Here is a 115343-nt window from a genome sequence, read left to right on the forward strand (position 1 = left end):
AAGCCAAAGAAGCCAAGTTTAAGGTTTGCCCCTATTGTTGCTCGTACTCCTGAAACATCTTTTTTTATAGAAAAAGGATCCTGTATTTCTTCAGAAAATAACACCCCATCAGAAACAATATAAGTTCCTAAAAAATCGGTGTTTGTTTTTCCTGTTATATACCCTAATCCGCCATAAAAATTAATAACTTTTAGTTTTGTAGAAACAATCATTTCAAAAAGCCAAGTGTTGACCCCTGTTTGCAAACGTTGATTATCTCCATCTACAATTTCTGTATTCGTAAAATCATATTCCCCATCTAAATGGGTATAAGCTATCAATCCTGATATGGCAACAGGAAACAACTTGTCTGCTGGCAAAAAAGTGGTAAACTCTTGTTGTAAACCTACACCATACAATTCTATCTCTGCATCTTCAATATCTGTTTTTGGAAAAAACCTGCCTTTAATTTGTGTTCCTTTAAAAGGAGAAAACGAAGCTTGCACAAAAGCTTTTGGTATTAAATTAATATTTGCCGACCCTATACCTGTAGGTAAAGTTAACTCTGTTTCTTGCTCTCCAAAAATAGGATCATCATAAGTGATTATAACATTAATATCGGGATCGTTATGCCCCAAAGCTGTTGCTACTTTTTTGGAAGAACTTCCATCTGAAAAACGCACGTTTTCATAATCAGAAATATGCATTTCAAAAGTTTTATGACTCTCTTTTATAAAAGAGGCTGTTCCTATAATAGATATTTCGAAACCAAAACGTTTTAATGATTTTCCACTATTAAACCAACCATTATTAATCCCATAAGCTAAACCATCACTAGCCGAATCTATATAATTTGATGTAAATGTTTTAGCATCGTTTACACCAGCTGCTAACAAATCATTAATGTTTTCTTGGGCAAAAAGAGTTAATGGCAGAAAAAATAATACTACTGTTTTAAGTGTTTTCATAAGAAGACAATTTTATGTAAAATACATATTTTTTTGCCTAAATAAAAAAACACCTTTACCAAAAAAAGCAAAGGTGTTTTTTTTAGAGTAGTTTATTATTTAAACATCAATATTGGCATAAACAGCATTTTTCTCGATAAACTCTCTACGTGGTGGGACTTCATCACCCATTAACATAGAGAAAATTCTATCTGCTTCGCTACCATTATCAATATTAACTTGACGTAAGGTTCTAAATTCTGGATTCATTGTTGTGTCCCAAAGCTGCTCGGCGTTCATTTCTCCAAGACCTTTATAACGTTGTACACTTACGCTTCCTCCAAATTCTTGAGCAATAGCATCGCGCTCTTTATCACTCCACGCGTAACGTTTCTTTTGTCCTTTTTTAACTAAATATAATGGTGGTGTTGCAATGTAAACATGACCATTTTCTATTAGCTCTCTCATATAACGAAAGAAGAATGTTAAAATAAGGGTTGCAATATGACTACCATCAATATCGGCATCACACATAATGACTATTTTATGGTAACGTAGCTTTGAAAGGTTTAAAGCTTTGCTATCTTCTTCTGTTCCTATGGTAACACCTAAGGCCGTAAAAATGTTTTTGATTTCTTCGTTTTCAAACACCTTATGCGTCATTGCCTTTTCTACGTTAAGAATTTTACCACGTAGTGGAAGAATGGCTTGAAACTTTCTATCACGCCCTTGTTTTGCCGTTCCACCTGCCGAATCACCCTCAACTAGGAATACTTCGCATTGCTCTGGATCTTGCTCGGAGCAGTCACTTAATTTTCCAGGTAAGCCACCAATACTCATCACTGTTTTACGCTGTACCATCTCACGTGCTTTTTGCGCGGCGTGACGGGCTTGCGCTGCAAGAATAACTTTTTGCACAATGGTTTTGGCATCGTCTGGATGTTCCTCTAAATAATCGGTTAGCATTTCTGAAACCGCTTGACTTACAGAAGACGATACTTCGCGGTTACCTAATTTGGTTTTTGTTTGCCCTTCAAATTGAGGCTCTGCTACTTTTACCGAAACAATAGCTGTTAATCCTTCTCGGAAATCATCTCCGGAAATGTCAAATTTCAATTTATCTAACATTCCAGATTCATCGGCATATTTTTTTAAGGTGTGCGTTAATCCACGACGGAAACCTGTTAAATGTGTTCCGCCTTCATGTGTATTAATATTGTTTACGTAAGAGTGTAAATTTTCAGCATAAGATGTATTGTAAACCATGGCTACCTCAACTGGGATATCGTTTTTCTCACCTTCAAACGCAATCACTTTCTGAATTAAAGGTTCACGATTACCATCTAAAAACTGTACAAATTCTGGTAATCCATTTTCAGAATGAAACGTTTCACCTTCAAACTCACCATCATCTGTTTTATGACGCTTATCGGTCAATACAATCGTAATTCCTTTGTTTAAGTAAGCTAGTTCACGCATTCTACTTGCCAAGGTATCGTAACTATACTCTAAGGTTTGTTGAAAAATTTCTGGATCTGGTTTAAACGTAACCACAGTTCCGCGTAAATCGGTATCTCCAACAGCTTTTACAGGATATAATGTTTTCCCGCGTTCATATTCTTGCTCCCAAATTTTACCATCTCTGTAAACGGTTGCTTTTAGGCTTGATGATAAAGCATTTACACAACTTACCCCAACACCGTGCAAACCACCAGAGACTTTATAAGAATCTTTATCGAACTTACCTCCTGCTCCAATTTTGGTCATTACAACCTCTAAAGCAGAGACACCTTCTTTTTTATGAATATCTACTGGAATACCACGACCGTTATCTTCGGTAGTGATGGAATTATCTTCGTTAATGGTAACTTTAATGGTGTCGCAATGTCCAGCTAACGCCTCATCAATCGAGTTATCAACAACTTCATACACCAAGTGATGTAACCCTCTAGTTCCTACATCTCCAATATACATCGACGGACGCATACGCACGTGTTCAATACCTTCTAGGGCCTGAATACTATCGGCGGAATACTGTTTTTTAGCTTCTTCGCTCATATATTTCCTTTTGATTAATTTTTAAATATTATGCCATAAAAAAATGCACCTTTGTGCATTTGATTTAACACTTTCAAATATACGAAATTTTGGCGCTTTTTTAAAGCTTTTAATCGACTTAAACCAATAATTATCAACAATTGTTAATTACTTAAAAGTGTCTTAAATCGAATAAAAACACCCTTAAATTTGATTTTGTCTTATTTTAACATTTCTTACAAGAGCCTAAAAACACAAAATCTCGCAGGAGCGAGATTTTGAATTCGATTTATGTCTTAATTATGGTTGTTAATACGCATCAGTATGCACTTTTGCCACAGCTCTACCCGACGGTTCGTTCATATTTTTAAACGCTTCATCCCATTCCAAGGCAATTTTTGTACTACAAGCTACGCTTGGTTCCTGCGGTACGCTTAAAGCTGCTGTATCGCTTGGAAAATGCTCTGTAAAAATAGTACGATAGTAAAATTCCTCCTTGCTTGTAGGCGTTTGTATAGGAAATTTATACTTAGCATTGGCCAATTGCTCATCGGTTACCGCTTCGTTAACGACTTCTTTTAACGTGTCTATCCAACTATATCCAACACCGTCACTAAACTGCTCTTTTTGTCGCCAAGCTACGCTTTCTGGTAAGTAGTCTTCAAAAGCCTTGCGTATTACCCATTTTTCCATACGCTCTGGAGTAATCATTTTATCTTGAGGATTGATCCGCATAGCGACATCCATAAACTCTTTATCTAGAAATGGTACGCGACCTTCAATACCCCAAGCCGCTAAGCTTTTGTTGGCTCGCAAACAATCGTATTGATGCAACTTACTTAGTTTTCTTACTGTTTCTTCGTGAAATTCTTTAGCATTTGGTGCTTTGTGAAAGTATAAATACCCACCAAACAACTCATCGGCACCTTCACCTGATAACACCATTTTTATGCCCATAGATTTTATAACTCTTGCCATTAAATACATTGGCGTGCTGGCACGAATAGTTGTAATATCGTAAGTTTCTAATTGATAAATAACATCTTTTATAGCATCTAAACCTTCTTGAATAGTAAATTTAATTTCGTGATGCACAGTTCCTATATGGTCGGCTACTTTTTGTGCCGCAGCCAAATCTGGTGACCCTTCCAGTCCTACCGAAAAACTATGTAATTGCGGCCACCAAGCTTGAGTTTTATCATCAGCTTCCACCCGCATTTGTGAATACTTTTTAGCAATGGCAGATGTTACCGAAGAATCCAACCCACCAGATAACAACACCCCGTAAGGCACATCGCTCATTAATTGCCTATGAACAGCATCTTCCAAAGCCTGTTGCAGTTCCACAATACTAGTTTCGTTATCCTTTACAGCGTCATAATCCTGCCAATCCCGTTGATACCATTGTACAAGTTTACCATCTTTACTCGATAAATAATGTCCTGGAGGAAATAATTCAATCTTTGTGCAATAGCCTTCTAAAGCTTTTAATTCGGAAGCAACATAAAAGGTTCCGTTTTCATCCCAACCCATATATAATGGAATAATCCCCATATGGTCGCGGGCTACAAAGTATTCATCGTTATCCACATCGTATACAGCAAAACCAAAAATGCCGTTAAGTTCATCAATAAAGCTTACGCCTTTTTCTTTATAAAGTGCTAAAATAACTTCACAATCACTTTTTGTCTGGAATTTGTATTTGCCTTCAAATTGTGCTCGCAATGCTCTGTGATTATAAATTTCGCCATTGGCAGCCAGAACCAATTTTTTATCCTCTGAAAACAAAGGCTGTTTCCCTGAAGTTGGATCCACAATAGCTAAACGTTCGTGAGCCATAATAGCTTTATCATTATCGAAAACGCCGCTCCAATCTGGGCCACGATGACGTATTTTTTTAGACATCTCAAGTATTTGAGGTCTTAAATCTTCGGTTTTTTGTTTTAAATCGAACGCACATACAATTCCGCACATAATTATTAGTTTTTTATTTTAAATACAAATCAAATATTGAAATAATAATTACAAATAAAAACACTAAAACCAAAAACACTTACATTTAAAAATAAAATATAGTCGTAATAATAAAATATAAAACAAAACAACTCTCATTTTATTAGTTATTTTTACAAAATGAAAGTCAGCCTTTAATAAATGAAACCATTACACCTTATTCTATTTCTTTTCTCTATTAGTTTGCATAGTCAAACGTGGCAAAGCACTTCTATTGCTAATAACGCCAACAACCAGCGGTTTGATGACGTATTTTTCTTAAACGAAACTACAGGCTGGGCTGCAAATGGCTATTACGCTGCAGTATACAAAACCATAGATGGTGGCATTACTTGGACAGAGCAACTCAATGAAAGCGACCTTGGAGGCAGTTACTACTTTAGAAATATTGAATTTTTAAATGATACTATTGGATTTTTAGGCACTCTAAATGGTGAATTCTTCAAAACCACTGATGGTGGGCAGAATTGGACTGAAGTCTCCTTATCGCCAAATCCACAGGCCATTTGTGGCTTGGATACTGTTGGGTCTTCTACAATATATGGGTGCGGCGCCTATTTTACACCTGCTCACATTATTAAGTCAACAGATAGCGGCACGACTTGGAACGTTATGGATATGTCTGCCTACGCCACGGCGCTTGTGGAAGTGCTATTTCACAATGAAATGCTTGGGTATGCTAGTGGCAGAAACAATACTGGCGGTTGTATTTTAAAAACAACCGATGGCGGACAAACCTGGACCGAAATATACAACACCAATATTCCAGGTGAATATGTATGGAAACTTCAAATTTTGGATGATAGCAATATTATTTTTGGGTCGGTTTCTTCTGTAGCTTCTAACCCAGGAAAGCTTGTAAAATCTTTAGACAACGGTAACAATTGGTTGAGTTATGATGCTCCAGAAACCGATGTTCAGGCAGTTGGATTTATTAACGCAAACACTGGATGGATGGGTGGCCATAATACAGGGTTTCATCAAACCAATGATGGCGGAGTTACTTGGAACAACATTAATGTAGGCGGTAACTTAAATCGTATTTTTGTTATTAATGAAAATTTGGCTTATGCCGCTGGAACTACCATTTATAAATTTACAGAAGAAACGCTTAATACAGATAATCACGCTTTCCAAGATTCACAAAAACTAAACATAAAACTTAATAAGAATCCTGTTATATCGCATTTGAACCTTACTATTGAATTTTCTGATGACGACAACGTTTTAATTGAACTATATGATACTAATGGGCAATACATAAAACAGTTAAGTAGAGACACCAATATTTTAGCAGGAACTACAAGAAATTACAAATTTGATGTTCAATCCCTATCATCTGGTATGTATTTTGTGGACATTCACAATAATTTTCAAAGGCAGTCTTTAAAGTTTATTAAGCAATAATACCTTTTAAGGAAAACCTAAAAAACATTAAACGTGAGCATCAAAGCTATTAAATCTTGATTATCTATCAATTTTAACTTCGTTTTATAAACCAATAAACAATATTTTTTTAATTTTCAGCTAAAACTTAAATATGAAATCATCTACCAACATTTTACCATTATTTTTCACCTTATTTTTTTTAACATCGGTTACGCTTACCGCTCAAAACTTTAAAGATTTAGACGTTAGCCCTATGGATGCTGCTGCTTATCCCAGCAGTCACAGAGTTTCAAAAAAACTGGTTAAAGTTATTTATAGCAGACCACAACTTAAAGGTAGAACCGTTGTATCCCTAGCACCTAATAATAAAGTTTGGCGAACTGGTGCTAACGAAGCTACAGAAATCACTTTTTTTAAAGATGTTACATTTGGCACTAAAAAAGTAACCGCAGGAACCTATTCTTTATTCACTATTCCTGGTGAAAAAGAATGGACTGTCATTGTTAATACTGATGTTGATGTTTGGGGTGCTTATAGCTACAACAAAAAGAACGATATTGCTAGAATAACCGTTCCTGTTACCGAAGGCAAAGATTACTTAGAACCTTTTTCCATTGCTTTTGACGACAACGGCACCATGCATTTAGGATGGGGAACACTTAGAATTGCCGTTCCTATTTCGGAATAAGCAAAAAAGACAACTAATAAAAAAAGCCTCTTTTACAGAGGCTTTTTTTATTAAGGTATATTTAAGTATTTATGCGTTTGTAAAGACACTTTCCATTTGGGATGCTTCATGACATAATCTACAATTTGTGGCATCATTTTATCTCGTTTACTCCATTCTGGCTGCAAGTATAAAATACAATCGTTATTAACTTTGGCAGCTTGCTCCTCAGCAAATCTAAAATCATCTTTATTATACACAATCACCTTAAGCTCGTTGGCTTTTGCATAGACTTCATCGGTTGGAAGCTTCATTTTTTTGGGCGACAAGCAAATCCAATCCCAAGTTCCTGTTAACGGATATGCACCTGAGGTTTCAATATGAATTTGTAAGCCTTTTTCTTTAAGCTGATTGGTTAAAGGTGTCATATCCCACATTAGCGGTTCGCCTCCAGTTACCACTATGGTATCACTATATTGACTAGCGTTTTCAACTATTTTTGGTGTTTCCGTCGGCGGGTGAATCTCCGCATTCCAACTTTCTTTAACATCGCACCAATGGCAACCAACATCGCAACCACCAACACGAATAAAATAAGCTGCTGTTCCTTTATGAAACCCTTCACCTTGAATGGTGTAAAACTCTTCCATTAACGGAAGCATTTCACCTTTGTCTACCAATTTCTGTACATCTTCTTTCATTGGCGCAAAGATAATCATTCATTAAGAAGCATTTGCTTAAAGTAACTTAAAATATGACCATCAAGTTGCTTTCTTACTTATAATCCCATTTTATATTGGCATAAATTGTAGTACTTTTACCCAAATTTCTTAAAAGAATGAGCAGACAGGATGAATTTTTCAAGCATATAACCGAGGGCAACTCTTGTAAAGGTGAATATATCACACTGGGCTCAGCCATGTTGGATGGAAAAACCATAAACAAAGCTTTTGTAAATGTACCGCTAAAAACGATGAATCGTCACGGCCTAATTGCTGGAGCCACAGGAACAGGAAAAACCAAAACGCTACAAGTTATAGCTGAAAATTTAAGCGAAAAAGGCGTTCCTGTTTTACTTATGGACATTAAAGGTGATTTAAGTGGTTTGGCACAACCAAGCCCTGGTCACGTAAAAATTGACGAACGCCACGAATTAATCGGAATGCCTTTTGAAGCCAAGGATTTCCCCGTGGAAATTATGACCATCTCTGAACAAAATGGCGTAAGACTTCGTGCTACAATAAGTGAGTTTGGCCCCGTTCTCTTGTCTAGAATTTTAGATGTTACCGAAACCCAAGCAGGAATTATTTCGGTGATTTTTAAATATTGTGACGACAACAAACTCCCTTTATTAGATTTGAAGGATTTTAAAAAAATGCTTCAATATACTACTAACGAAGGTAAAGAAGAGTTTCAAAAAGAATACGGCAGAATTTCAACGGCCTCTACAGGTGCCATTTTGAGAAAAATTATTGAAATCGAGCAACAAGGCGGCGATTTATTTTTTGGCGAAAAATCTTTTGATGTTCAAGATTTATTAAGACTAGATGACAACGGGCGCGCCTTTATAAACATCATTAGGCTTACCGATATTCAAGATAAACCTAAATTATTCTCAACCTTTATGTTGAGCCTTTTAGCGGAAATTTATTCCACATTTCCAGAGCAAGGCGATACTGGAAGACCAGAATTGGTAATGTTTATCGACGAAGCCCACTTAATTTTCAACGAAGCTTCCGATGCTTTACTAGATCAAATAGAAAGTATTGTAAAGTTAATACGTAGTAAAGGTGTTGGCTTGTATTTTGTTACCCAAAATCCTACCGACGTTCCCGAAGAAGTCCTTGGACAATTAGGTTTAAAAGTTCAACACGCTTTACGTGCGTTTACAGCAAAAGACCGAAAAGCCATTAAACTAACGGCACAAAACTATCCAGACACAGATTATTACGATACCGCCGAAGTTTTAACGTCGTTAGGAACAGGCGAAGCACTTATTTCTGCCTTAGATGAAAAAGGCCGTCCTACGCCTTTAGCTGCAACAATGATGCGTGCACCTATGAGCCGAATGGACATTTTAACCGATAAGGAATTAAAAGATTTATTGCGTTCGTCGCGAATGGTCGATAAATACAATGAAACTATTGACCGAGAAAGTGCTTACGAATTACTAAACGAAAAAATTGAAAAAGCCGAAGCCGAAGACGCTAAAAGAAAAGCTCAAGAAGAAAAAGAAAAATTAGAAAAAGCATCGTCTAGAAAATCATCTTCAAGACGAAGCACAAGACAAAACCCTATTGTAAAAGTATTAACCAGCCCAACTGTTATACGCAGTGTTTTGGGAATACTTGGAAAAATGCTAAAATAAAACCCCTAAAATATGATGAAAAAAAATATTATAATTGTTTTTGTAATGGCCATTACAGCATTAAGTTGCCAAAACAAACAAGATCCTTTTTTAATTGAAAAACAACACGTTGGATTGCTTACAGATTCTACCCAAGTTAAAGATTTAAAACTGGTTTTCCCAGAGGATTCTATTGCAAAAAATAGTCCTAAAGATGCTTATTTTAAGGCCGATTATTCTATTTCAATATTCGATAAAAGCAACAATAAGCTTTTAACATTAACCCCAGAAAAAATAGACGACTCAACTGCAACTATAACAACAATAAAAGTTGTGGATTCTAAATTTAAAACAAAAAAAGGGATTACGGTTAATAGTACTTTTGGTGATATTCAAAGTAACTACAACATTTCAAGTATTCAAAACACGCTTAAAAATGTTGTGGTTTTTGTAAACGACATTAATGCCTTCTTTACTATTGATAAGAAAGAATTACCTTCGGAATTACAATTTAACACCTCAACTAAAATTGAAGCTATTCAAATACCAGAAAAAGCTAAAATTAAATATTTCATGTTAGGTTGGTAAACTAGATGAATCCATTTTTTTCAAAAATACTCGTTAATATAGCCCAAAAAAGACTCAAGGCTAAAACACCTTCTACCCCGATATCTAAAAGGCAAATAGCGCCTTTAGTTAAATCACTTCAAGTAGAAATAACGCACGCTATAAAAGAGTTTATTTATATTGTGATTGGTGTGTTTTCGGCAGGGTTTGGGTTAAAAGGATTTTTGCTACCCAACAGGTTTATAGATGGTGGTGCTACAGGTATTTCGCTTTTATTAGAAAATATAACAACCATAGAGTTAAGTTTTTTGCTTATTCTTGTTAACATCCCGTTTTTAATTCTTGGCGCCAAGACTTTTAGTGTAAAATTTGCTTTAAAAAGTATTGCTGCTATTGCATTTTTAGGATTTGTGGTTCATTATATTGATTACCCAACAATTACAAACGACAAGTTATTAATTGCTGTTTTTGGGGGCTTTTTTCTTGGATTAGGCATAGGAATGTCTATGAGAGGTGGTAGTGTTATTGATGGCACTGAAGTGTTAGCCATTTACTTAAGCCGAAAACTATCATTAACCGTTGGCGATGTTTTATTACTTATTAATATTATAATTTTTTCTTTTGGCGCTTATATCCTTTCTATTGAAACAGCCCTTTATGCTATTTTAACCTATATGGCAGCTGCCAAAACGGTAGATTTTGTTGTTGATGGTGTTGAAGAATATGTAGGTGTTACCATAATCTCTAAAGAACACGAAGCTATTCGGGTTATGATTACTGAAAAACTAAGACGTGCTTGTACTATTTATGCTGGAAAAGGTGGTTATGGCGACTCTAAAACCACATATGACAAAGATATTATTTACACTGTTGTTACTCGATTAGAACTAGCTAAACTACACACAGAAATTGATAAAATTGATAGCAAAGCATTTATTATTATGGGACTTGTTAAAGATTTAAAAGGAGGTATGATTAAACGCAAACCCTTAGTGAAAAAATGAAAAAATATATTAAACAAACACAGCCATTTGTGGTTCCTACTACTGACGGTAAAACCATTAAAGAACATTTTGGATTAGCTAGTGATGGTAATCAAGATATAAGCATTGCACACATGATTGCTCCACCAGGCTGGAGCGAACCGTTTCAAACACCAGAGTTTGATGAGTATACGTTTATTATAAAAGGAAAAAAACAATTTAATATTGATGGTGAAATCGTTGTATTAAAAGTAGGAGAATCTATTAAAATCAATCGTGGTACAAGAATACAATACGCGAACCCATTTAACGAATCTTGCGAATATATCTCTATTTGCCAACCTGCTTTCAATATTAAAACAGTAAATAGGGAATAAATATTACATGACTATTTTTCAAAAAACTATAGGCTTAATTATAAACCTAGTTAGCTTTATTTCGCCTAAACTATCTGCTAGAATAGCTATTTTTTTGTTTACAAAACCTTTTAAAGGAAAAATAACTCTTGAACAATCTGACTTTTTAGAGACAGCTTTTAAAGAAGAGTTTACTTATAAAAAGTTTCCTATTATGAGCTATCGCTGGTTAGGAAACAAAGAAACCGTACTTTTAGTTCACGGTTGGGAAAGTAATTCGGCTCGCTGGAAAAACTTAATCCTTGAACTTAAAAAACAAGATTTTAACATCATTGCTCTAGATGCCCCAGCACATGGAAATTCTGGAGGTAATAGGTTTAATGCCCTTTTATACGCCGAGTTTATTAACGTTATTTCGCAACGATTTAAGCCAACTGTCATTATCGGGCATTCGGTAGGTGGTATGGCTTCCATTTTTTCTCAAAGTAAGTACCAAAACACATCGGTTAAAAAAATTATTTTACTAGGAGCGCCTTCTGAATTTAAAAATATTCTGGAACGCTATACCAATATGCTTGGCTATAATCAAAGAACCATTACACAAATTAACACAACCATAATAGAACGATACGGCGCTTCTCCAGAAGACTTTTCAACAGCAAAACAGCTTAAAAATATCACTTCTAAAGGTCTTATTATACACGACAAAGAAGACGATATCATTCCTTATGAAGATGCTATTTTAATAAAAAAACACTTTAAGAGTAGTACACTAATAACAACCAACGGACTTGGACATTCGTTAAGAGATACGAGTATAAATAAGCATATATGCCAGTTTCTAGAAAACTAGTGTTATTTTTGCATCATGGCAGACAATTTAAAACGTATTAATAAATATTTAAGCGAAGCTGGTTTTTGCTCAAGAAGAGAAGCCGATAGGTTAATTGATGTAGGAAGAGTAACCATTAACGGCAAAGTCCCTGAAATGGGCACAAAAATAAATGACGATGATGTAGTTGCTGTTGATGGAAACGTTGTTAAAAACACAAAATCGTCTTTTACTTACTTGGCGTTTAATAAACCTGTAGGTATTGTTTGTACCACCGACACTAGAGTTGAAAAAGATAACATTATAGATTACATTAATTACCATAAACGTATCTTTCCTATTGGAAGATTAGATAAACCTAGCGAGGGTCTTATTTTACTTACTGATGATGGCGATATTGTAAATAAAATATTGCGTGCTAGTAACAACCATGAAAAAGAATATATTGTAACAGTAGACAAGCCTATCTCGCAAACATTTATAGAACGCATGAGTAACGGTGTTCCTATTCTAGATACAGTAACTAAAAAATGTCGTGTTGAAAAATTAGACAGATTTACCTTTAAAATCACTTTAACACAAGGGCTAAACCGTCAAATTAGGCGAATGTGCGAATACTTAAACTACGAGGTACAAACCTTAAAGCGTGTTCGTATTATGAATATAAAACTAGATGTTCCTGTTGGAAAACATAGAGAATTAACAAACCATGAGTTGAAAGAATTAAACAGTCTTTTAAAAGACTCTTCTAAAACCTTTCAACCCAAATCGCGTTCCAGACGTTAAATAAAACGGCTTATTTTTCCATATTACGTTCTCTAGCCAGAAGTGTGTTTTTAAGCAACATAGCTATTGTCATGGGACCAACACCTCCAGGAACTGGTGTAATAAAACTTGCTTTCTTGCTTACATTTTCAAAATCGACATCACCTGTAATTTTGTAACCTTTTGGTAAACTATCGTCGGCTACACGCGTAATTCCTACATCAATAATTACGGCATCGTCTTTTACCATTTCGGCTTTTAAAAATCCTGGCACACCTAAAGCCGTAATAATAATATCGGCTTGCGAAGTTATTTGCGTAATATTTTTAGTATGGCTATGTGTTAACGTAACGGTTGAATTTCCAGGAAACCCTCTTCTTCCCATTAAAATACTCATTGGGCGTCCTACAATATGACTTCTACCTATAACAACGGTATGTTTTCCTTTTGTTTCAACATTGTACCTGTCTAACAATTCCAAAATTCCAAATGGTGTTGCTGGAATAAAGGTGCTCATATCTAAAGCCATTTTCCCAAAATTGGTTGGATGAAATCCATCAACATCTTTATCTGGATTGACAGCTAACAACACTTTTTGTGTGTCGATCTGTTTTGGTAATGGTAATTGCACAATAAAGCCGTCTATTTCTGAACTATTATTTAACTCTTCAATTTTATCTAACAACTCAATTTCACTTGTTGTATTAGACATTTTAACTAAAGTCGATTCAAATCCAACACGCTCACAAGCTTTTACTTTACTTCCTACGTAAGTTAAGCTCGCGCCATCATTACCCACTAAAATGGCTGCTAAATGAGGGACTTTTTCCCCATTTGCTTTCATTTTTTTCACTTCAGCAGCAATCTCATCTTTAATGTCGTTACTGGTTTTTTTTCCGTCTAATAAAATCATCTTGTTGTATATGTTGTGTCGTTATTGTAAATAAAAAAACATGAGATTATCTCATGTTTTTCATAGCTTGCATCATGGCTTTTCCTTTCCCGCCTTGCATCATTTTCATCATCTTACTCATTTGGTCGAATTGCTTTAGTAATTGATTGACTTCTTGTACTGAAGTTCCCGATCCTTTTGCGATTCGTTTTTTGCGGCTAGCATTTAACATCTTAGGCGTTGTACGCTCTTTTGGTGTCATAGAATGAATAATAGCCTCGATATGTTTAAAGGCATCATCATCTATATCGATATCTTTCATCATTTTTCCTGCTCCAGGAATCATCCCCACCAAATCTTTCATGTTACCCATTTTCTTGATTTGCTGGATTTGGTTTAAAAAGTCGTCAAAACCAAACTGGTTTTTAGCGATTTTCTTTTGAAGTTTTCTGGCTTCTTTTTCGTCGTATTGTTCTTGTGCTCTTTCTACTAAAGATACCACATCTCCCATACCAAGAATACGATCGGCCATACGTGCTGGATAGAACACATCTATCGCTTCCATTTTCTCACCTGTACCAATAAACTTAATTGGTTTATCGACTACAGATTTAATAGAAATGGCAGCTCCACCACGTGTATCACCATCTAATTTGGTTAGGATAACACCGTCAAAATTTAAAACATCGTTAAATGCTTTTGCCGTATTTACGGCATCTTGTCCTGTCATAGAATCTACTACAAACAGTGTTTCTTGAGGCTGAATGGCGTTGTGGATATTAGATATTTCGGTCATCATAGCTTCATCTACAGCTAAACGACCTGCGGTATCTATAATCACTACATTATGACCATTTGCTTTTGCATGCGCTATACCCGCTTGTGCAATAGCCACAGGATCTTGGTTACCTTTATCGCTATAAACCTCTACATTAATTTGATCTCCTACTACATGTAACTGATCTATCGCTGCTGGACGATACACATCGCAAGCAACTAATAAAGGCTTTTTTGTTTTTTTTGTTTTTAAATAGTTAGCCAACTTACCAGAAAAGGTTGTTTTACCAGATCCCTGTAAACCAGACATTAAAATTACACTAGGGTTACCCGATAGGTTAATACCTTCGGCATCACCACCCATTAACTGGGTTAATTCGTCTTTTACTATTTTAACCATTAACTGCCCTGGCTGTAACGTTGTAAGTACGTCTTGACCTAAGGCTTTTTCCTTAACGGTATTGGTAAAGTTTTTGGCTATTTTAAAGTTAACATCGGCATCTAAAAGCGCACGACGGACTTCTTTTAAGGTTTCGGCAACATTAACTTCGGTAATACTACCATGACCTTTTAATACGTGTAACGCTTTATCTAACTTTTCACTTAAATTATTAAACATAATCTGTCATCTGTTTTAAAGTTTGCAAATTTAAGGATTTGTCATGTATTTATAAAGCGTAGTGATTAATTATATACATAAAAACTGAGAGAAAACATTTTTAGAATGGTTTTCTCCCAGTTTAATAACCTAAATTTTTCTTTTTCTATGTTTTAATGCTTTACATTTTTTCAAATACTAGCACGAAATCGGTATTGTTTACATCGTTTACAGCATGTAATTCTATTCGTGTACTGTTGACACTAGTAATATACCAATCGTCATCCATTTGCCAGTAAGGGAATTGTCCTAAATAATTAATTACAAACCTTAAATTCCCTTCATTATCTCTAAGTACATCGTAGTCTAACTCTGCTATCCAACTACCATTATCGCCTAACAACGTAGCATTACTTTGAAAATTAAACACAACCCCATCATAATCTTGAGAATTTTCTGCATTTTCCATGGTAGAATATGTTACTTCCCAATTACCATCGTATAACCAATCTTTTATTTGAGTAGTATCGCCATCTTGATTATCGTTTGTACAGGTTTTTCTTAAAATTAAACGTTTTGGTTGCGTAGTCATAAGCGTAACCTCATCTTCTGTGATGGAAAGTACTGAGTAGTATCCGCCTAAACTAGAAATCGTTCCATTGATAGATAAAAATGCTGCTAGCTCTGTACCTCCATTAATAGACTCTGCTTCTATATTGCCATAGTTAATGGTATTAGCACCAACTTCGGCAAGGGCAAAATCGTTTTCAAAGAATGAGAATAAGACGTCATTGTAATCTGATGTTTGATCTACGTTATCAACTTGAAAGCTATATACTTCCCACTGGCATGCGCTTAAAGTGGTTAATAACTCTTCTGCAGTGTAATAATGACATTCCATAACCATGGTATTTGCACTATCAAGAGATTCAAACTCTAACCTACCTTCTTCGCAAGCTACAACTAACCAACTTCCTGTTATAGCCTGTATATTAGGAGCAGCAACATTTGAAAACTCTACTACAACACCTTCTGCTGCTTGATAAGACGACCAGTACATTGTTGTTGTTATACCATTTCCTGTAATAATTGCCTCTGTATTTGATGAGAAATCTATTTCGTAAGCCATTAAATGATCATCGCCATTAAAATTAACTACATTCCAATTGCATCCTTGTAGGTAGGCATCAATATCTGCTTCTGTACAATTTGAACTACAGTCTTCAACTATTAATTCTATTTCAAAAATTTGAAAATTACCATCGTTTGCTTCTATTCTTAAATAAATAGTTTGCGGATTTGACGTGTTGGTATACGCATTTGGGTCTACAATAGCATTAACGTTAGCTTCGGCATTGGTTTGAGAAACATGAAATGAAGCTACAAAATCTACATTACAAACAACATTGCCTAAAATTTGTGTTTCCATTTCAAATGTTGCAAATCCATCATTGTCATAATCACAAGCTGTTATGGTTGTATTTTCAAAACAATTAAATGGTGTTTCTACGGTTTCGCAATCCTGCTCCATAATAACTTCTACGGTTTGATTATCAAACTCCTGTGTAAGGACAAGCTGATTAGATTCACAGTTTTGCACTAACCAATCGCCTCCTAAGTCACCTGAAAAAGCTGTTAAGTTTGAAAGTGTTAAAACAACATTTTCTTCAGTTGTTACTTGCCATTCGCCTCCTATAAATTCGGTGGTGTCTCCATGAGTAATTTGAAGTTCGCCATTGGCATTAAAATGTAAATCGTACTGGATAAAATTATCATCGCCATTAAACGACGTAATAACCCATTGGCATTCTTGTAAATTAACTGCTATATCTTCTGCTTGGCAGTCTACATAATTACAATCTTCTTCGGCACTATTAATAGCATTTTCCAATTCTTGATTGCTTGTTACCTCAACGGTATCACCATTAGCGTATATTAACGACACAGGGAAATTTAAGCTAGCTAATACAGCACCTTCATCTCCATCTAAATTTTCTAAGAATACGTATAACTCAAAATCACTTTGAATTTCTACAGTATCTATAACTTGAAAATCGGTATTATAAATAGAAAACACAATGGGATAAACAAAGTCTACACATTCTATAACGTCGGGCTCGTTAACGCAATTGTTTACAAAAGCATCTAATTCTTCTTCATTTTCCACAACAACTTCGGTATAATCGTTTAACGTAATAGTTATAGGAAATAAAAATTCTAGAATATCCTCATCATCATCAAAAGCGTTAAAAATATCTTCAATAAGCTCTAAATCGTCTATAGTTTCAATTACTATTGTTGTATTATTCGCTGTAACGGTAACAGGCAAATTAACACCTATACAATTAGCGTTATCTAAAATATCATCAAAAGAACCATCAAAAGCTACTGTTGAGCGCATTAAACTTGCTAAAGAAGAATTAGGGGCTACAACTTCCTCTGGTGTTGGATTGTTAACTTCGGTTTCTTCATCTTGACAGGACACAAAAAATAATGTGATAAATGCCAAAATAAACAGGTATTTAAAATTTGGTTTCATAGCTGGTTTATTAATTAAACATTGTTTGTTAATGAAACAGACAAAAGCTAAAATCTCCTACCATGGTAGTCATTTTTTTTTACATTTATACTCCTAAAAAACTAAAATGCCCAAAAATTTAAACGATAATATTTGCAATGAACCCCTGTTTTCTAAACTGTTTAAAACGCATGCCGAAAACCTTCACAACTTCTTGTATTACAAGTTTGGCAGCCATTTAAATCCTCAAGACAAAGTACAAGAGGCATTTATTAAACTGTGGCAAAATTGTGCTAAAGTATCGCCCCAAAAAGCCAAGAGTTTTTTATTTACCGTTGCTAATAATTTAATGCTTAATGAGGCTGCTCATCAAAAAATAGTATGGAAACATCAACAAACAAAACCAAAATCTCACACCAATGAATCTCCTGAATTTTTACTTCAGGAAAAAGAATACTTAAACAAATTAGAAACAGCTATCTCTAAATTAACCGAAGCCCAACGAGTAGCTTTTATGCTTAATAGAATTGATGGAAAAACCTTTAAAGAGATTGCAACTCTTTTAGATATCTCGACAAAAGCTGTTGAAAAGCGTATTTATGGCGCCTTAAAAAAGCTACGTAAAGACATTGATGAGTTATAAATTAAAAAAAACACATTAAGGGTAGGAAAAATTAAACCCGAACTGTTATATAAGTGTTACATAGATTATGGAAAAAGACGATTTATTAAAAAAGTGGCTTAATCATGAGTTAACCCAGGAGGAGGTTCAAGCATTTAAACAGCGTGAGGATTTTACTGAATTAACCCAGTTATCTCATGCTTTACAACATTTTAAAGCTCCTGAACTCCATACTGAAAATGCTCTAGAATCGACATTAAATAACATTAATTCCACCAATCAAAAACGCCAATGGTTTAAACCTTTGTTACGTATTGCAGCTTTATTAGCCATTGGTTTTTGTGTTTATTACTACACCACAATACAAGACACAACAACTAAAACATATATCGCTCAAAAAAATGAAATTAACCTTCCTGATAATTCAGAGGTAACTTTAAACGCCCAATCTACCTTAATCTACAACAAACATTCGTGGAAAAATAATCGTGAGGTCACGCTACAAGGCGAAGCGTTTTTTAAAGTAGCCAAAGGCTCTAAATTCAACGTTATTACAGATTTAGGAACCGTAACAGTTTTAGGCACACAATTTAACGTAAAACAACATGACAACTTTTTTGAAGTCACTTGTTACGAAGGTTTGGTTAGCGTTACATACCAATCTAAAAACACAAAATTACTTCCTGGACATAGATTTTTAATACGTGATGGAAAACAAGTTACTACTGGAAAAGAAACCGTTAAAACACCACAATGGTTAAATAACGAAAGTGCATTTAAGAGTGTTCCATTTAAGTATGTTATTGCAGAATTTGAACGCCAATACCAAGTGACATTTATTACTGATAAGGTAGATACAAAAATGTTATTTACAGGTAGTTTTACACACAACAATTTAGAAGTCGCCATAAAGTCTATAACACTACCTATGCATTTATCTTACAGTAAAACTAAAGATACAATTGTATTAAAACGTGAATAATAGAAAAGCCTTATTTCTTGTTTTAATTTTATGTTTTCTGAATACTTTTGAAATCATTTCACAAACTATTCAGCAAGAACAGCAACCACTTACAACTATTTTAAAACGACTTGAATCGCGTTACAACGTTAGTTTTTCTTATGCCGATAATCATATAAAAAATATTTCAAGTCCATTACCTAACAACACACTTTCTTTAGAGGAAGCCTTAGGTATTTTAGAAAAACACACACTCTTACAGTTTGAAACTTTAAACAATAGATTTGTTGTTATTACAAAACCACAAACAACACCTCCTAAAGTAGAGCAATTAGACGAAGTGTTTATTACAAAGTATTTAACTAAAGGGCTCTCCATTTCTAAACAAGGACATCTTATTATTAAACCTAAAGAGTTTGATCTTCTACCAGGTTTAACCGAACCCGATGTTTTGCAAACCATACAAACACTTCCTAGTATTTTAAGTGTCGATGAAACCGTTTCAAATATTAATGTAAGAGGCGGTACGCACGACCAAAACTTAATACTTTGGGAAGGTATTAAAATGTATCAATCTGGGCACTTTTTTGGTTTAATTTCTGCTTTCAACCCGTATTTAACCGAAAAAATTCAAGTTACAAAAAATGGTAGCAGCGCTAAATATGGCGATGGCGTATCTAGCGTAATCGATATGCAATTAACCGATTCTATTGAACAAAAATCTAGTTATGGTGCTGGTGTAAATTTAATTAGTATTGATGGGTTTGCTAAAACACCTATTTCTAACAATAGTAGCATACAAATAGCTGCAAGACGCTCTTTAACAGATGCTGTAAAAACGCCAACATACAATCAATACACAAAACGCGTATTTCAAGACTCCGACTTATCTAATACAATCTCTAGCGATGAAACGTTTTATTTTTATGATATCTCTGCAAAATATTTACACAATGTCTCGCCAAAAGATAAATTTCAGGTTTATGGTACGCTAAGCAAAAACACTCTTGACTATAAGGAACAAGCTAATATAAACGGAAACACCACGGCTTCTGACAGCTATTTAAAGCAAGTTAACCTTGCTGGTGGATTAAGCTATTCTAGACATTGGAATAATAAGCTAACCACAACAGCCGAAGCCTACATTTCTAATTATAATTTAAACGCCGCTAATGTAGATCTTGTTAATAAGCAGCGTTTAAAACAGGAAAACGAGGTTTTTGAAAACACATTTAAATTACATCTAGATTATAGTGTATCTCCATATTTAAAACTTGAAGGCGGCTATCAATTTTTTGAAGTTGGCATAAGTAATTTTGAAGATGTTAACAACCCGCCTTTTAATAGCTACATTAAAGAAGTTATTCGTACACATTCTGGATATGTTGAAGGACAGTTATCAACTAAAAATCAAAAAACCCTTTTAAAAATTGGTGCTAGAACAAATTATATTTCAAAATTCAAGACACTTTTAGTTGAACCTAGAGTTCGTTTTAATCAAAAATTTTTAAACTTCTTTAAAGTGGAGTTGTTGGGCGAATTAAAAAGCCAGACAACTTCTCAAATTATAGATCTTCAAAAAGACTTTTTAGGCATAGAAAAAAGGCGTTGGGTTTTAGCTAACAACACTACTATTCCTATAATAAAAAGCAAGCAAGCTTCACTTGGGCTTCATTTTAACAAAAACAGATTATTAGTTAGTGCGGAAGGTTTTATTAAACACGTTGATGGTATTACAACCCGAAGTCAAGGGTTTCAAAATCAATACCAATTTACAAATGCTACAGGGCATTACAAAACTTATGGTATTGACTTTTTAATCAATAAGCACTTTAATAATTTGAGTACGTGGCTTAGTTACACTTACAGTAAAAACGATTATGTTTTTAGATCCTTAAATAATAATCATAGTTTCCCTAACAATATAGATATTAGGCATCAGCTTTCATTTGCTGGATCTTATGCTATTAACAGGTTTAAAATAGCCCTTGGTTTAAATTGGCATACTGGAAGACCTTACACAACCCCAAAAGAGTTTAATCAGATTCAAAATACCTCTATCAATTATCAATCGCCCAATAGTCAACATTTAAACGATTATTTACGTACCGACATTTCTACCACTTATACATTTTCAATTTTTAAAAATAAACAAGCTGTCTTAGGCGCGTCTGTTTGGAATGTTTTAAACAGAAAAAACATAATTAACACTTACTACACTTTAGAAGATAGTAATACAGTAAATAAAGTAGAGAATACCTCTTTAGGAATTACACCAAACTTTAGTTTTAGAGTAAATTTATAAGAAACACTAAACCAAAGCTCTAATATTAGCATACGAATTTTCAAGCGCTTTCACACTTTCGTTATTATTAAGCCATTCCACTTTAGTTATACCTTCATTTTCTTGAGGTTGCAGCTTGCCTTGATAAGCGGTTTTCATTTCAAACCAATGCGTTATTTTTATTTTATTCCTACCGTTTCGTCTAAAAATATGGTAGGTAACATCTAATGGTTTTATTATTTCAAGTCCTTCTACACCTGTTTCTTCTTCAACTTCCCTAATCGCAGTTTCTTCAATACTTTCTTTTTTCTCTGCTTTGCCTTTTGGTAAATCCCATTTATCATTTCTATAAATAAAAAGAATCTCGTTTTTTTCGTTAAACGCTTTTCCCCCGCCAGCAGTAACATTAGGAAGTAGCTTTAAGAACTTTTTTAAAAGTTTATCTTCGTTTTTATGAATTAAACGCACTTCCTTTAACGACGTTTTATTTAATTCTTTAATCACTTTATTAATATTAACAGAATTTAAAAGATAATTTTTAAAATCTGTTTCCTTTTCAACTTTTGTCGTTAGTATTATAGGTTTATCACCAACAAAAACTTTATACATCTTATAATCTATTCGCGGATTTCTGTAAATGTAAAAATATAATTTTTAGCCGCACAAAAATTATCACATTGTTAATTATATTAAAAATTCAACATGAAATAATTAATAAAAAAATGTAATTTTGCGACTATGATTTTCAACAAACATACCGCTAGAAAAACTGCAGAAGTTTTATTACAAATTAATGCTATTAAGTTAAATCCAAAAGAGCCTTTTACTTGGGCTTCGGGCTGGAAATCGCCTATTTATTGCGATAATAGAATTGTACTATCCTATCCTACTATAAGAAACTATATTAGAGAAACGATGGCTAAATATATTGAAAAACAATATGGCAAACCCGATGTTATTGCAGGTGTGGCTACAGGTGCCATTGGTATAGGAATGCTTGTTGCCGAGTATTTAAGTGTCCCATTTATATACGTTCGCCCAAAAGCCAAAGAACACGGTAGGCAAAACCAAATTGAAGGGTATGCCGAAAGTGGCCAAAACGTCGTGGTTGTTGAAGACTTAATTAGTACCGGAAAAAGTAGTTTAAATGCTGTAAAAGCTTTAAAAGAAGCTAATTTAAACGTAAAAGGTATGGTGGCTATTTTTTCTTATGGGTTTGATGTTTCTAAAGAAAATTTTGAAAAAGAAAATGTCACCTTACACACCCTTGGAAATTACGACACACTACTAGAACAAGCACTAGACACTAATTATATTTCTCAAAAAGAATTAAAAACGCTTTCCGAATGGAATGCCAATCCTAGTGAATGGAACGCTATTTGATAAATAAACTTTAAAAACACACATGAATTTAGAATCACCAAAAGTTACGGTAAAACAAACTCCTGAAAAAGTTTTCGAATTTTTAAGCAATGTAAAAAACTTTGAAAAACTTATGCCAGAGAACACCAAATTTGAAGTTTTAGATAGCGATTCTTTTCTTTTTGCGCTTAAAGGTATGCCAGAAATAAAGCTTAAGAAAAAAGAAACCGAATCACCTAATAAAATAGTATTGGGTGCTGCTGGAGGAAAAATAGACTTTTCACTTACTGGAGACATTTCTCAAATTAACAACGAAGAAAGCGACGTAAAATTAACCTTTAATGGCGATTTTAACCCTATGATGGCCATGATGATTAAAAGTCCTATTTCTAACTTTATAAAAACATTGGCAGAAAACATTCCTAACGCCATTTAATATTTTAAAACGAGTTGTTTTAAATCAAACGCTTTAATGTCGGTTTCACCCTTTGGTAACACTTGTAATTTACCAGATGTTGAAACCGATTTTATTATACCATAAAACACGGCTCCCTCTTCATTTTTAAATTCAGCCATCACATCCTTTTTAAAAAGCAAACGCTCATAGTCTTGTTTTAAAGCATCTAACTGATTGGCTTCAAGCTTAGAAAAATAAACCTCCAATTGTTTTAAAATTATGTTTAAGAGCTCATCAATAACATAAGTTTTCTTAGTTAAGCTTTTTAAAGACGATGCTTTAGGTAGCTCTTTAAAATTTTCTTGATTCACATTAAGACCAATGCCTATTATCGATGATTTTATATGTTGTCCTTTAAGCCCATTTTCTATTAAAATACCACAAACCTTCTTATCGCATGACAAAATGTCGTTAGGCCACTTTATAGCTAATTCTGGAATACCAACAGATTGCAGTGCCTTTACAACAGCTAAAGAAACCACCATACTTATATAAAAATTATCTCTCACAGGAAGCTCAAGCTGTTTAAACATACTAAACATAAGGTTTTTCCCTGGTTCAGATAACCAAGCACTTCCCATTTGCCCCTTACCTTTTGTTTGATTTTTAACCACAACAACAGTATTATCTTGTAGTTTATATTCTAAGTTCAACTGTCTTAAATACTGGTTAGTCGAATCAATGGCATCAAGTTTGATTATACGCATAATAAATAGTTATCTTCGTACTGTAAAATCTTATGAAATTTTTAAAGTATAAAGAACTAAAAAATAATAACTTTGCACAAACTAAATAAATTTAATGACCAAAAAGGACTCTAACGCAGATCAACTCATAGCTACTATTATAAGTGGAATTGAAGATGTAAAAGGACAAGAAATTACCATTTTAGATTTACGTGATATTGAAAATACGGTTTGCGACTATTTTATTATTTGCGAAGGTACTTCAAATACGCAAGTAAACGCCATAGTAAATTCAATTCAGAAAAAAGTTAGTAAAGAACTAAAAGACAAGCCTTGGCATGTTGAAGGTGTTGATAATGCCGAATGGGTTTTAATGGATTATGTAAACGTTGTGGTTCATGTTTTCCAAAAACACGTTAGAAGTTATTATGATATTGAAAGCCTTTGGGGAGACGCAAAAACAACGGTTATTGAAACAAATTATTAAAAGAATTAATGGCAACAAACAATAAAAAAAATACAAAAAACAAGAAACCTAAATTTAACCCTTATTGGATTTACGGTGGTATTATAGCCATCTTTTTGGGTATGCAACTTTTTAGTGGTGGTGGATTTCAAGATGCAAGTTCCACGACGCCATCGCAATTTATGGAGTTTTTAAAAAATGGCGATGTTGCAAAAGTAGAGATTGTAAACCGTCGAGAAGCGAAAGTTTACTTAACACCACAAGCTCAAGAAAAAGAAGTTCATAAAAACTCCAAACCTTCAACGTTATTAGCCTCATCAAGCCAATCACCTAATTATAAATTTGAATTTGGTGATCTTCAGAATTTTGAAGATGATATGGCCGAAGTTGTTAACAACTACAAACTAGACCCAAAACCTAAAATTGAATATAAAACCGAACAAAACCTTTGGGGTGATTTTATTATCGGATTACTTCCATTTATCATCCTTATTGCTGTTTGGATTTTTATTATGAGACGTATGTCTTCTGGTGGTGCTGGTGGCGCTGGCGGTCAAATTTTCAATATTGGAAAATCTAAAGCCAAACTTTTCGATCAAAACACCGATGTAAAAGTATCTTTTAAAGATGTTGCAGGTTTAGAAGGAGCCAAAGAAGAAGTACAAGAAATTGTCGATTTCTTAAAAAACCCAGAAAAATATACTGCTCTTGGTGGTAAAATTCCAAAAGGCGCCTTATTAGTTGGTGCCCCAGGAACAGGAAAAACCTTATTGGCAAAAGCTGTAGCTGGAGAAGCTAAAGTACCTTTCTTCTCATTATCAGGTTCAGATTTCGTAGAAATGTTTGTTGGTGTTGGTGCATCTCGTGTTCGCGATTTATTTAAACAAGCCAAAGAAAAATCACCATCTATTATTTTTATTGATGAAATTGATGCTATTGGTCGCGCTAGAGGAAAAAGTAATTTTTCTGGCTCTAACGACGAACGTGAAAATACCTTAAACCAGCTTTTAACCGAAATGGATGGTTTTGGCACAAACACAAACGTTATTGTTTTAGCCGCTACAAACCGTGCCGATGTTTTAGATAAAGCCTTAATGCGTGCTGGACGATTTGACAGACAAATTTTTGTTGATTTACCAGACGTTCGTGAACGTAAAGAAATTTTTGAAGTTCATTTAAGACCTTTAAAAAAGGCAAAAGATTTAGACACCGATTTCTTATCAAAACAAACCCCAGGTTTCTCTGGAGCCGATATTGCTAACGTATGTAACGAAGCTGCTTTAATTGCCGCTAGAAATGGTAAAAAGGCAGTCGATAAACAAGACTTCCTTGATGCTGTAGATAGAATTATTGGCGGTTTAGAAAAGAAAAACAAAATTATAACTCCAGCTGAGAAAAAAGCTATCGCTTTTCATGAAGCTGGACACGCTACTGTAAGTTGGATGCTAGAACATGCTGCGCCTTTAGTGAAAGTCACAATTGTCCCTAGAGGACGCTCCTTAGGTGCTGCATGGTATTTACCAGAAGAACGTCTTATTGTAAGACCAGAGCAAATGCTAGACGAAATGTGCGCTGCTTTAGGCGGGCGTGCTGCCGAGAAAGTTATTTTTAATAAAATATCAACGGGTGCTTTAAGTGATTTAGAAAAAGTAACCAAACAAGCTCGAGCCATGGTAACCATATATGGTTTAAGTGATAAGGTAGGAAACTTAACGTATTACGATTCTTCGGGGCAAAACGAATATGGGTTTACAAAACCTTATAGTGAGCAAACTGCCGAATTAATTGATAAAGAAATTTCTGATATTATTGAAGAACAATATCAAAGAGCAATTGATTTACTTTCTAAAAATAAAGATAAGCTTACACAGTTGGCAGAAGTTTTATTGGAAAAAGAGGTGATTTTTAAAGATAATTTAGAGAAAATTTTTGGGAAACGCCCTTTTGAAAATGAAAACGTTAATGAAAACAAAGAAAGTGAAAGTAAGGTTTCTGTGGTTAAAGACACCTCCGAAGAAGAATAATTTCTAGTATTTTTGTTAACTAGTATCAAAAATCTTAAATTGACTTAACAGTTAGTTTAAGATTTTTTATATTTGAAAAACTCCCTTAAGCATTGTATTAATAGCAAAAGATGTAAATGAGCTTATTTAGAAAAATTTTTGGTTCCAAATCTGATAAATCAAAAGAGGAAATAAAATCAGAGGAACGAAGCAAATACATGCCAGAAGTTAAACTACCAATTGATGAAAGGTTTACCATAAACTTTAAAGCAAATGGCGGAAAATTTTTGTATTGCGAGGATTTAAACGAAATTTTTGATAGCTTAAACAATATTATTGTAGAAAATTCTTGGCAAGGTGATAAAGCTCTTATTTTTGATAAAAATCTTAAAGACCGTTTTAAAGATTTCAATTTAAACCAAACAACTTCTTCCCAGGAATCGACTTATTTTTTAACAACCTGCGAAAATTTAATTGCCGATGACGGATCTTTACTTATATCGTCTAATCAAATTGCAGAAAAAAAACTTAGAGAGCTCCCTGACCATTTTGTAGTATTTGCAACTACCAGCCAAATTGTAGGAAGTATTGGCGAAGGACTTAGAGGTATAAAATCTAAAAACAAGAAAAAAATACCAACAAATATTACAACCATAAAAAACTTTAAACCCGAAAAAACAACAGAAGAAAAAGACTTTATGAGTTACGGCAGTAGTTCTAAAAACTTATATTTACTACTGTTAGAAGATCTTTAAAATGAAAGAAGTTCTTGTTAGATCATTATCAGGATTACTTTATATCTCTGTCCTTATTTTATCGTTATTTAACGAACATGCTGTTATTGGTTTGTTTTTTGTGTTTGGCCTTATTGCTTTAGCCGAATTAAAAAAGCTTATTCACTATAAGTCTTTTTTTCCCTACATCATTTTTACTATTTTATATATTGTTTTTGGCTATTGGCAATTTGTAATGAAAAGTGATTATGGCTTAAAAGAAGCCACTCAAATATTTCATGTAACAACCATTTTTGTACTTCTATTTCTGGTTAAAGACCTTTTTACACATAAAAACATTCCACTTTTTATCTCTAAACGCTTTATAATTACAACATTTTATCTTTCTAGTGGCTTTGTTTTTATAATATTGATTGCCCAATATTATGAAGATTACAATCCATTCTTATTATTAGGATCATTTATTTTAATATGGACAAACGATACATTTGCGTATTTAGTAGGTAAGAACTTTGGAAAACAAAAGCTGTTCGAAAAAATATCTCCCAAAAAAACAGTAGAAGGTTTTTTAGGCGGTTTATTTTTTTCTACCATAGCTAGTTATTTTATTGCTACCTTTACCGAAACATTAGGCTTTACTAATTGGTTAGTATTAGCTATAATAATTAGTGTATTTGGCACTTTAGGAGATTTAATAGAATCTAAATTTAAACGCCAAGCTAATGTAAAAGATAGTGGTGTTATCATGCCAGGTCATGGAGGTCTTTTAGATAGATTAGATAGTATTATTTTTGCAGCACCGTTTATATATTTATACTTACAACTATTACATTATGTTTCATAAAGAAGGACATAAAATTATTTTAGGAGCTACTTTTTTTGTTGGGGCTACCTTTTTACTTACCGACTATTTTATTACTATCTCTTGGCTTCGTACGCTATTAATGATAGCCATTTTAGTGTTTTTTATTCTTATTCTTCAATTTTTTAGAAACCCTAAACGCTATACACAAATAAACGAACATCAAGCCGTATCTCCTGTAGATGGTAAAGTTGTTGCCATAGAAGAAGTTTTTGAAAAAGAATACTTTAAAGATAAAAGGATTCAAGTAAGTGTGTTTATGTCGCCTTTAAATGTTCATGTAACGCGCTATCCTATTGGTGGGCAAGTGCTTTATAGTAAATATCATCCTGGTAAATATTTAGTGGCTTGGCATCCTAAATCTAGCGAAGAAAACGAAAGAACAACCGTTGTTGTTAAAAACAAATATTTCGGTGAAGTTTTACATAGGCAAATAGCTGGTGCTTTAGCCAAACGTATTGTTAATTATGCCAAAGCAAACCAAACTGTTATTCAAGGAAGTGATTCTGGATTTATTAAATTTGGATCGAGGGTTGACTTATTATTACCTTTAGATAGCCAAATAAAAGTAGAACTTAACCAAAAAGTTCGTGGGGGTGAAACCATTATTGCAGAAAAGTAAAATGAACTCAGAAGAATTAAATATCGCCTTTAAAGATGCTGTAGAAAGGATTAATAACCATCATGAGCCTTTTCCTGCAGATTTTTTACTTCGCTTATATGCCTATTATAAAAAGGCTACAGATGATTATGGTAGACCTAGCAGTAAAAAACCTATTATAAATGCGTTTAAAACAAACGCTTTATTTCAAGCAAAAAACATCTCTAAAGAAGAAGCAAAAAGAACTTATATAGAATTAGTTGATAATTATTTTCTCTACAGAAAATAAGCTAATTAATCTAGCACCTTATCTAAAGGCTGTCCTGTACTTCCATTAGGGAAGCTTATTCCTAATAAAGCCGATATTGTTGGAGCAATGTCTGGAATGGTTGTTTTATTAAAAGTCTCTCCGCGATTTATACCTTTTCCATAAAATAATAATGGTACATGAGTATCGTAATTAAATCCAGAACCATGCGTAGATCCTGTTCTACTATAGGAAATATGTGCTGGCGCATAAATAACTAAAATATCGCCAGATCGTTTTTGGTTATAACCATTTTGTAATAATGCTTCAATACCACTAGTATAAGATAGCGATGCCATATTTGTTGCGGTGTAAGCTTTATAAACATCTTTATAATTAATAATTTCGTTTACAATAGCGGTTTGCACATGAGCTAAATCTAATCCTAAATCTTTTATTTTTTCTCTATCTAAAAATATTTGATCATTGCTAACATTCTCTACTAAATTAGCATCTCCAAATGTATTCTGTAAAAATGTAGATAAGCGTTGTTTAGCTTCTTTAGTATTTAAGTATCCAGCAGGAATATCATGATCATGTAAATATGCTGGTACTTCTACAGCACCATGATCTGCTGTTAAAAATACGGTGTACTCCCCTTTCCCTACTGCTTTATCTAGTTTATTAAGTAAGCGCTCAATATCTTTATCTAAACGCACATAAGTATCTTGTACCTCTTTAGAACTAACACCAAAATTGTGCCCTACATAATCTGGACTAGAAAAACTTACCGTAAGCACATCTGTTATAGTATCATCACCAAGGTTTTCACCGTCTATTGCAGCAATGGCAAAATCGGCTGTTAAACTGTTACCATAAGCGGTATATTTAATAATGTCATAACCACCATTATCTTTAGATAATGCTTTTAAATCGTAAGGGAATGTAGCTGTTTCTTTTCCTTTAAATCCGCCTTCGTAAGTATTTAAATCGCTAGTACTTTCAACGTAGGTATCAATATCGTAAAATGTATCCCAAACTTTTAAATAAGATGCTGCTTTTCCAGAAGCATTAAAATTGGTCACCCACTTTGGCAACTTGTCCATATAGAACGAACTTGATATCCATTTACCTTCGTCTTTACCTCTAAACCAATATGCCGCATTGGCCGTATGTCCGGCAGGCAAAATTGCCCCTCTATCTTTTATGGCTATACCTATAGTTTTACCTCTTTTTTGTGTAAACATTCTATTTTCGTCGGCAAAGGTTGTGGTTTTTAATCGGTGTGGCGACATTTTACCATCATTAGATGTGGTTCCAACAGGAGTCATTGAATTATCATTTACACAATACACCATTTCTTTAGCATATTTATCATACCAATCGTTTGCTATAATACCATGATTTTTTGGGGTTGTTCCAGTAAATACCGACGCATGTCCTGGTGCTGTTTTTGTAGGAATATAGTTAAAATGATGATTTTTGCAGTTATAGCCATCATTTATTAATCGTTTAAAACCGCCAGTGCCATACTTGCTTTCAAACCTTGTAAGGTAATCGTAACGCATTTGATCAACAACAATACCTACAACCAATTTTGGATTGTTTTGACTATTTTTTTGCTGAGCAGTTATTGGTAAGATAAATAATAAAACAAGAGATAAGCTTACGAGGTTTTTCATGATAGAATATTTAATTTCGAGCATCAAAAGTACATTTTTTTGCACATCTTAATTTAAAATTAAGGTTAAAAAACCTAGAGTTTTTATACTTTAGCATCAACAAAATCCTTTATGACATACCTTCATAACATTGGTGCCTATTTTATTATGGTTAAAGACATGTTTCGCAAGCCCACAAAGTGGTCTGTGATGAAAGGTCTTATCCTTAAAGATATTGACGACTTAATAATTGGATCTTTTGGCATTGTAGCCTTTATTTCGTTTTTTGTTGGTGGTGTTGTTACCATACAAACCGCGCTTAATATTAGCAACCCGCTTATTCCTAAATACTTGGTTGGATTTGCTACACGACAGTCGGTAATTTTAGAATTTGCTCCAACCTTTATTTCTATAATTATGGCTGGTAAAGTAGGATCGTTTATAACATCAAGCATAGGGACCATGCGTGTTACTGAGCAAATTGATGCTCTTGAAGTTATGGGTATAAATGCTATTAATTATTTGGTTTTCCCAAAGTTTGTTGCCTTAATGCTATATCCTTTTGTTATCTCGATTGCCATGTTTTTAGGTATTTTAGGAGGCATGGCTGCTTGTATTTATGGCGGGTTTAGCACTCTAGATGATTATATTACAGGTATTCAATTAGATTTCATGCCATTTCATATTACTTACGCTTTTATAAAAACCATTGTTTTTGCTTTTCTTTTAGCAACAATCCCATCATTTTATGGTTTTTTTATGAAAGGTGGTGCTTTAGAAGTAGGAAAAGCAAGTACAACGGCATTTGTTTGGACTAGTGTAGCCATTATCCTTTTAAATTACATTATTACCCAATTACTTTTAAGCTAATGATAGAAGTTAAAGACTTACATAAATCGTTTGGAAACACCCACATTTTAAAAGGTATTACTACATCTTTTGAAAAAGGAAAAACAAGTTTAGTTATTGGGCAAAGTGGTTCTGGTAAAACCGTTTTTTTAAAGTGCTTATTAGGCCTTTTTGATTATGAAGAAGGCGCCATATCATACGACGGTAAAATTTTTGGTAACCTTAATAGTGATGAAAAACGTAATATTCGATCAAAAATAGGTATGGTATTTCAAGGCAGTGCGTTATTTGATTCTATGACCATTGCCGAAAATGTTATGTTTCCATTACGTATGTTTACTAAACAAAGTAAAAGCGAGATGGAAGACCGTGTTAACTTTGTTTTAAAACGTGTTAACCTAGAAAATGCGCACCATAAAATGCCTAGTGAAGCTTCTGGTGGTATGCAAAAACGCGTTGCTATTGCCCGCGCCATAGTAAATAAACCCAAATACTTGTTTTGCGATGAACCTAACTCTGGTTTAGACCCTAAAACAGCTATTGTTATTGATAATCTTATTCAAGAAATTACAGACGAATACAATATAACAACTGTTATTAACTCTCACGATATGAATTCGGTAATGGAAATTGGCGAGAAAATTGTCTTCCTAAAAAATGGTCATAAAGCATGGGAAGGCAGTAAAGACACGATTTTTAAAACTGATAATGACGCTGTTACTAATTTTGTTTACTCTTCAGAGTTATTTAAGAAAGTTCGTAAAATGTATCTAGAAGAAAATCAATAGAAACCTAAGGCTGAACTGTTACAATTAAACTATCTAAATCAAGCTTATAATTAAGCCAATCTTCTAGCTTCTTACGTTCTTTTTCAATTGTATTATTATTGACATCTTTTTTCCATTTTGCAGTAAATACCGAAATGGTATCAATTTTAGAAAAATCGGACGTAATCACATTCGAAAAAGACAAACGCTCTAAATTCTCATAATTTATTTTAATCTCCTGCCCTATTTTATCCATAGGGATTTGATTTTTCTCAAACTTAGACAATTGCTTAATTCTGTTCTCTAGAATTGTTATTTTCTGATTTTGTGTTAATAATGCAATAGAGTCTCGAGATTTTAATTCTTGCATATACTTAAAACTATCTATGCCATCATTATCATTTTGGTTAATTATTAAAGAGGTGGTATTTAAAACACTGTAATCTTTTAATCTTCCTTCTAAAAGAGCAATGGTTTCTTCAGGAATTTCATCTAAACCAAACGTATTTATTTCTATCACAGGCTCATTGCCATCCATATAATTATAAGTCGCATTCTTTTTTAAGTAGTCGCCATGTGGTAAAGCTGTTACTTCTTTATCTATAAAGGAACTGGCAGCATTATTAAAGTTTGTTTCACGAAGTACATGAATAAAAGTCCAAGTGGCCGGAATCATAACAACAATGGCTAAAGTAGTTGCAATTCTAGCAATACGCTTTCTTTTTTTAGAATTAGCATATTTAAGCATTGGGAACCTTAAAATTTTTAATACTAAAAAAGTTGCCAAGGCAATAAAAATAGTATTTATAGTAAACAAGTATAACGCCCCAAGGAAATATTCAAAATTAGCTTGTGCCAAACCATAACCGGCAGTACACAACGGAGGCATTAAAGCGGTAGCAATAGCTACACCAAAAATCACCGAAGCTATCGTTCCTTTTTTGGTTCTGGCTATAATTAATGCTAAACCACCAAAAAATGCTATTAAAACATCGCGAATATCTGGTCGTGTTCTTCCTAAAAGTTCAGAGTTATCTTCACTTAATGGGAATAAATAAAAGAATAAAAAGGCCGTAATTAAACTTAGCACAATCATGATGGCTAAGTTTATTAAAGATCGTTTTAGAGTATCTATATCGTTTATTGCTATAGACATTCCTACCCCTAAAATTGGTCCCATTAATGGTGAAATTAACATGGCTCCAATAACAACTGCTGTAGAGTTAGCGTTTAATCCTATAGAGGCTACAAAAATAGAGCAAATAAGAATCCATGCTGTTGCGCCTTTAAATGAAATATCATTTTTTATGGCTTCTATGGTGGCGTCCCTATCGGTATCGTCTCTAAAATCTAGTAATTCGTCTAAAAACTTTTTAACGCTTTGCACGAGCCCTTTAGCATCTTTTCTTACAGCTTCTTTAGACTCTTCTACTTTTTGCTCTTTTATTTTTTCGTCTTCGTTGAAGTTGAATTTATTTTCTTCCATAGGCTTTTACCCATATTGCTCTCCAAAAGTATCTTTTACATTTTGAAGAACTTGTTTAATATTTTGCTCCTTTGTTTTAGGAAAGATAAGCAAAACTTCGTCTTTATCAACTATAATATAGTCATTTAGTCCATCAACTACTACAATTTTATCTTTGTTGCTTCTAATCATATTTCCAGAAGCCTCGTTTACCAATGTTTTGGCATTAACCACAGCATTATTATTGGTATCTTTTTCAAGTTTATCGTATAAACTTCCCCAAGTGCCTAAATCGTTCCAATCGAAAGTAGCGGGTAATACAAATACATTTTCAGATTTTTCCATAACCGCATAATCAACCGAAATATTTTCGGCTTTGGCATAATTCTCTAAGATAAAATCGTACTCTTTTTCGGTATTATAATATGCATAACCTTTTTGAAAAAGCTCGAAAAGTTCTGGTTGATTACTTTTAAATGCTGAAACAACACTTTCAACACTCCACATAAAAATACCAGCATTCCATAAAAAGTTGCCTTGCGATATAAAACTTTTTGCTGTTTGATAATCTGGTTTTTCACGAAACTGACTAACAGGTTTTATGCTTTGGGTTGTTTCTTTATCAAACTCTATATAACCATATCCTGTATTCGGAAATGTAGGCTGAATTCCTAAGGTCATTAACGCATCATTTTTTGCACAAAATTCAAAGGATTCTTCTACATTATTTATAAAAGCTTTTTCGTCTTCAATCCAATGGTCACTTGGTGCGACAATCGTTACAGCATTGGGGTTTTCTTTTTGTATTTTTAATGATGCATACAAAATGCAAGGTGCGGTGTTTCGCATGGCTGGTTCCAAAACGACTTGTCGTTGCTTTACTTCTGGCAACTGTTCTAAAACCAAATTATTATACTTTTCATTGGTTAAGATGAAAATATTTTCTTGTGGAATAAGTTGACTTAATCTATGAAATGTTTTCTGAATTAAAGTTTCGCCTGTTCCAAGCATATCATGAAATTGCTTAGGATAATCTTGTGTACTTACTGGCCAAAATCGTGATCCTACTCCACCTGCCATTAATATGGCATAATAATTTTTATTCATCTTAAGAATTTATTAGTTCAACTTCTGCATTGGGGTTAAAAAGATATAATCTTCCTGTTGTAACCTCAACACATTCATAACGCTTTACACGCTTGTTCCCTTTTTTAAAAACGCGACCATTATAAAGTTTAAACGTGCTTCCAAAGGGTATTTCAAAGATATAGGTTTTATCATTAGGCTCGTCAAACTGTTTTAAAGCTAACGAAAGCGTAACATCGGTATCGCTTGACGCTTTGGGATTTTTAAAATGCTTTGCTAGTAATGGTAATAGCTCAGCAGGGAAAATACTTGGATTTAAAAAAGGTAACATTAATTGTTTAAATGTTCTCTTCCATTCAATGCCATGTGGTTTAATAGATTTTCCGTAATTCTTGAAGGCTTCAAAATGGGCAATTTCATGAATTAAGGTTATTAAAAACCGATAAGGATTAAGATTTCCATTTATGGTAATTTGATGCTTCCCATTTGGTAAACGCCTATAATCGCCATGTTTTGTTTTGCGTTCGCCTGTAACTTTTATCGTAAGATGTTCTTCGGTTAAAAGTTGACATACATGGTGAATGGCATTTTCTGGCAAGTGATTTTTTAAGGTATCATCCATAAAAAAATAAAGAGGTTACATACGTTCTGGCACTTGAATACCTAGTAATAAAAAGCCATTTTTAATAACCTGACTTACTGTTTTAGACAATTGTACTCTAAACACTTTTTCGACATCGGAATTGGCTCCTAAAATAGATACATTTTGATAGAATGAATTAAATTCTTTTACCAAATCGTAAACATAATTGGCAATTATGGCTGGACTAAAATTATCGGCGGCCAGTTGAATGGTTTCAGGGAATAACTGAACTTGTTTTAAAAGCTCTTTTTCCTTCTCATGCAACACCATATTTTCTATTGAAGCTGATGTATCAATATCTTCTGCCTTTCTTAAAATGGACTGAATTCTAGCATAGGTATATTGAATAAAAGGCCCCGTATTTCCTTGAAAATCGATAGATTCCTTAGGATCGAATAGAATGCGTTTTTTAGGATCGACTTTTAAAATAAAATATTTTAATGCTCCTAATCCTATGGTATTATAAAGATCTTGCTTTTCGTCGTTGTTATAGCCATCTAATTTACCTAGTTCTTGCGAAATGGTTTCTGCCGTATTGGCCATTTCAACAATTAAATCGTCGGCATCGACAACAGTTCCTTCTCTACTTTTCATTTTCCCCGTAGGTAAATCTACCATACCGTAGCTTAAATGATATAAGTTTTTTGCCCAATCGAAACCTAGTTTTTTCAAGATTAAGAACAATACTTTAAAGTGATAGTCTTGCTCGTTACCAACGGTATAAACCATACCACCAACGTCTGGGTAATCTTTTATACGTTGTATGGCTGTTCCTATATCTTGTGTTATATAAACGGCTGTTCCATCGGCACGAAGTACTAATTTTTCATCGAGACCTTCGTTGGTTAAATCGCACCAAACAGACCCATCGTCTTTTTTATAAAACACACCTGTTTTTAAACCTTGATCTATAAATTCTTTTCCTAAAAGGTAGGTATTGCTCTCATAGTATAAACAATCAAAATCGACACCTAAGTTTTTATAGGTAATATCAAAGCCATCGTAAACCCAACCATTCATTTTTTCCCAAAGTGCTACGGTTTCTTCATCGCCAGCCTCCCATTTTCTAAGCATGTTTTGGGCTTCAATAAAAATTGGAGCTTGTTTTTTGGCATCATCCTCAGAAACACCTTCAGACATTAATTTCGCTATGTCTTTTTTATACTCTTGATCGAATTTCACGTAGTAATTCCCAACTAGTTTATCACCTTTAAGTCCTGTAGATTCTGGTGTTTCACCATTTCCAAAACGTTTCCATGCCAACATACTTTTACAAATATGAATACCACGATCGTTAATAATTTGCGTTTTGTATACTTTTTTTCCTGAAGCTTTTAAAATTTCGGCAACACTATATCCTAAAAGATTGTTTCTTATATGACCTAAATGCAAAGGTTTGTTTGTATTTGGCGAAGAGTATTCTACCATAACAGCCTTGTCACCTTCTTTAGACGTTTCAAATCCGTATTTAGATAGCTCTTTTATTTGGTTGAAAAAATTAATATAAAAGCTATCGTTAATCTCAATATTTAAAAATCCTTTTACAACATTACAGGCTTTTACGTCTTCAACATGCTCAACTAAGTAATCTCCTATAGCTTCACCTATTTGAACAGGGTTTCCTTTAACCACTCGTAACATTGGAAAAACAACCACAGTAATATCTCCAACAAACTCTTTACGAGTTGCTTGAAACTCTACTGAATCTAACTCCTTTTGATAGATTTTTTTAACTGCTTCTTTTACTTGATGAGATAACTCTTGCTGAAGGTTCATAAGAAAACGTACTTTTTTAAGTATGCAAAGATACGTTTTATCACGTTTTTTGGAAACATACAGGAATCTTATTTAAAGTGATAATTTTACCCAAAACCTTTTATCGATAAAATTGGCTCTTTTTCTGTGTTTTTTACCGTTCATCGAATAGCCTTTTTGTCAAAAAAATCAAGATAACCTTTCGTCTAATTTTTTCGCAATAAAACGCAAAAATTAGTTTTTAAGAGGTGATTTTACAATTTTTGTTACTGTAAAAGCTATTAATTATTAAGTCCCTAAAATAGATAATGGACTTTCTAAAACTAACTAACACATTTTACCTAGGTAAATAAAGAATTAATCCGCTTCTCCATCCCTCTACAAGAAGACAGGAATTATGTGCCTTTGGTGTGTAACTATTGTATGAAGAAGCTAATAACCGTATTTGCTTTGTGTTATCTTTTTTTTGGTTATTCTCAAACCCAGAAACAGGATAGTCTTACTGTACAATTAGCTTTTCAAAATCCAGATACCTTAAAAGTTAACACCTCTATCGAACTTATTAAGGTATTATACGAACTAAAAGACTATAATAAAGCTCTAAAATTTATTTCGGAAAGTGAAAAACTGTCTAATAAATTAGGCTACAATCTAGGTGTTGCTAAAATAAATTACTACAAAGCACTTATTTACACCAAAAAGAGAGATTATTTAAATGCTATGGATTATTATAATAAATCTAAAAGCATTTATGTTTCCTTAAAAGACACCTTATGTATTGCGCAAATTAATAATAACATTGGTTTAATAGAAATAGAAAGAGGCCATTACAATAAAGGGTTGCAATACTCCCTTTCTGCTATAAAAGAGTTTGAAAAAAGACATCTTATTAACGATTTACACTTAGCCTACAACAATTTAGCCAAGGCTTATTATAGTGTTAACAACTATGATAAAGCCATTGAGTTTTATTCAAAAGCATTAAACATAGAACAACAAAAAGGACTCTCTGGAGAAATTAATACGCTGTTAAGACTCGCCGAATTATACTCAAAAGAAAGAGAGTATAGAAAATCTATTGAATATTACGAAAAAGGATTAAACTCTAATGCGCTAACCGATTCTCTAAAAGGTGAAATTTACCCTAAACTTGGTGGCGAGTACCTACAGTTTAATGATTATGACAAGTCATCTGAATATTTATTAAAAGGATTAAAACTAAATCGCAACCTTAATAATAAAAATGGCTTATTAATCACCTTAAATAATTTAGGAAAACTAAACCTTAAGCGTAATTATTTACGCTACGCCGAAGGGCAATTAATAGAAGCTAAAGACATTGCTATAACTGTAGATAATAAAGAGGAGCAGCTTAGAAACTTTAAGCTTTTAAAAGCTTTAGATTCTACCAACAAAAATTTTGACAGAGCCTTTGTTTGGCAACGTGAATTCTATCAATTAAAAAATAAACTAAACAAACAAACCCCGACACAACAAGCCATTACACAACAAGAAGACACTGTTGTTTCGGATTTATTTGAAACCGATAACACTACAATAGTTCCAGAAACCACGAGTAGCAATACTTTAGATGCTCATAAAGAAGAAAGCAACCGATTTAAATTAATTCTTTATGCTTTACTAGCCGCATTAGTTATTGTTTCTACCTTTTTAGTGTTAATTTATTTAAAACGTAATAGCCGAATAAAGTATACTAGAGCATTAGAAAACAAAAACAAGAAAATCGAGCTGCAAAATGAAGCTATTCTTGAACAAGCTAATCACCTTGAAGAAATAAATAAAGTAAAAGACAAGCTATTTTCTATTGTATCGCACGATTTAAAAGATTCGTTAACCTCTATTAAAGGCTTTATAGATTTATTAAAAGATGGCTCTGTAACTCATGAAGAATTTCAGTCGTTAATTCCAGAATTAAGCGAAAATGCCAACAATGCCTCCTTGCTTTTATTTAACCTTTTAAATTGGTCTAAATCACAAATGCAAGCGCTTGAACCTAACCCTAGTCTTTTTGATATTCAAGAAGTTTTTGAAGAAAAAGTGCACTTATTAGAACACAAATTAGAAAAGAAAAGCATCCGACTTCAAGATAAAACTTTAAAAGATTTTGTTTACGCCGATAGAAGTATGGTTGAGATTATTATTCAAAACCTCCTTACAAATGCTATAAAATTTAGCAAAGCTGGTGATATTATAACCATTTCTAATCATATTAGCGATGGCAAATCAATTATTAGTATTTCTGATACTGGCGTTGGTATTTCTAAAGAAAATCAAGACAAATTATTTAAAAACACGTCTTTTACAACTATTGGCACTCAAAATGAAAAAGGTACTGGGTTAGGTCTTACTATTTGTAAGGATCTGGTTGAACTTAATCATGGTAAAATATGGGTTGAAAGTGATTTAAATATAGGAAGTACGTTTTATATTGAACTTCCTAAAAGTAAACCCGAAAATGGCAACGGTAATACAGAAAATTTAGCCTCTATGGTTTCTGCCAATTAAGCTTTAGGCAAAAACACTTCTGCCATCATACATCTTGCACTTCCGCCACCACAAGCCTCAATTGTATCTAATGAACTTGAAAGTATCTCGCAGTGGGTTTCTATTTTTGATATTTGCTCTTGATTTAAAACCTGATACGCTGCCTGACTCATCACTAAAAAACGCTTGTTATTTTCGCCTTTTACTTGAAGCATGTTACCTGCAAAACTATTAACCTGATCTTCGGTAATAGCTATAATTTCTTTACCGTCGGATGTTAAATGTTCAATAACATTCTTGCGTTCTTTTTTATCATCTATGCTATCTAAACAAATTACAGCAAAGGTTTCGGCTAAACACATCATAACATTGGTATGGTAAATGGCTTTGCGTTCGCCTTTTACGGTTTGATTAGCATGAAAGACTACTGGTGTAAATTCAAAGTCTTCACAAAACTCAATAAATAAACTTTCATCTGCTCTTGGAGACAATGCACAATACGCTTTTCTGTTTACACGATCTAACAATAAACTCCCAGTACCTTCAAGAAAAACATCTTCTTCTTCCGCACTAGTATAATCAACAATATCTTTTATAATAAAACCTTTATCTTCTAGTTGTATTAAAACATCTTCACGACGCTCTAACCTTCGGTTTTCGGCAAACATAGGATATAAGGCTACAGTTCCGTTTTCATGAAATGAAATCCAATTATTTGGAAAAATAGAATCTGGCGTATCAAATTCTGTCGTGTCATTTACTACTACAACATTCACACCAACGTTTTGTAGTTTTTCAACATAACTATCAAATTCTTGTTGCGCTTTTGCATTAACTGTTTCTGGCAATAACGTATCTAAAACCTTTTGATAATAATTATTAACAGCTGTTTGCTCGTTCATCCTAAAGTTTATAGGACGAATCATTAATATGGTGTTTGTAGTTTGTTGCATGGGTCGTTTATTTTATGCCGCAAAATTATTTATTTTCAGCTTAAGAACAAGCTTATGGTGTAGAATTAGATACTTGAAGCATTTTTCCATTGTAATATGTATTCCCAGTTAAAGAAAAATCGGCAATATAGCTGGCCATTTCTTTAGCTGTTGTTGGGGCTTTATAACCTGGAAAAGCTTCTTCTAGCATTTCGGTTTGCACAGCACCTAACGCTAAAACGTTAAACGATGGGCCTTGTTCTTTATATTCTTCGGCAAGTAATTCGGTTAGCGTTATTACGGCACCTTTACTAGAACTATATGCTGCTAATCCTGGAAATTTCATGCTTCCTTGAACGCCTCCCATAGAGCTAATAGTCACTACGTGGCTTGTTTTAGACATAAAAGGCAATACTGTTCGTATCATTTCTGAAACTCCAAAAACGTTTGTTTTGTAAACTTGCTCGAAATCGGTTATTGTAGTTTCTAAAAATGGTTTATTTAAAATAGCACCTGCATTGTTTATTAAAACATCTACTTGCTTCCAGTTTGTCTCAATAAAGTCAGCAACTTTTTTATAATCATCTTCCTGATTTAAATCGAAAGAAAATGTTGTTACATTATCTAAACTCAAGTTGGTAACAGGCACTTCATTCCTTGAAAGCGCTAATACATTATGACCTTGATTAGCCAATAGTTTTACTAATTCTAAACCAATCCCTCTACTTGTTCCAGTTACAATAATATGTTTCATATTGTGGTTATTCATACATTTTTATTTCTTGTGTTGGTGTGTTGCTCATTGCTTCTATTGTAGGAATTGTAGCATTTACTAAGCCTGCCATAAAAGAGAAGTCTAACAATTCCACCTCATCACCAACTTGATGGTAATGATCAAAATTAGTTAAATCGCAAGATGATAACGTATGACTTGGCACTTTAAAGGCTTTATAAAACGCATAGTTATCCGATCTCATAAACAAGTTATATTTTTTAGATACATCAGATGCTCCAATTAAATCTTTTTTAGCATAACTATTCATCTTTTCTCCCATATTAGATAACTCGTATCCTGTTAAAAAAGCTTGATGCTTTGTATCTATCAAGGGAACACCTATCATTTCAAAATTTACCACAGTATAAATATTAGCATCGCTTTCTTTTAAACGCTCTGCTAAATGCTTAGAGCCTTCTAACCCTAATTCTTCTGCCGAAAATAATGCAAACATAATACTGCGTCTGTTACTTTTTACTTTAGAAAAATACTTTGCCATAGCTATCACAGCACTTGTTCCTGTTGCATTATCGTTTGCGCCATTGGCAATAGAATCGTTTCCTACTTTTTTTCCAAACCCAATATGATCATAATGTGCTCCTAGAATAATAATTTCGTCTTTTAGCTTTTTATCTGTGCCTTCTATAAAGCCTATCACATTAAATGCTTGCTTTCCTTTTACGGTGAACGAGTCGCGATACGTTTTGTAGTAAGGCTTTACATTAAACGCTTTAAACTTATTTTCTATAAACGCTGCAGCTTTGTCTATTCCTTCGGTTCCTGTATTACGCCCTTTAATTTCATCTGATGATAAATAAGATACCATTTTTTTGAGTTCATTACTTGTTACAGAAGGTTTTTCAACTTGACCATTTGTTTTGTTACAACTTAAAAGCGCTAAGGACATTAATACTAAAAATAGATGCTTCATGAGAAATTTTTATGATTTTTTCGAATATAAAAAAATCCTGCATGGATACAGGATTTTTAACAGCTATTTTAAACACGAATATTATCAATTTTTGACAATAATTTTTTCAGAATAGCCATTCCAACTCAGTATATAAATGCCTTCTGAAGTAGATTGAGGAATTCTTATTCTAACAGTATCATTTTGATATCCGTCGTTCATTTTCTCAATATTTATTTGTCTCCCACTTAAATCATAAAGCACATAAGTATCTTTTAGATTAGCATGAGTAATATGTATTACATTTCCAGAAACTACTGGATTAGGATATAAATTTGAATTTAACACATACTCATCAAGACCTAGAGAGCCGTAAAAATAAGGAATGGCAAAATTATAAGCTTCAATACCAATTTCCTCTCCCATAAAACGTCCTGGAATATCATCTGATGGCGGATGAATTCCTCCCCAAATACGCGATAAACTACATTGATCTGACGCATCTCTATAGGTTGCCCATTGTAAAATCACATCAGTAGAAGGACCTTCTTCAAAAACTAAGAATTCATTTTTTCTAGCCACAAACTCTCCCATACCTCCAGGGAAATATTCATCGCCAGTTACTAAAGTCATTACTTCTGCTGCTGCTCTAGAAAAGGTAGAATGCCCAGAAACATATCCCGCAAAAGGAGGCGTTACAAATGAAGGTCTTTGATAAGGCCACCAATTTTCAGCTAAAATCCAATCAACACCAGCTACATCTGTTTCTGTGTCATACACATAATCATGCCCTTTCCATGTATACAATTTAATTTTACCTACATGTTGATTTGTAGCTCCTGCTAAAGGATCGCCTTCCTCTACAACCTCTATGTAATTAGGAATTAAAGGGATACCATCGGCATGATAATTACTTAATGTGTTGTCACTACTTTGCCCTAAATTAGCCATATAACGAATAGCGGAAATAGGTCTTATATAGTCGTACCACCCCTTAACACTCCAAGCAGCAACTGCAGCATCGTGCATTGCCCCTCCTAAAATAAAATAGGTTTTAACATCCCATTCTAAATCGGGTAAAATGTCGCCTTGGCCATTTAGTCTTTTCTCCAAGTCTGGGTGATCTGACACATAATTTAGGAGTGTAAACCAATGCCCTGGAGGTGTTTCAGAATCTGGTCCATCGGCCCAAAACTCAGCAAGAACCCTTGTGTAATCTCCTCTAGGAACTAATTGCTCTTCGTATGAAAGACCTGTACTAGGGTTAACAGCGTGGCCTTCGCCAGGGTCGCCTCCTTCTAATAAATCATAAAAGCTAGGATGTTGTAAATAGGTATTAGGTAAATCCTCTATATTTAATCCCCCAATAGAATTAGGCGATACATCCCAAAGCACTCCATCATTGGGGTCTAAATGAGAACTCCATACTGACACCAAAGAAAATGCCCATTTGTAAGCATTATTTGATACTTCCTCTTCAGTTGCTCCTAAATACGGAGGATCTGATGGATCTTTAAACACAAAATAGGTGTTTCCATCTCTCGTGTAAGTTGTTTTATCTTCTTCTGATAAAGCAAAGGCATAAACATTACCCCATTCTGGGCTTAAAAAAGGTATATTGTCACCTTCTATTAAGTTACCACTTTGATCAATATAGGTTTGTAAGTTTAAAGACTGCCAGCGGTTAGGGTACTGAATTGTACTATTTTGAACCTCTGGTGCCAATGGTGGGTTAATTGATTCATAATACTCATTATCATACCCAGTACTCTCTCTCGCACCATCTATCAATCCATAATTAATGAGCATTTCGGCCACGTAATTCCCTAAAGCTACAGGATCACCCGATTGATAATCAGTTGATGTAATCGTTGCATCATATCCTAACTCTTCCATTAAATAATCAAACAAAGCTTGAGTTTGTTCTTGGTTTGGTGAGTTCTGAAACCTATGCGTTAATAGCCTATACATAGCGTAACTAATAGCTTTTCGCCTGGATTCATTTGTATCTTCTGATGAAGAAAATTCATCTAACGAACTACTAAATCCATGAACTTCATTTCCTATAAAGTAGGGTGTAGCTTCATTATCATATATTGCCCAAATATCATACATAGCCACACTAGAATGAAAGAGGTTTCTAGCATGTACAGTTGGTCTAGCAAAATCTTTTCTAATTGCTCCTAATAAAGCTTCATTCCAAAGTCGTGCTACAGATACGTCTTCAAATGATTCGGAAAGACCTAAGTTTACACTTAATGTTTCTGTTTGTCCTGAACAATTAGCTCCCATTTCAGTAACACTAATTTCTCCTAACGGATTTAAGCCCCATTTAACTAAAATTTGAGAAGTTCCTTGACCTTCTAAAATTTCTCCTCCCTGTACTTCCCAATGAGCAGTTGATTCAGGGTCTATTGTGTATCCATAAATTTCTTCACTTAAAAAATTCACATTTGTTGAACCTGATATTGTTCCTGATGTCAAATAAGTACAACTTCCATCACTTAACGTTGCATTAGGGTTATAATTACACGACATAGGATCTGTACAGCCATAAACCTTAATACTAGGGTCTATATTTAAATTTGTTAAACCTTCACCTTCTACAGCCTTATAAAAACTATCTATTTGAATATTTTGATCATACACTTCTAATAGCCCTGACGGCCATTTTATGGTTATTTCAAGAATATTTTCATCATTATTTAATCCAAAATGTAATGGTTTTATACTTTGACTTAACATGCCTACGCCACTAAAGTATCTTTTAAGTGTTCTAGATTCTGTTGTTAAGGTAACTTCTGTCCCTATAGCACTTCTATTAGAAATAGTCCCTTCTAATGATATTTGAAACCAATTATTACTTGAAGTAATCGAGTTTTCGAAATTAAGTATGGTATTTTCGTAAAAAAACGGATTTATGTCTGCATTGGTTACGAATAGATCTAAATCGCCATCATTATCATAATCAAAATCCACAGGGTTTATTCCTTCAGACAAATCATAAAGTCCTGAGGAGTTAGTAACATTAGGAAACCCGTTATTGTTATTAAACTCATTTCGATAATAAAAATTATATTCGGGTCCTGAATTATAATAACCATTGGTTACAAATAAATCTTCATCGCCATCCAAATCAAAATCTGCAAATGTGGTTCCCCAAGCCCAACCAGAATTGTAAAAATTTTCTAATTGTGCATTGTTTGAGAAAAACCCATTCCCTCCATTTTTAAAAAGCGCCGACTCACCCTTACCAGTAATATAAATATCTAGGGTCTCATCTAAATTATAATCCCCTATGGTTAACCCCATGTCCTCAATAGTACTATTTACTCCATAATCTTGTGCTTGTTCTGAAAATGTACCATCTCCATTATTGATATATAAATAATTTGGTACTCTAAAATCATTAGTAACGTATAAATCCATTAAATTATCATCATTAAAATCATATGGCAACGCTGTAAAACTAAATCTTGAGATAGGCTCAAGCATATTAACCTCTTCAGTAACATTAGTAAAAGTCCCATCTCCATTATTCCTAAACATTTGATTTGAACTACAATTTCCCCATTCACAGATATAAATATCTAAGAGACCATCATTGTTATAATCAAACCAAGTAGCGCCAGTAAACTGGCATGTTGTTGGTAAATTAAAACCTGCTAAATCTGTTACATCCGAAAAAGTACCATTTCCCTCATTATGAAATAATAAGACATTATAAGTATTAGTCATTAACAAATCTGGAAGACCATCATTATCGTAATCTCCCCAAAATGCTCCTATTTTTGGACCATCAAAGACATAAAAAACATCCTCATCAGCATAATCTTCGGTTAGTAAATTATTTAGCCCAGAGAATAATGTTACATCTGTAAAACTACCATTATCATTATTAATATATAGCTTACTATGGGTTTTCTCCACCCCTTCTTGATCTAATGCTTTGGCAACCACAAAAATATCATAAACATGATCGCCATTAAAATCTGCCACTGCTACGCCGTGATTTTGAAGTAAGGATTCGAATCCAGCTATGTCTTCAACTCTTTGAAAAACTTGAGCTTCTAAAACATGGAAAAATGTATTTGTAATAAAAAAGAAAAAGAAAAGTTGGGTTAATCGTCCTTTTTTCATTGTAAAATCGTTAAATACAGTTAGTAAAAGCCAACAAATTAACATTTTTTAAGATAAAAAGAGAAAATAAACCAATAATTAAAGGAGAATTATCATTAACAAAAAAATCCTGCTAAATACAGCAGGATTTTTAATGATTCTATATCATCTATAAAAAACTATACTAACATTGTTACTGGATTTTCAATGTATCCTTTTAAGGTTTGTAAGAATTGTGCTCCTGTAGCGCCATCAACTGTTCTATGATCACATGCTAAACAAAGTTTCATGGTATTCCCTGGCACAACTTGTCCGTTTTTAACTACTGGTTTTTGAACAATAGCGCCAACAGAAAGAATGGCAGAATTTGGTTGATTTATAATAGACGTAAAGCTTTCTATTCCAAACATACCTAAGTTTGACACCGTAAAGGTACTTCCTTCCATTTCTTGTGGCGTTAATTTTTTATTACGTGCTTTTCCAGCAAAGTCCTTAACAGCAGCGCCTATTTGTGGTAAGGTTTGCTCGTTAGCAAACTTAACCACAGGAACTACCAAACCATCTGGCACAGCAACGGCAACACCAATATGCACATGGTTATTCATACGCATTTTATCATCAAACCACTGCGAATTTACTTGCGGATGTTGTTTTAGTGCTAAAGCACAAGCTTTAACAACAATATCGTTAAATGAAATTTTAGTATCTGGTAAGGAGTTAAACTGCTCACGAAATGCAATCGCATTATCCATATCAAACTCCACATTTAAGTAATAATGTGGTGCCGTAAATTTAGATTGTGCTAAACGTTTTGCTATTGTTTTACGCATTTGTGAGTTAGCTACCTCATCAAAATCTTCCTGACCAACAGGCACAAACTTGCTTACAGAAGCTCCAGCTGTAGCCGGTGTAAAGTTTTCTATATCACGTTTTATAATGCGTCCATTCTCTCCAGAACCTTGAACTTTCGATAAATTAATATGACGCTCTTCGGCCATTTTTTTAGCTAATGGCGATACAAATAAACGCTCTCCAGAAGCTGTTGTTGGTGCAGAGTCTACCGTTTTGGTTTCTGCTTTTGGCGCTTCAACCTTTGGTTCTGTTTTGGGTGCAGTTTCTTTTTTAGGTGCATCAGCTTTTGTTTCAGCAGAAGGTGCTTTAAAATTCTTGGCAATGTTAGAAACATCTGTTCCTTCTGGTCCAATAATAGCTAATAATGCATCCACCTTAGCCGATTCGCCTTCTTGCAGCCCTACATGAAGTAAGGTTCCAGATTGGAATGATTCAAACTCCATAGTGGCTTTATCGGTTTCTATTTCTGCTAAGATATCGCCTTCTTCAACGTTATCACCAACTTTCTTTAACCAAGTGGCAACCGTTCCCTCTTCCATAGTATCGCTTAAACGCGGCATAGTAACCACTGTGACGCCTTCTGGAATATCAACAGCTTCAGAAGACTCTTCTGAAGTAGTTTCATCTGTTTTAGGAGTTTCTTCTTTTTCAGAATCTGAACTTGTACTTCCATTAAGTAACTCTGAAATATCTTCGCCTTCGTCTCCAATAATAGCTAAAAGCTCGTCTACTTTGGTTGTTTCGCCTTCTTGCACACCTATGTGAAGTAATGTTCCTTCGTGAAAAGACTCAAACTCCATTGTAGCTTTATCGGTTTCTATTTCGGCCAAAATATCACCTTCTTCAACTTTATCACCAACTTTTTTCAACCAAGTGGCAACCGTTCCTTCTTCCATAGTGTCGCTTAATCGCGGCATGTTAATTACTTCGGCCATAGTTTATAGTTTATGTTGTAAAAATGGATAGTCTTCTTGTTCGTAAACTACATCGTACATCACGTTTTTGTCTGGATATGGTGATTCTTCTGCAAACTTCTCACATTCTTTCACTAAATCTTTAACACGCTTGTCGATAGTTTTAATGTCGTCTTCGGTGGCGTAGTTATTTTCAAGAATAATATCTTTTACTTGTGTAATTGGATCTATTTTCTTGTATTCTTCTACTTCTTCTTTTGTACGGTAATGTTGCGCATCACTCATGGAGTGCCCTCTGTAACGGTACGTTTTTAATTCTAAAAACGTTGGTCCTTCGCCACGTCTTGCACGTTGAATAGCTTCATCAAAAGCTTCTGCTACTTTTATTGGGTTCATACCATCTACTGGGCCACAAGGCATTTCATAGCCTAATCCCAGTTTCCAAACATCGGTATGACTAGCTGTACGTTCTACAGATGTTCCCATAGCGTAACCATTATTTTCACAAACAAATACTACTGGTAACTTCCAAAGCATTGCTAAGTTGAATGATTCGTGTAACGAACCTTGTCTTGCAGCACCATCCCCAAAACAGCAAATAGTTACAGCGTCGTTACCTTTATATTTATCGCCAAATGCAATTCCAGCACCTAAAGGGATTTGGCCTCCTACAATACCATGACCACCATAAAATCCGTGTTCCTTAGAAAAAATGTGCATAGAACCACCAAGACCATGCGATGTTCCTGTAGATTTACCATACAGCTCTGCCATGACTTTTTTAGGATCAACGCCCATACCAATAGGTTGTACGTGATTACGATAAGCGGTTATCATTTTGTCTTTGGTTAAATCCATAGCGTGTAAAGCGCCCGCTAATACTGCTTCTTGACCATTGTATAGGTGAAGAAACCCTCTAACTTTTTGTTGAATATACACTGCGGCTAGTTTGTCTTCAAACTTGCGCCAAAACAACATATCTTCGTACCACTTTAGATATGTTTCTTTAGTTACTTTCTGCATTGATTGTGTTTGTTTAAAAACCGAATAACAAAAATAGCATTTTACTTATTAATGAGAAAACCTGAAACCCTTAAAAATTAACGAAAACGTTATAGAAAAGATTTATCAAAGCCTAAAGGCAATAAGTCTGCAAGCGAATTAGACTTAACTACTTTACCTGTTTCTCCCATAAAGTAAATTTCTATGGGACAATCTTGTTTTACTTCATATTCCGCAATAGCTTGTCTACATGCGCCACAAGGCGGAATAGGTGTTATAGTTGGCTGCATTCTAGAGCCTGCTGTTATAGCCATTTTTAACACTTTAGCATCAGGGAAGTTTGCTCCTGCATAATATATAGCGGTTCGTTCGGCACAAAGTCCAGATGGGTATGAGGCGTTTTCTTGATTATTTCCTAATATAACCTCTCCATTATCGAGCAATAAAGCAGCCCCAACACTAAAATTGGAATATGGTGCATAGGCTTTAGCTCTTGCTTCCATGGCTACTGCCATTAACTTAGTAACATCTTCTGGCAATTCATCTACATTATCAAATACAATTAATGTAGTTTCTATTTTAAGCTCTTTCATAGTATAAAGTTATTAAAAACTATTGGAGACAAAAAAACTATTGCCCTAGCAATAGTTTTTTATTAATCTTTTATTTAAAACGCCCTATTAATATTCTTGGTACGCATTTCTATCGATGTTAAAGGATAGGGTAAAACGCAAAGTGTTTTCTAAAGGGCTTGGCACTTTTGATGCTGAGAATAAATAAGATAAATCTACACCTACAACATTGTATTTAAACCCTGCTCCTAGCGCAAAGAACTTACGCGCTCCTTTGTCATCGGATTCATTGAAATAGCCTGCTCTAAAAGCAAACGAATCTTGGTAACGGTACTCGGCTCCTAAAGCCCAAGTCCATTCTTTCATTTCTTCGCTAAACCCTCCTGGTGCATCACCAAAAGATTGGAACATCCCTTGAAAAAACCCGACGTCGGGATCTTTACCATCCATAATTACAGAAGGCGTTACAACAGCTCCTAATTCATCTGTATCGGTTTCATCTGTACCATTTTCTGGATCGTAAACACCATTGCCATTATTATCTGTATATTCATATTCTGTTCCGTATTTAGGTGGCGTTGGCACTAATAATTTTGTTACTTCAGCAGTTACAGCAACAGTATTGTATTGGTCTAAAATAAAATCGAACCCACCACCTAAACGTAAAGTTGTTGGTTGAAAGTTTTCTTGCCCTTGGGCATCGTATTTAAACTTAGGGCCTATGTTTTGTATAGCAAACCCTAACCGCGTTCGCCCATTAAAATTGGCATAGGCTTCCTCTTCACTTTGGTAGTATCCCGAAACATCTACCCCGAATGTACTCGCTGGTTCTGGATCGCCAGAATAACCCGGTAATTTTAAATCGGAATGTAAAAAACGCATGGCCACTGCCATAGAAAATTGCTCACTTAATTTTAAAGCATATGACACATCTAATGTAAACTCATTAGGTTTTTGAACTAATGCTTCAGAAATTTCGTCTTGTACAAATTCAATTTCTCCCAATGAAAAATACCTAAAACTAGCTCCAAAAGCACTTCGTTCATTTAGACGATTAAAATAGGTAAGTCCACCTAAGAATATATCGTCTACTAATTTACTTAAATACGGTGTATAACTCACCCCAACACCTTGTTTGGTTTCGGAAAAGGCATATTTTGCTGGATTCCATTGTTGGGAAAAGGCATCTACCGAGGTAGCAACTCCCATATCTCCCATAGATGCAGACCTAGCATCTGGCGCAATTAACACAAACGGCATTCCTGTGGTTATAACACGTGAATCTTGTGACTCTGGAATTGTAACTGTTTGTGCTTGTACCTGTATTTGTGCTCCAAAATATAAAGCAGATAGGGCAAGAATGTATTTTTTCATAAATATGATTTATTTAACAAATATAATTTTTTCTTAAAGGATAACAAGTTTCTCTATTTTCTCTACAGTTTTGTTTAATGACGGAGAGTGTACTTTTAATTTATATACATACACGCCTTTTCCTATTTTATCACCAAAATCGTCTCGTCCATCCCAAATAATGTCCCTTGACAAGGACGATGCTCCATTATTACAACAATTAGAGGAATTGGTTTGACTGTTTAAGGTTCTCACTAATTTTCCTGAAACCGTAAATATTTGTACTGAAACGTTTAACGGTGATGAACTATTGTGGTTAAACCAAAATTCGGTGTAATTAACAAAAGGATTTGGATAATTCAATACATTATCGATAACAAGTTGCTGATTTTCGTTCTGTACCACAAATTGGATTTCGGAGGTGGATGAATTGTTATAAACATCCCAAGCTTTTAGCGTTAATGTATGTAAACCTGGCTCTAAATTACGAAAAGGGTAATTTACAATTCCCTTTTGAAAATTGTCTAGCTCTGTTTCGTAGTAATCGTTTAACACAAACGGATTGGTTTCATCGCCATCAATTATAGCTACAATATCATGCCCAATACCACTTGCTGTATTAATACCATTATCATCTTCTAATTTTACCAATAAACTTGGAGACTGATTAGTTATTCCTCCAGAAACAAAACTTTCGTCGTTCATAAACAAGTTTATAATTGGGCCATTATTGTCTTCTGGGGCTTCGTTATTAATACCTCCTATTAAAATGGTATTTACAGCTGCACCAGATTGATCGTTTAATTGCCCGTCTTGTTTGGCATAAAAACTAACTTTACCATAACCTTCGTTTATACCAATATCTCTAGGCATAACAAACTCGAATTCAAACTGACCATTGGTTATGGAAGCTTGCCCTCTAAAAAGGGTTTCACCCAAGGTTTCAAATGGCATAATTATAAGTTGACCGCCAGAACGTATACCGTCATTCCCTAAGGTTTCACGATCAATTTTTTTATCGAAAATAGTTGTAGAAAGCACCCCATTATAATTTGAAAGCACATTACCAGAAATATCGGTTACTTCCCCAGCAATTTTAACTCTATCTAATGCTTTTAACACGTCAACCCCTTGGTTTAAAGGCACATCGTTAACGGCAGTTAATCTTACATTGGGTTTAGGAAATGCTAATTTCATGGCTGGATCGCCTATAAAAAACACTAATCGTCTTTGCCCAATCCCAGAAATACTAGGGTTGTTTTTAGTTAACCTTAAGGCTTCTGCCATTGAAGGAAACTCATGGTCTTGATAATTGTCGTCGTCATTAAATGAAAATAAATACTCTTCTAAAACGTTATTAAATGTGATCCCCACATTTACAAATATTTGGCGCGTTGTTGAAATCAAGCCAATAGCGCCTCCCTCTTTATTCCAATAAGTAAGTTCTCCTGCTGTTGGCCGTAAAGGGTTGTCGAAACGTGTGTATTCACAAGTTACGGTTACAAAACAATTAAGTTTACAAACATTCCTTAATCCTTCAGAATGTTGTTTTTGAAAGATACGTTCGTGTGCCAACCCATCTTCTCCGCCATGCCCAAAATAGTTTACTACTAAAGCACCATTTTCTATGGCGTTTAGCATATCTGTAGTAACACCAGGATAACGATCGCCAGCTGCTGACGATTCTTGTTGATAGGCATCCATGTGGATTTTTATAGGGTTTAAAAACGGATGCTCTTCTGTAATGGTATTTGCAATGCCATCTGTGGTTTCTTGCAATACGCTTTCCCATTCAACATCGATATCATCAGATACGACTACAAAATTATTTCGCCATCTACCATAAGAAGCTTCTTTATAATACGTTTCCACTTTATCTACTAAAACTCTTGCGCGTTGTGGTGTGTCTGCTAAAATTCGTCCAACGGCAATATCCAGTTTATCTGAAGTTAACATGGTTCCTTCATTATCACCCATCATACCATAAAAATCATCAGACACAAAGGAATTGGTTAAGTTAAAACTATTATACGCATGCCAAGAAGGTACGATGTTTGTGTTATTTTCTATTCTATTTTTATAATCAAATGAGGCGTCTCCAAATAAGCATAAGTATTTAATTCTATTTTCTGAAGAGCTTGCGTTATCGTAAATATATTTTACGAGGTTTCTTATGGCTCCAATATCTGGATTACTTGTACTAAACTCTGAATAGATTTGATTTAAAGTAACCACTTTAACATTTAAGTTGTTGTAACTACGGTTAATTTGTGCTAATCGTTCGGCTTGATTAAGCATATTTTGACGAGCTACTATAAGGTAATCAATATCTTCAAATTCGCCTTGTTGGTTTTGAAAAATTGTTCCTTTTAAATTTTGGTTACTTACTCGAGTACGTTCCCCAATAAATGCTTGGTAATAATCGGAAGGCGTGACAAGTGCATAGCTTTTTTCACTCCCTAAATTGGACGTGAAACTTAATGTGTTACTATTATCTGTATTAACAAAATTAGTAACATTATAAATATCTGTAACATCCCAAATTTCTGACACCTGTGATGTATTTGTTACATTGTATTGACCAACACCTATTTCGTTACTAACATCATTATTTTTAAATGTAAGCTGATTTCCAGAAAAGTTAAGGTTTCTTGTAGCTTCTATAGCAATATAATCTAGATAAGCTATAGAACTTGGATTTCCACCATTATTGTAATCTAAGTTAACAGTAATTGTGGATGAATTAACGCTGACATCTTGTGCATAACTAGCAGGAATGGCTAAATTGGAATCGGTAATAGGTGAAAATGTTAATGTAGTAATATCTTGAGAGTTTACAGAAACATCTAAACTTGTAGGAACCTCTGCTGTTGATGCCGTTTGTATATTAAAATATATTGGTTCTGTTTCTACAAGATCGGGAAATTGAAATGTGAATGTTTTATTATTTTCTATATCAAAACGGTCTCCAAACCAACGTCTCCCTACTCTTACTAAATTAAACTCATCACTTTCATGAAATTTATAATCGTGAAATGTATTTATTTCCATATCTACATTTCCTGTAGGTTGTATAAAAGGCTGAATTCGTTTTCCTAAACCAGGGCTAATATTAATATAATAGTACGTTCTATTAGTATAACAATTTATATGCGTCCCTTTTTCAGCATCCCAAGATTTTGGGCCTTGCCCATAAAACAAAATGTAGTCATTATCATTAAAAGAACCATCGCTTTCTCCAACTACTCTAATAGCATTTTCGCGAACATCGTAGGACTGAGGTAAAGCATTGGAGTACGGAATCATATTCCCGCCATTACCATACAGTTTTATGGTTCTTGGGTCGATATCGTTTACATTAACACCTAAATTTGAGAGAAAGCTTTTTGATAATCTAAACACCCCTGTTTTATCGATATAAAACTTAAACCATTGCCCTGTGCTTAAAGCAGAATCATCAATATTCTGGCTATTATTGTTGGCATTTCTATTATAGCTTCCCGTATCATAGTTCACCGTAAAAGAAGTTACTCTTTGAAATGAATTATCATTAATTTTTATAACAGGAGACATCTTAAACTCTACACCAGAAACTCCACGAGCTTCAGTGTTTTTTGCCGAAAATTTTAAACGATTAGGAATAGTACTAACATCGGTATCTTTTAATTGCACTCTCGAAATGGTTTCGTAAATAACATTACCAACCGAAACAGAGGCTTCATCTATAAATCCACCTTGCCATTGGGTAATAAATTGTAAACCATCAATAGCATTGTAATTAAAGTTCTCTTTACTAAAAGAAGGCACTTCTACTTTATAACTACTTGTAAATAGTGTTTTATAACCATCCCATTGAATTTCAAACTGCTTTTGTTGGGCATGGGCATAAATGCCTATTAAAAAAATAACAAGTATTAATTTCTTTTTCATCGATAGCAATAACGTAAATAATATGGCAATATTATTGATTAATAACACGTTTTTTAAAAAACACTTCAAAATTACAATAATAAAATAAAATATTTAGCGTTATACTACGGCAAATAAACATGATTAAACCCAAAAATCATCGTTGTAATGCATAAATTACAGGACGAAATGCATGTTTTTTTATGTATTTTTTTAATTTTCGCTTGTAATCTTGGGTATAATTATTATATTGCGTCACCAAAAATATTTTAAGCTTACTTAAACGTATGGATATGAAAAAAGCAATGGTATGTAAGGTATTGTTAACTACAGTTTTAGCAGTATCTCTTGTTGGTTGTAAAAGATCATCCAGTTCAAACACCTCACGAGGAACTGGTTGGGACATCAACTCTAGAGATGGAGGTTTTCAATACAACACCGATTTTAAAGAACAAGAAACAGCTCCAGGATTAGTATTTGTAGAAGGTGGAACTTTTACCATGGGTAAAGTTGGAGACGATGTTATGCACGATTGGAATAACAGTCCAAATCAGCAACACGTTCAATCCTTTTACATGGATGAAACGGAGGTAACCAATAAAATGTATACAGAATACTTAGATTGGATTAAAAGAACTTACCCACCTACAGAAGAAAATTTTAAAGGCATTTATAATGGTGCTTTGCCAGATACTTTAGTTTGGAGAAACCGCTTAGGTTACAACGAAGTAATGACTGAGAATTACCTTCGTCATCCAGCATATGGCGAATACCCAGTTGTTGGTGTAAGCTGGATTCAAGCTGTAGAATTTGCTAACTGGAGAACAGACCGTGTTAACGAATTATACTTAGAAGAAGAAGGGTATATTGCCAGAGACGCTAAAATAGCTGTTGAAGCTGGTGAAACGTTCAACACAGACACTTATATTAACGCTCCAACACAAACATACGGAGGTAACGATAGTATTATTAGCCCACAAACGACTAGAAGAAGAGTACAAACTACTGCTTCTGGAGATACTATTAATGTATACGCAGGTAGAGAGACTGGTATTATTTCACCAGATTATAGACTACCAACTGAAGCTGAATGGGAATATGCTGCTTTAGGTCTTACAGAGTTAAGAAACTATAACATATATAGAGGTAGAAAAAAATATCCATGGGATGGCCAATACACACGTTCCGGTAAACGTAAAGTAAGAGGCGATCAATTAGCTAACTTTAAGCAAGGAAAAGGTGATTACGGTGGAATTGCAGGATGGTCTGACGATGGTGCAGATATAACCAATGCCGTAAAACAATACGAGCCTAACGACTTTGGTCTTTACGATATGGCTGGTAACGTAGCCGAATGGGTTGCCGATGTTTACAGACCTATTGTAGATGATGAGTTTAACGACTTTAACTACTACCGTGGTAACGTTTACACCAAAAACTCTATTAGTGAAGATGGTACTGTTAAAATTGTAACTGTAGATGAGATTGTTTACGACACACTTCCTAATGGCGATGTTATTGCAAGAGATTTACCAGGTGAAATTGCTCAAGTACCTGTAGATGAAGACGAAACTTACTTAAGACAAAACTTTGATAGAAGTGATAACCGTAACTTTAGAGACGGTGACAAACGCTCTTCTCGTTACTACAGAGACTACGATGAATTTGATGATGGTAGAAAAACAACAGCTTCGCAAACAAGAAAGATGTACAATTCTCCAAAACACAATGTAGAGCATGTAGACTCTACAGGTGAAATGATTAGAGAATACGATAAGTCTAACAAAAGAACATCCCTTATTAACGACGAAGTAAGAGTTTATAAAGGTGGTTCTTGGAAAGACAGAGAATATTGGTTAGACCCAGCTCAAAGACGTTATTTCCCACAAACTATGGCCACAGACTATATTGGGTTTAGATGTGCTATGTCTAGAGTAGGATCAAAATCTAAAGGAAGAAACAAAACAAAGAATTAAGCAATAATTCAACGTTTAAAAAAAGCTAAGCCCTGATTTTTTATCAGGGCTTTTTTCTTACATTTACTTTATGACAATTAATGCTCTTTATAAACTATTTTTAGAATGTAGTGCGGTTTCTACAGACACCAGAAAAATTAACCCAGGTGATTTATTTTTTGCCCTAAAAGGTGACAATTTTAACGGCAATACTTTTGCAAATAAAGCACTAGAATTAGGTGCTAAATACGTTGTAATAGATGAAAAAGAATTTAAAACATCCAACAACCATATTCTTGTAGAAGATTGCTTAAAAGCCTTACAGGATTTAGCAACTCATCATAGAAAAATATTAAAAACACCTATTATAGCTTTAACAGGAAGTAATGGTAAAACCACAACCAAAGAGTTAATTAAGGCTGTATTATCTAAAAAATATCGCGTTAGTGCCACCAAAGGTAATTTAAACAATCATATTGGTGTTCCTTTAACCTTGTTGGATATAAAACCTGATACAGATATTGCTATAGTTGAAATGGGTGCCAATCATCATAAAGAAATTGCCTTTTTATGCGATATAGCGCTACCCGACTTTGGATTAATCACCAATTTTGGTAAAGCTCATTTAGAAGGTTTTGGAAGTTTAGAAGGTGTTGTAAAAGCTAAATCGGAATTATATGACCACTTAAAAAAACATAGCAAAACCATCTTTTTTAATGAAGATGATAAAACACAAGTCAAACAAATTGGCAACTACAATAAAGTTATCGCTTTTGGCGCAAACTCTAAAGACACAAAAATCAGTTTTGTGGCATCAGAGCCTTTTGTTGCGTTAGAATATATGTCTGAACGTATAAATAGTCATTTAATTGGACATTATAATTTTAATAATATTGCTGTCGCAATAGCTATTGGAAAATATTTTGAAGTTCCGCATTTAAACATAAAACAAGCTATAGAAGGTTATGTTTCTTCTAACAATCGTTCGCAAATTATAAAAACAGAATCCAATCAAATTCTACTCGACGCCTATAATGCCAATCCAACAAGCATGATGGCTGCACTTGAAAACTTCACCAATCTTAGCTATAAGAATAAAACACTCATTTTAGGTGATATGTTTGAGCTTGGGGATAACGCTTTAAACGAGCACCAACATATTGTATCTTTTTTAGAAAAACAAAATGATATAACAGCTATAGTTGTAGGTGAACATTTTTCAAAAACTAAAACTTCGTCTGCAAAGATATTGGCACTTAAAACATACGCAGATTTAGCCAATTACTTAGAAAAATCACCTCTAAAAAACAGATTTATTTTAATTAAAGGCTCTAGAGGAATGGCGCTAGAAAGAGCTTTAAATATATTATAAAAAAAGAGCACTCAACATTAAATAACGATAAGCGCTCTATGTATTCCCTTAGATTAATAATAGCATTCCAAATGTCGGAATCATTCTCCTTATACGCAATACTCAATTTGAGTATTTTTATAATAAATTCTGATTAATCTTAAGCATTCCTATTAGCTCTCCTGTAGAGGCTATATTTAGCTTCTTTAAAATATTTCTCCGATGTGTATCTACCGTATTAGAGCTAATATTTAAGCGTCCTGCTATTTCTTTACTAGAGTAGTTTAATACTAGCAACCTTATAATATCGCGCTCCCTATTAGTTATATCGTTTTCCAGTAATTTTTGATTGAAACAATTAAAATACCTTGTTTCATATTCGCCTTTATCATTTAAATATTTTGCTGTAGCCGTAACATCTAATTTTATGTTAGGATCTAAAACAGTATAATGAGCCAACCCTATAATTGGTTTCATAAAAGCATCAAACTCTAAAGGTGTTGTATTTTGTACAATATTAACGTATTTATCATGACCGTTTTTAAACCGGTAATTCCAGGTATAACTCATTTTATAACGTTCCTGCTCATCAATTTCATTTAACGTATAATCCATGAGTGAGTTTAATGCCTTTAACCAATGCTCTACATCGTCTGGATGAATTCTACTCCAAAAATAATGCATGGCATCCTGTTTAAATTTTTCGGGTTCAATAGCCAAACAAGAAAACATATTCTTGCTTATATATTCAAAACCTAATTCTTGTGTGTTTGTAATGCAAAAAAAGGTAGACGTATGAGGTAAAAATGCATCGAGTTCTTTCATTTTTTCAATATGCTTTTTTAAGGCTGGTGTATTGTAAGACATGAAAATGTCTTCGTAAAGATTCTTAATATTTTTTAAAAGCATAATCTACACATTACTATCTGTTAGATAAAAATAGAAGATTTTTTTGATGAAAGAAACTAAAAACCCTAAAGTTTAGCACTTGGATTTCTTTTTGTGGGTCATACTGGATTCGAACCAGTGACTTCTACCCTGTCAAGGTAACACTCTAAACCAACTGAGTTAATGACCCATAAAAAAAGGTCTGTTGCAATAACAGACCTTTTATTTTTGTGGGCGCGAAGGGATTCGAACCCCTGACCCCTTGGGTGTAAACCAAGTGCTCTGAACCAACTGAGCTACGCGCCCTTCCGTAATGGGATTGCAAATATAATGCAGTTTTTAATATTGCAAAACTTTTTTCGAAAAAAAATTAAATTATTTCTGCTACAGTAAACGTGCTTCCTCCTACAAAAATTAAATCGTTCTCTTTCGCTTGCTCTTTTGCGTTTGAAAATGCCTGATTTACACTGCCATATATTTTAGATGTGAAATTAGCTTTATCAAATTCACTTTTTAATTTTTTTTCATCCATACCACGTGGAATATCTGGCTTACATAAATAATAAGTTGCTTGTTTGGGTAAAATGGTAAACAAAGAAGTTAAATCTTTATCGTTTACAACACCAAAAACAATATGCAAGTTATCAAACGGCTCTTTTTTTAATTGATTAACTACTAGTGAAAGCCCTTCAACATTATGAGCTGTATCACAAATAATCTTTGGATTATGTTGTAACACTTGCCAACGACCTTTTAAACCTGTATTTTTTGTAACATGACGTAATCCTAACGTTATGTTCTCTTTTGATATTTTAAAAGAAGATTCCTGATTTAAAACAGCTATTGTTTGTACTGCTGTTTTAATGTTTTTTTGTTGATACTCTCCCAGCAAATCACTTTTATAAGATAACTTTTCTTGAAGTTGATCGGCAAAATAAATAGGTGATTGCTTCTCTGCTGCTATAGTTTTAAAAACAGTTTGCGTCTCTTTTTGTGTTTCACCAATAACAACTGGTGCTTTGCTTTTAATAATTCCAGCTTTTTCCCTAGCTATAGTTGCTAAATCATGACCTAAAAACTGTGTATGATCTAAACCGATATTTGTAATAACAGACACTAAAGGATGTATAATATTTGTAGAATCTAATCGCCCTCCTAAACCAACTTCTATAATAGCAATATCAACATCATTTTTAGCAAAATAGTCAAAAGCCATTAAGGTGGTCATTTCAAAAAAAGACAAGGACTTTTTCTCTAAAAATGCTTTGTTTCGATTAATAAAACCAATTACAAACTGTTTACTTACAGGTACACCGTTAATTCTTATACGTTCGCGATAATCTTTTAAATGAGGCGATGTAAATAAGCCCGTTTTATAGCCCGCTTCTTGACATATAGAAGCCAACATGTTAGCTGTAGACCCTTTACCGTTTGTTCCAGCAACGTGAATGGTTTTTAAGTGTTGTTCAGGGTGATTTAAATGAGCGGCTAAAGTAAGCGTATTACTTAAATCGGCTTTGTATGCAGACTTCCCTTGCCTTTGATACATAGGCAATTTGGAAAACATCCAGTTTATAGTTTCTTGATAAGTCATGGGACGGCTTACTGTCCTAAGTTGAAGTTTACCTTTACAAAACCAATTTGTTTAGCAGGGGCATTCGCATCGGGTCGCCATTTATGTGACAATGCCATTTTCTTGGCGGGTTCTAATAAACAAGGAGCTGTATTGGTAGTTCCTTTAACACCTGGCGTGGCTTGAATTACATTTCCATTGCGGTTTACAATAATCTTAACGATTACCATACCACTTTCATTACAGTCTTGTTTTATTGTATTATAAGTTGCTTTACCACGTCCATTTAAGCCATACCCAACACCGCCATTTCCGCTTCCAGCTTGGCCAAAATAGCTTGGCGCATAGGGATCGCCGTCTAACTGGCCTTTATCTCCTGCTTGATTATCGTTGCCTTCGCTTCCGGTAACCTCATCAGATTTGCTCACACCACCAATAAGTGCATCGAGTTTCTTTTTCTTTTCTTCTTGCTCTCTCTTTTCTTTAGCAATACGTTCGGCTTCTGCCTTGGCTTTGGCTTCGGCTTCGGCTTTAGCCTTAGCTTCAGCTTCTTTTTGTTTTTTTATGGCTATGGATTCTGCGGTTTCTTGAGTCATAACTTCTTCTTTAGCTTCTGAAGAAGTTGATGGAGTAGTTTCTGAAACAGTTTCTTGAGGTGGTTGCTCGACTACTTCGGGTTCAGATTTCACAGGCTTCTTGGGTTGTACTTGTCCAGAGCCAAAATCTGTAGTCCCAAAATTAACAGCTACGCCGTACTCTACTGGCGGATCCATATAAGGCGGACCAACTACAAATAGCAACAGCAGTAAAATTACCGTAATTAATACCGTAATTTTTGCTGAGTTCCTTTCATGTTTGGTCTCAAGATACTTCATATTAATTAGGTTTTACAGCAAGTATAACCTTAAATTTATTTCTGTTTGCTATGTCCATAACCTTAACTACATTATCTACAGGCACCGATTTTTCGGCTCTTAAAACAATGGTAGGTTGCGAATCTCCAGAAAGCGCATTAATAAGTTCGTTTTCAAGAACACTAACGCCTACTCTTCTTTGGTCGATATAATATGTTAAATCTTTCTTGATACTAACAGCTACCGATTTTTTATTTTCGGTTTTTCCACTGGCTTTAGGTAATAAAATGTCTATGGCATTTGTAGTTACCAAAGTAGATGCTAGCATAAAAAAGATAAGTAACAAGAATACAATGTCGGTCATAGACGACATATTAAACTCTGGTGTTACTTTATTTCTTCCTCTTAAATTCATTTAGATAGGCTCGTTTAAGTGATCTAAAAACTCTAGCGAATTAGCTTCCATTTGGTATACCACTTTATCGGTTTTAACCACTAAATGGTTGTAAGCAATGTAACCAACTATACCCACTATTAAACCAGCAACTGTGGTTGTCATGGCGGTATATAAGCCATCTGCTAAAAGTTTTATATCAATTTGACCACCTGAATTTGCAATTTCAAATATGGATAATATCATTCCAATAACTGTACCAAGAAAACCAATCATAGGAGCTGCACCAGAAATAGTAGCTAGAATGCTTACATTCTTTTCTAAATTGTAGACTTCTAATCTACCTGCGTTTTCAATGGCTGTATTAATATCTTCCAAAGGTTTTCCTATACGTGTAATGCCTTTGTTAATTAATCTTGAAACGGGCGAATTTACCTGCGCACACAGCATTTGAGCCGAATCTATTTTACCATTACTTACATGGTCTTTAATCTGATTCATAAAATTGGCATCTATTTTAGAAGCTGCTTTTATGGCAAATAAACGCTCGAAATAAATATAACAAGCGCCTACTAATAAAATAAATAACAACCCTATAATAATTTGGCCTGCCGTTCCGCCACTACCAATCAATTCGATTATGGATAAGGTTTTTTCTACAGGCTCTTCGCCTTCTGTTAAGACTTCTGCTCCTTCTTGAACTTCTTGAATTATTGTATATATCATAAAAAATGAATCTTATAAAGCTATTATAACTGATTTTTTGTTAAAAAATTGTTCTTGTAAACATAAATGCAACTGCCCCTACTAAAAACCCTACTAATGCTAGCCAAGCAATTTTTTTCAGGTACCAGAAAAAATCAATCTTTTCCATACCCATAGCCACAACACCAGCAGCAGAACCAATAATTAACATACTTCCTCCTGTTCCTGCTGAATAGGCTATAAAGTGCCACAATTCGTTATCGGTAGGTACAGAGAACATTCCTAAACTAGCGGCTACCAATGGCACATTATCAATTACAGCCGATCCTACACCTAATAAAAGCACAACTAAATCGGAAACACCTTCATGATGCAATTCGGTTCCTAACATAGGCATATTTTCTTGTAAGGATTCTGCAAAACCAAATAGTATTCCTAAAGATTCTAAAGCTGCAACAGCCATTAAAATTCCTAAGAAGAATAAAATACTTGGCATTTCAATTTTTGATAATGAATGATGCACAGGACTGTGATGCCCTTGGTGATCTGCGTCTCCTGAAGTATCAAAAGACATGGCAAACTTAGTATTACTATAAATTTCGGCAAAAATGGCAACAACACCTAAAGCCAACATCATACCTACATAAGGAGGTAAATGTGTAACGGTTTTAAATACAGGAACCGAAACAATCCCGCCTAATCCTAAATACAACATTGTAGAACTAAACTTGTTTTTAGGTTTATCATTACTGTCGTCTTGACCTTCCAATTCTCCTCTAAATGCTGGTAAAAACGAGGCAATAAATACAGGAACCAACATACATAACAATGATGGAATAAACAGATATACAAATAAATGTCCTGTAGTGACTTTATTACCTATCCACAACATAGTGGTTGTTACATCACCTATTGGAGACCAAGCACCTCCTGCATTTGCAGCGATTACGATTAAACCGGCATACCAAATACGTACTTTTCTGTCGCTTATTAGCTTTTGTAGGATAGAAATTAATACTATAGTTGCTGTTAAATTATCGATAATAGCCGATAGGAAGAAAGCTAGAAAAGCAAAAATCCATAAAATACGTTTTTTGCTTTTTGTTTTTACATAGTTTTTAATTGTTGAGAAACCATCAAAATAATCGATAATTTCAACTATAGTCATAGCACCTAAAAGGAAGACTAAAATTTCGGCTGTTTTTCCTAAATGGTGCAACAGCGTTTCTTCCATGAGATGCATTTTTTCTTCATGATCCAACAAACCAAAGTTATCTAATAAAGCATGTTTTCCAGAATCAAACCACTGTGTAAAGTGATCTAACCCTAATGCTATTAGCGCCCAACAAATGGCCATCATAACCAATGCTGGGATAAGTTTATCGATTTTTAAATTGTGTTCTAGTGTAATGGCTAAATAACCAAGGACGAATACACTAATAATGATTGCTTCCATAATTATGTTTTAAACAAGTTGGCTTAAGGCAATTTCAAAAGCCGTATTACTAATTCCGGTTTTAGATTTATTTTTTTCGTGCACTTTTCTTAGTGCTGTTTCTATGGTTTGCGAGGTATCGTTAAAAATAGCTTCATCTGTCATTTGTACTTTTCGTTCCATAAAGTAAGCAAAAACTCTAGCCATACCACAGTTTGAAATAAAGTCTGGGATTAAACTTACTTTACTATCGGTATGTTCCATGATAGGGCCAAAAAAGATTTCCTTATCGGCAAAAGGCACATTAGCACCACATGAAATCACTTCTAAGCCTGTGCTAATCATTTCATCTATTTGCGCTTTTGTTATTAGCCTTGAAGCTGCACATGGCGCAAATATTTCGGTTTCGAGAGACCAGATTTTCTCTTTCATGTCTTCGAAAGGAATTAAGTTATCTGCTTGTAATTTGTTTCCTTTTTTAGATAAGAATAGTTCTGTTATTTCTTCAAAGGTAAAACCATCTTTATTTATTAAGCCTCCAGAAATATCTATAATTCCTACTATTTTAGCGCCCATTTGACTTAAATAAAACGCTGCTGCAGACCCCACATTTCCAAAGCCTTGCACAATAGCACGTTTTCCTTCTACTGTTCCTCCATAAATGCTGTAATATTGTTTTACGGCTTCGGCTACACCATAACCAGTAATCATATCGGCCACTGTATATTTTCTAGCTACAGAAGGTGAAAAATTAGGGTTTTCTAAAACTTTAATTACGCCTTGTCTTAGCTGGCCAATTCTGTTAATTTTATCGGCATCTGTAGGCTTAAAATGCCCACTAAAAACACCTTCTTGCGGATGCCATACACCACTTTCTTCGGTAATTGGTATCACTTCGTGAATTTCATCAACATTTAAATCGCCCCCAGTACCATAATAGCTTTTTAATAAAGGGGAAACTGCTTTATACCAGCGTTCTAAAACACCTTTTTTTCTAGGATCGTTTGGGTCAAAATTAATTCCTGATTTTGCACCACCAATTGGTGGGCCAGAAACGGTGAATTTTATCTCCATAGTTTTAGCAAGAGATAACACTTCATTCATATCTAGACCTTGTCGCATTCTAGTACCTCCACCAGCAGCACCGCCTCGTAACGAGTTGATAACAGTCCAGCCTTCGGCCTCAGTTTCTGGGTCTTTCCAGTTAAAAATTATTTCGGGTTCTTTCGCTTCGTACTTTTGAAGTAAGTCTTTCATTTAGGTTAGTTATTGTAGTTAACAAATATATAAAACTCTACACCTTAAATATTAAATTTTCAATAAATTTAAGGTTTAAAAATTGTTCCTGAACTATGATTATTTTTTGCGCCTGTTACACTCGATAAGCAATTAATTTCATTACGTAATTTTAAGACACCTAATAAACCAAAAACAATCGCTTCTTTAAAATCTACTATTACATTTTTTGGAATAACGATTTCTTGTGATGTCATCGATTTTAATCGTTCTATTAAGTATGTATTATATGCGCCGCCTCCAGTTATTAAAACCTTTGTTTGTGATTTATCTTTTACTGCCTTCGAAATTTGAATAGCCACATGCTCACATACTGTAGAGAGCACGTCTTTAATTTGCAAATTATAAGATTCTATAATAGGTAAAAAAATCGCTTTAACCCATTCTAACCCTAAGGATTTTGGAGCACTTTTTTTATAAAAATCTAGACCATTAAGATCTTCAAGTAGTTGTTTACTTACCATTCCAGAAGACGCTATTTTTCCTGCATTATCATAAGCAAACCCCAATTGATTAACATAATGATTTAAGACTATATTAACTGGACAAATATCGTAAGCAATTCTCTCATTATTTATTTTGGTTGAAATATTAGCAAAACCTCCTAAGTTTAAACAGAAATCGTAATCTTTAAATAATAATTCATCTCCAATTGGCACCAATGGTGCTCCTTCACCTCCTAAAGACACATCCTGTACTCTAAAGTCACAAACTACCAATTGGTTTAACTTTTCGGCTAATAACTTTCTATTTCCTATTTGATAAGTAAGTCCTTTGTTAGGTTGATGTAAAGCTGTATGACCATGAGAGCATACAGCATCTATATGCTTTAGTTTATACTTATTGATGAACTTACCAATAATTTCAGCTAAGTAAACAGTATAATCACAATCTATTTGTTGTAAGTCTTTTTGGGAGAGTTCCGTTAGGTTTTTAAGCCTTTCCCCCCAACCTGCAGTATAGGAAACAGTCTCTGTATCAAGACAGTTAAAAGACCACACATCATCATTCACCTTAAAATTCACGTAAACTAAATCTACGCCATCTAAAGATGTCCCAGACATAACACCAATTACATTATAATCTTCCTTTAACATATTCGGTAAAAATAGAAATCCTTATTGAAAAAATCACATTAAAAAGCTATCTTTGACAACATTTTTTATCAAATTAATAATTCACTATAAATAGGCTTATGGATTTTAGCTTAACAGAAGAACATATGATGATTCGCGACGCAGCTCGCGATTTTGCAAAAACCGAACTTTTACCAGGCGTTTTAGAACGTGATGAAAAACAAGAATTCCCACAAGAATTAGTAAAAAAAATGGGGGAACTTGGTTTTATGGGAATTATGGTAGACCCTAAATATGGCGGTAGTGGTATGGACGCTACGTCTTACGTTTTAATTATGGAGGAACTCTCTAAAATCGATGCTTCGGCTTCGGTTATTGTTTCTGTAAACAACTCTTTAGTATGCTACGGCCTTGAAGCTTTTGGCACTGAAGAACAAAAACAAAAATACTTAACTAAATTAGCTACTGGTGAGTTTGTAGGAGCATTTTGCCTTAGCGAACCAGAAGCTGGTAGCGACGCCACTTCACAAAGAACAACTGCCGAAGACAAAGGCGACCACTATATTATAAATGGTACAAAAAACTGGATTACCAGCGGTGGACGTGCCGATGTTTATCTAGTCATTGCACAAACAGACAAAGACAAAGGTCACAGAGGCATTAACGCTTTTATTGTTGAAAAAGGCACAGAAGGTTTTGATGTTGGACCAAAAGAAGACAAACTAGGTATTCGTGGAAGCGACACCCATACATTACAATTTAACAATGTAAAAGTACCTAAAGAAAATCGCATTGGCGAAGATGGTTTTGGGTTTAAATTTGCCATGAAAACACTTTCTGGTGGACGTATTGGGATTGCCTCTCAAGCTTTAGGTATTGCTGCTGGCGCGTACGAACTTGCCTTAAAATACTCTAAAGAAAGACAAGCTTTTGGCACCGAAATATGCAACCATCAAGCTATCGCATTTAAATTAGCTGATATGGCTACCGAAATTGAAGCTGCTCGCCATTTAGTTATGAAAGCTGCCTGGGATAAAGACCAAGGAAACAATTACGACCAATCTAGTGCCATGGCAAAACTATATGCTAGTAAAGTTGCTATGGATACAACTGTAGAAGCTGTTCAAATTCACGGCGGTAATGGCTTTGTAAAAGAATACCATGTAGAACGCTTAATGCGTGATGCCAAGATTACTCAAATTTATGAAGGCACGAGTGAAATTCAAAAAATTGTCATTTCAAGAAATGTTTTAAAAGACTAATAAAAACAACGCTTCATTATATTATAAAGACGGCTTTTTGCCGTCTTTTTTTGTATGTTAAATTCCCCCATCCTTCCTATTGCTAAAAAAAGCTATATTTGTAATACACATGAAGGTCATTAATTTATACACCCTTAACAATAGCCGCATTTATTCTCGCGCATACAGCGTTAATAGATGTCAACCTCATCGGTTTGTGCCTCCACCCTACTTATAGTTTTACGTCAGTTCAAAAAAAACTATAATTAACATAATTATATTAGGCTTAAAAAAGCTTTTAACCTTAAATAATCTATACTTTGAAAAATCTCTTGTGGTTTATTTTCACTATTCCATTTATTGGTATAGCACAAGACACGCCTGAAATAAAATTTGGCGGTGCATTACGATTTAATTACATCTACTCGTCATGGAAACCCGAACAAAAAAAACAAGGTGGTGATTTTATGTACGATATGTTCCGTGTTAATGCCAAAGCAGCATACAAAGGCATTAAATTGAATGCCGAATACCGATTATATTCCGATGCATTTGGTGGCGGTGTTTTAAAACAAGGGTGGCTTAGCTACAGTTTTAACACCCAAAACCACATACAAGTAGGGCTAACCCAAGTTCCTTTTGGTATTCAACAATACAATTCTCACAACTGGTTTTTTAATATTGGGTATTATATTGGCCTAGAAGATGATCATGACATTGGCATTAAATTTATTCATGAAAAAGAAGAGGGTTTCAACTACCAAATAGCATTTTTTAAAAATGCTGAAGCTATCACATTTGGAGGCAATAGCGATATATCATATAGCAGATATTCTTACGATGTATCTTCCATGGATGTTGATGGTGATGGCGAACTAGATTATAGAAATAAAGAAATAAATCAGTTTAATTTTAAGGTTAATTATAAAATAAACCGCAAAAACTTTAAGCATCAAATGGGTGCGTACGCTCAATATGGTGGCCTTTACAATTTAGACACTAAAGACATAGGCAACCATTATGGGTACGGTGTGTTTTACGAGTTAGATTATAAAAAATTAAATATAAAATCTGAGCTTTTACATTATACAAAATCACCAAAAAATCCAGATAATGAAAGTAAATCGGTTTTTGCCATGGCTGCTTACGGCACACCATATCTAGTGGCCTCAAAAGCAAATATGGCAACACTTGCTGTCGCTTACACAATACCTGTAACATGGAAACCTATTGAAAGCCTTCAATTTTACAACGATTTTGGATATATTAACAAAATAACAGAGGGGTTTACAGACAGTTACATGAATGTTACCGGAGTTGGTGTATCTGCTGGACATCTTTACACTTATTTTGATTTTGCCGCCGGCAAAAATAATTCTTGGCTAGGCGGAAACTTTATTGACGATTTTGCCCAAGGGAACCCTGAAGCAAAATGGGAAGCTAGATTTAACATAAATATTGGATATTACTTTTAAACAACGTCTATTATGGCAAAAAAAATTATTAGAAGCGATGAAAAAAAGTCTATTTTCGGCCTAGAAATTAACGGCCCTGTATTCTTTTCTTCTGCTATCATTATTATTATTACAATAGTCTTAACCTTAATATTTAAAGACACTGCTAAAGAACATTTCGACAACATACAAAGTGCTGTTGCTAATAATGGTGGCTGGTTTTTTATCTTGATGGTTAATGTGTTTTTAGTTTTTATGGTCTACCTAGCTTTTAGCAAATATGGTAGATTAAGAATTGGAGGACAACAAGCCAAACCCGAGTTTAAAACCATGTCTTGGTTTGCTATGCTTTTTAGTGCCGGAATGGGTATTGGTCTCTTATTTTGGAGTATTTCTGAGCCTATTACCCATTTTTCATCTCCTCCAATAACTACCGAAGGTGGCGCTGCTGCTGCACAAGAAGCTATGAACTTCACATTTCTTCATTGGGGCTTTCATGCTTGGGGAGTTTATGCCTTGGTTGGTCTAGCACTCGCTTACTTTACATACTCAAGAGGACTACCTTTAACCATACGCTCCGTATTTTATCCTTTTTTAGGTGACAAAGTATATGGAATTATAGGTGATATCATTGATATTTTTGCTGTGTTAGCAACCATTTTTGGGTTAGCCACTTCCCTTGGATTAGGTGTAAAACAAATAGCTGGAGGTTTAGATCACGTATTTAACATACCCGGCGGACTAACAACACAAATATCTTTAATAGCCGGTGTTACAGCAATAGCCACAATCTCTGTTGTACTAGGCGTAGACAAAGGCGTTAAGTTTTTAAGCGAATGGAATATGCGTATTGCCGTGCTACTATTATTACTAGTTGTTGTTTTAGGACCAACTATATATATATTCCAATCTTTTGTACAGAATACAGGAAGTTATTTTTATAACTTTTTAGAGATAGCTACTTGGACAGAAAGCTACAATAATACAGGATGGCAAAATAGTTGGACCGTTTTTTACTGGGGCTGGTGGATTGCATGGTCGCCTTTTGTAGGTATTTTTATAGCGCGTATCTCCAAAGGACGTACAGTTAGAGAGTTTATTTTAGGGGTTTTAATTATCCCTGCTTTAGTAACCTTTTTCTGGATTAATGCTTTTGGAAGTACAGCCGTACAAGAAGCACTTTTAGGTAACTTAACTATTGTAGAAGCCGTTAAAGACGATGTAGCAACTGCTATGTTTGTCTTTTTAGAGGACTTTCCTTTAGCTACAGTTTTAAACATTGTTGCCATTATCTTAGTCGCTGGTTTTTTTATCACCTCTTCAGATTCTGGGTCATTAGTGGTTGATAGCATTACCTCTGGCGGCAAAATTGATGCCCCTGTTGCACAGCGTGTATTTTGGGCAGTAACAGAAGGCACAGTTGCTGCTGTATTGCTTGTTGGAGGCGGCCTTAAAGCACTTCAAACAGCAGTAATAGTAACAGGCTTGCCGTTTGCATTAATTTTACTCGTTATGTGCTATTCGTTACTTAAAGGACTTAAAGAAGATTTATTTAAACTTAAAAAACGAGAACAGCAAAAAGAAATTGATAATTACAAAGACATTGTCTCTGGTATTGTTAAGAAAAGACAAATTAAAGAACCTAAAAAATAACTTATGGCAACTACAATTAACAACATACTTGTCGCTTTAGATTTATCTGATATAGATGAAACTTTAATTAGATACGCTTCCTATTTATCTCATGTTTTAAAAGCAAAAAAAGTCTATTTTGTTCATAACATAAAAAAGTATGAAATATCGGAATTGTTTGAAAATCAATTAGAAGATCTTAACCTAGAAGAAATGATAGGCGATGAATTAAACGAAACCGTAGAAAACCTTTTTGATAGCAAGTCAGACTGGGAAGTACTTATTTCTAACGATCCCTATTCTGAATCATTAATAAGCTACATAGTTAATAAATATAGTATTCAATTAACTATAGTAGGAAACAAAAACAGAATTAAAGGTACTGGTGTTGTAAGTGGAAAATTATTGCGCATGCTAAAATGCCATCTACTTACTATTCCAAAAGATGCAAAACCAACTATTAATAGTCTTTGTATTGGCACTGACTTTTCTAACGCGTCAAGAAAAAGCTTTATTATGGCCAGACAACTTAAAGAAGCCACAAGTTGTCTTGTAAAAGCTGTTCACATATACAATGTACCACTACAATTTTCTCCTTATTTGCCCAAACAAAACTTAATCCCTACCATTGAGAAGCATATTGAGGAAAAGTCTAAAAAGTTTATTAAACGTCTTAAAGATGACGCTAAAGATGTTGCTTTTGAAATTATCCCTGGACGCAGTTCTAGTATCGATGAAAATCTCCACGAACAATGTAAAAAAGAAGATTTTGATATGTTAATGGTTTCGGACAAAGGCGGAAACACATTCTCTTCGTTATTAGTCGGTAATGTCACCGAAGAACTTTTTAATGAAGATCTCGAACTTCCGCTTTGGGTTTGTAAATAAACAAACATTAAATCATAAAATAAAACACCCCAAACCAATGGTCTGGGGTGTTCAAAATACAATTCTGTTTCTCTTTAAGAGACACATTACATATTTCTTCGATATTGCCCACCAACTTCAAACAAAGCTGATGTAATTTGCCCAAGCGAACACACTTTTGTGGCTTCCATAAGCTCTTCAAACATATTCTCGTTGTTCAATGCTGCTTGTTGCACTTTGTTTAAAGTAGCCTCAATTTTATCTTCATAGGTTTTATGAAGGTTTTCCAAGGTACTTATCTGATTTTGTTTTTCTTCCTCGGTAGCACGTATCACTTCTTTAGGTTGAATAGTTGGCGACCCTTTACTACTTAAAAACGTATTTACACCAATAATTGGAAACTCACCATTATGCTTTAAGGTTTCATAATACAAGCTTTCTTCTTGTATTTTACTACGTTGATACATCGTTTCCATAGCACCAAGCACACCCCCGCGTTCGGTTATTCTATCAAACTCGGTCAATACAGCTTCTTCAACTAAATCAGTTAATTCTTCGATGATAAATGCACCTTGAATTGGATTCTCGTTTTTAGCCAACCCTAATTCTTTATTGATAATCAACTGAATGGCCATTGCACGACGCACACTTTCTTCGGTTGGTGTTGTAATAGCTTCGTCATAAGCATTCGTATGCAATGAGTTACAGTTATCGTAAATCGCATACAAGGCTTGAAGCGTTGTTCTAATATCGTTAAAATCGATTTCCTGAGCGTGCAAACTACGTCCAGATGTTTGAATGTGATATTTCAACATTTGCGCCCTGGCATTAGCACCGTATTTATGCTTTAAGGCCTTGGCCCAAATTCTACGTGCTACACGACCTATAACTGCATATTCAGGATCGATACCATTACTGAAGAAGAACGATAAATTTGGTCCAAATTTATTGATGTCCATACCACGTGACAGATAATACTCTACATACGTAAACCCGTTGGCTAAGGTAAATGCCAACTGTGTAATTGGATTAGCGCCAGCTTCGGCAATATGATACCCAGAAATAGATACCGAGTAAAAATTACGCACTTGGTTTTCTATAAAATATTCCTGCACATCACCCATTAAACGCAAAGCGAATTCTGTAGAGAAAATACACGTGTTTTGCGCTTGGTCTTCTTTTAAAATATCGGCTTGTACCGTACCACGAACTTGCGCAATGGTTTTAGCTTTTATCTCAACATAAACTTCACTTGGCAATACTTGATCTCCAGTAACCCCTAACAACATTAACCCTAAACCATCGTTACCTTCTGGCAACTCACCGTGATATTTTGGGCGCTCTTTACCTTTATAGATGTCGGCAATTTTGGCTTCTACTTCTGCTTCTAAACTGTGTTCTTTAATATATAATTCGCATTGCTGATCGATAGCAGCATTCATAAAAAAGCCTAATAACATCGGGGCTGGACCGTTAATAGTCATACTTACCGACGTCATCGCATCGGCTAAGTTGAATCCCGAATACAATTTTTTAGCGTCGTCCAAACAACAAATACTTACGCCAGCGTTTCCTATTTTCCCATAAATATCTGGTCTATGATCGGGATCGTTTCCATAAAGCGTCACACTATCAAAAGCTGTCGATAAACGCTTTGCCGGCATACCTAAACTCACATAGTGAAAACGACGGTTGGTACGTTCTGGACCACCTTCTCCAGCAAACATTCTTGTTGGATCTTCTCCTGTTCGCTTAAACGGATATAGCCCAGATGTATAAGGAAATTCTCCCGGTACGTTTTCTTGTAATACCCAACGCAACACATCACCCCAAGCTTGATATTTAGGCAAGGCTACTTTTGGTATTTGTGTATGAGACAAAGACTCTGTGTGGGTTTCTATTTTAATTTCTTTATCGCGAACCTTAAACGAATAAATTGGGTCTTTATATCTATTGACTTTATTATCCCATCCTGTAATAACTTCCCAATTATAAGGATCAAGGTTCATTTTAATACGGTCAAATTCTTTTAATAACAATCTTAAAAACTCCTTCGTGCTGTCGTCTTGAGCATGGTTTAGAATGGCGTCTTGATCCAGACCATTTTTATCAAGAATAGACTGTTCATTATCTTCTACAATTCCTGCTACCGAACAAATGGTTTTGTAAACACCATATAGTTTTTGAGCTACGACAACCTGTTCATCAGCAGTTTTGTCATAAGCACGATTGTTTTCTGAAATTTCAGATAGATAACGTGTTCGTGATGGCGGAATAACAAAAATTTTCTCGCTCATTTCTTTCGAAATCTCGAAAGTTGATTGTAAATCGGCATCGGTCTTATCCACAATCTTATCCATAATCGCTTTATAAAGCGTGTTCATTCCTGGATCGTTAAATTGCGACGCGATGGTTCCAAAAACCGGTAAATCGTCTTGTTTAACATCCCATAATTGATGATTGCGCATATATTGTTTTTTCACATCGCGCAACGCATCTTGAGCACCACGTTTATCAAATTTGTTTATCGCCACCAAATCGGCAAAATCCAACATATCAATTTTTTCCAACTGTGTAGCTGCACCAAATTCTGGTGTCATCACATATAATGATACATCGCTGTGCTCTAAGATTTCAGTATCACTTTGTCCAATACCGGAAGTTTCTAAAATAATAATGTCATATTCGGCTGCTTTTAGCACTTCAACCGCTTCATTTACATATTTGGACAATGCCAGATTAGATTGGCGTGTAGCCAAACTACGCATATAAACACGAGGTGAATTAATGGCATTCATACGAATACGGTCGCCTAACAACGCGCCACCTGTTTTACGTTTTGAAGGATCGACAGAAACAATCCCAATAGTTTTTTCAGGAAAATCGATTAAGAAGCGGCGTACCAATTCGTCTACCAAACTAGATTTACCCGCACCACCAGTTCCTGTAATCCCTAACACAGGCGTTTTTGAGGTTTTATTTTTCTTATGAATACGATCTAATGCTTCCTTGGCTATTTCTGGAAAATTCTCTGCAGAAGAAATAACTCGTGCTATGTTTTTAGGGTTTTGTTCAGAAAGTGTCTCAACTTCCCCATTTAATTGATCGCCAATGGCAAAATCAGATTGTTTCACCAAATCGTTAATCATACCTTGAAGTCCCATTTCACGGCCATCGTCTGGCGAGTAAACACGAGTAATGCCATAGTCCATCAAATCCTTGATTTCTTCAGGAAGAATAACGCCGCCGCCGCCGCCAAAAATTTTGATGTGGCTAGCGCCTTTTTCCTTTAACAAATCGTGCATGTATTTAAAATACTCGTTATGACCACCTTGATAGGAGGTCATCGCAATAGCATTGGCATCTTCTTGAATGGCTGTATTGACTACTTCTTCGACACTACGATCGTGCCCTAGATGAATAACTTCCACGCCTGTAGATTGAATAATACGACGCATGATATTTATAGCCGCATCGTGCCCATCAAATAGCGAAGCTGCTGTTACAATTCTTACTTTATGTTTAGGTTTATAAGGTGCAATTTGTTCCATTGATAAAAAATGTGTTTTTAAGGAGCACAAATTTACGGATTATTCAATAAAAACAGCGAATTGCTTTTTATATTCTAAACCAACTTCCAACTATTATTCCTAAATATTGAAGTAATAGTAACATTGTAATAACCTACCCACTATATTTAAGCCCTATTTTTAAATATTAAAAACACTTAAAAACTTGTGTTTTTCACATTTTTTTAACATATTTATTAATAAATACACATCATAGCGCAAAAAACAATATCAATATTCCTTTTCGAACTAACTAAGTGACTAACACAAGAATACTGTGTCTAAACTAATAGACAAAAAAACAGAAGTTTAATTTTATTTATTAACCAAATTAATTTTAACACATGAGAAATCTATTATTTTTAACTCTATCACTCTTCATTTCTGGTAGCATATTTGCTCAAGGATTACCTGATAATCCAGATCCAGGAAAATGCTATGTAAAATGCATTACAAAAGACGAGTTTAAAGAAGTAACTGAAACTATTGAGGTTTATCCAGCCTATAATAAATTAGAAGTTGTTCCCGCAACATACAAAACTGTTGAAGAGCGCGTTTTAGTAAAAGAAGCAACAAAAAAGTTTGTATATGTTCCCGCTACATATGAAACTGTTGAAGTATCGTATGTGAAAAAAGCTGGCAGAACTGATCTTACTGTAGTTCCTGCATCTTTTGGAAAAGACTCTAGAACGTTTGAGGTTTATCCAAAAACCTCTGGTTGGGAATACAAAGTTCTTGAAGATTGCCCATCGGTAAACAAAGAAGATTGTGTTGCTGCTTGTTTTGTAGAATATCCAGCACAGTATAGAGATGTTCCTTTTACAACATTAACTAAAGACGCAAATACAGAAGACGTCCCTGTTGCAGAACAAACAACAACTTATAAAAAGCAAGTAATTAAAACACCTGCTAGAGTTGACGAAATTGAAATTCCTGCAGAATACGCAACCATTACAAAACGTGTTGTTGACCAACCAGCCACCACAACAAGCGTTACTATTCCTGCTAAATCTGAAACAGTTACAAGAACAGTTCTTGATAAAAAAGGTGGCATTACAACTTGGGAAGAGGTTGATTGCGAATTATTGACTCCTACAGTACTTCCTATTTTCTACGAACTAGGTAGCGCCAGATTAACATCTGCTTCTAAGAAAGTAATCGACGAAACATTGGTGCCAATATTAACAGATTCTAATGTAAATATTGAGATTATGGCACATACAGACTCTAGAGGAAACGATAGTTTTAACATGTCTCTTTCTCAACAACGTGCTAATGCTGTTGTTAATTATTTAGTAGGAAAAGGATTTTCAAGAAGCAGAATGGCTGCTAAAGGGTTTGGAGAAACTAGATTAACAAACCGTTGCTCTAATGGCGTTGATTGTTCTGAAGCTGAACACCGTAAAAACCGTAGAACAGAGTTTAGAGTTATCAATAATAACTAAACATAAGTACTATTAATTATTCCTAAAAAGCACCTATTTACTTAGGTGCTTTTTTTATTTGGTAAACGGCAACCGTATTGTTTTTTTTCTCAACTTTAATTCCGTAAACATCTAAAAGGTTTTGCTCCATTAAACTAAAATACCTATAATGAACTTGCCAATCGTGTAAAGAGTTAGCCGCAATACCTTTAACATTTATGGTTTTTACAGGCAAGTTTAACACCAATGATAAACGATACTTCAAATCATTTAGATAAACATTATTAGCTTGAATATCGGTATCACCAATTAAAAAATTATCGGCATCCTCACCCCAATCTATTTGGCTTGTATCCCAAAGCTTCGCTTCCTGAAAGTCCATAACCAAACATTCCTTTTCTTCCGTTAAAACCTCCACGATTAAACCTAAATTTTCTACAATGCTATCGAAAGCATTTTCTAATACGGTTTTTTTCACGTAAACTTGGTATGCTCCATTATCATCTTCCGCTATTTGTAATTGCGAAACATGCACTTTTAACAAATAGCTTAAAACCTCTTTCAAATTACCTTGAAGCTTAATATAATCGGCTTCTTTAGAAACCTCTAGCGATTGATTAGCTATGTTATTTAATGTTTTAATCTCAATAGGATTTGTGGGTTTATAATCTTGAAGAGGTGATTCTGATGAATTACTTTCGCTAACAACAAAAGTATCATCTACGTTTGCCTTAGCTCTAGTACGTCTTAAAAATCGTTGTAAATCATTAGGCTTAAAATCTGTAGGACTACCTTCCCAAAGTTTGTTTCCGTGAGCATCAATTAAAACGCCGTAGGGCAAAAACTGTACGCCAAACTTCTTCATAGTTTGACTATTAAAATCTGAAAAAACAGCTAATTCTGATGGGTGTTTTTGCAAATGCTTTTTAATTATTGTAGAATTTTCCTCAGACAGAGACACCACATAAAAGTCATTTGAAAATTGTTTTTGTAATACGGTCAAATATTCATTTGCATACACACAAGGTCCACACCAAGTGGCCCAAAAATCGATAAAATAAAGTTTGTTTTGATTGGATTGCGTTATCTTAGAATATTGTACTTTTTGAGACACTTCTATCTGAGAAAATCCAGCTAGAGTTACCAATACAGTTACGATATTAAGAAAAACTAATTTTATATTCACTCCCATATTTATAGAATAACAAGACTACCAAAGCAATTATTGTGCTAAAATATGATTTTACATCTATTTTTATCGAAAACGACGTCTCTAATCAGATTATGAAACGTAATTTTTAAAATAAAAAACTATCTTTGACCTCTCTAAAAAAACAAATTATGTACCGTAAAGTCCTTGCCATTTTCTTAATGATTTCCTTTTTTAATTGTGCCGAGCTACAAGAAGTTGTCGAGCAATTACCCGACACAACTACTGTAGGTATTAGCAATGATGAGATTGCTTCTGGATTAAGAGAAGCCTTAGACAAAGGCATTGATGAGCAAGTTACTAAGCTTACCCAAAAAGATGGGTTTTACAAAAACGAATTAGTAAAAATTATACTACCTGAAGAGTTAAAGAAAGTTGAAAAAGGTTTACGCGACATAGGCTTAGATAACTTAGCAGACGAAGGTATAAAAGCCCTAAATCGTGCTGCAGAAGATGCTGTAAAAGAGGCCACACCTATTTTTGTAAATGCTGTAAAAGACATCACTTTTACAGATGCAAAAAATATTTTATTAGGAAACAACGATGCGGCAACTCAGTATTTAACTTCCAAAACACAAACAGAACTATATAATAAATTTCATCCTGTTATTAACAACTCATTTTCTAAAGTTGGTGCCGACCAAATTTGGACCAACTTAATAAATAAGTATAACAGTATTCCTTTTACCAATAATGTGAATCCTGATTTAACAGATTATGTTACTAGTGAAGCCTTAAATGGCGTGTATAAAATGATTGCTGTAGAAGAACTTGAAATAAGAAACAAAGTCTCTTCCCGCACAACAGACTTGCTAAGAAAAGTGTTTGCCCTACAAGATTAAATGTATTTTTTTATTAAATTAAACTTACACTAATTACCAGCTCAAAAATCTTAACCTATTAATTATCAGATTAAAAAATATTTAATCTACCTTAATCTAATCCTAATATTTACATAACATTGGAGTGCGGATTAAACCTGATATTTGCACTGTATTTCAAACAAAGGAATATCTACTTCATTCTGAAAAATTTGGATTAGTACAAGTTAGTTAGTTGAAAAATCGGTTCGATAAGAGCCGATTTTTTTTTGCCTTGCACACAAATATAACTTGCTGTATTTCAAAAAAATAAATATATTTATAGAACAACTTCTTCAACTATGAAAAAACTAACCAAAATAAAAAGCAAGCAAAGCAAGCTTCAACAGCAATACAAACAGTTAATTGAACAAGCTTATAATTTAAGACAAACCGATTCTGCCGAAAGCGATTTTACAGAATATAAAGCCATAAAACTCTTAAATAAGCTAAATAAACTTAAATATTTGGATAGGGAGTTTTTAAAAAAGCCTGCTTTATAGTTTTTTATAATAATTTTAACCTTTAGATTACATCTAATCCATTAATTATTACGTAATTAAGAGTAACAATTAAAAACAAATAATTACGTATGAGAAAACAATTTTGCAAAGTAGGAAAAACAACACCCAATCCTACCAAAAACAAGACTACTAAAGACACTAAGGCTTTTTCTGAAAATTTTCCTGAATCAGCTTACGCCATTTCAAAAACTGTAAGTTTTAATGATAATTGTATAGCTAAACCTATTCTCTAGAAAAGGCTATATTAAATTATTGTAAATCACTTTTATGCAAGCGTTTAAAATAAGAAAATGCTTTTTTAAGTCTAGAACCATACCACGAAAACATTTCGCCGTCTACTAGCATGACTCTAGTATTTGGAAATTGCTTTTCTAAGGTTTCTTTATGCTCTTTTTTAAACGGATAAGGCTCACTAGAAAGCAATACAACATCCACTTCAGTTAACTTTTCATCATTTAAATTAATTTCTGGATAACGCTTTAAAGAAGCAAACACATTTTTAAAATTATTCTGCTGCAACAAATAGTTTATAAATGTATCGCTACCAGCAACCATCCAAGGCGAACTCCAAATAAAATAAGCCACATTAAGAACTGGCTTCTCCAAAATAAAATCTTGAAATGATTTTTGTGCTTTAGAAATTGAAGTCCCTAATAACGCTGCTTTTCTTTCAACATTAAAAATGCTCCCATACATTGTTATAAGTTCCAGGCAATCATCAATAGTATAAATATCGCTAACATGTACTGACGCTATTTGAGAACACTGCTCAACTATATTTTGTGTATTTTCTTCTTTATTGCAAAGAATTATATCGGGCTGCAACAATTGTATTTTGTCTAAGTGAACTTGTTTGGTACCACCAACAACTAAAGCCTCTTTTTTAATCGTCTTTGGATGAACACAAAACTTTGTAACACCAACTAGGTATTTTTTTAAACCAAGATCACACAACAACTCTGTTAAACTAGGCACTAACGACACAATGCGTTTGGGTGCTTTTTGAAAAACAAGCGTTCTATGTAGTTGGTCTTTAACCTGCATGAATTAAAATAGCTTCCATTTGCTGTTGAAGCTCTTTAGCTTTTATTACTGCTGCCTGAGCGAAATCCCGCTCTTTAGACGCATAAATAATCCCTCTTGAAGAATTAATTAGTAGCCCAATATTTTTGGTCATTCCGTATTTACAGACCTCTTTTAAACTTCCTCCTTGCGCACCAACTCCAGGCACCAACAAAAAGTTTTCAGGAATAATATGTCTAATTTCTTGTAGATATTCTGCTTTTGTTGCCCCAACAACGTACATTAAGTTCTCTGAATTATCCCAAGTCTTTGACGTTTCTAAAACTTGCTTATACAATTCCTGATTATTAACACTAAGCGTTTGAAAATCGAATGCACCTTGATTTGAGGTTAACGCTAAAAGAATAGTATGCTTATCTTGAAAACTTAAAAAAGGCTCTACCGAATCTTTTCCCATATAAGGCGCCACAGTTACACTATCAAAACCTAAGTCTTCCAGAAATGCTTTAGCATACATTTTACTGGTATTACCTATATCGCCACGCTTGGCATCAGCAATGGTATATATTTCAGGATAGTTTTCATTTAAATAATGAATTGTTTTTTCTAATGATTTCCACCCTTTTAACCCGTAAGCTTCGTAAAAGGCTGTGTTTGGCTTATACGCTACTGCCAAGTGATGCGTGGCATCTATAATAGCTTTATTAAAAGCAAATATAGGGTCTTCTTCGTTTAAAAGATAGTTTGGTATTTTATTTAAATCGACATCTAACCCTATACATAAGAAGGATTTTTTTGTTTTAATTTGGTGAGTAAGTTGTTGTGTTGTCATGTTATAAAAAAAGCCCCAAAATGAGGCTTATTAATTAAATAGTTTCGTCGCTTGCTTTTAATTTTTCGGTGTTTTCGGCTAACTGTAATTCGTCTATAATTTTTTGAATATCGCCGTTTATAATATTTTGCAAATCATATAACGTTAAGTTTATTCTATGATCTGTTACACGACCTTGCGGATAGTTATATGTTCTAATTTTAGCACTTCTATCACCAGATGTTACCATGCTACCACGTTTAGCTGCTTCTTCCTCTTGTTTTTTGGCCAATTCTAAATCATATAAACGAGAACGTAACACTTTAAAGGCTTTCTCTTTATTTTTATGTTGCGATTTTTGATCTTGACATTGCGCCACCAAACCTGTTGGCTCATGCGTTAAACGTACTGCAGAATAGGTTGTATTAACCGATTGTCCTCCTGGACCAGAAGAACAGAAATAATCAATACGGACATCTTTAGGGTCAATCTCAACATCAAACTCTTCGGCTTCTGGAAACACCATGCAGGTTGCCGCACTTGTATGCACGCGCCCTTGCGTTTCTGTTTGCGGTACACGTTGTACACGATGTACGCCAGCTTCAAATTTTAATGTCCCATACACATCATCGCCTTCTACTTCAAATTGAATTTCTTTAAAGCCACCATTGGTGCCTTCGCTAAAATCTACAGTACTTACTTTCCACCCTTTGCTCTCGCAGTATTTGGTATACATTCTAAACAAATCTCCTGCAAAAATACTTGCTTCGTCACCTCCTGTTCCAGCACGAAGCTCTACAACAGCATTTTTAGAATCTTCAGGGTCTTTCGGAATTAATAAAAAGCGAATTTCATCTTCTAATGGTGGAATTTTTTCCTTGGCTTCTTCTAGTTGCATTTTAGCCATTTCCACCATTTCTTCATCACTACCATCTTCAATAATTTCTTCGGCCTCCTGTATGCGATCTAATACCATTTTGTATTCTTCTCGCTTATCAACTAAAATTCTTAAGTCTTTGTATTCTTTATTTAACTGAATGTAACGTTTTTGATCGGCAATAATATCGGGTTGGATAATTAAATCGCTAACCTCATCAAAACGTTGCTTTACTATTTCTAACTTCTCTAACATCTACCTTTTTAAATTAGTTGAGCAAAAATACGATAATTTATGAATTGCTTGTAACCAAGTATAAGATTAAGACTTACAAACACCAAAATATTTTATTAAAAAAACCGTTTACTCTTTTATGACACAACATTTAGCTGCCATATTACTATACTACAGAACTTTTATATTGTGGTCTTTTGGTATTACTATTTTTATTACCATAATATCTCCAAAAATTACATCTATCGTTCTAATCAAGTTCCTTATGGTGATATTTTTATGGTTTACAGTTAAGGAAAAAGAAGATAGCCTTAGCCCCAAACTTATGCTTTACAAGAGTTTAAATATTTCTGAATTTAAATTTTTTAGCTCTGTTTATCTTTTAGATTTAATAGTATCGCTATTATTCTTTATTCTGATTAAAGAATTTATTTAAATAAAAAAGAGCGCCTTACAGCACTCTTTTATGTTTCATTTAATTAACCACATTTGGACGAACCGCAATCTTGACACGTTAAGCACCCTTCTTGATAGATTAACTTATCCGAATTACAATTGGTGCATTTTCCTTTAGCCTTTGTACCATCTTCTACAAAACGTTTTAAAGCGCGAACCACACCATTTTTCCAGGTATTAATAGAAGCGCTATCTAATTGCAGACTGTTAATTAAATCCACAACCTTATCTATTGGCATACCATGTCTTAACGTACTAGAAATCAGTTTTGCGTAATTCCAATATTCTGGATTAAACTTATGCGACAAGCCCTCGATAGTTGTTTTATAGCCACGTTTATTTTTATACTGAAAATCGTAACGGGATGTTCCGTCTTCATTTCTATTTTTAATAATTAATCCTTCGGCTACCCATCTTGGTATTAAAATACCATCTTCATCATCGGCTAAACCAGTAAAAATCTCATAAGGTTTACCATCAATTTTACCTATAAAAGCAATCCACTTTTCTTTATTATTTTGAAAGCGCACCACATCAGCTTCTAATATTTGCGGACGTTTTGTAGGGAAGTTTGTTAAAGATTCGGTGTCTTGTTCTTTATCATCATTAGAAATTAACACACCAGAACGCGACCCATCTCGGTAAACAGTCACGCCTTTACAACCCACTTCCCAAGCTTTTAAATATAAGTCTCCAACTAAATCTTCAGACACATCATTAGGCAGATTAATCGTAACGCTTATGGAATGATCTACCCATTTTTGAACAGCGCCCTGCATACTCACTTTACTTAACCAATCTACATCATTCGACGTAGCTTTATAATAGGGCGATTGCTTTACAATTACATCTAATTCTTCCTGCGAACAATTATCATCAACTTTTATGTTGTTAACCTCCATCCATTGTTTAAACCTATGATGAAATACTACATACTCTTCCCAAGAATCGCCAACCTCATCTACAAAATCCACACGTGCATCTTTATCGTTAGGATTCACTTTCCGACGTCTTTTGTATACTGGAAGAAAAACAGGTTCGATACCAGAACTTGTTTGTGTCATTAAACTTGTAGTTCCTGTTGGCGCAATAGTTAATAACGCTATGTTACGTCTTCCATAGGTAACCATATCGTTATAAAGCTGTGCATCAGCTTCTTTTAAACGCTGAATAAATGGATTGTTTTTCTCACGCTCAATATCAAAAATAGCAAAAGCACCACGCTCTTTAGCCGTATAAACCGATGCTTTATAAGCTGCAATAGCCATCGTTTTATGAACCTCAACAGAAAACGCATTTCCTTCTTTAGATCCATAACGAATCCCTAACGCTGCCAACATATCGCCTTCTGCCGTGATACCAATTCCTGTTCGCCTTCCTTCTTCAGCTTTGGTTCTAATATTTACCCATAAATTACGCTCAGTTGCTTTAATTTCATCCGATTCTGGATCGGCGTCTATTTTTTTAATAATAGCATCTATTTTCTCCAACTCTAAATCTATAATATCATCCATGATACGTTGCGCAGAAGCAACATGTTCTTTAAATAATTCAAAATTGAAAGTCGCTTGATCTGTAAAAGGATTTTCTACATACGAAAAGAGATTTATTGCTAATAATCGACAAGAATCGTAAGGACACAAAGGAATTTCTCCACACGGATTGGTAGAAATTGTTTTATAGCCTAAATCGGCATAACAATCTGGCACCGATTCTCTGGTTATGGTATCCCAAAATAAAATTCCTGGCTCGGCTGATTTCCAGGCATTATGAACAATTTTTTTCCATAACTTTTGGGCTTTTATGTCTTTTGAATACTTAGGATTATGGCTAAATATGGGATATTTTTGTATGTAATTGGTATCGTCTTTTACCGCCTGCATAAAGCCATTATCTATTTTCACCGATACATTAGCCCCAGTAACCTTTCCCTGCTCCATTTTAGCATCTATAAAATCTTCGGCATCGGGATGATTTATAGACACCGATAACATTAAAGCACCTCGCCTACCATCTTGAGCAACTTCACGAGTTGAGTTTGAATAACGCTCCATAAACGGTACAATTCCTGTTGATGTTAAAGCGGAATTTTTCACCTCACTACCTCTAGGTCTGATATGTGATAAATCATGACCAACACCACCACGACGTTTCATTAATTGCACTTGCTCTTGGTCTATTTTCATGATGCCACCATAGGAGTCTGAAGCTCCTTCGTTACCAATAACAAAACAATTAGATAAAGAAACTATTTGATATGGATTTCCAATTCCTGCCATTGGACTTCCTTGAGGAACAATGTACTTAAAGTTTTTGATAAGACTGAATACTTGATCTTCTGACATTGGGTTAGGATAACGCTTTTCTATTCGCGCAATTTCCTTAGCAATACGTTTATGCATATCGTCTGGGGTAAGCTCATAAATATGACCTTGGGAATCTTTTAAAGCATATTTATTTACCCAAACTCGTGCGGCCAAATCGTCTCCTTTAAAATACTTTAAGGAGGCCTTGAAAGCTTGGTCTTGTGTATAGTGGGATGTTGGTTTTTCAACCGTGTTGGTACTCATAATGATTTTGTGATTTTTGTCAGGTTAAAACTAGGGTGTGAACTTAGCAAAAAATACCAACTTAAAAAATAACAAAAGTCATAAAGCTACCGAAAAAAATACGGAAAATAAGTGATTATCAGATGCTTAAAAATTTATCAACAACAAAAAGTTGACAATTTTTTAAAATAAAAATAAAAGAAAATATTAAGATATAAACACTAAAAATCAACCACAACACCAACTCCTAGCAACTGTTTCCATTGCACGGTAGCACCTTCTTCTTCATACTCACCTTCCACATCGGTTTCTACTAAAACCTTAGTATCATCATCATATCTTAAATGTGAGCCTAATGTGGCTCTCACGAAGTCATTAACCTTAAAGTCGAAGTTCACCTGCCAATCAACATCTATGTTACCAAAATTGTTTAAGTAGTCTGTGTAAAAACTAACAAAATGTTTTACTGAAATATTTTCGAAGAGTTGCGCCTCGTAGGCATTAGTAAGCAAAACACCAATTTCTTTTCTCACCTTTTCGCCTTCGCGAATTAAATTTCCTTCACTGTCATATTCCGCTGGTCTAACTCCAAAAGACCCTAAATTTGCCAAATCTTCGTCTAAAACAAAAGTTGCCTTTAAAGTTAGCGGTGAAAAATAACTAGAAAACTCATCGATGTTTTTTCCATACTCGACACCACCTCCTAAAAACAAATATCCAGGCGCCATGAACCTTGAAATAGCCTTATTTTTATCGGGGTAATTATAACCATTAGTAAACTGCGATTTAAAATTAAATCGTGCAGAATAGTACCAATTGGTTAGTGTGTCTTTTCGATATCCTACAACAGAACTAATATCAATAATATCGTCTGTTTTACGCATTTTTTGTTCTTGCTGTTTATTTATTCCGTAGCGCGTGAGCAAATTAGTATTCCAAAAAAAATGTCTGAATTGATATTTTAGCTGACTTTGAAAACTTAACAATGCAGAAATAGAGTTACTACCACCAGCATTCCAGTTAACAAAAGCCACCTCACTTATGTCTAAACCAGCTTTGTTAGTCTGCTCCCAAACCCCTTTTGTTGGCAACTTTACATCGTCATTTACATAAAAAAATAAAGAATCTGGCTGAGCTATACTTAAATTAGACACAAACAGAACCACTAAACAAAACAAAACTCTCATTAAAAAAAGTATTATAAATTATTAATATTCAAACGTACCAAACTCACTTTTAATGGTTAATTTCTTCTCTGGAGAAGCTTCAACACGCCCTATAATTTTAGCATCGACATTAAAGCTTTTTGACATAGCAATTATATCATTTGCAATCTCTTTATTTACATATAGCTCCATTCTATGACCACAATTAAACACCTGGTACATTTCTTTCCAATCTGTTTTAGATTGCTCTTGAATTAGCTTAAACAACGGCGGAATACTAAACATATTATCTTTAACAATATGTAAATTATCTACAAAGTGAAGAATTTTAGTTTGCGCGCCTCCGCTACAATGTACCATGCCATGCACATCTTTACTGTTGTATTTTTCAAGGATTTTTTTAATTATGGGAGCGTATGTTCTTGTTGGAGACAACACAAGCTTACCTGCATCTATTGGCGAATCCTGTACTGAGTCGGTTAATTTTACATTTCCTGAATACACTAAATCTTTGGGAACTGAGCTATCAAAACTTTCTGGAAATTTTTCTGCTAGATACTTATGAAAAACATCGTGACGTGCCGATGTTAACCCATTACTCCCCATACCTCCATTATACGATGTTTCGTATGTTGCTTGTCCAAACGATTCCAACCCTACAATAACATCTCCAGCTTGAATGTTAGCATTATCGATAACCTGATCTCTTTTTACTCTTGCTGTTACTGTAGAATCTACGATAATTGTTCTAACCAAATCGCCAACATCTGCAGTTTCGCCACCTGTAGAATGAATGGTTACACCAAAGTTTTTTAACTCAGAAATAAGCTCTTCCGTTCCATTAATAATCGCCGAAATAACCTCTCCTGGAATCAGGTTTTTATTACGCCCAATGGTTGATGACAACATAATATTATCTGTTGCTCCCACACATAATAAATCATCTATATTCATTATTAATGCATCTTGCGCAATACCTTTCCACACAGAAATATCTCCTGTTTCTTTCCAATACATATAGGCTAAAGAACTTTTTGTTCCTGCACCATCGGCATGCATAACCAAACAGTAATCTTCATTATTTGTTAAGTAATCTGGTACAATTTTACAAAAGGCTTTTGGGAACAACCCTTTATCTATATTCTTGATAGCGTTATGCACATCTTCTTTTGAGGCAGAAACACCTCTTTGAGCATATCTTTTGCTTATTTCTTTACTCATGCTTAGTGTATTGTTGGGCGCAAAAATAAGGATTGTTTATTTTTCAATAGGTCATTTTTGCGATATTTTAACCTAAAAAAAGCTTATTTTTATTATTCGTATCATAAAAAAAGCCCCAAGATTGGGGCTTATATTTTTTTACTATTTTGTAAAAAGCAACTCTCTGTATTTAGTAAGCGGCCACAACTCATCATCCACCATAAGCTCCAATTTATCGCAATGGTATCTAATATCAGAGAAAAGTGGTTTAACTTTATGACAGTAAGCTTTAGCTTTTTTCTCTACATCTGTCATTTTATTAGCCTTTTTACGCTCGTCAATCATTTTGGTTATGGTAGAATTTATAACCTCTAGACGCTGAGAAATATCCTCAATCAAACTTAATTGCTCTTTTGCAAACTTCTTATAACTAGCCCCATATATCTCTTTTAATCCTTTAACATTATCTATTAAAATATTTTGATAACGAACAGCAGTTGGGACAACATGGTTTCTAGCTATATCACCTAAAACACGACCTTCAATTTGAATACGCAAAACATATTCTTCCATTTCTATTTCATAACGCGCTTTAGACTCTACTGTATTCATAACTCCCATTTCCTCAAATAGATTAATAACCTTATCACTAATCTTTACTTTTAGTGCTTCTGGAGTTGTTTTATTATTACTCAAGCCACGTTTTTTAGCTTCTTTTTCCCATGCTTCGCCATAACCATTTCCTTCAAACAAAATGTTTTTAGAAGCTTTAATGTATTCTCTTAAAACATTAAATACAGCTTCGTCTTTTTTAAGTTTTTTGGTATCGATTAATTTATCAACCTCTACTTTAAAGTCTTTTAATTGTTTTGCCACAATGGTATTTAAAACCGTCATAGGATTAGCGCAATTTGCCCAAGAACCAACTGCTCTAAACTCAAACTTGTTTCCAGTGAACGCGAATGGCGATGTACGGTTTCTATCGGTATTATCTAGAAGAATTTCTGGAATCTTACCCACAACATTCAATTTTAAATCGGTCTTTTCTTTTGGCGACAATTTTCCAGAGGTTACATTTTCTAATTCCTGTAAAACACCTGTTAATTGTTCTCCAATAAATACCGATATAATAGCTGGTGGCGCTTCGTTTGCCCCTAATCTATGATCATTACTCGCCGAAGCTATTGCGGCTCTTAACAATTCTTCATTATCGCAAACTGCTTTTATGGTATTGATAAAGAAGGTTAAAAATTGTAAGTTGCTCATAGGCGTTTTTCCTGGACTTAATAAATTTACACCTGTGTCTGTCCCTAAGCTCCAATTGTTATGTTTTCCAGAACCATTTACACCAGCAAAAGGCTTTTCATGAAGCAAAACTTTAAAATGATGTCTTTCGGCCACACGATTCATAACATCCATTAATAACGAATTATGGTCTACAGCTAAATTAGCCTCTTCATATATAGGCGCTAGCTCAAACTGGTTTGGTGCCACTTCATTATGTCTCGTTTTAACAGGTATTCCTAATAAAATACACTCATTTTCAAAATCACGCATAAAATCCATAGCACGATTAGGAATAGTCCCAAAATAATGGTCGTCTAACTGCTGCCCTTTTGCTGCGGCATGCCCTAACAAAGTTCTACCGGTTAAGGTTATATCTGGTCTTGATGCTGCCAAAGCGCTATCTATTAAAAAGTACTCTTGCTCCCATCCTAAAGAGGCGTTTACTTTTTTAACATTTTTATCAAAATATTTACACACAGCAACTGCGGCATTGTCCACAGCTTGAAGCGCACGCAATAAAGGCGTTTTATAATCAAGTGCTTCTCCTGTGTAAGCCACAAAAACGGTTGGAATACACAATGTAGTACCATAAATAAAAGCAGGCGATGTTGGATCCCAAGCTGTATATCCTCGTGCTTCAAATGTATTTCTTATCCCTCCGTTAGGGAAACTAGATGCATCGGGTTCTTGCTGCACTAATTGCCCGCCCCCAAATCGTTCTATAGCATTACCATTACCTATAGGCTCAAAAAAGGCATCATGCTTTTCTGCTGTTGTTCCTGTTAATGGCTGAAACCAATGTGTATAATGAGTTGCTCCTTTTGAAATCGCCCATTCTTTCATTCCTGTTGAAATATGGTCTGCAACATCTCTGTCTATTTTAGCACCATTCTCAATAGCAGACATAACGCTTTCATAGGCTTTTTTGGTTAAAAATTGACGCATAGCAGGTTCATTAAACACATTCGCTCCAAAAACTTCTGAACGTCTTGAAGGCTCCTTAACCTGAACAGATGTTCTATTTAAGGATTCTTTGATAGCATGAAATCTAAGTGTAGACATTTTTATTGATTTTTATGTTGATAAGAGCAAAATTACTACGGTCTATAAAAAGAGTAAAATAAAACCGACTCATATTATTAACAATTTAGGATATTTTTAAACATTTTAGCCATAAAAACAAAAACAACCCATAAAAAAATAGGGGTGTTTATAAAATTACTTTTTAAAACAAAAAAAACACCCTAAAAAAAACAAGGTTTAAAATTGATAACATATATTTGCACCTTAATTAAAAAACTAATAACGTAATGGCAAAATCTAAACTTGAGTATATTTGGCTTGACGGCTACTACCCAACTCAAAACATGAGAAGTAAAACTAAAATTGAAGATAACTTTAGCGGCAAGCTTGAAGACTGCCCGATTTGGTCTTTTGATGGTAGTTCTACAAAACAAGCAGTAGGAAACTCTTCTGATTGTCTTTTAAAACCTGTAGCTATTTTTCCCGACCCTGCTAGAAAAAATGGTTACTTAGTAATGACAGAAGTATTAAATGCTGACGGCACACCTCACGAATCAAATGCAAGAGCTACAATTAATGATGACAACAACGATTTTTGGTTTGGTTTTGAGCAAGAGTACTTCATTATGGACACACACACACAATTACCTTTAGGCTTTCCTATAGGTGGATATCCTGGCCCTCAAGGTATGTATTACTGCTCTGTTGGCGGGAGAAATACACACGGTAGAGATTTTGTTGAAGAACATGCAGATTTATGCATTGAAGCCGGCTTAAACTTTGAAGGTATCAATCAGGAAGTTGCTTCAGGACAATGGGAGTTTCAACTTTTTGCTAAAGGTGCAAAAAAAGCAGGTGATGAAATTTGGATTGCACGATACCTATTAGATCGATTAACCGAAAAATACGGCTATTATATTGAATACCACCCAAAACCTGTAAAAGGAGATTGGAATGGCTCTGGAATGCATGCTAACTTCTCTAACTCTACTTTAAGAGAATGTGGCGATAAAGAGACTTACATGAAAATTTGTGAAGCCTTTAGACCTGTAACTAAGGAGCATATTGCTGTTTACGGAGAGTTTAACGACGAACGCTTAACTGGAGACCATGAAACAGCATCAATAGATGATTTTAGCTATGGCATTTCAGATAGAGGCGCTTCTATAAGAATTCCTATTATTACAGTTGAAAAAGGCTGGAAAGGTTGGTTAGAAGACAGAAGACCAGCATCTAATGGCGATCCATACAAAATCGCTGGACGAATTGTAGAAACTGTTAAATCTGCAGACGTATAAAAACATCTGTTTTGTTTATTATAAAAAGACTTGCTTTTTAGGGCAGGTCTTTTTTATTTATAACACAGACAACATTATAAAAACTAGATAAGCACCGAAAATTAAAAACCCTTTTAATCGGCCAATTTCAAACCGTTTAGGAATAAAAACTAAGGGAATTAATATAGCTGCAAAACCGATCATCCAGAAAATGTTTGTCGATAAAATCTCTGGCGTATTTGGGTTTACTTGAATAGGTTTAATAATAGCTGTTATCCCTAAAACCGATGCAATATTAAAAATATTCGATCCTATTAAATTTCCGAGAGAAATAGCCTTTTCTTTTTTTAAAGCAGCAATTACCGAAGCCGCCAACTCAGGAACACTTGTACCAATAGCAATTACAGTAACCGAAATAGCATACTCACTAACACCAACCGATGTTGCTAAATCTTTTGCACCATTTACTAACCATTCACTACCAAAATATAAGGACGCTGCCCCTATTAATAACCAAACAGTAATTTTAAAGTTAGATGTTTTTTGAAGTGCATCATCTACATCTACATCTTCAACTTCAACATGATTACTTTTCCTAGAATCTCTAATAAGCACAATTAAAAACACAATTAAAGCTACCATAAATACAACACCTTCAATCCTACTTAAAAGTTTATCCTGACTTAAAAACACATAAAGCAACAAGGACAAAATCATCATCATTGGCCAGTTCAGGCGGTAAAAATCGCGGTCGACAAGCAACGGCGAAATAATCGCTGTAACCCCTAACACCAAACCTATATTAGCTATATTGGAACCAATAACATTGCCAAGAGAAATATCGGACGATCCATCTAAAGCAGCCTGTATACTCACCAATAATTCTGGTGCAGATGTTGCAAAAGAGACCACTGTCATTCCTATTACCAACTTTGAAAGTTTCAACTTAAACGACAATGCTACAGAAGACCTCACCAAAAACTCGCCTCCAACAACCAAAAGCATAAGCCCCAATAAAACCCAAACTACACTCATAAATTACACTTAAAAACGTTAACTAGTTATACGTTTGATTAAAAACGCGAAGATAGTATTAAGTTTTGTTTTAATCCAAAAACTAAAAATTTCGTTAAAAAACTATATACGTAGTTGTATAACTACAAAAATAGTTATAGGTTTGTGTAAGCACAATAAAATTCAACTATGCAAAAGTTAACAAACAAGGAAGAAGAAATTATGCATATTTTATGGAAGCTTGAAAAAGCTTTTGTTAAAGATGTACTCGCAGAAATACAAGAAGACAAACCACATTACAACACGCTATCTACTATTATTAGAAATCTAGAAGATAAAGGTTATGTATCCTACCATGCTTATGGGAAAACCCACCAATACTACCCTATTATTACTAAAGAAGCCTACAAAAAAAGGTTTATGAATACCGCTATTGCGAACTACTTTAACAACTCGTATAAAAATGTGGTTTCTTTTTTTGCTAAAGAAGAAAAGATAAGCATTGAAGAACTTAAAGAAATTATAGAACTAATTGAAAGCAAAAAGTAATTATGGAATATATATTAAAATCTTCGGCCATAATCATCTTATTCTATTTATGCTATAAAATATTCCTTCAGCAAGAGACTTTTTTTGAAAGCAATCGTTGGTTTTTATTAACAGGATTATTACTAGCGGCAATTACGCCAGTTATATCTATTCCCATTTATGTTGAATACACGCCAATAAATACATCCAATTTTTTAATCACAAATACAGCTACACCACAAACACCAGAGCAAGGCATTTCACTTATTAACATTTTAACTTGGGTGTACTTTACTGGTTTGGCTACATTAGGCATAAAACTCATATTTGAATTCAAGGCACTGTTTACTATTTTAACAAAAACAGATAAAAGCATAAAGGGCAACTACACTTATATTACAACTACGGCAAATATCCCGCCTTTTTCATTTTTTAGATGGATTGCCTACAACCCTACACAGTTTAACAAAACCGAACTTAAACATATAATTAACCACGAAAAAGTACATGCCAAACAATTACATTCTATAGATGTTATAATGGCTCAAATAGCAACGGTGTTTTTATGGTGGAATCCATTTATCTGGTTATACAAGAAAGAAATTAAGCAAAACCTGGAGTTTATTGCCGATAAAAAAGCGCAAAACAGCTCTAACTGCAAAAAAAGCTATCAAATGCTTTTAGTAAAAACAAGCACAACAAACAATCATCAATTGGTCATGGCCAATAATTTTTATAATTCATTAATCAAAAAACGAATCGTTATGTTACACAAATCAAAATCAAACAAAGCAAAAGCCTGGAAATATTTTTTAATCCTTCCAGCGTTAGCTCTTTTTTTAATGAGCTTTAACACTAAAAAAGTTTACATAAAAAAAGACGCTAATTTAAAATCGCACGTCATTAGCTCTGCAACCACAAATAACGAGCTAAGTAAAGAAAAAAACATCAATAAATATGGTGAATCAGGAAAAGATGGCGTTATTGTTTTTAATGATAAAACCACAACAGATATTGAAGTACATATAATTACCAAAGATTTTACCGAAGCTGATATTAACGCCTTAAAAGAAACACTTGAAAAAGATGGACTTAAAGTAACAATTAAAGGCATAAAAAGAAACTCTAAAGGTGAAATTATCGCTATAAAAATTGATATAGAATCCAATAACGCCAATGCCAATTACAGCATAAGTAATAACACGCCAATCCAACCCATTCAAATTAAATACAACACTAATGGCGATAACATTTCTATTGGAAATGCCAACCTAATAGAGAAAATTGTTGTAAACAAAGACGGTAATAACATAAAATTCAACACCAAAGGCGACAATAAAAAAGTTTTCATTGTTAAAACCGATGATGATAAAAACATTAAAAAGAAAATTATTGAATTAAAAAGCAATGACAATAATAATGATGATGATCAAGAAGTTGAAATCATAGAAGTTATCGAAAAAGACTCTCCTAATACAGATGAAGAAAAAGAAATCATCATAGTAAAAGAGGTAAACAACAACAAAGAAGGCAACATCATTTGGGCTCACGAAAATAACTCATCAAACAAAAACATTCAAATAATTGGAGGTGCAAAAGCACCACTTTACATTGTAGATAACAAAGAAGCCACTCCAGAAGAAGTAGAAAAAATTGCTCCTAAAAAAATTCAGTCCATGACAGTTCTTAAAGGAGAAAAAGCTACTAATAGTTATGGTAAAAAAGGAGAAAACGGTGTTATTATAATTACCACAAAATAAAACCCAGCTGCCAGAAGCAATAAAATAACCAGCCTTAAAAGGCTGGTTATTTTTGTTTACAACACTATTGTCCATTAAAATACTTTATGCTATTTTAGTTGTATGACAGAATTGGATATAGAAAAAGAAAATGCAGCCATTGCCAAAGCTTACCGTGAACTTCTTAAAGTAAGCTATCGCACCTTATCAGACGACGATAAAAAATTTATTAGAAAAGCGTTTGATGTAGCTTTAGACGCCCATAAAGAACAACGCCGCAAATCTGGTGAAGCGTATATTTTTCATCCTATAGCAGTCGCTAAAATTGTGGCTCAAGAAATTGGTCTAGACGCCACATCTATAGCAGCAGCCCTATTACACGATGTTGTTGAAGATAACGAAGACTACTCACTCGCTGATATCGAACGTCTTTTTGGTGAAACAGTTGCGCGTATTGTGGATGGATTAACAAAAATTTCTTCCCTAAAAAAGTCGGGAGACATTTCTCTACAAGCTGAAAACTTTAGAAAAATGCTCCTAACATTAAATGACGATGTAAGAGTCATCATTATTAAAATAGCCGACCGTTTGCACAACATGCAAACCATGGACTCTATGCGGGCTGACAAGCAAGTAAAAATAGCATCCGAAACCCTTTATATTTACGCCCCTCTAGCTCACAGGATTGGACTGTACAACATAAAAACCGAACTCGAAGATCTAGGCTTAAAATATACCGAACCAGAAGTTTACAACGACATCCTTACCAAAATGAAAGAAAGTAAGGAAGAACAAGATGCCTACATTGAAACATTTAGTAACGCTATTAAAGAAGCCTTAGACAAAGAAAGCCTTAACTACGAAATAAAAGGAAGACCAAAATCTATTTTTTCCATCAGGCGTAAAATGCTGAATCAAGGTGTAAGTTTTGATGAGGTATATGACAAGTTTGCTGTCAGAATTATCTATAAAAGTGATGTGAAAAATGAAAAATTCTTAGCCTGGAAAATTTACTCTATTGTAACAGATCACTTTAGGCCCAATCCTACGCGCTTAAGAGACTGGATTTCATCACCAAAATCCACAGGTTACGAAGCCCTTCACATTACCGTAGTTGGCCCTAAAAGTCGTTGGGTAGAAGTACAAATTCGTAGCGAACGCATGAACGAAATAGCCGAAAAAGGCTATGCAGCTCACTACAAGTATAAAGAAGGTAGTGATAACGATGACAATTTAGATATGTGGATTTCTAGACTACAAGATGCTTTAGAAAACCCAGAAACCAATGCTGTAGATTTTGTAGAGCAATTTAAACTTAACCTATATTCAAAAGAAATATTTGTTTTCACACCTAAAGGTGACTTAAAGTCATTACCCAAAGGTGCTACTCCTTTAGACTTTGCCTTTAGTATACACACAGAGGTTGGTATGAAAACTCGTGGTGCAAAAGTAAATGGCAAATTAGTACCACTAAGTCATACTCTAAAAAGTGGCGATCGTGTAGAGATTTTAACTTCAGAATCGATAAAACCAAACACCAACTGGCTAGATTACGCGACTACAGGAAGAGCCAGAAGTAAAATAAAATCACTTTTAAAAGCAGAGAAAAAAGAAATTGCCGAAGAAGGCAAAGAAATTTTAAGACGTAAATTAAAACAACTCAAAATAACACTTAACGAAAAAACCGTTAACGAGCTTGTTAACCATTTTAAACTTAAAACAAGTTTAGATTTATTTTACCGTGTTGGCATAGGCAAAATAGACAATAGTAAACTTAAAGAATATGCTTCCTCTCGAAGCAATGCCCTTGTTAGCTATATAAAAAATAAAATTGTTCGTAAGCCTAGTATCTCAAAAGATGACATAGAAAAAGATGAAATTACAACAAAATACGACCAATTAGTTTTTGGCAAAGACGAACAAAAATTAGACTACAAACTAGCATCTTGCTGTAACCCTATTCCTGGCGATCCTGTTTTTGGCTTTTTAACAATAAACGACGGTTTAAAAGTGCATAAAAAAAACTGTCCAAATGCGTTAAGTCTTCAGTCTAACTATGCTTATCGCATTATGACAGCTAAATGGGTGGACTCCTCACAACAAGAATTCGCCACACAAATTAAACTATCAGGAATAGATAACATAGGTTTAGTTAACAAAATTACCGAAGTTATTTCTTCCAACATGCACGTAAACATGAAAAGCATTAGTTTTGAAAGCGAAGACGGTATTTTCTCAGGGAAAATAAATGTTGTAGTCAAGAACAGCGCCATGCTGAATAAAGTTATCGATAATCTGAAAAAAATTAATGGTATCGATAAAGTATCAAGAGTTTAAAAATAAGTGTAACTTTGCAAGCATATTATGAGTGTAAAAACCGATACAAAAAACCAAGAAATTGTAAAGAATGTGTTTACAGCCTATCTAGAAGAGAACGGGCATCGTAAAACACCAGAGCGCTATGCTATCCTTCAAGAAATTTATGATAGCGAAGAACACTTCGATATAGAATCGTTGTACATTACAATGAAAAATAAAAAATATCGTGTTAGTCGTGCGACACTTTACAACACCATTGAACTTCTTTTAGAATGTGGCTTGGTACGTAAACACCAATTTGGCCAAAACCAAGCGCATTACGAAAAATCCTATTTCGACAAACAACACGATCATGTTATTTTAACCGATACAGGCGAAGTGATTGAATTTTGCGATCCACGCATTCAATCTATTAAAAAAACTATCGAAGACGTTTTCGATATCGAAATAAAAAATCACTCACTCTACTTTTACGGAAACCGAAAAAAAACAACATAACTTTATACTATAATGGCGGTAGATTTACTACTTGGATTACAATGGGGAGACGAAGGCAAAGGTAAAATTGTCGATGTTCTTACCTCCAAATACAATATTATTGCCCGTTTTCAAGGCGGCCCAAACGCAGGACACACATTAGTTTTTAACGGAAAGAAACATGTGCTTCATACCATCCCATCAGGGATTTTTCATGAAGATGCTATTAATTTAGTTGGAAACGGTGTTGTAATAGACCCTGTTATCTTTAAAAAAGAGTTAGACAAGTTAACTGAGCAAGGTGTAGATTACAAAAAAAACCTGCTTATCTCCAGAAAAGCACACGTTATACTACCAACTCATAGACTTTTAGATGCGGCCAGCGAAACCTCCAAAGGGAAAGCTAAAATTGGTTCTACACTTAAAGGTATTGGCCCGACTTATATGGATAAAACCGGCAGAAATGGTATTCGTGTTGGCGACTTAGAAATGAATGATTGGAAAGAAAAATACCGCGCTTTAGCCAATAAGCACGAAGCCATGATAGATTTCTACAATGTAGATATTCAATACGATTTAGACGAGCTTGAAGCAGAGTTTTTTGAAGGTGTAGAACAACTAAAAACATTGCAGTTTATTGACTCCGAAGAATATGTTTTTCAAGCACAAAAAGCAGAAAAAAGTATCCTTGCAGAAGGCGCTCAAGGTTCGTTATTAGATATCGATTTTGGCACCTATCCATTTGTAACCTCATCAAATACAACTGCTGCTGGCGCGTGTACTGGTTTAGGTATTGCTCCTAATAAAATCGGCGATGTTTTTGGTATTTTTAAAGCTTATACCACACGTGTAGGCTCGGGACCGTTCCCTACCGAATTATTCGATGAAGATGGTGCTACCATGGCAAAAGTTGGTAACGAATTTGGCGCAACTACAGGACGTCCAAGACGTTGTGGCTGGTTAGATTTAGTAGCCTTAAAATACGCTTGCCAAGTAAATGGCGTAACACAGTTAATGATGATGAAAGCCGATGTGTTGTCAGGTTTCGAAACGCTAAAAGTATGCACCGCTTACAATTACAAAGGCAAAACCATCACACATTTACCTTACAATATCGAAGAAGAGAATGTATCGCCTATTTATTCCGAAATGGCAGGTTGGAAAGCCGATTTAACAAGCATGAGTGAAGCTTCACAATTACCAAAAGCACTTAACGAGTATATCGATTTTCTTGAAAAAGAACTTGAAATCCCTATTAAAATTGTATCTGTTGGCCCAGACAGAAAACAAACTATTTTTAGGTAAAATAAAGAATAATCTATCACACAAAAGCTCTACTAGAATTAGTGGAGCTTTTTTTATTTATATTAAAAAAATCATAACAACGAAACTCCCAACGTATAAATCCTTATTTTTGAACTCAAATTCAAGGTAATGAAAATAACCAAGCACTTGTTTTTTAGCCTACTACTCATCCTCCTACTTTCAGGAGTTAGTAATGCACAAGAACAAAAGCGTATTCAAATAAAATATTCTGGTTTTTTAGAGTTTAACGATAACGAAACACCAGGGCTAAAAGTCATGACACGTGATGATAAACAACAAATTCATGTTATTCATGAAGGTGTAAACATGTGGTGCGATCAAGCCTTACTGTATAGTGACGACAACTTTATTGAAGCCTATGGTCACGTAAAAATGAAACAAGGCGACACCATTAATATGAATGCCAAGTACGTGGAGTACAGTGGCCAAACTAAACTAGCTTTTGCTAGCGGCGATGTTGTTTTAACCGACCCGAACTCTAAACTCACTACTGACACCTTATATTTTGATAGAGTAAAACAGGAATCTTATTATAAAAGTGGCGGGAAAGTTGTGCGTGATTCATCGGGAACGATAACCAGTAAAATTGGCCGTTATTATATGGATAATAGCAAATACCAGTTTGTTCAAGATGTGATTTTAGTTCATCCAGACTATAATATTAATACCAATCAACTAGATTTTTATTCCGAAACAGGATACGCTTATTTATACGGCCCCTCAACCATCACAACTTCAGACAGTAAAACCTACTGCGAAAGAGGGTTTTACGATACCGAAAGAAAACAAGGCTACGGGATTAAAAAAACACGTATAGATTACGACAATCGTATTTTTGAAGGCGACAGTATGTACTTTGACAATACGCGAAGTTTTGCTTCTGCCACAAATAATATTAAAGTTACCGACACCGCAAATAATAGTGTTATTAAAGGGCATTATGCCGAAGTTTACAAAAACAAAGACTCCGTTTTTATTACCAAGAGAGCATTAGCCATTACGGTACAAGAAAACGATTCGGCATACATGCATGCCGATACCCTCATGGTTACAGGAAAACCTGAAAGTAGAATTACAAGAGCGTTTAGAAATGTTAAATTATACAAAAGCGATTTAAGTGGTAAATCCGACTCCATTCATGTAGACCATAAAAGTGGCTTAACACAACTAATAAACTTATCCAGATTAAGCTCACAAGATGCCTTTGCCACTAAGCGAAGACCTATATTATGGAATGAAGGCAACCAAATGACGGGCGATACTATTCATATTAAATCCAATCCAAAAACCGAAAAAATTGATTCGCTTTTTGTCTTTTACGATGCCTTTTTAATCAGTAAAGACACTGTTAGTGAAGATAGTTATAACCAAATAAAAGGAAAAGAACTTATTGGGTTGTTTAATGATGAGAACAAACTAAAACAAGTCGATTTAATTAAAAACGCCGAATCTATTTTCTTTTCTAGAAACGATGAGCAAGAGCTTATAGGTATTGATAAAGCCAAAGCAGGCAGTATAAAGATTAATTTTAAAAACGGTGAAGTTGAACGTTATTACAGATATAATCAAATAGATGCTAAAATTTATCCGGAATCTGATTTTCCTAAAAATGCGAGAAAGCTTCGCGGATTTGTTTGGCGTGAAGACGAAAGACCTAAAAGCGTGGAAGATTTATTTAGTGATGACCCTCCGTTAGAGCTTCCTACCATTCAAGGCTTAGAACCTTACGTACCTCAAGAAGAGTTTTTTGATGCCTCTATGCTTAAACGCATTAAAAAAGCTGAGGAAGCTGAAGAAAAAAAACAAAACAACCCTAATAACCTTAACAAACCTTTAAAAGCATCGAGAAAACTTCCAAAAAACGTTTTAAAAAAAATAAATCCGGAAAAAAGCAAGAAAAAAGATAAAGAAGAAAACAACTAAGTTTTTTAAATAAAGTAACTATAAATATTGATTTCAGATTTCTTAAAATACCAAGCACAAACCTCTACACATCCTTTAGCCATGGAAGTTTCTCATGCCGAAGGATCTTATATTTACGACACTAATAACAACGCCCATTTAGATTTTGTCGCAGGTGTTTCGGCTTGCACACTTGGTCACACTCATCCGAAGGTTGTTGCTGCTATTAAAGCACAAATTGACAAGTACTTACATGTTATGGTTTATGGCGAATATGCGCAAGAACCAGCGGTTGCTTTATCAAAATTTTTAGCCCAACATTTACCCCATTCTCTCAATAAAACCTATTTAACAAATTCGGGAACCGAGGCTGTTGAAGGCGCCATAAAATTGGCTAAACGCGTTACTGGAAGACACGAAGTTATTGCTGCAAAAAATGCCTACCATGGCAATACTATGGGAGCTATGAGTGTTATGGGAATTGAAGAACGCAAACAAGCTTTTAGGCCACTTATTCCAGGCACGAAGTTTATCAACTTTAATTGTGAAGACGATATTTTAAAAATCACCCAGAAAACAGCTTGTGTTATTCTTGAAACTATTCAAGGCGGCGCAGGATTTATTGTTCCAAAAAATGACTTTTTAAAAAAAGTAAAAGAACAATGTAACAAAGTTGGTGCTTTATTAATTTTAGACGAAATACAACCTGGTATTGGTAGAACAGGAAAACTTTTTGGGTTTGAACATTACCAATGTACACCCGATATTTTAGTTATGGGTAAAGGTCTTGGTGGCGGTATGCCAATTGGTGCATTTACTGCATCGAGTAAGCATATGGATTATTTAACCAGCAACCCAGAACTTGGACATATTACAACATTTGGCGGACACCCTGTTATTGCCGCCGCTGCCTTAGCTACACTTAAAGAGGTTATAGAAAGTAACCTAATATCTGAAACCTTAACAAAAGAAACCATTTTTCGAGAACATTTAAAACACCCTTTAATAAAAGAAATTCGTGGAAAAGGCCTAATGCTTGCTGCCATAACACCTTCTAGCGAAATAACCAACCGGGTTATATTACGATGTAAAGAGCTAGGGCTTATTTTGTTTTGGTTGCAATTCGAACCCAAAGCCATACGTATAACGCCACCACTAACCATATCTAGAAAAGAAATTATAACAGGCTGTCAAATTATTATTGATGTTTTAAATGAAATAAACAACACTCAATCCACTAAATTTCAGCAACTTAAATAAAACAAAACAATCATTGTTGATTAATCTGTTGAAAACATTTACCTCATCTAAACAAAACAAGGCAAATAGTACCCTACATTTATTCATGTAAATATATAACGTGTGCTTATGGAGTTAAATCCTAACGAAGACAACAATTTACCACTTACCAAATTCGAATCAATGTTAAAAACAAATCATGTTTTGTTTTTTGACTCTGGAGAATTCGAAAACATAGTCCACCACTACTTATCACAAGGAAAAGTAGCTCTAGCTAAAAAAGCGATTAAATTAGGACTAGAACAACACCCTACCTCAACCAACCTTAAGCTTTTTAGAGTTGAAGTTTATATTTTTGAAGACAAATTAAATCTGGCCGATGAACTTCTAAATGAACTTCATGAATTAGAGCCTTTAAACGAAGAAATATATATTCAAAAAGCGAGTATACTTTCTAAATTAGACAATCACTCTAAAGCTATAAAAGCTCTAAAAAAGGCCTTAGAATTAACCGATGATGTAGCCGATATTTATTCTTTAATTGGCATGGAACATCTTTTTCTAGACGAGTTTGAAGAAGCCAAATACTTTTTTATGAAATGCCTAGAAACAGACATGCATGATTACTCTGCATTATATAATATTATGTACTGTTTTGATTTCCTTGACCAACATAAAGAAGCTATTGAATACCTTACAACATATTTAGATAGCAATCCATATTGTGAAGTTGCTTGGCATCAATTAGGAAAACAATATTTTTCTGTTAAAGATTACAAAAAAGCCTTAACAGCTTTTGATTTTGCCATAATTTCTGATGATCGTTTTATTGGTGCTTATCTAGAAAAAGGTAAAGTTTTAGAAAAACTTAAAAACTACAAAGAAGCCCTAGAATGCTATGTTTTAAGTTTAAATCTAGATGACCCAACATCATTTGCACTTTTAAGGATTGGGTTTTGTCATGAAAAATTAGGAGAGAAAGACTTAGCGGTGCAATATTATAAAAAGACTATTCACGAAGATCCTTTATTAGATAAAGGTTGGATAGCTATTACCAAATTCTACACCAAGCAACAAAATTATCAAAAAGCGCTTTATTACATAAATAAAGCCATTAACATTGATGGTGACAATGTGGTATACTGGAAGCATTATGCCAAAATAAACCATAGACTTAATTTTTTAGAAGAAGCAGAACGCGGCTATAAAAAAGCTTTAGAACTTGGTAATTACGAACTAGATACATGGCTGTTAAGAGCCGATATACTTTTACGTCTAGGCGAACCTAATGCAGCAATTCAAAGTCTTTTACAAGCCTCAGAGTTTTACCCAGAAAATGCTGAAATAGAATACCGCTTATCTGGACTATACTATACCACACATGAAAATGATAAAGGCCAATATCATTTAAAAAATGCTTTAACTCATAATCATGAATATGCCTTTATTCTAGAAGAACTTTTCCCAAAGGTTGTAAACAAACCTCAAGTTAAAAACTTATTAAAAGCCACATCTTAACCTATCGCATCTACTTAAAAATAGCTACCTTTGACGTTAGATTAAAACCTAACTATGGGAAGACATTTTTCTGATTACCTCTTTATATCTTTAAAAGGTATGGCCATGGGAGCTGCCGATGCTGTTCCTGGCGTTTCTGGCGGCACAATTGCTCTTATAGCTGGAATTTACCAAGAGTTAATCACCACCATTAGTAATATTAAACCTAAACTTATCACCACACTTAGAAAAGAAGGGTTTAATACGTTTTGGAAAGAATTAAATGGCAACTTTTTACTTGCTTTGTTAAGCGGTATTATTATAAGTTTTGTATCGTTTATGCGAGTAGCCAAATATTTAATCGAGTATCATCCTATTCTTATTTGGTCGTTCTTTTTTGGACTTATTATTGCAAGTATCTATTATGTAGGAAAGCAAGTCAATACTTGGAGTCTTTTAACAACAATAGCTCTATTAGCAGGAACTGCATTTGCATATTATATTTCTACGCTACCTTCTTTAGCAAGTAACAACAGTAATTTTTTTCTGTTTTTTGCTGGTGCCATAGCTATTTGCGCCATGATTTTACCCGGCATATCTGGCTCTTTTATATTAGTTGTTTTAGGGGCTTATAAAACACTAAGCGATGCAATAAACGATTGGGACTTTAAGCGATTAGCTATTTTTGCTTTTGGTGCTGTTGTTGGCTTATTGAGTTTTAGTAAAATTTTAAAATGGTTGTTTAAACATTATTACAACTTAACAATGGCGCTTCTAACAGGCTTTATTGTTGGGTCATTAAACAAAATATGGCCTTGGAAAATTACAGAAACTGTTATGGAAAAAGCTACAGGGAACATGATGCCTTTAAACGATTTAACCCCTTTAAATACCTTAAGCCTATTTCAGCAGCAAACACATAATTTTGACACCTATAAAGTGGTTGCCGAAAAAAGTGTTTTGCCAACAACATTTTCAAATATGAATGGTAATATTGATGCACACACCATAACAGCTGTTGGCTTAATGATTTTAGGTTTTGTTACTATCTTAGCTCTTGAAAAAATAGGCTCAAAAAAATAACTTGCATGCAAAGTACACGAACATTTAGAGATAAAATTTTCCTAATCCTTAAAGGGTTAGGCATGGGAGCTGCTAATAAAGTACCTGGTGTTTCTGGTGGTGTAGTGGCCTTCGTGGCAGGTTTTTATGAAGAATTTATTTACTCGCTTCAAAAAATAAATGGTAAAGCTTTTAAGCTCCTAATAAATGGAAGGTTTAAAGTTTGTTTTCAATATATAAACGGCCGTTTTTTAACATTACTATTTATAGGTATGATGATAAGCTATTTTAGTGTTTCTAAAATACTAGACTATCTTATAGAACATTATCAACTCTATGTTTGGAGTGTGTTTTTTGGCATGATTATAGGCTCGATATATTACATTAGTAAAGATTTTAAAGCATGGAACTTTAAAACGTATGCAGCACTTGTAATAGGAACTATTCTAGGCATAAGCATTAGTTTTTTAGACCCTGCAAAAGAAAATGACAACCTTTGGTTTGTACTATTTTGTGGCATAATTAGCGTTTCCGGAATGACACTCCCTGGGTTTTCCGGCTCATTTATCCTTATCCTTTTAGGAAATTACGTCTTGTTATTAGTCGATTCGGTAAATGCGCTTTACGATAGTATTTCCGATTTAGTTCAAGGTAATTGGGCATTCTTAAAAGACCCCGAACGTGTTAAAATGCTCAAGGTTTTAGGTGTTTTTACTGCTGGCTCTGTAATTGGATTAGTAACTTTTTCCCATATTTTAAATTACATTTTAAAACATTACAAAAATATTACAACAGCATCTATAATTGGATTTATCGTAGGTTCTTTAGGCGTGGTTTGGCCTTGGAAAAAAACAATTTATAAAATGAATAATGATAGTTTCATTTTAGATTCTGCAGGCAAAAAAATTATCGAAAACTACCAACGTTATGTTCCAGAACTATCTACCGAAACCTTTACAGCTATCGGTTTTGTTATTTTTGGTATTCTTATTGTCTTGGCCTTAGAAATTTATGGGCAAAAAACCAGAAAAATCAATGGATAAATTTGGACTTATAGGTAAAAATATTGCTTACTCATTCTCTAAAAACTACTTCAATAAAAAGTTTAAAAAGGAAACTATTCAAGCGTCTTATGAGAATTTCGATATTGATAGCATTGAAAACTTCCCAGCTATAATAACCAATACCGAAGGAATTAAAGGCTTAAATGTTACCATTCCCTACAAAGAAGCTATCATCCCTTTTTTAGATAAACTTGACAAAAAAGCAAAAAAAATTGGCGCTGTAAACACTATAAAAATCACATCAAAAGGAAACTTAAAAGGCTATAATACCGATTACTACGGATTTAAAAAATCTTTAAAACCGTTGTTAAAACCACATCACAAAAGAGCATTAATTTTAGGAACAGGAGGCGCTAGTAAAGCCATCGCACAAGCATTAAAAAAACTAAATATAGACTACGTGTTTGTTTCTAGAAAACCTTCTAAAAAAGGCTTTTTCACTTATAATGCTTTAACAAAAGAACTTGTTAGCGACTACCAAATTATTATAAATTGTACGCCATTAGGCACATTCCCCAATGTACAAGACTGCCCCAAAATACCTTATGACGCCATTACAAAAACGCATATTTTATACGATTTAATATACAATCCAGAAGAAACAAAATTTTTAACATTAGGGCGTAAAAAAGGGGCCACTACAATTAATGGATTAAAAATGCTACAACTACAAGCAGATAAAGCTTGGAGTATTTGGAACAAATAAAACGGGTTTTATTTTAAAGGTTTTGTTTGTAATAAAGTTGTTACTATCTTTAACGCACAAGCTATTTTAAGAACCTTAACATTTTTTAGATGTCAACAGAGAAAGATAACCTGCCACAAGCAGAAGGAGAAGAAAACAATAAAACAACCATCACACCAGAAAACGAGGTAGACACTACAGCCGAAACACCACAAGAACCACAAGCTGATGATGTTTCGAATGATGATGACAAAGCTATTTCAGAAATAGATGAATCTAACGCTAAAGATGCAGAAGACGAACAGTCTAACGATTCTATTGAAATGAAAGCGTACGAAAAAATGTCGTTAGAAGAATTGGTTGACGAATTAGAAAAGCTTGTTAAAAACGAGAAAATTCAAGCCATTAAACAACACGTGTATGAAATTAGAAAAGAATTCAAATCACACTTTAATACCCTTGTTGAAGAAAAGAAAGAAGAATTTTTAGAAAATGGCGGCAACGAAATAGACTTCGATTACTCCAATCCATTACAAAAACGCTTTAACGAAGCCTATAACCATTACAAAGAAAAACGTAATTCGCATTATAATAATTTACAAAAAAACTTAAAAGAAAACTTAGCAGAACGCCAAGAAATTATAGAGGAAATAAAGGGCTTGCTTAATGTTGAGGAAAATATTAATACCACATACAAACACTTTAAGGACTTACAAGATCGCTGGCGAAATGCTGGACCAATCCCTAGAGACAAATACAACAATACGTGGAATACTTACCATCATCATGTCGAAAATTTTTACGACTTCCTTCATCTAAATAGAGATTTACGCGATTTAGACTTTAAACATAATCTGGAGAAGAAAATAAAAATCATAGAACACGCTGAGGCTTTAGCTCAAGAAGAAGACGTAAACCATGCCTTTAGAGAATTACAGGTATTACATAAAATGTGGAAAGAAGAATTAGGTCCGGTTGCCAAAGAATATCGTGAAGATATTTGGCAACGTTTTAAAAATGCCACCAAAGCAATTCATGATAAAAGACAAGTTTATTTTAATGAATTAGATAAAATTTACGAGAAAAATCTTGAGAAAAAACAAGAGATCATAGACAATATTAAAGCGATAAGCGATACCGGCGCAACATCGCACAATGGTTGGCAAAAAAGTATTAAAGAAGTTGAAGCCTTAAGAGAAGCTTTTTTTAATGCAGGAAAAGTACCTATAAAAGTTAACGAAGCCACATGGGCAAAATTTAAAGATGTTGTAAGAACGTTTAATAGAAAGAAAAACGCCTTCTATAAAAACCTTAAAAAGGAACAATATAAAAACCTTGAAAAGAAACGAGAGCTCGTTAAAATAGCTGAAGATAACAAGGATAGTGAAGACTTTGAAACTACGACGCCTTTAATGAAAAAAATACAAAGCGACTGGAAAAAAATAGGTCACGTTCCTAGAAAAGATAGCGATAAAATCTGGAAACAATTTAAAGCCGCTTGTAATCATTATTTTGACAAGTTTCACGCTTCAAGAAATAAAGCTAGTGAAGAAGAGCTTGATAATTTCAATAAAAAATCAGAGTTACTACAGGAAATTAAAGGTTTAAAAGTAGCCGATAAAGAAACCGATTTACCTGTAATAAAAGACTATGTTGAAAAATGGAAAGCTTTAGGTAATGTTCCTAGAAATAAACGCAACATAGAAAAAGAGTTAAACAAAACTCTAGATGGTTTTTTTAAAACACTTGGCTTAAACCCATCTGAAGCAGAGCTTATTAAATTTGATAAAAAATTAGAAGTTCTAAACAACCATCAAGACTCTAGACACCTTGATAATGAAAGAGTGTTTATTTCTAAGAAAATTAAGGAAATTAAAGGCGAAATCACCCAATTAGAAAACAACCTCCAGTTTTTCACTAATGTTGATGATGACAACCCTCTGGTTAAAGATGTTCATAAAAACATTCAAAAACATAAAGATGAACTTAGTTTATGGAAAACAAAACTTCAGAAAATTAAGAAACTATACTAGTATAAAATAACCAAATCCTATTTGCGAAAGCAAATAGGATTTAGGTTCCTAACTAAACTAACTAAACAGTTATTTTTCCCAACTAAAATAACCTACTTATGTTATAAAATGACGTTTATTTTTTGAAGTAAATGTAGCTATTAATCACTGTGTTTTAAACGTCATTTATTATATATACGATTAAAGTTCTTTTTTGGATTACAGAGTTTAAAAAAAAATTACTTTTTTTTCGCTTCCTCCCAAAACACATTCATTTCATTCAAGGTCATGTCGCTTAAAGACTTGTTTATTTCCTTAGATTTAGTTTCTAAATACTGAAATCTGTTTGAAAACTTCTTATTAGTTCTTTCTAAAGCATTTTCGGGGTTTATACCTAAAAATCTAGCATAATTCACCAAAGAAAACATTACATCTCCAAACTCGTTTTCCATAGCGTTTTTATCGCCATTCTGCACTTCTTCTTTAAACTCGTTTAGCTCCTCTTCTACTTTTTCCCAGACTTGATTAGGTTCTTCCCAATCAAAACCTACGCCTGCTACTTTATCTTGAATTCTGTTTGCTTTTACCAAAGCAGGCAAACTTTTTGGCACTCCTTCTAGTACACTTTTTCTACCTTCTTTTAACTTAATATTTTCCCAATTTCGCTTAACGTCTTCTTCGTTTTCTACAGTAACATCGCCATAAATATGCGGGTGTCTTTCTATTAATTTATCACAAATACTATTACAAACGTCAGCGATATCAAAGTCGTTGGTTTCACTACCTATTTTAGAATAAAACACAATGTGTAATAAAATATCGCCTAACTCCTTTTTCACTTCATTTAAATCGTTATCTAAAATAGCATCGCCTAACTCGTAGGTTTCCTCTATGGTTAAATGACGTAATGTTTCCATAGTTTGCTTTTTATCCCAAGGGCATTGTTCTCGTAAATCGTCCATAATATTTAACAAACGTTCAAAACCTTTTAATTGCTCTGCTCTAGAATTCATTGTGTTTTTTTGTGTAAGTTGCTTTTTAAAATAAAAAAATCCAGCCGTTAGGCTAGATTTTTATTTGTGTTTAATAATCATTCGAGGTTAATTTTTATTCTTCTTCATCTGAAGTTGAAACTTCTTCTTCAAAATCTAACAAGTCATGTTTTTGAAGTAAGTTATACCATTGTATTACTTTTTTAATATCACTAGCATACACACGGTCTTCATCGTAATCTGGTAAAATATTGAAGAAATATTCTTCTAATTTATCCTTACTTTCTTTATGACCTATTGCTGTTTGTTCGCCATTTTCTTTCTCCTTTATTAAAGCAAAAACATCTTGAAGTGGTTTCTCTTCTGTTAACGTGTAAATAGCTATTTCGCTTAGTAAGCTAACATTCTGGTGAATGTTAACAGAAATTCTTCTTTTATCTACCAAAGATTCTGCAACAAATCCTGTTCTTGTTTGTGCTACTAATTTATACAATCCTGGTTTTCCTGATATGGCTAAAACTTTTTCTAATCCCATAGGTTTATTTTAAAAAGTGCAAATATGCTTTGTTTGGCATTGTTCACCAAATTTATCGTCTCTTTTTTTGGTTAGGAAAACGCATTCTATAATCAACGTTTATCTTCCCTTTTGAAATATTATTAAGCTTACCTTTTATTAAGCGCTTTTTTAAACTTGATAGTTTATCTGTAAATAAAACACCTTCAATATGATCGTATTCATGTTGAATGACTCTTGCCGCTAGTCCTTCGAATGTTTCAACATGCTTGTTAAAGTTTTCATCAAAATATTCTATCGTTATTTTGGGCTTTCTAAACACATCTTCTCTAACATCTGGAATACTTAAACAACCTTCGTTAAATGCCCACTCGTCTCCTTCTTCTTCAGTAATTTTGGCATTTATAAACGTTCTCCTAAAAGTTTTTAAAAAGGCCTGCTCTTCTTCTGGCAATTCGTCATCTTCGGCAAACGGTGCAGCATCAATTACAAAAATTCTAATGGGCAATCCTATTTGAGGTGCTGCTAATCCAACACCATAAGCGCCTTCCATGGTTTCATACATATTATCTAACAACTCACCTAGTTTTGGGTAATCATTAGAAATATCTTTGGCTTTCTTTTTTAGTACTGGATCGCCGTAAGCAACAATTGGTAAAATCATAGTTTTTATTTTTCAAGTGCAAAAATACAATTCCTTGGAGGTTTTACAGCACTTTTAACTTACAATTAAAAGATTAGCAAGGTTAGTTACTTGCTAAATAGCTTTGTAAAATAATAGTCGCGCTAATTTCGTCTACTAAAGCTTTGTTACGTCGTTGTTTTTTAGACAAGCCACTATCTATCATAGTTTGAAAGGCCATTTTAGACGTAAATCGCTCATCAACACGTTTTATAGGGATACTAGGGATTTCAGCTTCAAGCTTTTTTAAAAAGGGTAAAATTAATTCCTCGCTTTCCGACGCTTGGTTATTTAGCTGTTTTGGCTCTCCAACAACAAAAAGTTCAACGTCTTCTTTAGAAATATAGGCTTTTAAAAACGCTAGCAACTCCTTTGTGTTTACAGTTGTTAACCCAGAGGCTATAATTTGTAATTCATCGGTAACAGCTATACCTGTTCTTTTGGCTCCAAAATCTATTGCTAAAATTCTTCCCATATTTTACAAAAATACACAACTTGGTTTAAAGTTCTTTGATATGTTATACATTAAAAGTTTATACACTTATATTTGCAGCGTAAATACAAATTAAAATGAATAACTTAAAATCAATTATAGAAAACGCTTGGGATGACAGAGCGTTACTTAAAGAAGAAAAAACCATAAATACCATACGTGAGGTTGTTTCCTTATTAGATTCTGGTGATTTACGTGTTGCCGAACCAACTGAAAATGGTTGGCAGGTAAACGAATGGGTAAAAAAAGCTGTTGTTTTATACTTCCCTATCCAGCAAATGGAAACTTTAGAAGTTGGTATTTTTGAATATCATGATAAAATACCTTTAAAAACTGGTTATAAAGAAAAAGGTATTCGTGTAGTACCACATGCTGTAGCACGTCATGGAGCTTATATTTCGAAAGGTGTTATTATGATGCCTAGCTATGTTAATATTGGTGCTTATGTAGATGAAGGGACTATGGTAGATACTTGGGCTACTGTAGGAAGTTGCGCTCAAATTGGTAAAAACGTCCATCTTTCTGGTGGCGTTGGTATTGGTGGCGTTTTAGAACCTTTACAAGCAGCTCCAGTAATTATTGAAGATAATGCATTTGTTGGCTCACGCTGCATTGTTGTTGAAGGTGTTCGCGTTGAAAAAGAAGCTGTACTTGGTGCCAATGTTGTGCTAACTGCATCGACAAAAATTATTGATGTAACAGGTGACAAACCTGTTGAAACAAAAGGTTTAGTTCCTGCTAGATCGGTAGTTATTCCTGGTAGTTACACGAAAAAATTCCCTGCTGGCGAATACAATGTTCCTTGTGCTTTAATTATTGGAAAACGCAAAGAAAGCACCAATAAAAAGACATCACTTAACGATGCCTTACGTGAATATGATGTAGCTGTATAATGAAAATCCTTATCATACAACAAAAAATGATTGGCGATGTGCTTACAAGTAGTATTCTATTTGAAGCCATAAAGAAGAAGTACCCTAAAGCGGAGCTTCATTACTTGATTAATTCGCACACATTTCCTGTTGTAGAAAATAACCCGTTTATTGATGACTTTAAATTTTTTACTCCTAAAATAGAAAACAATAAACGGGCTTTTTGGCATTTTTTAAAACACATTAAAAAAGAACAATACGATGTTGTTATTGATGTGTACTCAAAAACCTCCAGTAATTTAATTACAGCGTTCTCCGGAGCAAAAACAAAAATTTCTAAGTATAAATGGTATACAAAATCAATTTATACGCATACGTTTAAAAACAAAGACAAAGCTAACACCAATGCTGGTTTAGCTATTGAAAACAGAATGCAACTTTTAGCCCCTATTTCTAAAGCATTAACTAAAGAAATAGTCAAGCCAAAAATTTACTTAACCAATGATGAAATTGTTAATTCACAAAAACAACTAAGCGATGCTGGGATTAATTTATCGCAACCCGTTTTTATGATTGGCGTTTTAGGAAGTGGTAATACAAAAACCTACCCCTTACCACATATGGCCAAGGTTATCGATTTTATTGTAGAGCAAACTAAAGGTCAAATCTTATTTAACTACATTCCAAAACAATATACCGAAGCAAAAACAATTTATAATTTCTGCACATCAGAAACCAAAAAACATATTTATTTTGATGTTTTTGGTAAAAGCCTACGTGAATTTTTAGCCATTACAAATCATTGTACTGCTTTAATAGGCAATGAAGGTGGCGCCATAAATATGGCTAAAGCATTAAATATTCCTACATTTTCTATTTTTTCGCCTTGGATAAAAAAAGACGCTTGGAGTCTTTTTGAAGATGGCAAGACAAACGCTTCTATTCATTTAAAAGATATTAAACCAGAACTTTACGATGGAAAAACCATGAAAGAGATGAAAAAAGATGTCTTTGCACTTTATGATATTTTTCCTCCTGAGTTAATTATACCCAAATTAGAAAAGTTTTTAAAGCAGTTTTAATCTTGGTTTTTCTTTATCCCAAAGTCTGTCCAGGTTTTCTTTTTCTTTTTTACCTCAGCTCTAATAGCTAAATTTCTATCTAAAGACTCTTTGGTTTTATAGCCTCTGGCATGGTCTAGATGAACACAAATAGCTTTATATCGTATTTGTTTAGACTTAATCCCTTTGTTAAATAAGCGCTCACCCAACTCTCTATCTGGACCACCATATTGCATACGCTCGTCATAGCCATTAATGGCAATTAAATCGCTTTTCCAAGCCGACGAATTACAGTTGTTAAATGTTGCTCCCGTTGGTGTAACTACATCTAAAAAATTGGCTATCCCATCTTTTGCGGATAGCTTTAATTTATTTTTAGAACTCACAACACCTTTGGTTTTTAGCCAGTTTACTTTAAAACAGTCTTGGTTCTTTATGTCTTCTGGAGTAATGGCTTCACTTGTATTCATAGGCAACTTACAATACCCGCCTGACAGGAAGTATCCTTTTTCGGCAAATTTGGCATGTGTTTCTACAAAGTCGGCCCTTGGAATACAATCGCCATCGGTAAACAAAATATAGTCATTTTTTGCTTTAACAATCGCCTCATTTAAAATGGTTTGTCTTCTGTATCCTAAGTCTTCATGCCACAAATGAGTAATATTTACGGGATAGTCTTTTTTAAAGCTATCTATTAGATTTTTGGTTTCTTCGGTCGAACCATCATCTGCTACTATAATATCAAAATCATTATACGTTTGGTATTTATATCCTTCTAAAACTTTACTTAACCAATCTACTTTATTATAAGTAGCCATGATAACGGTTATTTTTGGGTATTGTGACATAATTTTTAAATAAATTCCTAGGTGTGTATGTTTTTATTTCGTTCGTATTTAACGACTTGCCGTACAACCTTATTTTTCTTTATAGATTTATCTTTTTATACGGACTTCTATAGTGCAAATGTACGTATATTAAACTATTTTGTAAGAAGGCATTTTAATTCCTTTTCTTTATTTCTATATCTAAATTGGGTATTTTTACCAAAATTATTTTAAAAAGATGATAAAACTATCGGGAGTTATTATAACCTATAATGAGGAAGCTAAAATTGAACGATGCCTAAAATCTTTACTCCCAGTAGTAGATGAAATTATTGTTGTTGATTCTTTTTCTAAAGACAATACTAAGTCTATCTGTAAAAAATACGATGTCACCTTTATTGAACAAACATTTCTAGGTTATGTAGAGCAAAAGAATTTTGCTATGAATATGGCATCTCATGATTATATTGTATCCTTAGATGCTGATGAAGCCTTATCTGAAACACTTCAAAAATCTATACTTGAATTAAAATCTAATTGGGTTTATGATGGGTATTATTGTAAGCGACTAAATTATTTTTGTGGTCAATGGATTAAACATACCACTTGGTATCCCGATAAAAAACTTAGAGTATTTAATAGAAAAAAGGCACAATGGGGTGGTATTAACCCACACGATAAAATAATTCTAGATCCAATAAAAAGCAAGGCTGGTTTTTTAAAGGGAGATATTCTACATAAAACATATCAAAGCTACTCAGAGTTTAATAAACAAGTTGAAAACTTTACAACAATTTCTGCTAATTCGTATTTTAAATTAGGTAAAAAGGCTCCTATTTACAAAATAGTTTTAAATCCAACTTGGGCATTTTTTCAATCTTATATTATTAAACTTGGTTTTTTAGATGGGTTAAACGGATTAATAATTTCTGTGCAAACAGCAAACACGCGTTTTTTAAAATACATTAAACTAAGAGAATTAATAAAGCAAAATCGTTAGCTTTTTTTCCAAAACTTAAGTTTCTTTTTTAACCTTTTTTTTCGGTAAAACCTATATTGAAACTCGTTTGTGTATTGCCACATAAGGCTAAACACTTTTTCATAAGGTTCTCCTATGCATTTAGCATATTCATCGCTCATTACTTCTACCATTTTTTCATGAATGGTTAACCGCGCGAAATTTTTTATTCTAGTATTAAAATCAAGAGGTTTAAACTCCATACGGTTTAAATCAACTAGGAAAAACTCATAATCGTTATTATTTACTTTTATAAGCGTATTTCCTGGTGAATGGTCTAAAAACAACACATTATTTTCGTGCAGTTTATATGTGAACCTTGTGAATGCTCTTAATATAGGTTCGTAATTGGGAATATTAAAATCTTGGGTTAAATCGCGATAGGTATAATCGCAATCTAATTGTTCACTTATGTAAAAACTTTTCTTAAACAAAAGTGGTGTTGTAAACTCATAATAAGCTATGGGTTGTGGTGTACCTATTCCTAATTTAATGAGTTTGTTAGCATACTCGTAAGAGCGTTGCGCCTTACTTTTTCTAAAAAACTTGTAGGCTATTTGATTAACTATATTAGGGACTTTAAACGACTTTACGTTAATAGTTAGCCCATTTAAATCAAATAATTTTAACGAATTTCTATCTTGTTTACCGAAATCTTCACCTTCGGAATCGAAGTTTGAAATAAATTTCGTTAACATCACTTCATCTTGAAGAAACTTTTTAACAACAACATGCTTCATACAGCAAAATTACAATTAGTTTTAGTTAATTTGTAAAAACTCTCTTGG

95 protein-coding genes and 2 tRNA genes (1 of these 97 only partly in view) are annotated in these 115343 nt (G+C 34.0%); 48 read left to right on the forward strand and 49 right to left on the reverse strand.

Features of this window, described 5'->3' with window-relative positions:
- The 3 genes from EJA19_RS06410 to asnB form a co-directional block, all read right to left on the reverse strand.
- On the reverse strand, positions 1–947 hold the 5' portion of the coding sequence (locus EJA19_RS06410) for a DUF6588 family protein (protein ID WP_125467521.1). The gene continues 64 nt to the left of window position 1, outside the view; only the first 947 of its 1011 coding nucleotides appear in the window; the start codon lies at positions 945–947; the stop codon falls past the left edge of the window.
- Between the two features lie 99 nt (positions 948–1046).
- Positions 1047–2984, reverse strand: coding sequence for a DNA topoisomerase (ATP-hydrolyzing) subunit B (gyrB, locus tag EJA19_RS06415; protein ID WP_125467522.1), 1938 nt, complete (start codon positions 2982–2984; stop codon positions 1047–1049).
- Positions 2985–3272: 288 nt separating this feature from the next.
- Positions 3273–4937, reverse strand: coding sequence for an asparagine synthase B (gene asnB, locus EJA19_RS06420; RefSeq protein ID WP_125467523.1), 1665 nt, complete (start codon positions 4935–4937; stop codon positions 3273–3275).
- 180 nt (positions 4938–5117) lie between these two features.
- Here asnB and EJA19_RS06425 point away from each other — a divergent pair, with 180 nt between their 5' ends.
- Together EJA19_RS06425 and EJA19_RS06430 are read left to right on the forward strand one after the other, a co-directional pair.
- Positions 5118–6383, forward strand: coding sequence for a YCF48-related protein (locus EJA19_RS06425; protein WP_125467524.1), 1266 nt, complete (start codon positions 5118–5120; stop codon positions 6381–6383).
- A gap of 133 nt (positions 6384–6516) precedes the next feature.
- Complete coding sequence (locus tag EJA19_RS06430; RefSeq protein ID WP_125467525.1) at positions 6517–7053, forward strand: DUF2911 domain-containing protein; 537 nt, start codon at positions 6517–6519, stop codon at positions 7051–7053.
- Positions 7054–7103: 50 nt separating this feature from the next.
- Here the strand turns inward: EJA19_RS06430 and EJA19_RS06435 are convergent, their stop codons facing one another.
- Entirely contained in the window at positions 7104–7733 is a 630-nt protein-coding gene (locus EJA19_RS06435; protein WP_125467675.1) for a 7-carboxy-7-deazaguanine synthase QueE, read from the reverse strand.
- A gap of 137 nt (positions 7734–7870) precedes the next feature.
- On the opposite strand from EJA19_RS06435, the gene EJA19_RS06440 reads away from it, so the two are divergent.
- The 6 genes from EJA19_RS06440 to rluF are packed head-to-tail and all read left to right on the forward strand — an operon-like array spanning position 7871 to position 12903.
- The gene (locus EJA19_RS06440) at positions 7871–9400 is read left to right on the forward strand and encodes a helicase HerA-like domain-containing protein (RefSeq protein ID WP_125467526.1); all 1530 of its coding nucleotides are present in this window, start codon (positions 7871–7873) and stop codon (positions 9398–9400) included.
- Positions 9401–9412: 12 nt separating this feature from the next.
- Complete coding sequence (locus EJA19_RS06445) at positions 9413–9967, forward strand: hypothetical protein (RefSeq protein WP_240640233.1); 555 nt, start codon at positions 9413–9415, stop codon at positions 9965–9967.
- A gap of 5 nt (positions 9968–9972) precedes the next feature.
- Positions 9973–10950, forward strand: a complete 978-nt coding sequence (locus EJA19_RS06450) for a YitT family protein (RefSeq protein ID WP_125467527.1) — start codon at positions 9973–9975, stop codon at positions 10948–10950.
- Complete coding sequence (locus EJA19_RS06455; protein ID WP_125467528.1) at positions 10947–11306, forward strand: cupin domain-containing protein; 360 nt, start codon at positions 10947–10949, stop codon at positions 11304–11306. Before EJA19_RS06450 ends, EJA19_RS06455 begins: the two co-directional genes overlap by 4 nt.
- A 7-nt stretch (positions 11307–11313) precedes the next feature.
- Complete coding sequence (locus EJA19_RS06460; protein ID WP_125467529.1) at positions 11314–12138, forward strand: alpha/beta hydrolase; 825 nt, start codon at positions 11314–11316, stop codon at positions 12136–12138.
- A 15-nt stretch (positions 12139–12153) separates the two neighbouring features.
- On the forward strand, positions 12154–12903 hold the full coding sequence (gene rluF / locus EJA19_RS06465; RefSeq protein ID WP_125467530.1) for a 23S rRNA pseudouridine(2604) synthase RluF: 750 nt from the start codon (positions 12154–12156) through the stop codon (positions 12901–12903).
- Positions 12904–12913: 10 nt separating this feature from the next.
- Here the strand turns inward: rluF and EJA19_RS06470 are convergent, their stop codons facing one another.
- The 3 genes from EJA19_RS06470 to EJA19_RS06480 form a co-directional block, all read right to left on the reverse strand.
- On the reverse strand, positions 12914–13795 hold the full coding sequence (locus EJA19_RS06470) for a bifunctional 5,10-methylenetetrahydrofolate dehydrogenase/5,10-methenyltetrahydrofolate cyclohydrolase (protein ID WP_125467531.1): 882 nt from the start codon (positions 13793–13795) through the stop codon (positions 12914–12916).
- Between the two features lie 46 nt (positions 13796–13841).
- The gene (ffh, locus tag EJA19_RS06475) at positions 13842–15170 is read right to left on the reverse strand and encodes a signal recognition particle protein (RefSeq protein ID WP_125467532.1); all 1329 of its coding nucleotides are present in this window, start codon (positions 15168–15170) and stop codon (positions 13842–13844) included.
- Between the two features lie 160 nt (positions 15171–15330).
- Positions 15331–17688, reverse strand: coding sequence for a hypothetical protein (locus EJA19_RS06480; protein WP_125467533.1), 2358 nt, complete (start codon positions 17686–17688; stop codon positions 15331–15333).
- A gap of 106 nt (positions 17689–17794) precedes the next feature.
- Between EJA19_RS06480 and EJA19_RS06485 the strand changes: the two genes are divergently transcribed.
- The 3 genes from EJA19_RS06485 to EJA19_RS06495 all read left to right on the forward strand — a co-directional run bounded on the left by EJA19_RS06485 (position 17795) and on the right by EJA19_RS06495 (position 21555).
- On the forward strand, positions 17795–18310 hold the full coding sequence (locus EJA19_RS06485) for an RNA polymerase sigma factor (RefSeq protein ID WP_125467534.1): 516 nt from the start codon (positions 17795–17797) through the stop codon (positions 18308–18310).
- Between the two features lie 67 nt (positions 18311–18377).
- Positions 18378–19271: a FecR family protein gene (locus EJA19_RS06490; protein WP_125467535.1), complete on the forward strand. Its 894-nt coding sequence runs from the start codon at positions 18378–18380 to the stop codon at positions 19269–19271.
- Positions 19264–21555 carry a TonB-dependent receptor plug domain-containing protein gene (locus EJA19_RS06495; RefSeq protein ID WP_240640234.1) on the forward strand — a complete coding sequence of 764 codons (2292 nt, stop codon included), beginning with the start codon at positions 19264–19266 and terminating at the stop codon, positions 21553–21555. Before EJA19_RS06490 ends, EJA19_RS06495 begins: the two co-directional genes overlap by 8 nt.
- Before the next feature lie 6 nt (positions 21556–21561).
- Here the strand turns inward: EJA19_RS06495 and EJA19_RS06500 are convergent, their stop codons facing one another.
- The gene (locus EJA19_RS06500; protein WP_125467536.1) at positions 21562–22143 is read right to left on the reverse strand and encodes an NUDIX hydrolase; all 582 of its coding nucleotides are present in this window, start codon (positions 22141–22143) and stop codon (positions 21562–21564) included.
- A 129-nt stretch (positions 22144–22272) separates the two neighbouring features.
- Here EJA19_RS06500 and pyrE point away from each other — a divergent pair, with 129 nt between their 5' ends.
- A complete protein-coding gene (gene pyrE / locus EJA19_RS06505; protein WP_125467537.1) occupies positions 22273–22917 on the forward strand; it encodes an orotate phosphoribosyltransferase in 645 nt (214 codons plus the stop codon).
- Positions 22918–22939: 22 nt separating this feature from the next.
- Positions 22940–23332 (forward strand): SRPBCC family protein, encoded by a 393-nt coding sequence (locus tag EJA19_RS06510; protein ID WP_125467538.1) that lies wholly within the window; start codon positions 22940–22942, stop codon positions 23330–23332.
- Here the strand turns inward: EJA19_RS06510 and EJA19_RS06515 are convergent.
- Positions 23329–24060: a biotin--[acetyl-CoA-carboxylase] ligase gene (locus EJA19_RS06515; RefSeq protein WP_125467539.1), complete on the reverse strand. Its 732-nt coding sequence runs from the start codon at positions 24058–24060 to the stop codon at positions 23329–23331. The genes EJA19_RS06510 and EJA19_RS06515 overlap by 4 nt on opposite strands.
- Positions 24061–24154: 94 nt before the next feature.
- Here EJA19_RS06515 and rsfS point away from each other — a divergent pair, with 94 nt between their 5' ends.
- From rsfS to EJA19_RS06545, 6 genes are all read left to right on the forward strand, one after another.
- Positions 24155–24526 (forward strand): ribosome silencing factor, encoded by a 372-nt coding sequence (rsfS, locus tag EJA19_RS06520; RefSeq protein ID WP_125467540.1) that lies wholly within the window; start codon positions 24155–24157, stop codon positions 24524–24526.
- Positions 24527–24534: 8 nt separating this feature from the next.
- Positions 24535–26529 carry an ATP-dependent zinc metalloprotease FtsH gene (ftsH, locus tag EJA19_RS06525; RefSeq protein ID WP_125467541.1) on the forward strand — a complete coding sequence of 665 codons (1995 nt, stop codon included), beginning with the start codon at positions 24535–24537 and terminating at the stop codon, positions 26527–26529.
- Between the two features lie 116 nt (positions 26530–26645).
- Positions 26646–27263, forward strand: coding sequence for an LUD domain-containing protein (locus tag EJA19_RS06530; RefSeq protein ID WP_125467542.1), 618 nt, complete (start codon positions 26646–26648; stop codon positions 27261–27263).
- Position 27264: 1 nt separating this feature from the next.
- Complete coding sequence (locus EJA19_RS06535; protein WP_125467543.1) at positions 27265–28086, forward strand: phosphatidate cytidylyltransferase; 822 nt, start codon at positions 27265–27267, stop codon at positions 28084–28086.
- Positions 28076–28726 (forward strand): phosphatidylserine decarboxylase family protein, encoded by a 651-nt coding sequence (locus EJA19_RS06540; protein ID WP_125467544.1) that lies wholly within the window; start codon positions 28076–28078, stop codon positions 28724–28726. The genes EJA19_RS06535 and EJA19_RS06540 overlap by 11 nt, the downstream gene beginning before the upstream one ends.
- 1 nt (position 28727) lies before the next feature.
- Positions 28728–28994, forward strand: coding sequence for an acyl-CoA-binding protein (locus EJA19_RS06545; protein ID WP_125467545.1), 267 nt, complete (start codon positions 28728–28730; stop codon positions 28992–28994).
- Between the two features lie 5 nt (positions 28995–28999).
- Here EJA19_RS06545 and pafA read toward each other — a convergent pair whose 3' ends face one another.
- Positions 29000–30634 (reverse strand): alkaline phosphatase PafA, encoded by a 1635-nt coding sequence (gene pafA / locus EJA19_RS06550; protein WP_125467546.1) that lies wholly within the window; start codon positions 30632–30634, stop codon positions 29000–29002.
- 111 nt (positions 30635–30745) lie between these two features.
- Here pafA and EJA19_RS06555 point away from each other — a divergent pair, with 111 nt between their 5' ends.
- Positions 30746–31483 carry an MlaE family ABC transporter permease gene (locus EJA19_RS06555; protein WP_125467547.1) on the forward strand — a complete coding sequence of 246 codons (738 nt, stop codon included), beginning with the start codon at positions 30746–30748 and terminating at the stop codon, positions 31481–31483.
- On the forward strand, positions 31483–32250 hold the full coding sequence (locus tag EJA19_RS06560; RefSeq protein ID WP_125467548.1) for an ABC transporter ATP-binding protein: 768 nt from the start codon (positions 31483–31485) through the stop codon (positions 32248–32250). The genes EJA19_RS06555 and EJA19_RS06560 overlap by 1 nt, the downstream gene beginning before the upstream one ends.
- Positions 32251–32254: 4 nt before the next feature.
- On the opposite strand, the gene EJA19_RS06565 is transcribed toward EJA19_RS06560, so the two are convergent.
- The 4 genes from EJA19_RS06565 to argS are packed head-to-tail and all read right to left on the reverse strand — an operon-like array spanning position 32255 to position 37199.
- On the reverse strand, positions 32255–33715 hold the full coding sequence (locus EJA19_RS06565) for a DUF389 domain-containing protein (RefSeq protein WP_125467549.1): 1461 nt from the start codon (positions 33713–33715) through the stop codon (positions 32255–32257).
- A gap of 6 nt (positions 33716–33721) precedes the next feature.
- The gene (locus tag EJA19_RS06570; protein WP_125467550.1) at positions 33722–34801 is read right to left on the reverse strand and encodes a mannose-1-phosphate guanylyltransferase; all 1080 of its coding nucleotides are present in this window, start codon (positions 34799–34801) and stop codon (positions 33722–33724) included.
- 1 nt (position 34802) lies between these two features.
- Positions 34803–35402 (reverse strand): SprT-like domain-containing protein, encoded by a 600-nt coding sequence (locus tag EJA19_RS06575; RefSeq protein ID WP_125467551.1) that lies wholly within the window; start codon positions 35400–35402, stop codon positions 34803–34805.
- 15 nt (positions 35403–35417) lie between these two features.
- Positions 35418–37199, reverse strand: a complete 1782-nt coding sequence (gene argS / locus EJA19_RS06580; RefSeq protein WP_125467552.1) for an arginine--tRNA ligase — start codon at positions 37197–37199, stop codon at positions 35418–35420.
- A gap of 402 nt (positions 37200–37601) precedes the next feature.
- Here argS and EJA19_RS06585 point away from each other — a divergent pair, with 402 nt between their 5' ends.
- Positions 37602–39704: a tetratricopeptide repeat-containing sensor histidine kinase gene (locus EJA19_RS06585; protein ID WP_125467553.1), complete on the forward strand. Its 2103-nt coding sequence runs from the start codon at positions 37602–37604 to the stop codon at positions 39702–39704.
- Here the strand turns inward: EJA19_RS06585 and ctlX are convergent.
- The 9 genes from ctlX to porU all read right to left on the reverse strand — a co-directional run bounded on the left by ctlX (position 39701) and on the right by porU (position 55090).
- Complete coding sequence (gene ctlX / locus EJA19_RS06590) at positions 39701–40636, reverse strand: citrulline utilization hydrolase CtlX (protein ID WP_125467554.1); 936 nt, start codon at positions 40634–40636, stop codon at positions 39701–39703. The two genes, EJA19_RS06585 and ctlX, sit on opposite strands and share 4 nt — an antisense overlap.
- Before the next feature lie 52 nt (positions 40637–40688).
- On the reverse strand, positions 40689–41369 hold the full coding sequence (locus tag EJA19_RS06595) for an SDR family NAD(P)-dependent oxidoreductase (RefSeq protein WP_125467678.1): 681 nt from the start codon (positions 41367–41369) through the stop codon (positions 40689–40691).
- Positions 41370–41376: 7 nt separating this feature from the next.
- The gene (locus EJA19_RS06600; protein WP_125467555.1) at positions 41377–42321 is read right to left on the reverse strand and encodes a M28 family peptidase; all 945 of its coding nucleotides are present in this window, start codon (positions 42319–42321) and stop codon (positions 41377–41379) included.
- A gap of 84 nt (positions 42322–42405) precedes the next feature.
- Positions 42406–46440, reverse strand: a complete 4035-nt coding sequence (locus tag EJA19_RS06605) for an FG-GAP-like repeat-containing protein (protein WP_125467556.1) — start codon at positions 46438–46440, stop codon at positions 42406–42408.
- A 158-nt stretch (positions 46441–46598) separates the two neighbouring features.
- Complete coding sequence (locus EJA19_RS06610) at positions 46599–48206, reverse strand: pyruvate dehydrogenase complex dihydrolipoamide acetyltransferase (RefSeq protein ID WP_125467557.1); 1608 nt, start codon at positions 48204–48206, stop codon at positions 46599–46601.
- A gap of 3 nt (positions 48207–48209) precedes the next feature.
- Positions 48210–49208: a pyruvate dehydrogenase (acetyl-transferring) E1 component subunit alpha gene (pdhA, locus tag EJA19_RS06615; RefSeq protein ID WP_125467558.1), complete on the reverse strand. Its 999-nt coding sequence runs from the start codon at positions 49206–49208 to the stop codon at positions 48210–48212.
- An 89-nt stretch (positions 49209–49297) separates the two neighbouring features.
- Positions 49298–49780, reverse strand: a complete 483-nt coding sequence (gene cdd, locus EJA19_RS06620; RefSeq protein ID WP_125467559.1) for a cytidine deaminase — start codon at positions 49778–49780, stop codon at positions 49298–49300.
- A gap of 87 nt (positions 49781–49867) precedes the next feature.
- Positions 49868–51133 (reverse strand): type IX secretion system outer membrane channel protein PorV, encoded by a 1266-nt coding sequence (gene porV, locus EJA19_RS06625; RefSeq protein WP_125467560.1) that lies wholly within the window; start codon positions 51131–51133, stop codon positions 49868–49870.
- A gap of 33 nt (positions 51134–51166) precedes the next feature.
- Positions 51167–55090, reverse strand: a complete 3924-nt coding sequence (gene porU, locus EJA19_RS06630) for a type IX secretion system sortase PorU (RefSeq protein ID WP_317124822.1) — start codon at positions 55088–55090, stop codon at positions 51167–51169.
- 218 nt (positions 55091–55308) lie between these two features.
- On the opposite strand from porU, the gene gldJ reads away from it, so the two are divergent.
- Positions 55309–56997, forward strand: coding sequence for a gliding motility lipoprotein GldJ (gldJ, locus tag EJA19_RS06635; protein ID WP_206075163.1), 1689 nt, complete (start codon positions 55309–55311; stop codon positions 56995–56997).
- 70 nt (positions 56998–57067) lie between these two features.
- Positions 57068–58348 (forward strand): UDP-N-acetylmuramoyl-tripeptide--D-alanyl-D-alanine ligase, encoded by a 1281-nt coding sequence (locus EJA19_RS06640; protein WP_125467563.1) that lies wholly within the window; start codon positions 57068–57070, stop codon positions 58346–58348.
- A gap of 117 nt (positions 58349–58465) precedes the next feature.
- Here EJA19_RS06640 and EJA19_RS06645 read toward each other — a convergent pair whose 3' ends face one another.
- The 10 genes from EJA19_RS06645 to EJA19_RS06690 form a co-directional block, all read right to left on the reverse strand.
- Positions 58466–59236, reverse strand: coding sequence for a helix-turn-helix domain-containing protein (locus tag EJA19_RS06645; RefSeq protein ID WP_125467564.1), 771 nt, complete (start codon positions 59234–59236; stop codon positions 58466–58468).
- 94 nt (positions 59237–59330) lie between these two features.
- Positions 59331–59405, reverse strand: a tRNA-Val gene (locus EJA19_RS06650).
- Positions 59406–59446: 41 nt separating this feature from the next.
- A tRNA-Val gene (locus tag EJA19_RS06655) sits at positions 59447–59521 on the reverse strand.
- 64 nt (positions 59522–59585) lie between these two features.
- Positions 59586–60809, reverse strand: a complete 1224-nt coding sequence (locus EJA19_RS06660) for a bifunctional folylpolyglutamate synthase/dihydrofolate synthase (protein WP_125467565.1) — start codon at positions 60807–60809, stop codon at positions 59586–59588.
- An 8-nt stretch (positions 60810–60817) separates the two neighbouring features.
- Positions 60818–61663, reverse strand: coding sequence for an energy transducer TonB (locus tag EJA19_RS06665; protein ID WP_125467566.1), 846 nt, complete (start codon positions 61661–61663; stop codon positions 60818–60820).
- A 1-nt stretch (position 61664) separates the two neighbouring features.
- On the reverse strand, positions 61665–62057 hold the full coding sequence (locus tag EJA19_RS06670) for an ExbD/TolR family protein (RefSeq protein ID WP_125467567.1): 393 nt from the start codon (positions 62055–62057) through the stop codon (positions 61665–61667).
- A complete protein-coding gene (locus tag EJA19_RS06675; RefSeq protein WP_125467568.1) occupies positions 62058–62762 on the reverse strand; it encodes a MotA/TolQ/ExbB proton channel family protein in 705 nt (234 codons plus the stop codon).
- Between the two features lie 40 nt (positions 62763–62802).
- Positions 62803–64197: a sodium:proton antiporter NhaD gene (gene nhaD, locus EJA19_RS06680; protein ID WP_125467569.1), complete on the reverse strand. Its 1395-nt coding sequence runs from the start codon at positions 64195–64197 to the stop codon at positions 62803–62805.
- 9 nt (positions 64198–64206) lie between these two features.
- Positions 64207–65433 (reverse strand): Glu/Leu/Phe/Val dehydrogenase dimerization domain-containing protein, encoded by a 1227-nt coding sequence (locus EJA19_RS06685; protein WP_125467570.1) that lies wholly within the window; start codon positions 65431–65433, stop codon positions 64207–64209.
- Positions 65434–65501: 68 nt separating this feature from the next.
- Positions 65502–66569, reverse strand: coding sequence for an anhydro-N-acetylmuramic acid kinase (locus EJA19_RS06690; protein ID WP_125467571.1), 1068 nt, complete (start codon positions 66567–66569; stop codon positions 65502–65504).
- Positions 66570–66667: 98 nt separating this feature from the next.
- Here EJA19_RS06690 and EJA19_RS06695 point away from each other — a divergent pair, with 98 nt between their 5' ends.
- The 4 genes from EJA19_RS06695 (at position 66668) to EJA19_RS06710 (ending at position 71763) form a co-directional block, all read left to right on the forward strand.
- Complete coding sequence (locus EJA19_RS06695; RefSeq protein ID WP_125467572.1) at positions 66668–67810, forward strand: acyl-CoA dehydrogenase; 1143 nt, start codon at positions 66668–66670, stop codon at positions 67808–67810.
- Positions 67811–68109: 299 nt separating this feature from the next.
- Positions 68110–69264: a hypothetical protein gene (locus EJA19_RS06700; RefSeq protein WP_206075164.1), complete on the forward strand. Its 1155-nt coding sequence runs from the start codon at positions 68110–68112 to the stop codon at positions 69262–69264.
- A 12-nt stretch (positions 69265–69276) separates the two neighbouring features.
- Complete coding sequence (locus tag EJA19_RS06705; protein ID WP_125467574.1) at positions 69277–70896, forward strand: BCCT family transporter; 1620 nt, start codon at positions 69277–69279, stop codon at positions 70894–70896.
- A gap of 3 nt (positions 70897–70899) precedes the next feature.
- Positions 70900–71763 (forward strand): universal stress protein, encoded by an 864-nt coding sequence (locus EJA19_RS06710; RefSeq protein ID WP_125467575.1) that lies wholly within the window; start codon positions 70900–70902, stop codon positions 71761–71763.
- Between the two features lie 86 nt (positions 71764–71849).
- Here EJA19_RS06710 and EJA19_RS06715 read toward each other — a convergent pair whose 3' ends face one another.
- Complete coding sequence (locus tag EJA19_RS06715) at positions 71850–75293, reverse strand: methylmalonyl-CoA mutase family protein (protein WP_125467576.1); 3444 nt, start codon at positions 75291–75293, stop codon at positions 71850–71852.
- Positions 75294–75655: 362 nt separating this feature from the next.
- Between EJA19_RS06715 and EJA19_RS06720 the strand changes: the two genes are divergently transcribed.
- The gene (locus EJA19_RS06720) at positions 75656–76756 is read left to right on the forward strand and encodes an OmpA family protein (RefSeq protein ID WP_125467577.1); all 1101 of its coding nucleotides are present in this window, start codon (positions 75656–75658) and stop codon (positions 76754–76756) included.
- Positions 76757–76793: 37 nt separating this feature from the next.
- On the opposite strand, the gene EJA19_RS06725 is transcribed toward EJA19_RS06720, so the two are convergent.
- The gene (locus EJA19_RS06725) at positions 76794–77927 is read right to left on the reverse strand and encodes a TlpA family protein disulfide reductase (protein ID WP_125467578.1); all 1134 of its coding nucleotides are present in this window, start codon (positions 77925–77927) and stop codon (positions 76794–76796) included.
- Positions 77928–78076: 149 nt separating this feature from the next.
- On the opposite strand from EJA19_RS06725, the gene EJA19_RS06730 reads away from it, so the two are divergent.
- The 3 genes from EJA19_RS06730 (at position 78077) to EJA19_RS12705 (ending at position 79562) form a co-directional block, all read left to right on the forward strand.
- Positions 78077–78787, forward strand: a complete 711-nt coding sequence (locus EJA19_RS06730; RefSeq protein WP_125467579.1) for a DUF4197 domain-containing protein — start codon at positions 78077–78079, stop codon at positions 78785–78787.
- A gap of 320 nt (positions 78788–79107) precedes the next feature.
- A complete protein-coding gene (locus EJA19_RS06735; RefSeq protein ID WP_125467580.1) occupies positions 79108–79308 on the forward strand; it encodes a Lacal_2735 family protein in 201 nt (66 codons plus the stop codon).
- An 89-nt stretch (positions 79309–79397) separates the two neighbouring features.
- Positions 79398–79562, forward strand: coding sequence for a hypothetical protein (locus EJA19_RS12705; RefSeq protein ID WP_158611364.1), 165 nt, complete (start codon positions 79398–79400; stop codon positions 79560–79562).
- A 16-nt stretch (positions 79563–79578) separates the two neighbouring features.
- Here the strand turns inward: EJA19_RS12705 and EJA19_RS06740 are convergent, their stop codons facing one another.
- From EJA19_RS06740 to EJA19_RS06770, 7 genes are all read right to left on the reverse strand, one after another.
- Positions 79579–80373, reverse strand: coding sequence for an ABC transporter substrate-binding protein (locus EJA19_RS06740; RefSeq protein WP_125467581.1), 795 nt, complete (start codon positions 80371–80373; stop codon positions 79579–79581).
- Positions 80363–81184, reverse strand: a complete 822-nt coding sequence (gene pyrF / locus EJA19_RS06745) for an orotidine-5'-phosphate decarboxylase (RefSeq protein ID WP_125467582.1) — start codon at positions 81182–81184, stop codon at positions 80363–80365. Before pyrF ends, EJA19_RS06740 begins: the two co-directional genes overlap by 11 nt.
- A 34-nt stretch (positions 81185–81218) precedes the next feature.
- Positions 81219–82295 (reverse strand): peptide chain release factor 1, encoded by a 1077-nt coding sequence (prfA, locus tag EJA19_RS06750; RefSeq protein ID WP_125467583.1) that lies wholly within the window; start codon positions 82293–82295, stop codon positions 81219–81221.
- 458 nt (positions 82296–82753) lie between these two features.
- On the reverse strand, positions 82754–85300 hold the full coding sequence (locus EJA19_RS06755; protein WP_125467584.1) for an adenosylcobalamin-dependent ribonucleoside-diphosphate reductase: 2547 nt from the start codon (positions 85298–85300) through the stop codon (positions 82754–82756).
- Positions 85301–85500: 200 nt separating this feature from the next.
- Complete coding sequence (locus EJA19_RS06760) at positions 85501–86466, reverse strand: DUF3078 domain-containing protein (RefSeq protein ID WP_125467585.1); 966 nt, start codon at positions 86464–86466, stop codon at positions 85501–85503.
- A 21-nt stretch (positions 86467–86487) separates the two neighbouring features.
- Entirely contained in the window at positions 86488–87666 is a 1179-nt protein-coding gene (locus EJA19_RS06765; protein ID WP_125467586.1) for an AIR synthase related protein, read from the reverse strand.
- 141 nt (positions 87667–87807) lie between these two features.
- Complete coding sequence (locus EJA19_RS06770; protein WP_125467587.1) at positions 87808–89994, reverse strand: glutamine synthetase III family protein; 2187 nt, start codon at positions 89992–89994, stop codon at positions 87808–87810.
- A gap of 248 nt (positions 89995–90242) precedes the next feature.
- Between EJA19_RS06770 and EJA19_RS06775 the strand changes: the two genes are divergently transcribed.
- The gene (locus EJA19_RS06775; protein ID WP_125467588.1) at positions 90243–91253 is read left to right on the forward strand and encodes a glutamine synthetase beta-grasp domain-containing protein; all 1011 of its coding nucleotides are present in this window, start codon (positions 90243–90245) and stop codon (positions 91251–91253) included.
- Positions 91254–91310: 57 nt separating this feature from the next.
- Here EJA19_RS06775 and EJA19_RS06780 read toward each other — a convergent pair whose 3' ends face one another.
- Positions 91311–92267 (reverse strand): calcium/sodium antiporter, encoded by a 957-nt coding sequence (locus EJA19_RS06780; RefSeq protein WP_125467589.1) that lies wholly within the window; start codon positions 92265–92267, stop codon positions 91311–91313.
- Positions 92268–92435: 168 nt separating this feature from the next.
- Here EJA19_RS06780 and EJA19_RS06785 point away from each other — a divergent pair, with 168 nt between their 5' ends.
- The 12 genes from EJA19_RS06785 to EJA19_RS06840 all read left to right on the forward strand — a co-directional run bounded on the left by EJA19_RS06785 (position 92436) and on the right by EJA19_RS06840 (position 108117).
- Positions 92436–92795 carry a BlaI/MecI/CopY family transcriptional regulator gene (locus EJA19_RS06785; RefSeq protein WP_125467590.1) on the forward strand — a complete coding sequence of 120 codons (360 nt, stop codon included), beginning with the start codon at positions 92436–92438 and terminating at the stop codon, positions 92793–92795.
- 2 nt (positions 92796–92797) lie between these two features.
- Positions 92798–94534, forward strand: a complete 1737-nt coding sequence (locus tag EJA19_RS06790; RefSeq protein WP_125467591.1) for a M56 family metallopeptidase — start codon at positions 92798–92800, stop codon at positions 94532–94534.
- 102 nt (positions 94535–94636) lie between these two features.
- Positions 94637–96850 carry a RelA/SpoT family protein gene (locus EJA19_RS06795; RefSeq protein ID WP_125467592.1) on the forward strand — a complete coding sequence of 738 codons (2214 nt, stop codon included), beginning with the start codon at positions 94637–94639 and terminating at the stop codon, positions 96848–96850.
- Positions 96851–96877: 27 nt separating this feature from the next.
- Positions 96878–97330, forward strand: coding sequence for a Fur family transcriptional regulator (locus EJA19_RS06800; protein ID WP_125467593.1), 453 nt, complete (start codon positions 96878–96880; stop codon positions 97328–97330).
- 12 nt (positions 97331–97342) lie between these two features.
- On the forward strand, positions 97343–98614 hold the full coding sequence (locus EJA19_RS06805; protein ID WP_125467594.1) for an adenylosuccinate synthase: 1272 nt from the start codon (positions 97343–97345) through the stop codon (positions 98612–98614).
- A 129-nt stretch (positions 98615–98743) separates the two neighbouring features.
- Complete coding sequence (locus EJA19_RS06810; RefSeq protein ID WP_125467595.1) at positions 98744–100558, forward strand: OstA-like protein; 1815 nt, start codon at positions 98744–98746, stop codon at positions 100556–100558.
- Positions 100559–100585: 27 nt separating this feature from the next.
- A complete protein-coding gene (locus tag EJA19_RS06815) occupies positions 100586–101797 on the forward strand; it encodes an aspartate aminotransferase family protein (protein ID WP_125467596.1) in 1212 nt (403 codons plus the stop codon).
- Between the two features lie 108 nt (positions 101798–101905).
- On the forward strand, positions 101906–103294 hold the full coding sequence (locus EJA19_RS06820; protein WP_125467597.1) for a tetratricopeptide repeat protein: 1389 nt from the start codon (positions 101906–101908) through the stop codon (positions 103292–103294).
- A 54-nt stretch (positions 103295–103348) separates the two neighbouring features.
- A complete protein-coding gene (locus tag EJA19_RS06825) occupies positions 103349–104356 on the forward strand; it encodes a DUF368 domain-containing protein (protein WP_125467598.1) in 1008 nt (335 codons plus the stop codon).
- 5 nt (positions 104357–104361) lie between these two features.
- Positions 104362–105378 (forward strand): DUF368 domain-containing protein, encoded by a 1017-nt coding sequence (locus EJA19_RS06830; protein WP_125467599.1) that lies wholly within the window; start codon positions 104362–104364, stop codon positions 105376–105378.
- Complete coding sequence (locus tag EJA19_RS06835) at positions 105371–106105, forward strand: shikimate dehydrogenase family protein (RefSeq protein WP_125467600.1); 735 nt, start codon at positions 105371–105373, stop codon at positions 106103–106105. Before EJA19_RS06830 ends, EJA19_RS06835 begins: the two co-directional genes overlap by 8 nt.
- 89 nt (positions 106106–106194) lie before the next feature.
- Positions 106195–108117, forward strand: a complete 1923-nt coding sequence (locus EJA19_RS06840) for a DUF349 domain-containing protein (protein ID WP_125467601.1) — start codon at positions 106195–106197, stop codon at positions 108115–108117.
- Positions 108118–108335: 218 nt separating this feature from the next.
- Here EJA19_RS06840 and mazG read toward each other — a convergent pair whose 3' ends face one another.
- From mazG to ruvX, 4 genes are all read right to left on the reverse strand, one after another.
- Positions 108336–109109, reverse strand: a complete 774-nt coding sequence (gene mazG, locus EJA19_RS06845) for a nucleoside triphosphate pyrophosphohydrolase (RefSeq protein ID WP_125467602.1) — start codon at positions 109107–109109, stop codon at positions 108336–108338.
- A gap of 94 nt (positions 109110–109203) precedes the next feature.
- Positions 109204–109623, reverse strand: a complete 420-nt coding sequence (locus tag EJA19_RS06850; protein ID WP_125467603.1) for a DUF5606 family protein — start codon at positions 109621–109623, stop codon at positions 109204–109206.
- Positions 109624–109675: 52 nt separating this feature from the next.
- Positions 109676–110266, reverse strand: a complete 591-nt coding sequence (gene def, locus EJA19_RS06855) for a peptide deformylase (RefSeq protein ID WP_125467604.1) — start codon at positions 110264–110266, stop codon at positions 109676–109678.
- An 82-nt stretch (positions 110267–110348) separates the two neighbouring features.
- A complete protein-coding gene (ruvX, locus tag EJA19_RS06860; protein WP_125467605.1) occupies positions 110349–110759 on the reverse strand; it encodes a Holliday junction resolvase RuvX in 411 nt (136 codons plus the stop codon).
- A gap of 95 nt (positions 110760–110854) precedes the next feature.
- Between ruvX and EJA19_RS06865 the strand changes: the two genes are divergently transcribed.
- Together EJA19_RS06865 and EJA19_RS06870 are read left to right on the forward strand one after the other, a co-directional pair.
- Positions 110855–111670, forward strand: coding sequence for a 2,3,4,5-tetrahydropyridine-2,6-dicarboxylate N-succinyltransferase (locus EJA19_RS06865; RefSeq protein ID WP_125467606.1), 816 nt, complete (start codon positions 110855–110857; stop codon positions 111668–111670).
- On the forward strand, positions 111670–112731 hold the full coding sequence (locus tag EJA19_RS06870) for a glycosyltransferase family 9 protein (RefSeq protein ID WP_125467607.1): 1062 nt from the start codon (positions 111670–111672) through the stop codon (positions 112729–112731). Before EJA19_RS06865 ends, EJA19_RS06870 begins: the two co-directional genes overlap by 1 nt.
- Here the strand turns inward: EJA19_RS06870 and EJA19_RS06875 are convergent.
- Complete coding sequence (locus EJA19_RS06875; protein WP_125467608.1) at positions 112728–113558, reverse strand: glycosyltransferase family 2 protein; 831 nt, start codon at positions 113556–113558, stop codon at positions 112728–112730. The two genes, EJA19_RS06870 and EJA19_RS06875, sit on opposite strands and share 4 nt — an antisense overlap.
- 217 nt (positions 113559–113775) lie before the next feature.
- Between EJA19_RS06875 and EJA19_RS06880 the strand changes: the two genes are divergently transcribed.
- Positions 113776–114537, forward strand: a complete 762-nt coding sequence (locus EJA19_RS06880) for a glycosyltransferase family 2 protein (RefSeq protein ID WP_125467609.1) — start codon at positions 113776–113778, stop codon at positions 114535–114537.
- Here the strand turns inward: EJA19_RS06880 and EJA19_RS06885 are convergent.
- On the reverse strand, positions 114534–115295 hold the full coding sequence (locus tag EJA19_RS06885) for a lipopolysaccharide kinase InaA family protein (protein WP_125467610.1): 762 nt from the start codon (positions 115293–115295) through the stop codon (positions 114534–114536). The two genes, EJA19_RS06880 and EJA19_RS06885, sit on opposite strands and share 4 nt — an antisense overlap.
- Positions 115296–115343 lie beyond the last annotated feature (48 nt).

Origin of the sequence: Mangrovimonas spongiae (genome assembly GCF_003944795.1) — a bacterium.
Taxonomy (GTDB): Bacteria; Bacteroidota; Bacteroidia; order Flavobacteriales; family Flavobacteriaceae; genus Mangrovimonas; species Mangrovimonas spongiae.

Excerpts from the sequence above, each read along its gene's own strand:
- EJA19_RS06640 (WP_125467563.1), top strand. The coding sequence starts at position 57,068 with ATGACAATTAATGCTCTTTATAAACTATTTTTAGAATGTAGTGCGGTT.
- EJA19_RS06720 (WP_125467577.1), top strand. The coding sequence starts at position 75,656 with ATGAGAAATCTATTATTTTTAACTCTATCACTCTTCATTTCTGGTAGC.
- EJA19_RS06790 (WP_125467591.1), top strand. The coding sequence starts at position 92,798 with ATGGAATATATATTAAAATCTTCGGCCATAATCATCTTATTCTATTTA.
- EJA19_RS06570 (WP_125467550.1), bottom strand. The coding sequence starts at position 34,801 with ATGAATAAAAATTATTATGCCATATTAATGGCAGGTGGAGTAGGATCA.
- def (WP_125467604.1), bottom strand. The coding sequence starts at position 110,266 with ATGATTTTACCAATTGTTGCTTACGGCGATCCAGTACTAAAAAAGAAA.
- EJA19_RS06535 (WP_125467543.1), top strand. The coding sequence starts at position 27,265 with ATGAAAGAAGTTCTTGTTAGATCATTATCAGGATTACTTTATATCTCT.
- EJA19_RS06705 (WP_125467574.1), top strand. The coding sequence starts at position 69,277 with ATGGCAAAAAAAATTATTAGAAGCGATGAAAAAAAGTCTATTTTCGGC.
- EJA19_RS06755 (WP_125467584.1), bottom strand. The coding sequence starts at position 85,300 with ATGAGTACCAACACGGTTGAAAAACCAACATCCCACTATACACAAGAC.
- pyrE (WP_125467537.1), top strand. The coding sequence starts at position 22,273 with ATGATTTTCAACAAACATACCGCTAGAAAAACTGCAGAAGTTTTATTA.
- EJA19_RS06840 (WP_125467601.1), top strand. The coding sequence starts at position 106,195 with ATGTCAACAGAGAAAGATAACCTGCCACAAGCAGAAGGAGAAGAAAAC.
- EJA19_RS06805 (WP_125467594.1), top strand. The coding sequence starts at position 97,343 with ATGGCGGTAGATTTACTACTTGGATTACAATGGGGAGACGAAGGCAAA.
- EJA19_RS06760 (WP_125467585.1), bottom strand. The coding sequence starts at position 86,466 with ATGAGAGTTTTGTTTTGTTTAGTGGTTCTGTTTGTGTCTAATTTAAGT.
- EJA19_RS06740 (WP_125467581.1), bottom strand. The coding sequence starts at position 80,373 with ATGCAGGTTAAAGACCAACTACATAGAACGCTTGTTTTTCAAAAAGCA.
- EJA19_RS06500 (WP_125467536.1), bottom strand. The coding sequence starts at position 22,143 with ATGTATAAAGTTTTTGTTGGTGATAAACCTATAATACTAACGACAAAA.
- EJA19_RS06530 (WP_125467542.1), top strand. The coding sequence starts at position 26,646 with ATGAGCTTATTTAGAAAAATTTTTGGTTCCAAATCTGATAAATCAAAA.
- EJA19_RS06695 (WP_125467572.1), top strand. The coding sequence starts at position 66,668 with ATGGATTTTAGCTTAACAGAAGAACATATGATGATTCGCGACGCAGCT.
- EJA19_RS06770 (WP_125467587.1), bottom strand. The coding sequence starts at position 89,994 with ATGTCTACACTTAGATTTCATGCTATCAAAGAATCCTTAAATAGAACA.
- EJA19_RS06715 (WP_125467576.1), bottom strand. The coding sequence starts at position 75,293 with ATGGAACAAATTGCACCTTATAAACCTAAACATAAAGTAAGAATTGTA.
- EJA19_RS06725 (WP_125467578.1), bottom strand. The coding sequence starts at position 77,927 with ATGGGAGTGAATATAAAATTAGTTTTTCTTAATATCGTAACTGTATTG.
- EJA19_RS06455 (WP_125467528.1), top strand. The coding sequence starts at position 10,947 with ATGAAAAAATATATTAAACAAACACAGCCATTTGTGGTTCCTACTACT.
- EJA19_RS06595 (WP_125467678.1), bottom strand. The coding sequence starts at position 41,369 with ATGAAACATATTATTGTAACTGGAACAAGTAGAGGGATTGGTTTAGAA.
- EJA19_RS06780 (WP_125467589.1), bottom strand. The coding sequence starts at position 92,267 with ATGAGTGTAGTTTGGGTTTTATTGGGGCTTATGCTTTTGGTTGTTGGA.
- EJA19_RS06835 (WP_125467600.1), top strand. The coding sequence starts at position 105,371 with ATGGATAAATTTGGACTTATAGGTAAAAATATTGCTTACTCATTCTCT.
- ruvX (WP_125467605.1), bottom strand. The coding sequence starts at position 110,759 with ATGGGAAGAATTTTAGCAATAGATTTTGGAGCCAAAAGAACAGGTATA.
- asnB (WP_125467523.1), bottom strand. The coding sequence starts at position 4,937 with ATGTGCGGAATTGTATGTGCGTTCGATTTAAAACAAAAAACCGAAGAT.
- EJA19_RS06820 (WP_125467597.1), top strand. The coding sequence starts at position 101,906 with ATGGAGTTAAATCCTAACGAAGACAACAATTTACCACTTACCAAATTC.
- EJA19_RS06435 (WP_125467675.1), bottom strand. The coding sequence starts at position 7,733 with ATGAAAGAAGATGTACAGAAATTGGTAGACAAAGGTGAAATGCTTCCG.
- EJA19_RS06515 (WP_125467539.1), bottom strand. The coding sequence starts at position 24,060 with ATGCGTATAATCAAACTTGATGCCATTGATTCGACTAACCAGTATTTA.
- EJA19_RS06810 (WP_125467595.1), top strand. The coding sequence starts at position 98,744 with ATGAAAATAACCAAGCACTTGTTTTTTAGCCTACTACTCATCCTCCTA.
- mazG (WP_125467602.1), bottom strand. The coding sequence starts at position 109,109 with ATGAATTCTAGAGCAGAGCAATTAAAAGGTTTTGAACGTTTGTTAAAT.
- EJA19_RS06765 (WP_125467586.1), bottom strand. The coding sequence starts at position 87,666 with ATGAGTAAAGAAATAAGCAAAAGATATGCTCAAAGAGGTGTTTCTGCC.
- ctlX (WP_125467554.1), bottom strand. The coding sequence starts at position 40,636 with ATGCAACAAACTACAAACACCATATTAATGATTCGTCCTATAAACTTT.
- rsfS (WP_125467540.1), top strand. The coding sequence starts at position 24,155 with ATGACCAAAAAGGACTCTAACGCAGATCAACTCATAGCTACTATTATA.
- prfA (WP_125467583.1), bottom strand. The coding sequence starts at position 82,295 with ATGTTAGAGAAGTTAGAAATAGTAAAGCAACGTTTTGATGAGGTTAGC.
- EJA19_RS06875 (WP_125467608.1), bottom strand. The coding sequence starts at position 113,558 with ATGTCACAATACCCAAAAATAACCGTTATCATGGCTACTTATAATAAA.
- EJA19_RS06735 (WP_125467580.1), top strand. The coding sequence starts at position 79,108 with ATGAAAAAACTAACCAAAATAAAAAGCAAGCAAAGCAAGCTTCAACAG.
- nhaD (WP_125467569.1), bottom strand. The coding sequence starts at position 64,197 with ATGGAAGCAATCATTATTAGTGTATTCGTCCTTGGTTATTTAGCCATT.
- EJA19_RS06795 (WP_125467592.1), top strand. The coding sequence starts at position 94,637 with ATGACAGAATTGGATATAGAAAAAGAAAATGCAGCCATTGCCAAAGCT.
- EJA19_RS06545 (WP_125467545.1), top strand. The coding sequence starts at position 28,728 with ATGAACTCAGAAGAATTAAATATCGCCTTTAAAGATGCTGTAGAAAGG.
- EJA19_RS06710 (WP_125467575.1), top strand. The coding sequence starts at position 70,900 with ATGGCAACTACAATTAACAACATACTTGTCGCTTTAGATTTATCTGAT.
- EJA19_RS06850 (WP_125467603.1), bottom strand. The coding sequence starts at position 109,623 with ATGGGATTAGAAAAAGTTTTAGCCATATCAGGAAAACCAGGATTGTAT.
- EJA19_RS06775 (WP_125467588.1), top strand. The coding sequence starts at position 90,243 with ATGGCAAAATCTAAACTTGAGTATATTTGGCTTGACGGCTACTACCCA.
- pafA (WP_125467546.1), bottom strand. The coding sequence starts at position 30,634 with ATGAAAAACCTCGTAAGCTTATCTCTTGTTTTATTATTTATCTTACCA.
- EJA19_RS06575 (WP_125467551.1), bottom strand. The coding sequence starts at position 35,402 with ATGGATGATACCTTAAAAAATCACTTGCCAGAAAATGCCATTCACCAT.
- EJA19_RS06685 (WP_125467570.1), bottom strand. The coding sequence starts at position 65,433 with ATGAAAGACTTACTTCAAAAGTACGAAGCGAAAGAACCCGAAATAATT.
- EJA19_RS06660 (WP_125467565.1), bottom strand. The coding sequence starts at position 60,809 with ATGACTTATCAAGAAACTATAAACTGGATGTTTTCCAAATTGCCTATG.
- EJA19_RS06785 (WP_125467590.1), top strand. The coding sequence starts at position 92,436 with ATGCAAAAGTTAACAAACAAGGAAGAAGAAATTATGCATATTTTATGG.
- argS (WP_125467552.1), bottom strand. The coding sequence starts at position 37,199 with ATGAACCTTCAGCAAGAGTTATCTCATCAAGTAAAAGAAGCAGTTAAA.
- EJA19_RS06605 (WP_125467556.1), bottom strand. The coding sequence starts at position 46,440 with ATGAAAAAAGGACGATTAACCCAACTTTTCTTTTTCTTTTTTATTACA.
- EJA19_RS12705 (WP_158611364.1), top strand. The coding sequence starts at position 79,398 with ATGAGAAAACAATTTTGCAAAGTAGGAAAAACAACACCCAATCCTACC.
- pdhA (WP_125467558.1), bottom strand. The coding sequence starts at position 49,208 with ATGCAGAAAGTAACTAAAGAAACATATCTAAAGTGGTACGAAGATATG.
- EJA19_RS06430 (WP_125467525.1), top strand. The coding sequence starts at position 6,517 with ATGAAATCATCTACCAACATTTTACCATTATTTTTCACCTTATTTTTT.
- EJA19_RS06510 (WP_125467538.1), top strand. The coding sequence starts at position 22,940 with ATGAATTTAGAATCACCAAAAGTTACGGTAAAACAAACTCCTGAAAAA.
- EJA19_RS06440 (WP_125467526.1), top strand. The coding sequence starts at position 7,871 with ATGAGCAGACAGGATGAATTTTTCAAGCATATAACCGAGGGCAACTCT.
- gldJ (WP_206075163.1), top strand. The coding sequence starts at position 55,309 with ATGGATATGAAAAAAGCAATGGTATGTAAGGTATTGTTAACTACAGTT.
- EJA19_RS06610 (WP_125467557.1), bottom strand. The coding sequence starts at position 48,206 with ATGGCCGAAGTAATTAACATGCCGCGATTAAGCGACACTATGGAAGAA.
- cdd (WP_125467559.1), bottom strand. The coding sequence starts at position 49,780 with ATGAAAGAGCTTAAAATAGAAACTACATTAATTGTATTTGATAATGTA.
- EJA19_RS06485 (WP_125467534.1), top strand. The coding sequence starts at position 17,795 with ATGCCCAAAAATTTAAACGATAATATTTGCAATGAACCCCTGTTTTCT.
- EJA19_RS06880 (WP_125467609.1), top strand. The coding sequence starts at position 113,776 with ATGATAAAACTATCGGGAGTTATTATAACCTATAATGAGGAAGCTAAA.
- EJA19_RS06470 (WP_125467531.1), bottom strand. The coding sequence starts at position 13,795 with ATGATTTTATTAGACGGAAAAAAAACCAGTAACGACATTAAAGATGAG.
- EJA19_RS06865 (WP_125467606.1), top strand. The coding sequence starts at position 110,855 with ATGAATAACTTAAAATCAATTATAGAAAACGCTTGGGATGACAGAGCG.
- EJA19_RS06560 (WP_125467548.1), top strand. The coding sequence starts at position 31,483 with ATGATAGAAGTTAAAGACTTACATAAATCGTTTGGAAACACCCACATT.
- EJA19_RS06555 (WP_125467547.1), top strand. The coding sequence starts at position 30,746 with ATGACATACCTTCATAACATTGGTGCCTATTTTATTATGGTTAAAGAC.
- EJA19_RS06830 (WP_125467599.1), top strand. The coding sequence starts at position 104,362 with ATGCAAAGTACACGAACATTTAGAGATAAAATTTTCCTAATCCTTAAA.
- gyrB (WP_125467522.1), bottom strand. The coding sequence starts at position 2,984 with ATGAGCGAAGAAGCTAAAAAACAGTATTCCGCCGATAGTATTCAGGCC.
- ffh (WP_125467532.1), bottom strand. The coding sequence starts at position 15,170 with ATGTTTAATAATTTAAGTGAAAAGTTAGATAAAGCGTTACACGTATTA.
- EJA19_RS06600 (WP_125467555.1), bottom strand. The coding sequence starts at position 42,321 with ATGAAGCATCTATTTTTAGTATTAATGTCCTTAGCGCTTTTAAGTTGT.
- EJA19_RS06825 (WP_125467598.1), top strand. The coding sequence starts at position 103,349 with ATGGGAAGACATTTTTCTGATTACCTCTTTATATCTTTAAAAGGTATG.
- pyrF (WP_125467582.1), bottom strand. The coding sequence starts at position 81,184 with ATGACAACACAACAACTTACTCACCAAATTAAAACAAAAAAATCCTTC.
- EJA19_RS06870 (WP_125467607.1), top strand. The coding sequence starts at position 111,670 with ATGAAAATCCTTATCATACAACAAAAAATGATTGGCGATGTGCTTACA.
- EJA19_RS06645 (WP_125467564.1), bottom strand. The coding sequence starts at position 59,236 with ATGCTTTTAAAAAATATTAAGAATCTTTACGAAGACATTTTCATGTCT.
- EJA19_RS06885 (WP_125467610.1), bottom strand. The coding sequence starts at position 115,295 with ATGAAGCATGTTGTTGTTAAAAAGTTTCTTCAAGATGAAGTGATGTTA.
- EJA19_RS06665 (WP_125467566.1), bottom strand. The coding sequence starts at position 61,663 with ATGAAGTATCTTGAGACCAAACATGAAAGGAACTCAGCAAAAATTACG.
- EJA19_RS06675 (WP_125467568.1), bottom strand. The coding sequence starts at position 62,762 with ATGATATATACAATAATTCAAGAAGTTCAAGAAGGAGCAGAAGTCTTA.
- EJA19_RS06540 (WP_125467544.1), top strand. The coding sequence starts at position 28,076 with ATGTTTCATAAAGAAGGACATAAAATTATTTTAGGAGCTACTTTTTTT.
- EJA19_RS06445 (WP_240640233.1), top strand. The coding sequence starts at position 9,413 with ATGATGAAAAAAAATATTATAATTGTTTTTGTAATGGCCATTACAGCA.
- EJA19_RS06490 (WP_125467535.1), top strand. The coding sequence starts at position 18,378 with ATGGAAAAAGACGATTTATTAAAAAAGTGGCTTAATCATGAGTTAACC.
- EJA19_RS06450 (WP_125467527.1), top strand. The coding sequence starts at position 9,973 with ATGAATCCATTTTTTTCAAAAATACTCGTTAATATAGCCCAAAAAAGA.
- EJA19_RS06480 (WP_125467533.1), bottom strand. The coding sequence starts at position 17,688 with ATGAAACCAAATTTTAAATACCTGTTTATTTTGGCATTTATCACATTA.
- EJA19_RS06460 (WP_125467529.1), top strand. The coding sequence starts at position 11,314 with ATGACTATTTTTCAAAAAACTATAGGCTTAATTATAAACCTAGTTAGC.
- EJA19_RS06585 (WP_125467553.1), top strand. The coding sequence starts at position 37,602 with ATGAAGAAGCTAATAACCGTATTTGCTTTGTGTTATCTTTTTTTTGGT.
- rluF (WP_125467530.1), top strand. The coding sequence starts at position 12,154 with ATGGCAGACAATTTAAAACGTATTAATAAATATTTAAGCGAAGCTGGT.
- porV (WP_125467560.1), bottom strand. The coding sequence starts at position 51,133 with ATGAAAAAATACATTCTTGCCCTATCTGCTTTATATTTTGGAGCACAA.
- ftsH (WP_125467541.1), top strand. The coding sequence starts at position 24,535 with ATGGCAACAAACAATAAAAAAAATACAAAAAACAAGAAACCTAAATTT.
- EJA19_RS06670 (WP_125467567.1), bottom strand. The coding sequence starts at position 62,057 with ATGAATTTAAGAGGAAGAAATAAAGTAACACCAGAGTTTAATATGTCG.
- EJA19_RS06800 (WP_125467593.1), top strand. The coding sequence starts at position 96,878 with ATGAGTGTAAAAACCGATACAAAAAACCAAGAAATTGTAAAGAATGTG.
- EJA19_RS06425 (WP_125467524.1), top strand. The coding sequence starts at position 5,118 with ATGAAACCATTACACCTTATTCTATTTCTTTTCTCTATTAGTTTGCAT.
- EJA19_RS06730 (WP_125467579.1), top strand. The coding sequence starts at position 78,077 with ATGTACCGTAAAGTCCTTGCCATTTTCTTAATGATTTCCTTTTTTAAT.
- EJA19_RS06565 (WP_125467549.1), bottom strand. The coding sequence starts at position 33,715 with ATGGAAGAAAATAAATTCAACTTCAACGAAGACGAAAAAATAAAAGAG.
- EJA19_RS06690 (WP_125467571.1), bottom strand. The coding sequence starts at position 66,569 with ATGTTAAAGGAAGATTATAATGTAATTGGTGTTATGTCTGGGACATCT.